The sequence below is a fragment of the Hymenobacter sp. J193 genome (assembly GCF_024700075.1).
Lineage (GTDB): Bacteria > Bacteroidota > Bacteroidia > Cytophagales > Hymenobacteraceae > Hymenobacter.
In genome coordinates this window covers 343610-458684 of the sequence record NZ_JAJONE010000001.1, presented here as the reverse complement: position 1 = coordinate 458684, position 115075 = coordinate 343610, and the positions used below count along the sequence as shown (strand labels likewise).

The 115075-nt window shown below is 60.4% G+C and carries 97 protein-coding genes, 1 tRNA gene and 3 pseudogenes (2 of these 101 cut by a window edge); 37 read left to right on the top strand and 64 right to left on the bottom strand.

Translation table 11 applies throughout. The features are described 5' to 3' along the window. Positions 1–1145, top strand: partial view of an RtcB family protein gene (locus tag LRS06_RS02050; RefSeq protein WP_257869940.1) — the 3' portion only. It extends 292 nt beyond the left edge of the window; the window shows 1145 of its 1437 coding nt (coding positions 293–1437); its start codon lies beyond the left edge, outside the window; it ends in the stop codon at positions 1143–1145. 181 nt (positions 1146–1326) lie between these two features. Here LRS06_RS02050 and LRS06_RS02045 read toward each other — a convergent pair whose 3' ends face one another. The 9 genes from LRS06_RS02045 to LRS06_RS02005 form a co-directional block, all read right to left on the bottom strand. Then, on the bottom strand, positions 1327–1542 hold the full coding sequence (locus LRS06_RS02045) for a PID-CTERM protein-sorting domain-containing protein (protein ID WP_257869939.1): 216 nt from the start codon (positions 1540–1542) through the stop codon (positions 1327–1329). A gap of 79 nt (positions 1543–1621) precedes the next feature. Beyond that, complete coding sequence (locus tag LRS06_RS02040) at positions 1622–6058, bottom strand: DUF4394 domain-containing protein (protein ID WP_257869938.1); 4437 nt, start codon at positions 6056–6058, stop codon at positions 1622–1624. A 287-nt stretch (positions 6059–6345) separates the two neighbouring features. After that, a complete protein-coding gene (locus LRS06_RS02035; RefSeq protein ID WP_257869937.1) occupies positions 6346–6753 on the bottom strand; it encodes a hypothetical protein in 408 nt (135 codons plus the stop codon). Between the two features lie 429 nt (positions 6754–7182). Continuing rightward, a complete protein-coding gene (locus LRS06_RS02030; RefSeq protein WP_257869936.1) occupies positions 7183–7485 on the bottom strand; it encodes a hypothetical protein in 303 nt (100 codons plus the stop codon). After that, positions 7434–7700, bottom strand: coding sequence for a helix-turn-helix transcriptional regulator (locus LRS06_RS02025; RefSeq protein ID WP_257869935.1), 267 nt, complete (start codon positions 7698–7700; stop codon positions 7434–7436). Before LRS06_RS02025 ends, LRS06_RS02030 begins: the two co-directional genes overlap by 52 nt. A gap of 136 nt (positions 7701–7836) precedes the next feature. After that, positions 7837–9195: an Eco57I restriction-modification methylase domain-containing protein gene (locus LRS06_RS02020; protein WP_374679438.1), complete on the bottom strand. Its 1359-nt coding sequence runs from the start codon at positions 9193–9195 to the stop codon at positions 7837–7839. Next, positions 9155–11641, bottom strand: a complete 2487-nt coding sequence (locus LRS06_RS02015) for a hypothetical protein (RefSeq protein WP_257869934.1) — start codon at positions 11639–11641, stop codon at positions 9155–9157. Before LRS06_RS02015 ends, LRS06_RS02020 begins: the two co-directional genes overlap by 41 nt. Positions 11642–11773: 132 nt before the next feature. Continuing rightward, positions 11774–12307, bottom strand: a complete 534-nt coding sequence (locus LRS06_RS02010; protein WP_257869933.1) for an MOSC domain-containing protein — start codon at positions 12305–12307, stop codon at positions 11774–11776. 334 nt (positions 12308–12641) lie between these two features. Next, entirely contained in the window at positions 12642–13295 is a 654-nt protein-coding gene (locus LRS06_RS02005) for a VIT1/CCC1 transporter family protein (protein ID WP_257873361.1), read from the bottom strand. Positions 13296–13469: 174 nt separating this feature from the next. On the opposite strand from LRS06_RS02005, the gene LRS06_RS02000 reads away from it, so the two are divergent. The 3 genes from LRS06_RS02000 (at position 13470) to LRS06_RS01990 (ending at position 14579) form a co-directional block, all read left to right on the top strand. Then, the gene (locus LRS06_RS02000; protein WP_257869932.1) at positions 13470–14003 is read left to right on the top strand and encodes a Dps family protein; all 534 of its coding nucleotides are present in this window, start codon (positions 13470–13472) and stop codon (positions 14001–14003) included. Then, complete coding sequence (locus tag LRS06_RS01995; RefSeq protein ID WP_257869931.1) at positions 13933–14118, top strand: ferritin-like domain-containing protein; 186 nt, start codon at positions 13933–13935, stop codon at positions 14116–14118. Before LRS06_RS02000 ends, LRS06_RS01995 begins: the two co-directional genes overlap by 71 nt. Positions 14119–14497: 379 nt before the next feature. After that, positions 14498–14579: transfer RNA gene (locus tag LRS06_RS01990), tRNA-Leu, on the top strand. Positions 14580–14792: 213 nt separating this feature from the next. Here the strand turns inward: LRS06_RS01990 and LRS06_RS01985 are convergent. The 6 genes from LRS06_RS01985 to LRS06_RS01960 form a co-directional block, all read right to left on the bottom strand. Continuing rightward, positions 14793–16388 carry an NFACT RNA binding domain-containing protein gene (locus LRS06_RS01985; RefSeq protein WP_257869930.1) on the bottom strand — a complete coding sequence of 532 codons (1596 nt, stop codon included), beginning with the start codon at positions 16386–16388 and terminating at the stop codon, positions 14793–14795. Between the two features lie 36 nt (positions 16389–16424). Further along, positions 16425–16952, bottom strand: a complete 528-nt coding sequence (locus tag LRS06_RS01980; RefSeq protein ID WP_257869929.1) for a hypothetical protein — start codon at positions 16950–16952, stop codon at positions 16425–16427. 103 nt (positions 16953–17055) lie between these two features. Further along, complete coding sequence (locus tag LRS06_RS01975) at positions 17056–17823, bottom strand: MBL fold metallo-hydrolase (protein ID WP_257869928.1); 768 nt, start codon at positions 17821–17823, stop codon at positions 17056–17058. 120 nt (positions 17824–17943) lie between these two features. After that, on the bottom strand, positions 17944–18321 hold the full coding sequence (locus LRS06_RS01970) for a response regulator (protein WP_196954812.1): 378 nt from the start codon (positions 18319–18321) through the stop codon (positions 17944–17946). A 65-nt stretch (positions 18322–18386) separates the two neighbouring features. Beyond that, positions 18387–21644, bottom strand: a complete 3258-nt coding sequence (locus tag LRS06_RS01965) for a PAS domain S-box protein (protein ID WP_257873360.1) — start codon at positions 21642–21644, stop codon at positions 18387–18389. 8 nt (positions 21645–21652) lie between these two features. Further along, positions 21653–22453 carry a PAS domain-containing protein gene (locus tag LRS06_RS01960; RefSeq protein WP_257869927.1) on the bottom strand — a complete coding sequence of 267 codons (801 nt, stop codon included), beginning with the start codon at positions 22451–22453 and terminating at the stop codon, positions 21653–21655. Between the two features lie 139 nt (positions 22454–22592). On the opposite strand from LRS06_RS01960, the gene LRS06_RS01955 reads away from it, so the two are divergent. Both LRS06_RS01955 and miaA read left to right on the top strand, forming a co-directional pair. After that, positions 22593–23747, top strand: coding sequence for a glycosyltransferase (locus tag LRS06_RS01955; protein ID WP_257869926.1), 1155 nt, complete (start codon positions 22593–22595; stop codon positions 23745–23747). Between the two features lie 19 nt (positions 23748–23766). Beyond that, a complete protein-coding gene (gene miaA, locus LRS06_RS01950) occupies positions 23767–24669 on the top strand; it encodes a tRNA (adenosine(37)-N6)-dimethylallyltransferase MiaA (RefSeq protein ID WP_257869925.1) in 903 nt (300 codons plus the stop codon). Between the two features lie 93 nt (positions 24670–24762). On the opposite strand, the gene pfkA is transcribed toward miaA, so the two are convergent. Continuing rightward, positions 24763–25734 (bottom strand): 6-phosphofructokinase, encoded by a 972-nt coding sequence (gene pfkA, locus LRS06_RS01945; protein WP_196954809.1) that lies wholly within the window; start codon positions 25732–25734, stop codon positions 24763–24765. Between the two features lie 266 nt (positions 25735–26000). Between pfkA and LRS06_RS01940 the strand changes: the two genes are divergently transcribed. Further along, a complete protein-coding gene (locus tag LRS06_RS01940; protein WP_257869924.1) occupies positions 26001–26402 on the top strand; it encodes a TerB family tellurite resistance protein in 402 nt (133 codons plus the stop codon). 8 nt (positions 26403–26410) lie between these two features. On the opposite strand, the gene LRS06_RS01935 is transcribed toward LRS06_RS01940, so the two are convergent. From LRS06_RS01935 to LRS06_RS01915, 5 genes and pseudogenes are all read right to left on the bottom strand, one after another. Then, complete coding sequence (locus LRS06_RS01935; protein WP_257869923.1) at positions 26411–27610, bottom strand: aspartate aminotransferase family protein; 1200 nt, start codon at positions 27608–27610, stop codon at positions 26411–26413. A gap of 96 nt (positions 27611–27706) precedes the next feature. Then, positions 27707–28168 (bottom strand): hypothetical protein, encoded by a 462-nt coding sequence (locus LRS06_RS01930; protein ID WP_257869922.1) that lies wholly within the window; start codon positions 28166–28168, stop codon positions 27707–27709. Between the two features lie 23 nt (positions 28169–28191). After that, complete coding sequence (locus LRS06_RS01925; protein ID WP_257869921.1) at positions 28192–28629, bottom strand: hypothetical protein; 438 nt, start codon at positions 28627–28629, stop codon at positions 28192–28194. Positions 28630–28660: 31 nt separating this feature from the next. After that, positions 28661–29212: an RNA polymerase sigma factor gene (locus LRS06_RS01920; protein WP_257869920.1), complete on the bottom strand. Its 552-nt coding sequence runs from the start codon at positions 29210–29212 to the stop codon at positions 28661–28663. A gap of 591 nt (positions 29213–29803) precedes the next feature. Then, positions 29804–30549 (bottom strand): annotated as a pseudogene (locus LRS06_RS01915) (IS5 family transposase). Positions 30550–30865: 316 nt separating this feature from the next. Here LRS06_RS01915 and LRS06_RS01910 point away from each other — a divergent pair. After that, positions 30866–31516: a zinc ribbon domain-containing protein gene (locus LRS06_RS01910; protein ID WP_257869919.1), complete on the top strand. Its 651-nt coding sequence runs from the start codon at positions 30866–30868 to the stop codon at positions 31514–31516. A 201-nt stretch (positions 31517–31717) separates the two neighbouring features. On the opposite strand, the gene LRS06_RS01905 is transcribed toward LRS06_RS01910, so the two are convergent. Then, the gene (locus LRS06_RS01905; RefSeq protein WP_257869918.1) at positions 31718–32476 is read right to left on the bottom strand and encodes a DUF481 domain-containing protein; all 759 of its coding nucleotides are present in this window, start codon (positions 32474–32476) and stop codon (positions 31718–31720) included. Between the two features lie 48 nt (positions 32477–32524). Here LRS06_RS01905 and LRS06_RS01900 point away from each other — a divergent pair, with 48 nt between their 5' ends. Continuing rightward, positions 32525–33163 (top strand): hypothetical protein, encoded by a 639-nt coding sequence (locus tag LRS06_RS01900; protein ID WP_257869917.1) that lies wholly within the window; start codon positions 32525–32527, stop codon positions 33161–33163. 2 nt (positions 33164–33165) lie between these two features. On the opposite strand, the gene LRS06_RS01895 is transcribed toward LRS06_RS01900, so the two are convergent. The 7 genes from LRS06_RS01895 to LRS06_RS01865 all read right to left on the bottom strand — a co-directional run bounded on the left by LRS06_RS01895 (position 33166) and on the right by LRS06_RS01865 (position 39029). Beyond that, positions 33166–34122: a transketolase family protein gene (locus LRS06_RS01895; RefSeq protein WP_257869916.1), complete on the bottom strand. Its 957-nt coding sequence runs from the start codon at positions 34120–34122 to the stop codon at positions 33166–33168. A gap of 117 nt (positions 34123–34239) precedes the next feature. Continuing rightward, positions 34240–34542 (bottom strand): GIY-YIG nuclease family protein, encoded by a 303-nt coding sequence (locus tag LRS06_RS01890; RefSeq protein WP_257869915.1) that lies wholly within the window; start codon positions 34540–34542, stop codon positions 34240–34242. A 77-nt stretch (positions 34543–34619) separates the two neighbouring features. Then, positions 34620–35387 (bottom strand): phytanoyl-CoA dioxygenase family protein, encoded by a 768-nt coding sequence (locus LRS06_RS01885; protein ID WP_257869914.1) that lies wholly within the window; start codon positions 35385–35387, stop codon positions 34620–34622. Further along, the gene (locus LRS06_RS01880; protein ID WP_257869913.1) at positions 35384–36790 is read right to left on the bottom strand and encodes a VWA domain-containing protein; all 1407 of its coding nucleotides are present in this window, start codon (positions 36788–36790) and stop codon (positions 35384–35386) included. Before LRS06_RS01880 ends, LRS06_RS01885 begins: the two co-directional genes overlap by 4 nt. A gap of 94 nt (positions 36791–36884) precedes the next feature. Beyond that, the gene (locus LRS06_RS01875; RefSeq protein ID WP_257873359.1) at positions 36885–37778 is read right to left on the bottom strand and encodes a transketolase; all 894 of its coding nucleotides are present in this window, start codon (positions 37776–37778) and stop codon (positions 36885–36887) included. 103 nt (positions 37779–37881) lie between these two features. Continuing rightward, entirely contained in the window at positions 37882–38331 is a 450-nt protein-coding gene (bcp, locus tag LRS06_RS01870; protein ID WP_257869912.1) for a thioredoxin-dependent thiol peroxidase, read from the bottom strand. A 116-nt stretch (positions 38332–38447) separates the two neighbouring features. After that, positions 38448–39029: a lipocalin family protein gene (locus LRS06_RS01865; RefSeq protein ID WP_257869911.1), complete on the bottom strand. Its 582-nt coding sequence runs from the start codon at positions 39027–39029 to the stop codon at positions 38448–38450. Between the two features lie 1149 nt (positions 39030–40178). Here LRS06_RS01865 and LRS06_RS01860 point away from each other — a divergent pair. Beyond that, positions 40179–40850, top strand: coding sequence for a hypothetical protein (locus LRS06_RS01860; protein ID WP_257869910.1), 672 nt, complete (start codon positions 40179–40181; stop codon positions 40848–40850). 7 nt (positions 40851–40857) lie between these two features. Here LRS06_RS01860 and LRS06_RS01855 read toward each other — a convergent pair whose 3' ends face one another. Together LRS06_RS01855 and LRS06_RS01850 are read right to left on the bottom strand one after the other, a co-directional pair. Then, positions 40858–42849, bottom strand: coding sequence for a M23 family metallopeptidase (locus LRS06_RS01855; RefSeq protein WP_257869909.1), 1992 nt, complete (start codon positions 42847–42849; stop codon positions 40858–40860). 141 nt (positions 42850–42990) lie between these two features. Next, positions 42991–43605: a fumarylacetoacetate hydrolase family protein gene (locus tag LRS06_RS01850; protein ID WP_257869908.1), complete on the bottom strand. Its 615-nt coding sequence runs from the start codon at positions 43603–43605 to the stop codon at positions 42991–42993. Positions 43606–43807: 202 nt separating this feature from the next. Between LRS06_RS01850 and LRS06_RS01845 the strand changes: the two genes are divergently transcribed. Both LRS06_RS01845 and LRS06_RS01840 read left to right on the top strand, forming a co-directional pair. Next, on the top strand, positions 43808–44602 hold the full coding sequence (locus tag LRS06_RS01845) for a M48 family metallopeptidase (RefSeq protein ID WP_257869907.1): 795 nt from the start codon (positions 43808–43810) through the stop codon (positions 44600–44602). Positions 44603–44617: 15 nt separating this feature from the next. After that, positions 44618–45190 carry a hypothetical protein gene (locus LRS06_RS01840; protein WP_257869906.1) on the top strand — a complete coding sequence of 191 codons (573 nt, stop codon included), beginning with the start codon at positions 44618–44620 and terminating at the stop codon, positions 45188–45190. Between the two features lie 156 nt (positions 45191–45346). Here the strand turns inward: LRS06_RS01840 and LRS06_RS01835 are convergent, their stop codons facing one another. Genes LRS06_RS01835 through LRS06_RS01830 form a run of 3 tightly spaced genes read right to left on the bottom strand, consistent with a single transcriptional unit; the run spans position 45347 to position 47459 of the window. Next, on the bottom strand, positions 45347–46057 hold the full coding sequence (locus LRS06_RS01835) for an alpha/beta fold hydrolase (protein WP_257869905.1): 711 nt from the start codon (positions 46055–46057) through the stop codon (positions 45347–45349). 15 nt (positions 46058–46072) lie between these two features. Beyond that, entirely contained in the window at positions 46073–46240 is a 168-nt protein-coding gene (locus tag LRS06_RS25310) for a hypothetical protein (protein ID WP_308239861.1), read from the bottom strand. Then, positions 46194–47459 carry a Mur ligase family protein gene (locus LRS06_RS01830; protein ID WP_308239860.1) on the bottom strand — a complete coding sequence of 422 codons (1266 nt, stop codon included), beginning with the start codon at positions 47457–47459 and terminating at the stop codon, positions 46194–46196. Before LRS06_RS01830 ends, LRS06_RS25310 begins: the two co-directional genes overlap by 47 nt. A gap of 252 nt (positions 47460–47711) precedes the next feature. On the opposite strand from LRS06_RS01830, the gene dnaB reads away from it, so the two are divergent. Both dnaB and LRS06_RS01820 read left to right on the top strand, forming a co-directional pair. Further along, positions 47712–49328 (top strand): replicative DNA helicase, encoded by a 1617-nt coding sequence (gene dnaB, locus LRS06_RS01825; protein ID WP_374679414.1) that lies wholly within the window; start codon positions 47712–47714, stop codon positions 49326–49328. 80 nt (positions 49329–49408) lie between these two features. Continuing rightward, positions 49409–49831 carry an immunity 7 family protein gene (locus LRS06_RS01820; RefSeq protein WP_257869903.1) on the top strand — a complete coding sequence of 141 codons (423 nt, stop codon included), beginning with the start codon at positions 49409–49411 and terminating at the stop codon, positions 49829–49831. 57 nt (positions 49832–49888) lie between these two features. Here LRS06_RS01820 and LRS06_RS01815 read toward each other — a convergent pair whose 3' ends face one another. Together LRS06_RS01815 and gltB are read right to left on the bottom strand one after the other, a co-directional pair. After that, the gene (locus LRS06_RS01815) at positions 49889–51364 is read right to left on the bottom strand and encodes a glutamate synthase subunit beta (protein WP_257873358.1); all 1476 of its coding nucleotides are present in this window, start codon (positions 51362–51364) and stop codon (positions 49889–49891) included. 84 nt (positions 51365–51448) lie between these two features. Further along, on the bottom strand, positions 51449–55975 hold the full coding sequence (gene gltB, locus LRS06_RS01810; protein ID WP_257869902.1) for a glutamate synthase large subunit: 4527 nt from the start codon (positions 55973–55975) through the stop codon (positions 51449–51451). A gap of 559 nt (positions 55976–56534) precedes the next feature. Here gltB and LRS06_RS01805 point away from each other — a divergent pair. Both LRS06_RS01805 and LRS06_RS01800 read left to right on the top strand, forming a co-directional pair. Further along, positions 56535–56711: pseudogene (locus tag LRS06_RS01805) on the top strand (MarR family transcriptional regulator); the annotation flags it as partial. Between the two features lie 165 nt (positions 56712–56876). Continuing rightward, positions 56877–57362, top strand: a complete 486-nt coding sequence (locus tag LRS06_RS01800) for a GNAT family N-acetyltransferase (RefSeq protein ID WP_257873357.1) — start codon at positions 56877–56879, stop codon at positions 57360–57362. Between the two features lie 57 nt (positions 57363–57419). Here LRS06_RS01800 and LRS06_RS01795 read toward each other — a convergent pair whose 3' ends face one another. Then, entirely contained in the window at positions 57420–57881 is a 462-nt protein-coding gene (locus LRS06_RS01795; protein WP_257869901.1) for a transposase, read from the bottom strand. Next, on the bottom strand, positions 57878–58195 hold the full coding sequence (locus tag LRS06_RS01790; protein ID WP_257869900.1) for a transposase: 318 nt from the start codon (positions 58193–58195) through the stop codon (positions 57878–57880). The genes LRS06_RS01795 and LRS06_RS01790 overlap by 4 nt, the downstream gene beginning before the upstream one ends. Positions 58196–58371: 176 nt before the next feature. On the opposite strand from LRS06_RS01790, the gene LRS06_RS01785 reads away from it, so the two are divergent. Continuing rightward, complete coding sequence (locus LRS06_RS01785) at positions 58372–58971, top strand: Crp/Fnr family transcriptional regulator (RefSeq protein ID WP_257869899.1); 600 nt, start codon at positions 58372–58374, stop codon at positions 58969–58971. 28 nt (positions 58972–58999) lie between these two features. Here the strand turns inward: LRS06_RS01785 and LRS06_RS01780 are convergent, their stop codons facing one another. Further along, positions 59000–59782, bottom strand: coding sequence for an IS5 family transposase (locus LRS06_RS01780; protein WP_257869898.1), 783 nt, complete (start codon positions 59780–59782; stop codon positions 59000–59002). A 413-nt stretch (positions 59783–60195) separates the two neighbouring features. On the opposite strand from LRS06_RS01780, the gene LRS06_RS01775 reads away from it, so the two are divergent. The 3 genes from LRS06_RS01775 to LRS06_RS01765 all read left to right on the top strand — a co-directional run bounded on the left by LRS06_RS01775 (position 60196) and on the right by LRS06_RS01765 (position 64062). Next, on the top strand, positions 60196–60735 hold the full coding sequence (locus LRS06_RS01775) for a (2Fe-2S)-binding protein (RefSeq protein ID WP_257869897.1): 540 nt from the start codon (positions 60196–60198) through the stop codon (positions 60733–60735). Between the two features lie 73 nt (positions 60736–60808). Then, positions 60809–61831 (top strand): xanthine dehydrogenase family protein subunit M, encoded by a 1023-nt coding sequence (locus tag LRS06_RS01770; RefSeq protein ID WP_257869896.1) that lies wholly within the window; start codon positions 60809–60811, stop codon positions 61829–61831. Continuing rightward, positions 61828–64062, top strand: a complete 2235-nt coding sequence (locus tag LRS06_RS01765; RefSeq protein WP_257869895.1) for a xanthine dehydrogenase family protein molybdopterin-binding subunit — start codon at positions 61828–61830, stop codon at positions 64060–64062. Before LRS06_RS01770 ends, LRS06_RS01765 begins: the two co-directional genes overlap by 4 nt. Positions 64063–64213: 151 nt before the next feature. Here the strand turns inward: LRS06_RS01765 and LRS06_RS01760 are convergent, their stop codons facing one another. Beyond that, the gene (locus LRS06_RS01760) at positions 64214–64711 is read right to left on the bottom strand and encodes a hypothetical protein (protein WP_257869894.1); all 498 of its coding nucleotides are present in this window, start codon (positions 64709–64711) and stop codon (positions 64214–64216) included. A 380-nt stretch (positions 64712–65091) separates the two neighbouring features. Between LRS06_RS01760 and ygiD the strand changes: the two genes are divergently transcribed. After that, positions 65092–65925 (top strand): 4,5-DOPA dioxygenase extradiol, encoded by an 834-nt coding sequence (gene ygiD, locus LRS06_RS01755; protein ID WP_257869893.1) that lies wholly within the window; start codon positions 65092–65094, stop codon positions 65923–65925. Positions 65926–66108: 183 nt separating this feature from the next. Here ygiD and LRS06_RS01750 read toward each other — a convergent pair whose 3' ends face one another. From LRS06_RS01750 to LRS06_RS01740, 3 genes are all read right to left on the bottom strand, one after another. Further along, on the bottom strand, positions 66109–66984 hold the full coding sequence (locus tag LRS06_RS01750; protein WP_257869892.1) for a DNA/RNA non-specific endonuclease: 876 nt from the start codon (positions 66982–66984) through the stop codon (positions 66109–66111). A gap of 36 nt (positions 66985–67020) precedes the next feature. Further along, entirely contained in the window at positions 67021–67353 is a 333-nt protein-coding gene (locus tag LRS06_RS01745) for a hypothetical protein (RefSeq protein ID WP_257869891.1), read from the bottom strand. An 83-nt stretch (positions 67354–67436) separates the two neighbouring features. After that, positions 67437–67706, bottom strand: coding sequence for a hypothetical protein (locus LRS06_RS01740; RefSeq protein ID WP_257869890.1), 270 nt, complete (start codon positions 67704–67706; stop codon positions 67437–67439). Positions 67707–67995: 289 nt separating this feature from the next. Here LRS06_RS01740 and gyrB point away from each other — a divergent pair, with 289 nt between their 5' ends. The 3 genes from gyrB to ppk1 all read left to right on the top strand — a co-directional run bounded on the left by gyrB (position 67996) and on the right by ppk1 (position 72843). Continuing rightward, positions 67996–69972, top strand: coding sequence for a DNA topoisomerase (ATP-hydrolyzing) subunit B (gyrB, locus tag LRS06_RS01735; RefSeq protein WP_257869889.1), 1977 nt, complete (start codon positions 67996–67998; stop codon positions 69970–69972). A 142-nt stretch (positions 69973–70114) separates the two neighbouring features. After that, entirely contained in the window at positions 70115–70507 is a 393-nt protein-coding gene (locus tag LRS06_RS01730) for a RidA family protein (RefSeq protein WP_257869888.1), read from the top strand. Positions 70508–70554: 47 nt separating this feature from the next. Then, positions 70555–72843 (top strand): polyphosphate kinase 1, encoded by a 2289-nt coding sequence (gene ppk1, locus LRS06_RS01725; protein WP_257869887.1) that lies wholly within the window; start codon positions 70555–70557, stop codon positions 72841–72843. 223 nt (positions 72844–73066) lie between these two features. Here ppk1 and LRS06_RS01720 read toward each other — a convergent pair whose 3' ends face one another. Together LRS06_RS01720 and LRS06_RS01715 are read right to left on the bottom strand one after the other, a co-directional pair. After that, on the bottom strand, positions 73067–74059 hold the full coding sequence (locus tag LRS06_RS01720; RefSeq protein ID WP_257869886.1) for a phosphatase: 993 nt from the start codon (positions 74057–74059) through the stop codon (positions 73067–73069). Between the two features lie 100 nt (positions 74060–74159). Further along, positions 74160–77882, bottom strand: a complete 3723-nt coding sequence (locus tag LRS06_RS01715; RefSeq protein WP_257869885.1) for a hypothetical protein — start codon at positions 77880–77882, stop codon at positions 74160–74162. 509 nt (positions 77883–78391) lie between these two features. Here LRS06_RS01715 and LRS06_RS01710 point away from each other — a divergent pair. Beyond that, positions 78392–79858 carry a carbohydrate-binding protein gene (locus LRS06_RS01710; RefSeq protein WP_257869884.1) on the top strand — a complete coding sequence of 489 codons (1467 nt, stop codon included), beginning with the start codon at positions 78392–78394 and terminating at the stop codon, positions 79856–79858. Positions 79859–79940: 82 nt separating this feature from the next. On the opposite strand, the gene LRS06_RS01705 is transcribed toward LRS06_RS01710, so the two are convergent. The 3 genes from LRS06_RS01705 to topA form a co-directional block, all read right to left on the bottom strand. Next, a complete protein-coding gene (locus LRS06_RS01705) occupies positions 79941–80636 on the bottom strand; it encodes an NAD-dependent deacylase (protein ID WP_257869883.1) in 696 nt (231 codons plus the stop codon). Positions 80637–80716: 80 nt separating this feature from the next. Next, positions 80717–81604, bottom strand: a complete 888-nt coding sequence (locus LRS06_RS01700) for a DUF4846 domain-containing protein (protein WP_257869882.1) — start codon at positions 81602–81604, stop codon at positions 80717–80719. A gap of 136 nt (positions 81605–81740) precedes the next feature. Further along, the gene (gene topA / locus LRS06_RS01695) at positions 81741–84224 is read right to left on the bottom strand and encodes a type I DNA topoisomerase (protein ID WP_257869881.1); all 2484 of its coding nucleotides are present in this window, start codon (positions 84222–84224) and stop codon (positions 81741–81743) included. Positions 84225–84565: 341 nt separating this feature from the next. On the opposite strand from topA, the gene LRS06_RS01690 reads away from it, so the two are divergent. The 8 genes from LRS06_RS01690 (at position 84566) to LRS06_RS01655 (ending at position 95072) form a co-directional block, all read left to right on the top strand. Continuing rightward, positions 84566–88915: a HAMP domain-containing protein gene (locus tag LRS06_RS01690; protein ID WP_257869880.1), complete on the top strand. Its 4350-nt coding sequence runs from the start codon at positions 84566–84568 to the stop codon at positions 88913–88915. Between the two features lie 78 nt (positions 88916–88993). Then, positions 88994–89530 carry a chemotaxis protein CheW gene (locus LRS06_RS01685; protein WP_257869879.1) on the top strand — a complete coding sequence of 179 codons (537 nt, stop codon included), beginning with the start codon at positions 88994–88996 and terminating at the stop codon, positions 89528–89530. 40 nt (positions 89531–89570) lie between these two features. Beyond that, positions 89571–89981: a response regulator gene (locus LRS06_RS01680; protein WP_257869878.1), complete on the top strand. Its 411-nt coding sequence runs from the start codon at positions 89571–89573 to the stop codon at positions 89979–89981. 500 nt (positions 89982–90481) lie between these two features. Continuing rightward, positions 90482–91126 (top strand): CheB methylesterase domain-containing protein, encoded by a 645-nt coding sequence (locus tag LRS06_RS01675; protein WP_257869877.1) that lies wholly within the window; start codon positions 90482–90484, stop codon positions 91124–91126. Further along, positions 91123–92748 carry a chemotaxis protein CheA gene (locus LRS06_RS01670; RefSeq protein WP_257869876.1) on the top strand — a complete coding sequence of 542 codons (1626 nt, stop codon included), beginning with the start codon at positions 91123–91125 and terminating at the stop codon, positions 92746–92748. Before LRS06_RS01675 ends, LRS06_RS01670 begins: the two co-directional genes overlap by 4 nt. Positions 92749–92756: 8 nt before the next feature. Further along, positions 92757–93452 carry a chemotaxis protein CheC gene (locus tag LRS06_RS01665; protein WP_257869875.1) on the top strand — a complete coding sequence of 232 codons (696 nt, stop codon included), beginning with the start codon at positions 92757–92759 and terminating at the stop codon, positions 93450–93452. A 28-nt stretch (positions 93453–93480) separates the two neighbouring features. Beyond that, complete coding sequence (locus tag LRS06_RS01660) at positions 93481–94566, top strand: agmatinase family protein (RefSeq protein WP_257869874.1); 1086 nt, start codon at positions 93481–93483, stop codon at positions 94564–94566. Positions 94567–94736: 170 nt separating this feature from the next. Next, a complete protein-coding gene (locus tag LRS06_RS01655) occupies positions 94737–95072 on the top strand; it encodes a phage holin family protein (RefSeq protein WP_257869873.1) in 336 nt (111 codons plus the stop codon). Positions 95073–95154: 82 nt separating this feature from the next. On the opposite strand, the gene LRS06_RS01650 is transcribed toward LRS06_RS01655, so the two are convergent. The 4 genes and pseudogenes from LRS06_RS01650 to LRS06_RS01635 form a co-directional block, all read right to left on the bottom strand. Continuing rightward, positions 95155–95871, bottom strand: a complete 717-nt coding sequence (locus LRS06_RS01650) for a DUF4349 domain-containing protein (RefSeq protein ID WP_257869872.1) — start codon at positions 95869–95871, stop codon at positions 95155–95157. Positions 95872–96058: 187 nt separating this feature from the next. Then, a complete protein-coding gene (gene murA, locus LRS06_RS01645) occupies positions 96059–97363 on the bottom strand; it encodes a UDP-N-acetylglucosamine 1-carboxyvinyltransferase (protein WP_257869871.1) in 1305 nt (434 codons plus the stop codon). Positions 97364–97505: 142 nt separating this feature from the next. Further along, entirely contained in the window at positions 97506–98234 is a 729-nt protein-coding gene (locus tag LRS06_RS01640) for a DUF4290 domain-containing protein (RefSeq protein WP_257869870.1), read from the bottom strand. A 153-nt stretch (positions 98235–98387) separates the two neighbouring features. Then, positions 98388–100639, bottom strand: a pseudogene (locus tag LRS06_RS01635) (ATP-dependent helicase). Positions 100640–100832: 193 nt separating this feature from the next. On the opposite strand from LRS06_RS01635, the gene LRS06_RS01630 reads away from it, so the two are divergent. Both LRS06_RS01630 and LRS06_RS01625 read left to right on the top strand, forming a co-directional pair. Further along, positions 100833–101411: a DUF3109 family protein gene (locus tag LRS06_RS01630; protein WP_257869869.1), complete on the top strand. Its 579-nt coding sequence runs from the start codon at positions 100833–100835 to the stop codon at positions 101409–101411. A gap of 544 nt (positions 101412–101955) precedes the next feature. Continuing rightward, complete coding sequence (locus LRS06_RS01625) at positions 101956–102933, top strand: class I SAM-dependent methyltransferase (RefSeq protein WP_257869868.1); 978 nt, start codon at positions 101956–101958, stop codon at positions 102931–102933. A 77-nt stretch (positions 102934–103010) separates the two neighbouring features. Here LRS06_RS01625 and LRS06_RS01615 read toward each other — a convergent pair whose 3' ends face one another. The 10 genes from LRS06_RS01615 to LRS06_RS01570 form a co-directional block, all read right to left on the bottom strand. Continuing rightward, on the bottom strand, positions 103011–104822 hold the full coding sequence (locus tag LRS06_RS01615) for an alpha-amylase (protein WP_308239859.1): 1812 nt from the start codon (positions 104820–104822) through the stop codon (positions 103011–103013). Between the two features lie 253 nt (positions 104823–105075). Then, complete coding sequence (locus tag LRS06_RS01610; protein WP_257869867.1) at positions 105076–105486, bottom strand: EamA family transporter; 411 nt, start codon at positions 105484–105486, stop codon at positions 105076–105078. A gap of 159 nt (positions 105487–105645) precedes the next feature. Continuing rightward, entirely contained in the window at positions 105646–106992 is a 1347-nt protein-coding gene (gene accC / locus LRS06_RS01605; protein ID WP_257869866.1) for an acetyl-CoA carboxylase biotin carboxylase subunit, read from the bottom strand. 123 nt (positions 106993–107115) lie between these two features. Continuing rightward, positions 107116–107607, bottom strand: coding sequence for an acetyl-CoA carboxylase biotin carboxyl carrier protein (gene accB, locus LRS06_RS01600; protein WP_257869865.1), 492 nt, complete (start codon positions 107605–107607; stop codon positions 107116–107118). A 28-nt stretch (positions 107608–107635) separates the two neighbouring features. Continuing rightward, the gene (gene efp, locus LRS06_RS01595; RefSeq protein WP_149072786.1) at positions 107636–108199 is read right to left on the bottom strand and encodes an elongation factor P; all 564 of its coding nucleotides are present in this window, start codon (positions 108197–108199) and stop codon (positions 107636–107638) included. A gap of 147 nt (positions 108200–108346) precedes the next feature. Then, positions 108347–109360 (bottom strand): beta-ketoacyl-ACP synthase III, encoded by a 1014-nt coding sequence (locus tag LRS06_RS01590; protein WP_257869864.1) that lies wholly within the window; start codon positions 109358–109360, stop codon positions 108347–108349. Between the two features lie 62 nt (positions 109361–109422). After that, the gene (plsX, locus tag LRS06_RS01585; protein ID WP_257869863.1) at positions 109423–110364 is read right to left on the bottom strand and encodes a phosphate acyltransferase PlsX; all 942 of its coding nucleotides are present in this window, start codon (positions 110362–110364) and stop codon (positions 109423–109425) included. A gap of 129 nt (positions 110365–110493) precedes the next feature. Further along, positions 110494–110718, bottom strand: coding sequence for a 50S ribosomal protein L32 (gene rpmF / locus LRS06_RS01580; protein WP_196954738.1), 225 nt, complete (start codon positions 110716–110718; stop codon positions 110494–110496). A gap of 51 nt (positions 110719–110769) precedes the next feature. Beyond that, the gene (locus LRS06_RS01575; RefSeq protein WP_257869862.1) at positions 110770–111309 is read right to left on the bottom strand and encodes a DUF177 domain-containing protein; all 540 of its coding nucleotides are present in this window, start codon (positions 111307–111309) and stop codon (positions 110770–110772) included. A gap of 78 nt (positions 111310–111387) precedes the next feature. Then, a complete protein-coding gene (locus tag LRS06_RS01570) occupies positions 111388–111756 on the bottom strand; it encodes a helix-turn-helix transcriptional regulator (protein WP_257869861.1) in 369 nt (122 codons plus the stop codon). Between LRS06_RS01570 and LRS06_RS01565 the strand changes: the two genes are divergently transcribed. Then, complete coding sequence (locus tag LRS06_RS01565; RefSeq protein ID WP_257869860.1) at positions 111745–111969, top strand: hypothetical protein; 225 nt, start codon at positions 111745–111747, stop codon at positions 111967–111969. The two genes, LRS06_RS01570 and LRS06_RS01565, sit on opposite strands and share 12 nt — an antisense overlap. Before the next feature lie 5 nt (positions 111970–111974). On the opposite strand, the gene pdxA is transcribed toward LRS06_RS01565, so the two are convergent. Both pdxA and LRS06_RS01555 read right to left on the bottom strand, forming a co-directional pair. After that, complete coding sequence (gene pdxA / locus LRS06_RS01560; RefSeq protein WP_257869859.1) at positions 111975–112979, bottom strand: 4-hydroxythreonine-4-phosphate dehydrogenase PdxA; 1005 nt, start codon at positions 112977–112979, stop codon at positions 111975–111977. A 51-nt stretch (positions 112980–113030) separates the two neighbouring features. Beyond that, positions 113031–114479, bottom strand: coding sequence for a M17 family metallopeptidase (locus tag LRS06_RS01555; protein ID WP_257869858.1), 1449 nt, complete (start codon positions 114477–114479; stop codon positions 113031–113033). 193 nt (positions 114480–114672) lie between these two features. Here LRS06_RS01555 and rsmA point away from each other — a divergent pair, with 193 nt between their 5' ends. Next, positions 114673–115075, top strand: partial view of a 16S rRNA (adenine(1518)-N(6)/adenine(1519)-N(6))-dimethyltransferase RsmA gene (gene rsmA, locus LRS06_RS01550; protein ID WP_257869857.1) — the 5' portion only. The gene runs 386 nt beyond the window's last position; the window shows 403 of its 789 coding nt (coding positions 1–403); the start codon lies at positions 114673–114675; the stop codon falls past the right edge of the window.

Below are 115075 nucleotides of genomic sequence, written 5' to 3'. Positions count from 1 at the left end.
ATGGGGCCCGCAAGCAGATGGACACCGCCATGCAGCTGCCCGTCACCATTGATGGGGCTTTGATGCCCGACGCTCACCAGGGCTACGGCTTGCCCATCGGGGGCGTGCTGGCCGTGGACAACGCCGTCATTCCCTACGGGGTAGGCATGGACATCGGCTGCCGCATGGCCTTGTCGGTGTTTGATATGCCGGCCCGCTACCTGGAGCAGCGCCGCGACGAGCTGAAAAAGCTGCTCCACAACCACACCCGCTTCGGGGGCAAGGAAGTGTTCAAGAATCCCGCCGACGACCCCGTGCTGGAGCGGCCCGAGTTCCGGGAAATCGGGGTGGTGCGGGGCAAACGCGAAGCCGCCATCAACCAGCTGGGCTCTTCAGGCTCCGGCAACCACTTCGTGGAGTGGGGGTTAGTGGATATTACGGCCGAAGACAACGACCTGAACCTGCCCGTGGGCCAGTACCTGGGGCTGCTTTCGCACAGCGGCTCGCGCGGGCTGGGCGCGGCCATTGCCCAGCACTACACCAAGGTGGCCATGAACAAGTGCCCGCTGCCGCCCGAGGCCCGCTACCTGGCCTGGCTCGGCCTCGACACCCAGGAAGGCCAGGAGTACTGGGCGGCCATGAACCTGGCCGGCGACTACGCCTCGGCCTGCCACCACGACATCCACCGCCGCCTGAGCAAGGCGCTGGGGCAGGAGGTATTGGCCAAAGTAGAAAACCACCACAACTTCGCCTGGAAAGAGCAGCTGCCCGATGGCCGAGAAGCTATAGTCCACCGCAAGGGGGCCACGCCGGCCGGCCAGGGCGTGCTGGGCGTGATTCCCGGCTCCATGACGGCGCCCGGCTTTATCGTGCGGGGCCGCGGGGAGCAGGATTCCATTCAGTCGGCCTCGCACGGGGCGGGTAGGCGCCTTTCCCGCACCCAGGCCAAGCTCCAGGTAACTGAAGGGGAACTGCGGCGCCTGCTGCGCGACCAGGGCGTGGAGCTTATCGGGGGCGGCCTCGACGAAGCCCCCATGGCCTACAAAGACATTCACCAGGTTATGGCCCACCAGCGCGACTTAGTAGACGTGCTCGGCTCCTTCCAACCCAAAATCGTGCGCATGGACGCCGGTGGGGCCGGCAAAAGCCGTTACGGCGGCGAGTAGAGGCGGGGCTTGCCCCCGCCCGCCGTGCGTGCCGGTGGATGGCCGCATTATAACCAGGGACACAGGCAAGATCCGTACTTTACTGCATACAATTTAGTGCCCGATAGCTCAATAGCAAAGAAGGCCCGGATGCATGCATCCGGGCCTTCTTTGCTATTGAAGTGTACGACAGCTTAACGGATCAGGCTTTTTGCCGGCGGCGCAGGTGGCGCACGCCCAGGCCCACGCCGGCTGCCAGTAGCAGGGAAGCTCCCCCGTCAATGGGAACAGCGGTGGGGTCCTCGGGCATGGGGCCACCCTCGGGTGGCTCCTCACTTTGAGCATGCACCAGCGTAGTGCAGCAAAACAGGGCCAGCATGAGGCCACCGGCGCGCAGAAGGAAAGGAAGTCGGTTCATCTGAAAAGTCTAAAGCTAATTCGAAGAAAAAGGAACCCGGTAGAGCGGCCGATGCCGGAGCACCGGCCGCTCGCTAGGTTTATTGTACTACCAGGCGCTTGGCAATCAGGCCCTGGGCCGTGCGCAGCTGCACGGTGTACACGCCTGGGGCAAGGCCCCGCAGGCTCAGGCTGCGCTGGTCTGCGGCCACGGCCTGCCGCCGTACCGTCTGGCCCAGGCTGTTGACCAGCACGGCTTCCACCGGCTGCTTGCTCAGGCTGGCGGGCAGCAGCACGCGCACGGCGTCGCGGGCGGGGTTGGGGTAGAGGGCTACCTGCTCACGCAGGGCCGCCGGGGCTGCGGCCAGCACGCTGTTGGCGCTGAGCACCAGCGTAAAGCGTGGGGCCTGCAGGCCGTCGGCGGCGGTGCTGAACGCGTAGCGGGGCTGGGTGCTTAGATCCGTCAGCTGGCCGGTCTGGGCGTCGCGCAAATAGGCTTTCATGCCGGCGGGCAGGTTCAGCAGCTGGGCCGCGTGCAGGGTGTAGGTGCCGGCCGCGGGCACGCGCACCGTCAGGGGCAGCTCCGTAGAGGTAGCCGCGTCCAGGGCGGGCAGGCCGCTGATGCTCATTTCCTCGGTGCCGGCCAGCAAGGCCAGCGAGAGGCCCGAGCGGACGGGGAACTTCACGGCATCGAACCTGGCGTCGAAGCCAGGGGTAGCGCCCTGCTCCCAATAGGCGTAGGCGGCATCGGCCTGGTCTTTGCCCAACAAGTCGAGCTGCACCAGGGGGCGCTGCTCACCAGTACCGCGCTGGAAGGCCGGGTTGGCGTAGGTCGTCAGGCGGGCGGCATTGCTGAAGGTGAGCGAGCCGGTCGTGCCGGGCGTGGTCACCCGCACAAAGAAGCCCTGGGCAGCGGCAATGTTCTGGCCATTAAACGGCACCCCGTTCACGAAGGAGCTATAGTTGCCGCTGTACTGGCCCGATGAGGCGAAGATGTACACGGCTCCGTTCAGGCCTGAAGCCCCGCTTTGGTAGAGGGCCGACCAGTCGATGGGCGAGGGATAGGGGTTGCCCAGCAGGTGCCAGCCGGAGCTGGGCGCGTCGGTCGTGGTGCGGGTGAGGCCGGTTTGGGTGATGGGGCCGTTGTTGAGCGTGCCTTCGAAATCGACCAGGGCCGTGCCGGGCAGGTTCACGGTGTAGCCGCGGCCGCGCTCCAGGGGGCTGCCCAGGCTGGCCGGGGAAAACCAGCCTTTGCTGAAGGGCGCCAGCGCGGTAGCCGGGCTGGTGTCGAGGCGCTGCTCGTCATAGCCGAATACCGTGGGGTAGGGTTTCGCATCGCCCGGGGTCGGGTCGGTGTTGTAGTCGTTATTCACCACGGGCGTGAAGCCAGAGGTAGCCAGGTCGGCCACGGTCGTGCTCACCACCGGGGAGGAATAGTGGCGGTAGCCCAGGCCGTTGTTGCTGGACATGATGTAGCGCTGCACAGTGGCAGTGCCCAGCACCGCGCCGCTGGTGTTCACCACGTGGGCCGTGCCTTCGGCATTGGAGAGCAGGGTCAGGTTGCCGTTAGAGTTCAGGTTGCCGTTGAGGAGCAGCACGCGCTGCACCTGTACCGGGCCACCCGCCAGCACGCCGGCCGAGCCTACCGTGAGGTTGTTGAACAGGGTAGTTGTACCGCTGATGGTTTGCGCAGCGGCACCCATAAAGCGCACTTCGCCGGTGCCGGTGCCATCGGTCAGGCCGCCGTTATTGGTGAAGGCGCCGTTCACCATGAGCACGCCGCCGTTGGCGGTGAAGAGGGTAGCGCCGCTGCCCAGGGTCAGGTTGTTGGCCTGCTGAGCGTCATCCACCACCGGGTCGTTGGCCACGTTGGGGATGGTTACGTTGCTGGTGGCGGTGGGCACCTGCATGGGCAGCCAGTTACCGGCCGTGCCCCAGTCGGTATCCACGGCGCCGGTCCATACGTAGTCGTTGGCAACTACGGGAGCCGGCTCCAGGAAGGCGGCCAGCCCGGTCAGGTTCGAGCCCGAGCCGATGCGGCCCACGAGCGAAGCAGCGCCGGAGCCCAGGGCCACGGTGTACAGGTTGTCGGAAGTGCTGCCGGTGGGCGTGGCCACCAGGTAGGCCGTGTTGGCAGGCGTGCCGGGGTCAGCTATATCGGCGAAGATGTCGAAGTCCACGCCGGGGTTCACCGTGATGCCCGAAGCGCCTCGCACCGAGTTGGTGCCCGCGTTGGGGTCACTGAACAGGATTACCCGGTTGGTGCTCTGCTCGTAGGCGTAGAGGGCCGTGCCCGTAGCCGTGTTGTTGTCGTTGTTGGTGTAGGCGGCGGCGCTCAGGCTGCGGCCGGTGGTGCCGTCCGTCGTCACCACGTCGGTGCCCACGGTGGGGTTGAGGCGGTAGTTGACGCCATCGGCCCCAATTACCCGGATACGGTCGGGCACGGGGTTGAAGTCGAAGCCGATGCCGGCCGCGCTGGTGCCCAGGGCCAGATTGTTCACGCCGCCTACGGCCGTGAGGGCCCCGGTGGTGGTGTTCAGGGTGTAGAGCTGGGCCTGCTGGTTGGTGGCATCGTAGCCTAAGGCATACAAGGCGCCGGTAGCGGGCCGGAAATCAACCCCGGCTACCACTTGCCCGGTGCCCAGGCCGGTGATGTTCACGGCCGTCCGAATCACCTCGGGGTTGCCCGAGCCGAACGATACCAGGTTGCCGCCGGCCACGCCGTAGAGCAGACGGCCGGAGAGTGGAGCCGAGGCATTGGCTCCGGTCAGGAAGGCCGCCACATCGCGCACCGAAATGCCCCCGCCAATCACGCCCAGGCTGCTGCTGGTGGCGTTCAGCAGGGTCACTGAGTACAGGGTGCTGAAGGCCGCCGGGCTGCCGCTGCCCGCGTCCGACACCGCAAAGGCCCGGTTTATCAGGGCCGAGGGGTCGAAGTACACGTCCAGGTCGGTGTTCGAGCTGCTGTTGCCCGCAAACAGGGCGTTGCCATTCACGGCCGTCAACTCGCCCTTGTTGGGGTCGGTTTGCACAAACAGCTGGTTGCGCACCCCATCAAAATCATATAGCGTGGTGCTGGTAGCGCCCACATAGGAGTTGATGTAGGCCACCGCTCCAATGGTAGGAGTGCCCGTAGTGCCATCCACAAACTTCAGGTCACCGTCGGGCTGCACGCCCGCTTCGGCGGCGTTGCCATCCACAATGGCGCCGTTGTTGGGGTTGAGGCGGTAGTTGCTCTGGTTAAGGCCCGTCACCCGGATGCGGTCCACGGTGGGGTTGAAGTCGAAGCCGATGCCGTTGACGGCTGCGGTGGTAGTACCCAGATTCAGGGTGATGGGGCCGGAGCCCACGGGCGTAGCCACGGCCGTGCTGCGGTCAATCACGTAGAGGCGCGACTCGCCGGTGCCGGGGTTGTAGCCCAGCCCGAACAGCTGGCCGGTGTTGGGCCGGAAGTCGGTGCCTGCCAGCGTCTGGCCCGGGGCAATGCCCGTGATGGGCGTGGCCGAGTTGATAAAGCCCGGCGTGCCGGAGTAGAAGCTCAGCAGGTTGTTGTTGGAGCTCACGGCGTAGAGCAGCTGCCCGCTGGGGGCCGGAGCCGTGCGGTCAATGAGCACGGCAATGTCACTGAGCTGGTCGCTGGGGCCGCCAATCAGGGCCGGCGTTCCTATGGTGCCGTTGTCCAGGTTCAGCTGGTACAGCGTGGAGCGCTCCGGGCCGGGGCCGGGGTCGGCGGTGGCCAGCAGGAAAGCGTCGTTGGTGCGCGTGGCGGGGTCGAAGTAGATGTCGGCGTCGACTGCGGAAGCGCCCGAGAAGCCGGGCAGGGTGCCCTCTGTGTTCAGCGTGCCGGCATTCGGCGGGTTCTGGGTCAGCAGGCGGCCGGCCAGCTCGTCTATCACATACAGCGTGGTGCTGGTGCTGCCGATAAAGGAGTTGGTGTAGGCGGCCGTGCCCACGCCGGGGTTCTGGCCCGCGTTGGCGTCGGCGGCGGCGTAGGCCAGGGTACCATCGGGCTGGGTGCCGTCCAGAGTAGCGTTGCCATCCACGATGGCGCCGGTGGTGGGGTGCAGGCGGTAGTTGAAGTCGTTGGTGCTTACTATCCGGATGCGGTCCACGGTGGGGTTGAAGTCGAAGCCGATGCGCTCCGAGCTGCCGCCCAGCTCCAGGCGGCTGGCGCTGCCCACGGCCGTGGCTGCCCCGGTGCTGCGGTTGATGACGTACAGCTGGGCGTTGGTGGCCGGGGAGGCCGCCGCGGCGTTGTAGCCCAGGGCATACAGCTCGCCGGTAGCGGGCCGGAAATCAATGCCTACCAGCAGCTGCCCGCCGGCCACGCCCGAAATGTTGGTGGACGTGAGCGTGCCGGGCGTGGCAGCCGCGAAGCTCACCAGCTTGTTGTTGTTGGTGCCCGAGAGGCCGTAGATGGTTTGGGCAGAAGCCGCGCCGGCCGAAGTCAGCAGCAGCCCCAGGCCCAGGGTCCAGCGGCGAAGGGAGGGGTTGTTTCCCGGAAGGCGCAGCCGCGGCGGGAGTAGGGGTGTTGGCATACTCAGATAAGGTAAAAAAGTGAGAAATACACGTTCCTCATGCCGGGCCGTCCCCGGTATTGGGGCCGCCTTGCCTGGCTGGTGCGTGCTATGCCTACGCACCCGGTTGAGCTTGCGGATTGTATAATTGGATTAAAAGGAAGTTAAAAATTAATTATCCTAGTCAACTGCAGCTCAAATCCTTATAAGGGCATCAGGGGCTACGTAAATTCATAAAAAAAGCCCCCTCCGAAACCGGAGGGGGCGTGCAATAGGTGCGGAAGATAGCATAGCGGAACAGCCGGGGCCTAGAGGGCGGCTTTGCGGGCAGTAACGGCGGCAATGAACGTGTCGAGCACGGCAATTTCGGCCGTCAGCTCGTCGCGGTCCAGCTCTTTTTCCAGCAGGGCCGTGGCGCTGTAGTCCTCCACTTTGCCGGCCAGGTTGTTGGCGCGGGCTTGGTAGCGGAGCAGCGTGTTCTGGTTGCGGCGCCGGTCGTCGCCCTCAGGCAGGGAGTCGATCAGCGGCTGCAGGCCCGCAATCATAGCCTGGGTGGTGGCCAGCTCGGCGGCCGTGCTGGTGACGTTGCTCCAGTTGTCGAGCTGAAACTGGAGGTTGTTGAGGCGGTTGACCAGGCCGGTCCGCTCGCGGCCTTTGTCAGCCAGCAGCTCGGTGCACTGAGCGGCCGTGGTAAGTAGATTGACGGAAAACGCCATAGGTAGAAAATGGAAAAAGATGGAATAACACTGGGCCCCCGGCTTCCGCGCGGCAGCTCTTTTACTAACGGTAAGATATTGGTTTATCGTATTGATTGAATATAGAAAGATGGGTTTTTTTGGAGGAGCCACGCGGGGTAGCGCTTGATGCCCGGAATGAAAAGGAGAGAGGGGAGCCCGACGATTTTAGGCTGGAGGTTTTAAGAGCGGGTTTGGGAATTTAAAACAAAGTCGTTTCCGTCAAGCCTGATCTGGCGTCCGCTTGTCGAAGCATCTCTACCGCTTCGTTGTAAGGCTATAATTAGCCAGAGGTAGAGATGCTTCGGCTGCGCTCAGCATGACGTTCCAGCGGTCTTTTTGACAAATCCCAAACCTGCTCTTAGCTATGCTGACCTCCGGTTTAGCGGCGGGCGGGGACAAGCCCCGCCCCTACATAGTGCCGGCCAGCAGCTGCTCCAGGGCGGCGGCCTCGGCCAATAGGGCGGCGCGCCGGGCGTGCAGGCGGGCCTGGGCGGTGCTGCCGCTGCGCACCAGCTCGTCGCGGGCGGCATTGGCAAAGCCGTTGAGCCAGGGCGGGGGCGGCTCGCCGTGGGGGCAGAGGGCCGCCGTGAGGGTGGGCAGGGCCGCCAGGCGGCGCCGGGCCCAGGCGGCGCGCTCGGGCAGCAGCTCCAGCTCATAGGCTACCCTATCGGCGCGCAGGAGACAGGCGCGCTGCTGCCGCCGCAGGGCCACGGTATTGGGGGGCTCAGGGTAGACTCGGGCGGGGTGTGGTGGTAAGCCAGGGTGAGGGCGGCCTGGGGCAGGCCCGCCGGCAGGGGCAGCCCGCGCACGCCCCGCTCTACCTGCGATACCATCACCCGGCTCAAACCCAGGCAGCGGCCCAATTCCGTTTGGCTCAGGCCAAACCAGGCCCGCAGGCGGGGCAGCAGGGGCGTAGTAGTCGTCATACCCGTGGCATTTGCTTTCGCTTTTCGGGCAAGGTAAAAAACCGAAAGCAAAACCGCACCCGATTTGCTTTCAGTTTTTTGCGTTCTTCAAAAAGCGAAAGCAAACCGGCCGGCGGCGCAAAGTGCCGCGCCGGGGCTAGGCCGTGAGCAGGGCCGTTTCCTGGGGCGTGAGGCCGTAGAGCCCCGCCACCAGGGCATCTATCTGCTGCTCCAGGGCGGTGGTATCGGCGGTGGGGGCGGCGGCTTTGGCGGCCAGCACCTGCTCCACCAGGGCCGCTATTTCGGCTTGCTGCTCGGGCGTGGCGGCGGGGATGGGAAGTTGGGAGAGATTAATCGGTAGGTATTCATAATAGCCGTTGGCTTTTGTAGCGCCTATTGCTTTGTAGCAAAAATCAGTGGGTCTTGAATTAAGTACTCCTACCAAAAAATTGTCGTTTAATGGAATAATAGTTGTCTTATTATTTGAAAAATAGCCCTGTTTATCAATCGTATATGGAGCGTTCTGCGAAAAGTTTGCAATCATTATTTTGGGTTGTTCAAATATGGCTTTAATCTCTGGTCTTGCTCTTTCTAGGGCATACCAAGGATAGTTACCCTTCTTTACTTCGGAGCGTGCCGAAAGCTGTTCTTGATATTGAAGTAAATGGGTTTTAATGGCTGGGAACTTATCCAGTTCAAACTTCCAGTCGATATACAGTAGGAAAGTGTTGGAAGCTGGTTGCCGGTAGCGTTTTACATCCCTGCCTGATAAAAACGGCTTAATAAATCCTACTGATTTTGGGTCGTCGGCAATAAGAGCTTCTCGCGTTGCTGCGTCAATAACAAAAGCTTCATTAAAGCCGGTTTTTACCCCGTTATAAATCTTTCCACCCACATACTCGCCCAGGGGCGTACCGGCCCCACGCAGCTTTTCCAGTAGCTGTTGCTGTTCGGCGGCGGCGAGGCTCCAGGCTTCTTCGGAGAGGCGGGCGGTGGGCATGTCGGTGGTGGCGGCCTCTACTACTGCCTCAAAGCGGGTGGGGTCGGTGCCCAGGGTAGTCAGCTCGGCCACGCGCACGGTGGCGGCTTGGGGGGCGCGGCACACGCTCAGGATGTTGGGGTAGGTGGTAGCCTCCGGGAACACGGGCAGGTCGCCGAAGTCGAGCAGCTCCACCAGCTGGCGCTCGGGCTGGAGCAGGTAGCGGCGCAGGCCCTGGCCGTAGCCGGCGCGCAGCCACTTGTTGTTGGTGATAAAGCTCAGCTCGCCGCCGGGGGCCAGCAGGCGCAGGCCCTGCTCGTAGAAGTACACGTAGAGGTCGGCGGTGCCGGCGGCCGTGTCGTAGCCGGTTTTGAGGTGGTTTTTGAAGGCCGGGGCCAGCTCCTCCTGCCGGATGTAGGGCGGGTTGCCCAGCACGGCATCGAAGCCGCGGAAGGAGCCATCGGGGTGCAGCAGCTCCGGGAACTCGAAGCGCCACTCAAAGGCGTCGCGGTAGAGGGCGCCCTGCTCGCGGTGCAGGCGCTCGGCCTCCAGCTTTTCCAGGTTCAGCTGGGCGGTGGTGCGCTTGGCCCAGGCGTCTTCCTCCGTCAGGCGGGCTTTGCCAAACAAGTCGGGCTTGGCATCCAGCTCGGCGCGCAACACGTCTTCTTTGGCCCGGGTTATTTTCTTCAGGAGCGGGTCGTGGAGTTGGATGCTGGTTTTGAACTGCTCCTTCAGGCGCACCAGGAACTCCTGGAGCTCCTGCTTGGCCTCGCGGCCCCTGGCCGAGAAGAAGGCGGCAAAGGCGCGGCGGTAGGCGGCCACCGAGGTATCCTTGCGCCGGAACACCTCCGTGAGGTCGGCCCCCCAGGGCATAGCGGCTGATGAGGGAGTTGCCGGCGCGCACGTTCAGGTCGAGGTTGGGCAGGGTTTCCAGCTCGCGGTACTGGCTGGCGGGGGTGTAGTAGGCGTGCTTGAGCAGCTCAATCCAGAGGCGCAGGCGGCAGATGCGCACGGAGTTGGGGTTGAGGTCCACGCCGTAGAGGCAGTGCTCTATCAGGTGGCGCTTTTCGCGGAACAGGGCGCTTTGCAGGCGGGTATGGTCGCGGCCCACGTGGCGGGTGCCGTCGGCCGCCAGGCGGGCGTGGTACTCAAAGAGGGTGTCGTCTTCGTCGCTGGTCACGGCCAGCTCGTCGCGGGCCACCGTGAGGGTGTAGCGCAGGCGCTTGCCCTCGTCGTCGAGCAGCAGGCCCAGCTCGCTCTTGATGGCCAGCAGCTCGTTGAGGGCACTCACCAGGAAGTGGCCCGAGCCCACGGCCGGGTCGCACACGCGCAGCTCGTTGAAGGCCTCGCTGAACTCGGGCCGCTTTTTGGGCTGGTCGTCGAGCCGCTCGCGCAACTCGGCCACGGTGTCGGCTTCCAGGGCGAAGCGCGCCTGGAAGTGGCGCACCACGGCCCGGCGCAGGGTGTGGCGGCACATGTACATGGTAATGAAGCCGGGCGTGTAGAAGGAGCCGTCCTTGTACCCGTTTATTTTCTCGAAGATGAGGCCCAGCACGGCCGCCGAAATCAGGGGCCGGTCGTCGTCGCGCACGGTTTCGGAGCCCTCGGAGGCAAAGTCGTAGGCATCGAGAAAGCGCAGCAGGTAGGTGAGGGCCGCCGGCGCGGGGCCCCCGGTTTCCTGGCGCAGCACTGAGCGGCTGGTCTTGCCTTTGGCCAGCAGGGGCAGCTCGATGCGGTCATCGAGGCCGGAAATGCGCAGCGTGACGCGCTCCAGGGCCGAGGGCTCAAACAGGGAGGAGTTCAGGTAGGGCACCTGGTGGTACTGGGCCGCCTCGGGCCCTTCCCGCTCGGCCGGCGGGCGGTTGAGCACCCGGTAAAAGAGCAGGTTCAGCTGGTCGTACTCCTTGAGCTGGGCGGGGTCGAGAAACCGGAAGGGCGCCTCGTGGGGGGCGTGGTAGCGGCGCAGCTGGCCCTCCAGCAGCTTCAGAAACAGCAGGCGGCTCACCCAGGTCAGGCACAAGGCCAGGCCCACTTCCTGGGCCTGCTGCCCGGGCGCGTCGCCGTAGGTAGCCAGCTCCTCGGGGGGCAGGTTGCGCAGCATGTCTTCGGCGCGCAGCTGCACCAGGGTATTTTCGAGCAGGGAGCCGCGCTGCCGGCGCTCGGGGGCGCAGCGCTGAATGAGCTTGCGGCCCTTGTCCTTCACTTCCTCCAGGCCCATGAGGTAGAGCAGCTCCTCGTAGAAGGCCCGGTTGAGGGTGTTGGCGTCCTGGGCAAAGGGCTCCTTGAGCAGGTGCGGGGCCGAGAAGAGCTTGCTGAGCCAGAGCAGGCCCCGCTCGCCCAGGGGCTTGCGCTGGTTTTTCTCGTCGCGCGGGTCCAGGGAGAAGTAGGTGAAGCGCACCTCGGCCTCCGATTTTTCCAGCAGGGCCCGGGCGTGGTCGTAGAAGTACTTGGTGTCGCCGCCGGTGGTCTGGCCCTGCTTGTGCTTCTGGAAAAAGGTGCGCAGCTCGGTATTCTTCCAGAACACCCGGTCAAAATCGTGGGCGTCGAACACAAACCACTCGTAGCCGTTGGTGATGATGAGCTGGCGCAGCTCCTGGGCTTCCTGCTCGGCGGTGCGCTCCTGGAAGTAGTAGAGCAGCAGCTCGTGCAGGGCCTTGCGGTTGAGGTTGTCCTTCTGCACCATCTCCGCCTTGTTTTTGGCGTGCTTGAGCTCGAAGATGATGCCGATGGGGTCGGAGACCTGGGGGCCGGTGTGCATCACCAGGTCGCGCTTTTTGCGGGAGTTGAGGTAGTTGGCAAAGCCGGCGGCCTGCAAAAAGCGGCGCAGGGGCTCTATAATATCGGCCTCATCGGCCTGGGCATCCAGCTCGGTGAGCAGCTGCCCGCGGGCGGCCTCAAAGGCGTCCAGGGTAGCCCGGGTTACTTTCTGACGACGATAAGCTAAATCAAGCGCCTGGGAGGGCAGTACGGCTTTATACTTCATAGACCGGCAAGATACGGAGCCGGGACAGGGGAAAAAACGCGGGCGGGGCGGCTAACTCAGCGCGCCGCCCCCAACTCCCGGACGCAGAGGCCGGAACTGTTTTCGGGCGGTTACCCGGGGCGGTATTCCCGTTCAGGCGTTTGGCTCGCCCATCTCCACCACCCGCACCGCGTCGCCCACGCGCAGGGTGCCGCCCTGCACAATGCGGGCCGTGAGGCCACCGTGCCCGCGCATGGCGTTGTAGCCACCGGGGCCCAGCTCCTCCTCCATGCGGGAGCAGGGGTGGCACTCGCCCGTAATTTCCAGCACCACTTCCTCGCCCAGCCGGATGCGGCGGTTTTTGAGGGCCAGCAAATTCAGCCCGCTCACCACCAGGTTGCGGCGCAGGCGGCCGGGCTCCACAGGCTCGGGCAAACCCAGATAGCCGGCTACGGCCGCCAGGTGCTCGTGCTGGATAAGGGTAATCTGCCGCTTGCCCCCGGGCTTGGGACGGGCATGGTCGCCCAGCAAGTGGCGGTCGGTTTCCACGGTGGCCTCGGCCACGCTCTGCAGGGGCGCGCGCCGGGCCGGGCGCAGGCCAATCCACTCCACGCGGCCGGTTTGGGGCAGGGTAGCCAGCAGCTGCGCAATTTTCGATTTGTCGTCGCCAAAGAAAGGGAAAGCCATTTTATGTAATGTGGGTTGAATGTGGGTAAGGTGGGAAATGTGGGAAATGTGTCATTGCGAGCGGAGCGAAGCAATCCGTCCTGAGCAGCGTAGAAAGCCCTGAAATGTGGTTACGCTGTCATTGCGAGGCGGAGCCGAAGCAATCCGTCCTGAGCAACGTGCTCAGCCCCGAGACGTGACAAGCCTCTGTCGTCTGCGCTGGCGTCAGGAGCTTTGTGGTAGAAAAACGGGTCTGGTGTTGCCCAGGACGGATTGCTTCGCTCCGCTCGCAATGACACATTTCTCACATTAGCGAAGCGCCCCCACATTAGCACATTCAACCCACATTAGCCCATCAGCCGCCTATCCAGCGGGCGACGAGGAAGGCGGCGCCGGCGGCCAGGGCTCCGATGCCGGCCATGCGCAGGGCGCCCAGCACCGGCGGCTGACCAATGAGGCGGCTTTTGAGAAAGCCAAATACCAGCAGACAGAGCAGCGTAATCACCGCCGACCACAGCAGCCCCTCCCGGGGCGTGGCCGTGAAGAAGTAAGCCGATAGGGGTACCAGGCCGCCCAGGGCATAGGCCAGCCCAATGGTGAGGGCACTTTTGCGGGCCTGCTGAGGATCGGGCTTTTCCAGCCCCAGCTCGTACTTCATCATAAAGCGCACCCACTGGTCGGGGTCGGCGGTGAGCTCCTGCACCGCCTGGGCGCGGGTGGAGGGTGAGAGGCCCATTTCGGCCAGCAGCTCGTCTACCTCGGCGCGCTCCACGTGGGGCACCTCGGCCACTTCGCGGTATTCGCGGGCTAGCTCGGCCTGGTAGTGCTCCACCTCGGTGCGTCCGGCCAGGTAGCCGCCCAGCCCCATGGCAATGGAGCCGGCCACAATCTCGGCCAGCCCGGCCGTAATCACCAGCGCCGACGAATCCACGGCTCCGCTCAGGCCGGCCGCCAGCGCAAAGGGCACGGTAAGGCCGTCGGACAGGCCGATGACGATATCCTGGAGCATGACCGAGCTGGTGAGGTGCTCCTCGGGGTGGGGGGTGCTGGTGCTGCATGGCAAGTAAATCTTTGAAAAAGGAAAGTAACGGGTTTTCCTCAACCCCAGGGAGCAGGCTGCGTAAGAAAAGCCCGGCCGCTCCTGTTGAATAGGCAGCGCGCCCGTCTCACTCCGAATCCCATCATGGCAACCAAAACCACTGCTCCCAAAAAGCCGGCCGCTCAGCAAAAAGCCGCCGCAGCCTCCAATGGCCGCGCTGCCGCGCCCAGCGTGCAACCCATCCTGAACCAGCAGTTCAACGCCCCGGCGCCCCTACAGAAGTACGGCACCGTGTCGCAGCGCCTGCCCATCGGCCTTGATGCCGAAACCCGCCAGGAAAGCGTGAACATGCTCAACCAGCTGCTGGCCGATACCTGCTCCATCCGCGACATGTACAAAAAGCACCACTGGCAGGTGGTAGGCCCCACGTTCTACCAGCTGCACCTGCTCTACGACAAGCACTACGAGGAGCAGGACGCCCTGGTGGACATGATTGCCGAGCGGATCCAGATCCTGGGTGGGGTAGCCGTAGCCATGGCCGCCGATGTGGCCGAGCTAACGAGCATCCCCCGTCCCCCCCAAAGACCGGGAAGAAGCGCCCGTGCAGGTGTCGCGCCTGCTGGAAGCTCACCAGATCATCCTCAAAAACTGCCACGAATACGCCGAAAAAGCCGATGAGTCCGGCGACGACGGCACCAATGACCTGGTGGTAAGCAACGTGCTGCGCACCAACGAACTGCAGGTGTGGTTCGTGTCGGAGCACGTGGTAGATACCCCGCTGGCCCGGTCGTAAGCACGGCTTTGTACCGTAAATATATCAAACAGCCCGGCCGGATGGTCGGGCTATTTGCTTTTTGGGTTGGATGGATTTCAGCGTGAGAGAATTTGTTGAAAGACGCTTATGAAGTCAGGGTGGAAGGAGGGTAGCGGCGGCCGCCGGGCACCAGAATGCCGGAGTACCGGCCTCACACAAAAAAAAGCGTGTGGGCTTATAGCTGAGAATGAGCCGCAAGGGTCGGTGACGGGGCCGCCAACGCGTGCGTAAAGCCAAAAAAATAAGGTTCAGGCTTGCACTGGTGTGCCTCAGTGCCTACTTTTGCCCTCGCTTCGCCGCCTCACCGAAGCCGGAAACATAGGTTTCTGTCCTGCTTGCCGATTTCGCCTTCTTTTTTGCGCACGTGGTGAAACTGGTAGACACGCCATCTTGAGGGGGTGGTGCCTTCGGGTGTGGGAGTTCGAATCTCCCCGCGCGCACGCAAATTCAAACACGACCCGCTCTGGCCTCGCCGAAGCGGGTCGTGTTGTTTTAGTCCCGTTCCGAAGAGAGGCAAGAAACATAGTGGGGGCGGGGACGAGCCCCCGCCCATCGTTGAGCTGCTAAGGTATCTATCGTTCCCCGGCGGGCGGGGGCAAGCCCCGCACCCTACCTCGCGGCGTGTATAAAACCTGTCAGACCTGCCTCAGCGTCTACTCTCGCTCGAAGGGGTTGGCGGGTACTACCAGCAGCACCTTTTCCCGCTCCACCGCCACCGAGCCGGCTACTGCGCCTTTGGGCTTGCGCACAAACTTCTTGGGCGTGATAGTGACGGGGCAGAGCGAGTCGTTTTTGCGGCGCGAGTACCAGGCGGCCAGCTGGGCGGCGCGCTCCTGCACGGGCTCCGGCACCGGGTGGCCCGGCCGCTGCCGAATCACGACGTGGGAGCCGGTGACATCCTTGGCGTGCAGCCAGAGGTCGTCCTTATGGGCATAGCGCTGGGTGAGCAGGTCGTTGTTCTGGGCGTTGCGACCGACGAGGATAGTGAAGCCGCTGTCCTCAAATACCTTGAAAGGCAACTCCTGGGCCGCCGCTTTGGTGGCCTTAGCGGCATCGAGGCCGTGCTGTTTGCGCCAGGCTCGTAGGGTACGCAGCTCATCGGGCGGGAGGGCCGCCAACTCCTCCAGGCGTTCCAGGGCCGCAAAGGCTTCGGCTTCGCGGCGCTCGGCCCGCTCCCGAAGCTGACGGGTTTCCAGCTGCTGATTTTTGGCTTTGCGGTAGAGGTTTTGGGCGGTGCGCTGGGGCGTTTCGGTGGTTTTGAGCTTGATGGTGCGTGCCTCACCGGTCAGGTAATCTTCCACCTCTACCTCCGCGGCGCCGGGCGCAATCTGGTGCAGGTGGGCCATAATCAGGTCGGCGGTGTGGCGGTAGCCGGCCTCGTGCTCCAGGGAGTGCAGGCGGCGGCGGGCGTGGCCGGCACTGGTGCTGGCTTCCTCGGCGCGCTTTTCCAGCTGCTGGCGCACCTGGCGCAACTCGGCTTCGTAGGCCCGGCGGCCCTGTAGCAGCGGCACAAAGCGTCGTAAGGCCGCCACAGGGTCGGTGGCGGGCAGCGTGGCTTCCACCTCGCCCACGGGCAGCAGGCTAAGCCGCGTGCGGCCCTCAACCCGCACGATGTAGAAAGCGGTGGGCTTCTCCAACTGCTGCACCACGTCGCGCACCAGCCGCCACTTTTCGGGGAGCGGCGCGGCCTCGTAGCCGTGGGCCCGCAGAAACAGGGGCGGCAGGTCGCCGAGGCTGGGGTAGGCCTTAAGCGGATTCTGCGGTGGGCTTTCCTGGGGTGTCTCCGTTGCGGGAGCTACCGGCTGGGTTCTTTCCGGCGAGCGGGGCAGCAGCTCCGCATCGGCGGCGTAGCGCTGGTGGAACAGCTCGGCCGGGGAATCGAACGCAGGGCGAAAAACGGCGTTGGGGCGGGTGCTGTACAGCTTCAGCAGCAGCGTGGCCCCACCCCGGAAGTTGAGTTGCAGCACCCGGTCGTGCGGCCAGGCCTGCACAGAGTCCAGGCGCCGCCCCAGCAGGCCGGGCAGCAGATCCACGGAGTTCTGGCGGGCGCGGTGAAAGGTTTCGGGCAGGGCGAGCAGGGCGCCGGCCGCGGCCAGGTGCAGCTTCAGCCAATACTCCGCCGTGCCGTTGGTCAGGCCAATCACCAGCTCATCCTTGTCCTGCGAAAAGCACGTGGCCACGGTGTAGCCCGCCAGCTGCCGGGTAAGGGCCGGGGCCAGTTGCCGCAAGAAATAGTAGTTGATGTGCATGGGGAATGAGGGACGAAAGAGGAAAGCCAGCGGCTTTTAGCGGGATAGACCGAAGGTTATAGGAAGAACCAAGGTGTCCTGGGCAGCCGCCGGCGCGAAACGCAACGTGCCGAATGTTCGAATGGCTGACTGCTCCAGCAAGCTGACGGATTCAGCGGAATACTCATTCCCATCCTTGCTAAACTCCCTGCTTACGAGCGTAGCGGCCAGGGTGCCATCAGGTTTGATTATGAGTTGGAATACGAACCGAGCGGAAGAGGCCAAGGATTCATAGGTTTTGAAATTCTGCCGCAAGAAAGTGGGCGGCACTTGTACGCGTCCAGCCACTGTCTGCAGAAATCTTTGGTACTCAACAAGCCGGTTGACGGAATCGGCCAGATTCCAATAGCGCGGAAATAATAGCGGCGGCCTTGGCGTACTGTTGGATCTATACGGCGTAACCGGCCGATGAACAATCAGCGGTGAGCCCGGACTGGTATACACTCCATCGGTAGTGCGTTGTGCCACACTTTGGAAGGCACAACCGAGCAGGCTGATGATGAGGTACACTGGTTTATCAACCATAGCTTTTCTCTCCTAACGTCTAGCAGAGCAAAATCTTATTCGGCTCTAAGAGTGGCCGAGCCGCAGTGCATTAGCTATGCTATAGTTCTGCGGTCATCTACCTTCACAAATCCACCCGCAGCCCATCGTATGCCAGCCGGATAAACGAAGGCAGAGTAGCTTCGACTTCCCGGTGGCGGCCCAGCTGGTGGCTGATGTGGGTAAGGTAGGCCCGCTTAGGGGCCAGGTCTGTGAGGATGTCCACGGCTTCCTGCAGGGTGAAGTGCGAAATGTGCTTTTCGTGGCGCAGGGCGTTGAGTACAATCACCTCTGAGCCGCGCATCTGTTCCAGCGCCGCCGGGGAAAGGTGGTTGGCATCCGTGACGTAGGTGAAATTGCCAACGCGAAAACCCAGCACCGGCAGCTTGTAGTGCAGGGCCCGGATGGGCTCAAATGGCACACCTTCCACCAGAAACGTTTCCGTATCGCTCAGGATCGGGTGCAACTGCACCTGCGGGATGCCGGGGTAGCGGTGCTCGGCAAAGATATAGGCGTACTCCTGCTTCAGTTGCTCCAGCACCCGGGGCTCGGCGTACACGGGCATGTCCTGCTGCTGGCGGAAGTTGTAGGCCCGGATATCGTCGAGGCCGGCGGTATGGTCTTTGTGTTCGTGGGTGAACACCAGCGCGTCGAGGTGCTGGATGTACTCGCGCAGGGCCTGCTGCCGGAAATCGGGGCCCGAGTCGATGATAATGCTTTTGCCTTGCACCTGCAGATGCACCGATACCCGCAGCCGCTTGTCGCGGTAGTCGAGGGAGCGGCACACGGCGCACTGGCACCCAATCACGGGCACGCCCTGCGATGTGCCTGTTCCGAGGAAGGTTATCTGCATAGAGGGGACTTAGGGACTTGGGGGCTTGGGGACTTGAGGGTTTGGTTGACATTCTGAAAAACAACGTTTCGTAGAACGTCAACCAAGTCCCTAAGCTCCCAAGTCCCCAAGTCCCAAAAATTATCCGACGTACTGCTTCACCACGCGCACAAGGGCGTCGAAATCGAGAGGCTTGGGCAGATAGTCCGTCACGCCGGCCTCGCGGAACTGCTCCATGGAGTAGTTATTGGCGTTGCCAGTAATGGCAATAACGGGAATAGCAGCAATGCGCGGGTCGGTGTGGCGGCGGATTTCGCGGGTGCACTCCATGCCGTCCTTCACGGGAATGTTGATGTCCATCAGCACGCAGTCGATGGGCTGGGCTTCCACCTGCTTCATTACTTCGCCCCCGTTTTTGGCGGACACGATTTTATATTTCTGAAGCTCCAGAATTTTCTTGGTCAGATTCAGAATTACGGAGCTGTCTTCGGCAATCAGAATCGTCTTAGCGTCGGCCATGAGAAAGAGAGGAATAAAAGGGGATGGGGAGTGGAGAGTGAGAATGGCTTAAGTAATGCTACGGGCTAGTTTACCCCGGTCAGGGTAACGTAGGTTTCCGCAAAATGGCGGAAAAATTCTTGTAGTAGTGCAAAGTCCGATTTTACTTGGGCCATGTGGCCCTGCCGCACGTCGTGCTCCATCTTCTTGGCCATTTCGCCTAATTGGTTCAGGCCAAGCGTGAAGCCGGTGCCCTTGAGCTGATGGACGTGGGGCAGAATCTGCGAAAAATGGTCTTCCTGTAGCAGGGCGGCGGTTTCTTCGAGCAGCTGCCCGGCTTCCTGCTCGAAGTCGGCGTAAAGCTGGGCGGCAAATTCGGCCCCGCCGAGCTCCTGCAGCTGGTGCAGCACATCCACATCCAGGGCGGCGGCGGCGGCTACGGCCCCGGGCAACTCGGGCCCGAGTGCGGCAGGAGCATCGGCGGGCACCACGTGCAGCGGACGGGTGGGCGTTTCGCCGGCCGGCCGCCACCGGGCCAGCACTGTGTACAAGTCCTGCGACTTCACCGGCTTCGACACGTAGTCGTCCATGCCTTCCTGCACGAAGCGCTCCGCATCTTCCTTCATGGAATAAGCCGTCATGGCCACCACCGGCGGGCACTCCGCGCCCAGGCGGCGCCGGATTTCGCGCATGGCCGTCACCCCGTCCATTTCCGGCATCTGAATGTCCATGAAGATCAAATCGTAGCGCGTGCCGCTGGTAGCCCGGCTGATGGCCTCAAACCCGTCGCCGGCCACATCGATGCGGCAGCCCAGCTTTTCGAGCAGACGTTCGGCCACTTTCTGGTTGATGGGGTTGTCATCGACGAGCAGCACCTGGGGCACGGTGGCAAACCGCTCAATCTCCAGCTGGCTCCGGTCGCGGGAGGAGAGGCGCTGCTGCACAATCTCCTCCTCGTTGTGGGCCACCTGACAGCGAATCTCAAACCAGAACGTGCTGCCCTTGCCCAGGCGCGACTCCACCCCAATCTGCCCGCCCAGCATCTCGGCCAGCTGCTTGCTGATGGCCAGCCCCAGCCCCGTGCCCCCAAACGCCTTGGTAGCGCCGTTGTCGAGCTGGGTGAAGTTGGTGAACAGCAGCTTGGCGTTTTCCTCCGTGATGCCGATGCCGGAGTCCTGCACCTCGAAGCGCAGGGTGTACTCCTCCTCGGCCAGTTGGGCCGAGGTGACGGCAATGTGCACGCCGCCCTCGGGCGTGAACTTGATGGCGTTGGAGGTGAGGTTGCTCAACATCTGGAGCAGGCGCGTTTCGTCGGTGCGAATAAAGCGCGGCGTTTCCTGGCTGACGTGGTAGGTGAAGAGCAGGTCCTTCTGCTGGGCGCGGTTGGCAAACAGCGAATGAATCTTGTCGAGAGTATAGTACAGGTCGATGCCGGTGGGGTTGAGCACCAGCTTGCCCGCCTGAATCTTCGAGAGGTCCAGAATGTCGTTCAGAATGGCCAGCAGCGCGTCGGAGGACTTGCGCAGGGTGTCTACGTAGTCCTCCTGCTCCGGCGACGACACCGTTTGGTGCAGCAGGTCAATCATGCCGATGATGCCGTTCATGGGCGTGCGCAGCTCGTGGCTCATGTTGGCCAGAAACTGCGTTTTGGCGTGCAGGGAGGTTTCGGCATCGTCCTTAGCGCGTCGCAGGTCGTCCTGCATCTGCTTGAGCTCCGTGATGTCGCGCGCAATGCCCTCGGTGCCGGCCGGTCCATCCTTCACGCGCCGGGCGTTGATGAGTACGCTCACCGCATGGCCCGCCTTGTGGCGCATGTCGATTTCGTAGTTACGCACCTCATCCAGCTCCATAATGGCTTTGAGCAGCGCGTCGCGGTCGGCGGGGTTCTGGTAATAGTCGATGATGGGCGTGCCCACCACTTCCTCAGGCCGGTAGCCCAGCATATCGTACACCGAGGGGCTCAGCAGCGTGAGAATGCCCTGCCCGTCGGTGCGGTAGTACACATCCTGGAACGACTCAAAAATGGCGCGGAACTTCTCCTCCTGGGCAGCCAGCTCCAGCTGGGAGCTTTTCTTGTCGGTGATGTCGTGCGCGATGCCCGAAATTTCCTCGAACGTGCCGTCGTCCAGGTAAATAGGGTTGAGGTAGATTTCGCGCCAGCTTTCCTGCCCGCGCGCATCGCGCAGCTGCACCTCAAAGCGGCGCGGCTGCCCCTGAAAGGCCTTGCGGTAGTTCTCGATGAAAGCCGTGCGGGCCGGGGGCTCCATCATCGTCACGTCGGCCTGCATCAGGTTCACGTTCAGGGCGGGGTACACGCCGTTGCGCCGCAGGAAGTAGGCCGCGTAGTTGCGGTTGAAGGAAGTCAGCCGGGCCTGCGTATCTACCGACCACATCAGGTGGGTGCCACTCTCGAAGATGGCGTTCAGGCGCGCATTCTGCTTGTTGATCTGCACCTCATTGCGCTTGCGCTCAATGGCCAGGGCCACCTGGTTGGAAATAAAGTGCAGAATCTCAATGTCGGAGGAAGCGTAGGCGTCGGCCTTCTGGTAGTCCTGCACGGCAATAACGCCGATGATCCGGTCGCCCACGCTCAGCGGGGAGCAGAGCATCACCTCGGGCATGGAGCCAAAGGACGTAATGGTGCCGCTGCTGATCAGGTTCTGCAGGTCTTCGCGCAGCAGATACTGCGGCCGCCCCGTGCGAATGATGTACTCGGAAATGCCTGAGGAAAACGGCCGCGACACCAGCGTTTTCTCGCCCTGCGTGAACTGATCCACGAAGTAGGCAAACTGCAGCTGGGTGCGGTTGTCGTCGCAGAGCGAGATATAGAAGTTGTTGGTTTCGATGATCTTGCTCAGCTCCCGGTGAATGGCTCCGTAAAGCGAGTTCAGGTCCTTGGCGCTGATGGCCAGGTTGGCAATGCTGTAGTACACCTTCTGGAGCCGCTCCGCCTTGATGCGCTCCGTGATGTCGTGCAGAATGGCGCGGGTAGCCACGGGCTCATCACCCTGCCAGGAGCAGGAAATGGAGCCGATGAGGTGAACGGGCTTGCCGGTTTTGGTGAGAAACACGGTTTCCAGCTTGTTCACTTTCTCGCCCTTGTACAGGTTGCGCAGCTGGTACATCAGCTTGGCTTTGTAATAAGGATGCACCACGTCGGCCAGCGTGAGGTCGGGCAGGTCTTCGTCTTCGTAGCCCAGCTTTTCCTTCCAGGCCTTGTTCACGAACAGGAAGCGGTTGTCCACGCTCAGGTTCTGCACCAAGTCGTGGGCATTGTCGAGAAAGTCCTGGAGGCGGTTGCGGTTGTCGCTCAGGGCGCGGGCCGTCACCTGGCGGTCGGTCATGTCGCGGCCTACCAGAAAGATGCCGGTAACCTGGCCGGTGGCATCGTGGGCAAACTCGGCGTGCCAGAACACCATTCGCTGCTGCCCCGATTTGGTGGGAATAGCCCGCTCGTAGTAGTCCTGCAGCCGCCCCGTACGGATGCTGATATCAAAGGACTCGCGCCGCAATGTCCGCTCCCCGGGCAAAGAAAAAGGTCGTAGTAGCAATAGTTCAGCACTTCTTCCCGCCTGTACTCGGTGTACTCCAGAAAGTACTCGTTCACGTCCACCACGCGGGCCTCCAGGTCTACGAGCACGTAGCTCAGGCCCGAGCGACTCAGCAGGTCGCGCAGCTGGGCGCGGCCCTGCTCCAGGAGCTCGGCGGGCTGTGTTGGTGAGGCCGATAGTGCTTCCGCTTCCTCACGGCGAAGCGTGAGCTGAACCCGCAGGCCGGTAGGCAGCTCAATACGGTGCAGGGTGGCGCGGGCTGTGAGCGAAGTGTGGTCGGCGCGGTGGCCGCGCCAGCTTCGGGCAGCCTGCTGGCCGGTCTGGGCCGCGGCGAGAATAGCCAGCCGCAGCTGCTCGGGCGACGCCCACCCGTTTTCTGCCGCCTCGTTGTGGTCCGCCATGAAGCCCGTGAGGCCCGAGGAAAGCAGCACGGGACGCGTGGTACCCAGCAGCGTGAGGGCCGTGCGGTTGCAGTCGACCAGCGTGGCCTGCTCATCATAGAGCAGGATGGCGTCGTACGCTCCATCGAAAAGAGCCTGATACAGAGGCTCCTGAGCGGTTGGCGAGGCAGCCAGGGCAGGAGACGTAGGACGGGTGGCCATACGGGTAGAAGCGAACAGAAGAAGCACCCGGCGGAAAATAGCCCCCGCACGGGAGAGGTTGACTGCTTAAATTTGCTGAAATATCCCGAATCCGCCGTGTGCGGCCGCCGAATAATCCGGTATCGGGCTTTGCTTTGCCATGCCCCGCCTGCTTTTTACCGTCACCACCGACCTGAACTACGACCAGCGGATGCAGCGCATCTGCGGCTCTTTGGCGCAGCGCGGGTACGCCGTGCTACTGGTGGGACGGGAGCTGCCGCAGTCGTTGCCGCTCACACCGCAGCCTTACGCCCAGCACCGGCTGCGCTGCTGGTTTCACAAAGGCAAGCTGTTTTACCTGGAGTTTACGCTGCGGCTGCTAGCCTACCTGCTCACGCAGCGGGCCGCCGCCTGGTGTGCCATCGACCTGGATACGGCCCTGCCCGTGTGGCTGCGGGCGCGGCTAGGCGGGCAGCCGTTCGTGTACGATGCCCACGAGTTGTTTACGGAGTTGCCGGAAGTGGTGCGCCGCCCGGCCGTGCAGTGGGTATGGCGCCGCGTGGAGGCATTCATCGTGCCCCGAGCGCGGCTGGCGTATACAGTGGGGCCAGCGCTGGCCCGGCTGTTTGAGCAGCGCTACAACCGTCCTTTCGAAGTTATCCGCAATATCAGCCGCCTCGTCGAAGAGGCTGATATTGCCCCTGTTTCTGCCCCTGAAAACCCGTTTATTCTATATCAGGGAGCCTTAAATGAAGGTCGAGGACTGGAAGCCCTGCTGGATGCTATGCCGCAGGTTCGTGGCCGGCTGGTGCTCTGCGGGGAGGGCAACCTGTCGCAGGAGCTGCGGGCGCGGGCGGAGCGACTAGGATTGCTCGCCAGCGGGCAGGTGGCGTTTCGCGGGTACGTGCTGCCGGCCGAGCTGCGCCGGCTTACCCGGCAGGCCACGGTGGGCGTGATGCTGCTCGAAAACCTGGGGCTAAGCTATTACTATTCCCTGGCCAACAAATTCTTCGACTACCTGCACGCCGGCGTGCCCCAGGTAGTGGTGGACTTCCCCGAGTACCGCGCCCTCAATGAGCAGTACGACGTGGCCGACCTGATAACTGACCTGGAGCCGGCCACGCTGGCGGCGGCTCTCAACCGCCTCCTGCCCGGTGGCGACGCGGCCCACTACCAGACCCTGGCTCATAACTGCCGCCAGGCCCGCCGGGAGCTGAGCTGGCAGCACGAAGAAACCCGGCTGCTGGCACTGTTCGCCGCATTGGCGCCGCTGGGTGCTCCCGCAGCCACAACAGTGGCCGCTGTTATTTCCTGAATCGTTTTTCCGATAACCTGTGCAGCTGCATTCCCTGATTTCCTCCGCCGAGCCAACATTGCTGGTCATCACCGGGCCTACTGCCGTGGGCAAAACCGACCTATGCGTGCGGCTGGCACAGGAGCTTCGTACCGAAATCGTGTCGGCCGACTCGCGGCAGTTTTTCCGGGAGTTAACCATTGGCACGGCCAAGCCCACGCCCGCGGAAATGCAAGGCGTACCGCACCACTTCATCAACTCCCATAGCATTGCCGAGGAGTACAATGCCGGCCGCTTCGAGCAGGACGCGCTGGCTTTGCTGGCTGACTTATTCACGCGCCATTCCGTGGTGATTCTGACAGGCGGCTCGGGCCTGTATCTGCAGGCCGTCACGGAAGGATTTGATGTGCTGCCAGCCGTGGCGCCCGAGGTGCGGGCGCAGCTGCACGAGGAATTAGCCACCGAAGGCCTCACTCCGCTGGTAGCCGAGCTGGCCCGCCTCGACCCCGTTACGCACGCCCGCATCGACCAGCAGAACCACCAGCGCGTGCTGCGGGCCCTGGAAATCTGCCGGGGAACGGGGCAGCCGTTCAGCTCGTTTCACGGTACCAGATCGGCGGAGCCCCGGCCGTTTCGGCTAGTAAAAATTGCCCTCACCCGGGAGCGGGAGGAGCTGTACCAGCGCATCGACCAGCGCATGGACCTGATGTTAGGCCAGGGCCTGGAGGCCGAAGCCCGCGCCCTGTACCCGTACCGCCACCACAACGCCCTGCAGACCGTGGGCTACCAGGAGCTGTTCGGCTACTTCGAGGGGCAATACGATTACGCCGAGGCCGTGCGCCTGCTCAAGCGCAACTCCCGCCGCTACGCTAAGCGCCAGCTTACCTGGCTTCGCCGCGACCCGCAGTACCAGTGGCTGCACCCGGCGGAGGTGAAATTGTGAGATGGTGAAGTGGTGAGTTGATTTTCTGATTGCGCCACTTGCGCAGATTTCGCCGTCAGAACGTCAACTCACCACTTCACCATCTCACTGCTGCTAGACGCTCAGGATGTCCACCATGCGCATGAAGCTCTGGTTGATGAGCTTCTTCTTATAGATGGTGTCTTTGAAGGGCGTATACACCAGCTTGCGGTCTACGATGCCAGCCATTACGTTGCGCATGCCGTTCATAAGGCCTTCCACGGCAGCAATGCCGATCTGCGAGGCCAGCATTCGGTCGGCGGCGGAAGGGGCTCCACCGCGCTGAATGTGCCCGATAATGGTAACGCGGGTATCAAGCTGCGGAATGGCCTCCTTCACCTGCTTGGCCACGGCGTGGGCGTTGCCTTCCTCGTCCCCCTCGGCCACGATAACGATAAACGACGTTTTAGACCGGTCCCAGCTGGAGCGCAGGCTGTCGATGACGGCTTCGGTGGAAAGCTTGGTTTCGGGCACCATCACAATTTCAGCCCCGCCGCCAATAGCGCACGGAATGGCAATGTAGCCCGAGTCTCGGCCCATTACTTCCACGAAAAAGCACCGGTCGTGCGAGTCAGCCGTGTCGCGGATTTTGTCGATGGCCTCCAAGGCCGTATTCACCGCCGTATCGTAGCCAATGGTGTAGTCGGTGCCGTACAGGTCGTTGTCGATGGTACCGGGGGCGCCTACTGTCGGAATGCCGAACTCTTCCTCAAACAGGGTAGCGCCGGTGAAGGTACCGTTGCCGCCAATGGCCACCAGTCCTTCGATGCCGTTGTTCACGAGCTGGTCGAACGCCTGCTGGCGGCCTTCTTTGGTTTGGAACTTCTGCGAGCGGGCCGATTTAAGGATAGTGCCGCCCTTCTGGATGGTGTTGGACACGGAGGCCGAGTCTAGGCGCACAAACTCGCCCTTGATCATGCCGCTGTAGCCGCGCATGATGCCATACACTTCAATTCCGTGATAAACGGCCGTGCGAACCACGGCGCGGATGCAGGCGTTCATGCCCGGCGAGTCGCCGCCGCTGGTAAAAACTCCTATTCGTTTCATGTAAGTCTGGTGCCAAGTACTATGCAGGCGGCCACGGCAGCCCACGCAAATGTTGCGAAGTACGTTAAAATCAACTTGTAAATTGTGGAGTTGGCTGTTTTTTCGGCAATTCCGTATTGCTTCCTGAAGGCCGAACTGCTATATTCCACCTTGCGTCCTATGGCACGCGCTGCCGCTTCTTCTTTCTCATTTTCACCGTTTTAAGCACTCCCACTGCTATGTTTGGTTTTTTCGAAAGCGAACAGACGAAAAAAGTCAAAAGCCACTTGGCTAACCTGGTCGCGCTGGCCAAAGCTGATGGTCACATCGATGAGCGCGAAATGAATTTCATAGTGGCAGTGGGCAAAAAGAACGGCGTACGCGCCGACGATGTGCGTAATCTGGTGGCTCACGCCCACGACCGCACTATGCTCGTGCCCGATAACGACTCCGAGCGGTTCGACCAGATCTTTGACCTGGTGGACATGATGCTGGCCGACGGCGTGGTAGACGACAACGAAATGGACTTCTGCATTGATATGGCCGAGAAGCTGGGCTTCCGCAAAGCCATTGTGGGCGTGCTGGTGCGCAAAATCTCCCTGGGCGTGAAGGATGGCCTGCCCCGCGAAAGAATCAAAGAAGAGTCGCAGAGCTTCCTGAACTACAACGAAGGCCTGGGCCCTCACTAAGCTACCCGCTACTCTTGGTCCGTGACAAATGCTACGGCGCGCAGCAGCGCGGCGCAGGCTTCATCTATTTCCTCGTGGGTGATGGTAAGTGGAGGGGCTAGCCGCAGGGAATTGTCGCAGAACAGGAACCAGTCGGTGAGGATGCCTTCGTGGGCCAGCGCCCGGTCGATGATGGGCTTCAGCACTGCGAAAGACTCGAACTCCACGGCTATCAGCAGTCCGCACCCGCGCACCGCCTGGATGGCTGGGTGCCGCAAAAGCCGCCGGAACCGGGCGGCTTTTTCCGTGACGTCCGCCAGCAGGTTTTCTTCCTGAATGACGCGCAGCGTGGCCAGCGCCGCCGCGCAGGATACCGGATGCCCGCCAAACGTAGTCAGGTGCCCCAGAATCGGGTCCGACTTAAAGCCTGCCATAATTTCCTGAGGTGCGATAAACGCCCCGATGGGCATGCCGCCGCCCATGCCTTTGGCCGTGAGCAGAATATCGGGCTCGATGCCGAACTGCTCGAAAGCCCAGAAGGTGCCCGTGCGCCCGAAACCGCACTGAATTTCATCCAGAATCAGTAGGGCGCCTACCTCGGTGCAGCGCTGCCGCAGCGCCGTCAGGTAACCGGTTTCCGGTACCCGCACGCCCGCTTCGCCTTGCACCGTTTCTACAATCACGGCGGCGGTGTGCCGGGTAATCAGCTGCAGATCAGCCAGGGAGTTGAATTCAATGTGCTGCACGTCGGGCAGCAGGGGGCGGTAGCTGCGCTTGAAATCCTCGGAGCCCGTGACGGAAAGCGCGCCCTGGGTGGAGCCGTGATAGGCCCGGTGGCAGCTGACCAGCCCGGTGCGGCCGGTGTGGCGCTTGGCCAGCTTAAGGGCACCTTCCACGGCCTCGGTGCCGGAGTTGGTGAAGTACACGGAATCGAGGCGGGGCGGGAGAGTTTGGTGCAGGGCGTGGGCCAGCTCGGCCGGTGGGGCCTGCACCAACTCTCCGTACACCATCAGGTGCAGGTACTTATCGAGCTGCCGCTGAATGGCTTCGATAACGCGCGGATGCCGGTGCCCCACGTTGCTCACTCCAATGCCCGAAATCAAATCGAGGTAGCGGCGGCCCTCGGGCCCGTACATATACACGCCTTCGGCCCGCTCAATTTCAAGCAGCAATGGGAAATCGGAGGTTTGGGCCTGATGGCGCAGGAACAGCTGGCGGGGCGTAAGCATGCCGCAAAGGTACGCCAGCGGTGAGATAGTGAAATGGTAAGTTTGACGTTCTAACTGCGCAAGTGGCGCCAGCCGAACGTCAAACTCACCATTTCACTATCTCACCATTTCACTGCCGCCGCGGCGGTTGGCTACGCGCTGCAGAACCTGCTTGGTGAACTGGCGCTCGGCCACGAACAGGTTAGCCGTCTGGCGGATGCTGATGACTTTCTGAAACCGCTCGAAGTAGTCTTTTTCCAGATCTACTTCCTGCTGGCGCAGGGTCAGGGCCTGGCGCAGGTTGTCGCGCAGCTGCTGGTCGGTAAGGTTTTCGGGGCTGTCGGTGCGGAGCTGGCGCTGGCGGCGGTTCAGGTCGCGGCGCTTGTCGCTGTACTCGTTGTAGACCGGCCAGAAGCGCTGGGCCTGCTCCGGGGTGAGGGTCAGCTTATCAGTTAGGAAAGCAATTTTGGCGCTTTCAAGCTGGTTGAGCCGTTCGCCCCGGCGGCCGCCCTGGGCCTGAGAGGCTAATGGCAGCAACAGCAGCAAAGCCAGAGTGAGATAGTGAGAAAGGTATTTCATGTCAGCGGGAAGCAAAAGGCAAGTTAGAAGTACACTTCGTCGGCGGGCAGCGCGTCCAGCGCGTGTTGGAGCTCATCGGGCGTGGCCTGCAGATACGGTTCGTTGCCAAGGGCAACGGCTGCGGGCAGCTCCGCCAGGTCGGCCAGGGTCACGCGCTGGTCGGATGCCAGCAGGTACTGTACCAGCTCATCCTGCGGGACCTGCGCCAGCGAAATAGCCGCCACATCCGGCGTCGGGCTCAGGAAAAACGAGACTGCAAAGCCCCCCAATACTACCACCGAGGCCAGCGCCGTGCGCAGCGGCGCCGACAACGCCGTGAGCCAGCCCCAGGCTGGTGCGGCACTGGGCTGCACGCGCTGCATTACGCGGGCGGGCAGCTGCTCGAAGTAGCGGTCCGGGGGTGCGGCCAGCGGCGGGTGCGGCCGGCGCCGGTGTTCATCCAGACGGAAAGGAGTGTTCATAGGCGGTTAGAGGCGGCCGGGGGCGTCGGGTTTAATTGGTCAGGGAATGCTGGGTCACGTACTGCTCTACTTTTTTGACGGCGTGGTGGTAAGAGGCCTTGAGCGCGCCTACGGACGTGCCCGTTACCTCGGCCATCTGCTCGTAGGGCATTTCGTCGTAATAGCGCAGGTTGAACACCAGGCGCTGCTTGTCGGGCAGGCGCAGGATGGCTTTCTGCAGCTTCAGCTCTACTTCGTCGCCGGCCAACTGCTCGTCGGCTTCCAGCTTTTGTGCCAGCTCGGCGCCCACGTCGTTGAGGGGCAGGAAAAACCGGCGCCGCTTGCTTTGCAGAAAGCTCAGGCACTCGTTGGTGGCAATGCGGTAAATCCAGGTATAGAGGGAGGCATCCTGGCGGAAGCTTTCCAGGTGGTTCCACACCTTCACGAAGGTATCCTGCACCAGGTCATCGGCATCGTCGTGGTCGACCACCATCTTGCGCACGTGCCAGTACACCTTGCTCTGGTACTTGCGCACCAGCTGGTTGAAGGCCACGTTGCGGGAGGCCGGGTCACGAAACTTGATGAGGATTTCCTGATCTTCCAAGCAGGCGAAGGTAGGGTAGAGGCGGGCGGTGTGCAGGCTATTAGAGGCGCGGGGCGGGCGGGCGTTTAATCGGAGCTAGATAATTTTTCTGTAGCGGCGCCGATATTACCGGTTATGCACCATCTTACACCGGCCCATACTTATTCCTGAACAATACACTGAGAAGTTATTCTGTGAGTTTACTTAAACACTGTTTTCGGCATTTGAGTGTTTTTTGCCTGTTGCTAATAGGTTTTCGTGTGGTCGCACAGCCTGCTTCACTCAATAGCTTACCATCGGCACCGGCTGCACAACAGCTCGTTGCGACGGGGCCAGCAGGAATTTATTGGTACCACGTAACCAAAATAGACGTTGAGGATGCTCGACCTCAAGTATCCGACCGGCCGCTGAAGCTACCGCTGTTTTCGATGCCTGGCCAACTGGACCAGGTATGGCCCGTCCTAACACCCGAGCAACAGGTGCGTATGCAAACGTTGTTGCGCAACGGCTTTCATGGCGACGCTGGTACTCCTGCAACTACCTTGCGGTGTCAGGTCCGCGAAGCCTACCAGCTATTTGGAGCTACGCTTATCAGCGAAAATCTAGGAAGTGTTAACAGTCGCGCAACCAGAGCACGGTTGCGGCCAGATGAACAAAGGCCAGAAAATGCGCATCGAGCTTGTCGTAGCGCGTGGCCACACGGCGAAACTGCTTGAGTCGGCTAAAGAGCCGCTCAACGGGGTGGCGCTGGGCATAGCGGGCCACGTCGTAGGCGCGCGGGTGTCGGCGCTTGCGCCGAGGCGGAATCACGGCACAGGTGCCGCGGGCGGCCAGGGCCGCGACGAACTGGTCGGAATCGTAGCCACGGTCGGCCACGACATACGCCGGGCTCAACCCGTCGAGCAGCGGCAACGCCTGCGGGGCATCGTGCCGCTGGCCCGCTGTCAGGGCGCCGCGCACGAAACGGCCCCGCGCGTCGGCCACCGCGTGCAGCTTGCTCGTCAGCCCGCCGCGGCTGCGCCCGAGGGCTTGCGGCCCGTTTTTTTGCGTGCCCCGCTGGCATGCTGGTGCGCCCGCACGGTGGTGGAGTCCACCAGCAGCGTGTGCAGCGCGTCGTCCTGTTGCACAGCCGCCAGCACCCGGGCCCACACGCCGGAGGCCGTCCAGCGCTGGAAGCGCGTGTAGGTCGTGTGCCAGTTGCCCCATTCGGTCGGCAGGGCCCGCCACCGGCAGCCATTGCGTGTCAGCCACAGCACCGCCTCCACAAAGCGTCGATTGTCCTGACCCCGCCCGCCTTTGGTGCCCTCGCGGCCCGGTAGCAGCGGCGCAATCCGCGCCCATTGCACATCTGTCAGCATGTACTCCATACCCAAACTTAACACCTACTGTTAACACCTCCTAGAAATACGAGTAAGCATCCAGTTGGATCTACTGGACGCTGAGGGCAAGCTTATCCAAAGTATCGTCAGAGAGGAAAAAGTATTCCGTCGCCTCAATGATGTTAAGCATAGGCCCTTAGAACAGTTATACCAGATGACGTTGGATGCGGCCATATTTAATGGCCTCAAACTTTTGTTGGTGCAGACCCAACCTGAATAATCTAGAATATCGAAGAATAGAACAGACTGAGGGTAATCCGTATTTTCGCCCCGCCGACCACTTCTACCCTCTGCTATGAGCAACATGATTCAGTTCGTCGCCAACCACGACGACCTTAGCACCGACAAGGGCTTCCAGTTTAAATTTTACTGTGACAAGTGCCGCAACGGGCATATGTCGCGGTTTCTGCCCAACAAGGTTGGTATTGCCGGGGAGCTGCTGCGGGCGGCTGGCAGCCTGTTCGGCGGTCATTTCCACGATGTCGGCAACGCCGCCTACCACGTGCAGCGCGCCATCGGCGGCAAGGCCCACGACGACGCCCTGGAAACGGCCGTGCAGGAAGGTAAAAACCACTTCAAGCAGTGCACCCGCTGCGGCCACTGGGTATGCCCCGACGTGTGCTGGAACCACTCGGCCGGCCTCTGCGAGGACTGCGCCCCCGACGAGCAGGAGGAGTTGACCGCCCAGCAGCGCCAGGCCGCCCGAGAGCAGATCCATACCAAAACCCGGGAGCAGGACTACACCAAAGAGCTGGATTTCCTGGGCCGCGCCAGTCTCACGCAGTGCCCCAAGTGCAGCGCCAAGCTCGCCCCAGGGCAGAAGTTCTGCCCCGATTGCGGCACTACCAACACCGCCGCTGCTACCAAAGCCAAATTCTGCGCCGACTGCGGGGCTGCCGTTAAGGCTGAGCAGCGGTTCTGCGCCGAGTGCGGCGCGAAGCAGTAGCACACCAATAGGTCATTGCGAGCGGTTCGAAGCAATCTGCCTTGGACAATGTGACAACCCTTAAAATGTAGAAAGCCCTTTTCCATTGTAACGGAAAAGGGCGTTTTACATTTGGATGTTTTGAGCGTTACTCAGGACGGATTGCTTCGCGCCGCTCGCAATGACAGTTGATGAATTGAGGCGTTGAGTGACTGTGCGCAGCTACTTCGTGCTGTAAGCTACGCCCACGGTTACGTTGGTGTTGTCGTTGGGCTTGCCTTCCAGCACGCGGCTTTCGAAGGTATAGGCGTAAGTTCCCGTAATGGCCAGCCGCGAGGTGAAGCGCAGGGCCAGCGTGGTAAGCTGGCTGAAGCGGTAGTCATCGAAATCCTGAAGGTTGGGCAGGTAAAACGTGTTGGCTGTGAGGCTGAAGACACGGTAGCTGTACACCACCTTCAGGCGGGCCGAGCTGCGCGTGACTTTCCGACTGGAGTTGTCCTGAAAGTATGTGGCCTCCCGGATGATGAGGTTGCTCAGGGCTACCTCCCGCCCCAGCGAATCCTGGTAGAACGCCCAGCCCGGCCCCGCGCCCAGCTGCGTGCGGTTGTCGATGCCGCGCAGGTTGCTGCGCTCGTAGCCCCCAATACCGTAGAAGCGGAAATGGCCTTTCCAGTAGTAGGGCGTGGCGTTGAGCAGAAATTCCCGCTCCTTGAGCCGCCGGTCCTGCTTGCCGTAGGCAAAGCTGCCCATCACGGGCGCGCCAAAGTGCATGCCGCGCAGCAGCGTCACGTTATGCACAGTAGAGAACAGCGCCCGGTTCACGCCCCCCGACGTGTACTGCCCCGTAAGCTGCCCGCTGTAGCGGACAATGGTAGTATCGGGCTTTTGGGCCAGGGTGGAGGAAGCGGCGCCGCTGAGCAGCAGTAGTACAAATGCAAAGCAGACGAAGTGGCCTGTTCGAAGAGAGAGAAAAACTAGCATGTGGTATATCGATGACCGATGAGAAATATATAATTGTAACTTGCTCTTATGCTCAGATATATATTGGTTATTTCTTTGGTTATACTAAACAGCCTAACGGCGGAAGCGCAAACAGTCATTCAGTGCGACACTCTATTTCGGAGGCTGCAAGTATATAAATCTACGATATCAGATGTTATAACAGTGATGGGGATACCTGATAGCAAAGAGGAAATTGCTACGGAAATGTTTGCGCACCTGAGTGGCGGTGGCGATAGATATAAACGAACAGTTACAGCATACTATGCTAATTACACAAAGGAGGGAATCCAATTTGAAATAGATCAGGAAACGAAGCAATTAACCAAGATTGTCTTTCAGCCGAATGCATTCGTAATGACAGCCAAAGGTATACAACCTACTAAAAGTAATTTCGCCGATGTAATTCAGGCTTATGGATTAATCGACTTAAACAAATCCACCAATACACCCCCTAATATTCAAGGATGGGTTACTGGTAGGGGAACCGACAATAAACGGTACTACACCCTTCTTTGCTACTGGGGAATTACCTTTGTTAGCTATGGCCGTTGGAATATGGCTGAGGGCTTTTCTTCAAAGCAGGTAGATGAAATTTGGTTAGTTGGTTATGGAACCGCCCCGGCTGCTTCAGAAGCAACCAGGGCGGCTCGTCATAGATGCAACTGAACCTATTTCCGACGGGCCATTACTTTCTCCACGGCGCGCACGATGGCGGCTTCGTTGAGCTCGTATTTTTCCATCAGCTGGTCGGGCGTGCCCGATTCGCCGAAGGAGTCGTTTACGGCGACCATTTCCAGGGGCAGGGGCTCCTCACGAGCCAGCAGCTGGGCAATGGAGTCGCCGAGGCCGCCGTTCATCTGGTGTTCCTCCGCTGTCACCACGCAGCGCGTCTTGCGCGCCGACTCCAGCACCAACTGGGCATCCAGGGGCTTGATGGTGTGCAGGTTAATAATTTCGGCGTTGATGCCTTTTTCCGCCAGCAGCTTGCCGGCCAGGATGGCCTTCCACACCAGGTGGCCCGTGGCGAAGATGCTCACGTCGGCGCCCTCGTTCAGCACAATGCCCTTACCGATTTCAAACTGCTGGTCGGCCGGGGTGAAGTTGGGAACTACCGGGCGGCCAAAGCGCAGGTACACGGGACCTTCGTGCTCAGCAATGGCCAGCGTAGCGGCCTTGGTCTGGTTGTAGTCGCAGGGGTTGATGACGGTCATGTGCGGCAGCATCTTCATCAGCCCCAGGTCCTCCAGAATCTGGTGGGTGGCGCCGTCTTCGCCCAGGGTGAGGCCGGCGTGCGAAGCGCAGATCTTCACGTTCTTGCCTGAGTAGGCAATGCTCTGGCGGATCTGGTCGTACACGCGGCCCGTCGAGAAGTTGGCGAAGGTGCCGGTGAAAGGAATCTTGCCCCCGATGGTGAGGCCGGCCGCCAGGCCCATCATGTTGGCCTCGGCAATGCCTACCTGGAAAAACCGCTCGGGAAAGTCCTTCACGAAGGCATCCATCTTAAGGGAGCCGATGAGGTCGGCGCACAGGGCTACCACATTGGGGTTGGTTTTGCCCAGCTCGTGCAGGCCCGCGCCAAAGCCGCTGCGGGTATCTTTCGATTCGGTGTAGGGAAAGTCTTTCATGTGGTAGGGTCTTAGGGTCTTGGTTTTTGTCGTTGTTTACACTGTCATCCTGAACGCAGCGGAGCGGAGTGAAGGACCTTCCTCGGTTAAGTGAAAAGGCTCATTCAACGTCTTACGTCACAGCTCCGCGTAATTCAGCGTCAGCCACTGCGGGTTGCTGCTGGCTATCAGCTTATCCTTTTTGGCTCGCGTCCAGCCTTTGACTTCCTTTTCGCGGGCAATAGCGCCTTCGATGTGCTCGTAAGGTTCGAAGTAGATGAGGTTGTAGCAAAAGTAGCGGCCGGCAAAGGTGCCGGGCTTGCCGCGGTTCTCGAAGTGTTCCTGTACGCGCCGTCGCAGGTCATTCGTCACGCCCGTGTAAACCGAGGTCTTGGCCGGGTTGGTGACGATGTAGACGTAGTACTGATGGGCGGCGGACATAAAGGCTTGGAGCGTTGTAGAAAGGGGAGTTAGGTATTAGAGGAAGGTCCTTCGCTGCGCTCAGGATGACAGATGAATCAGGATAATGGCAGCCTTTCCCGCCACTGCAGGCCCTCGGGTAGTTCGGCAGCGCTGAACTCGAGGTGAATCACGCGACGTGGACGCGGGCTGGTGCTGCGGTTGGAGGCATGAAGCGTGAGGGGCTGCATGAGCATGATGCTACCGGCGGGCACGGTGCAGGTAACGGCGTGAGGCGTGAAGTCTGGGTGTTGGTCGTTGGGAATGACGCCGTGGCGGTGGGAGCCGGGCACCACGCGCAGAGCACCGTTGGTGACGTCGCAGTCGTCGAGATGCAGGCGCAGGGTGATGATGCTTTCCAGGATTTCGCGCGGGGGCAGCACGGTAGTTTCGCCGCTTTTCGTGCTCCAGGGGCCATAGCCGGGTAAGTCACGCCGCTGGTCTACGGCTATCATCACATCCTGGTGCCAGGCTACCAGCCAGTTGGAGACAGCCGGCTTATCAAAGTAAATAGCCTTGACGAGGTGCGGAGCCTGGCTGGGAAACAAGGCTGCCAGCAACGCCCGTAGCCGGGGCGTCAGCAGCAGCTCCCGTAGCTGAGGCAGCTCACCCAGCAGGTTGCGGATGGCAAACACGTCCTGGCTGCGGCGGAAGTTGGGCGAGGAAGCTTCAGCCGTTTCGATGGTATGAAGTAGGTCCGTTATTTCCTCGGGGCAGAATATGTTGAGCAGGATAGCGTGACCAGCCGCGGCAAGTTGAGCTGCCGCTTCAGCAGTCTCAAATTCTGCCGAGTTCCTTCTGGCTATTTCCTCTACCTGTCCGCTCATTTCCCGAAAATGCTAACCGACGTGGTCTGGCCGGATTTGATGGTGAAGGAGCGCGTGTCGGTGAACTTGCTGCCGGTGGCAGTGCTGGTGCGAAATACCAGGCGGTAGGTTCCCGGCTGCATGGGCAGGTTGATTTTGCTGCTGCCCCCCTCGGGCAGGTTGTAGAGCCAGGTTTGGGTATCGTCGGGGTTGAGACGGTAGATGCTGCCGTAGCCCTTCAGGTCGCTGATGATGTTGAGCGTGCCGGGGGCGTCGTAGGTTACCACCGTTTCGCGGCCCTGCGTGATGGTGACGCGGCGCAGCTGGCGGGGTAGGGTAAGCAGCTCTACCTCGTAGTTGCCGGCCAGCAGCTTCTGGCGGGTGCCAAAGGAACGCGCAATAAGCGTGGCCGGGTTGCCGGCCTGCCGTACCACTGCCTGCACCCGCCCATAGGCATTGAGCGTGGACAACGGGTTTTGCAGCACCAGGGTGCCCTGCGGCACTTTGAAGTTGAGCACATTGGCCTTGCCCGGCCGGATGGCCAGGTTCGGGTGGCGCACGGCCGGCACCGTATTAATCACCAAGTCGTAGCTCTGCAGCGGGTCCACGTCCAGCACGTCGGGCTGGCCTTTCTCGTCGCGCCAGTGGATGTAGTTGTACTCCGGCGTCTCCGTCACGTTGTTGATGAACGTCAGGTTTACGTTCGACTCCACGCCCCGGCCCAGGTCGTCGGTCAGGTTTACGGCTACGGTGGTGCGGGCCAGCGTCTGGGCAATGACGTCGTTGAGAATCGTGCGGAACGTCTTCACGTCGGCGGCATTATAGTAGGTGCCCATGCACTCCAGCTGCTTGCCAAACTCCCTTTCGGCCCCAATGCCAATCACGAACGGCTTGAGGAAGATACGCTTGCGCTGCAGGGCCAGGGACGTAGCGCACGGGTCACCCTTGCACGACTCCAGCCCGTCGGTAATCAGAATGAGCACGTTGCGGGCCGACTTATCCGCTGGAAAGTCGCCGGCCGACTGCTGCAGGGCGTAGGTGATGGGCGTGTTGCCCTGGGGCTTGAGCTGCTGGAGCCGCTGCTTGATAGGAGCCGCATTTTTGCGCGCAAACGGTACTTCCAGGCGCGAGTCCTCGCAGTTGTTTTCCTTGTTGTCGTGCTGGTGCCCGTAGGCGCGCAAAGCCAGCTCCAGATTGGGATAGGCGTTGAGCGAGTCCACCATCTTCGACAGCAGGTTTTTGGCAATGTCCCAGCGCTGCTGCCCTTCCCACGGCGCCTGCATCGAGCCCGAGGCATCCAGCACGAAGAGTATGCGTGTAGTGCGCGGCTGTTCGGAAGGAGGAGCCTGCTGGGCACGCAGCGGCCCGGCCAGCCACAGCCAGCCAGAAAGCAGCAGAAACAGGACGCGAACGGGGTGGGGCATAGGGCAGCAGGGCGCGGCAGGCAGATAAGGGTGCATAAGAAGCCAAACGAAACCCGGCCAGGCTTCTTATGCAAGTCAAAAGCAGTAGCTGTGCTTAGTAGTCGGAAGCCTGCTCTACGGCCAGCTGCTGCAGGGCAATTTCCAGCTGCTCGTTGTTGGGCGCCACGCCGTGCCACTTGTGGGAGCCCATCATAAAGTCAACGCCGAAGCCCATCTGCGTGTCCATCAGCACCATCACGGGCTGACCCTGGCCGAGCAAGCCCTGCGCTTCCTCAATCGTGGGGAGCAGCTTCTCGAAGTTGTTGCCGTCGGTTTCGAGCACGCGCCAGCCGAAGCTCTCGAACTTGGCCCGCAGGTCGCCCAGGTGCATCACCTTGTCGGTGGGGCCGTCAATCTGCTGGCCGTTGCGGTCCACGAAGGCAATCAGGTTGTCGACTTTGTGGTGGGGCGCGTACATAGCTGCTTCCCACACCTGGCCTTCTTCCAGCTCCCCGTCGCCCATCAGCACGAATACGGTGCGCGGGTCGTTGTTGAGCTTTTTAGCCTGGGCGGCGCCGGTGGCTACACTCAGCCCCTGGCCCAGGGAACCAGACGCAATGCGGATACCGGGCAAATGCTCGTGGGTGGCGGGGTGGCCCTGGAGGCGGGAGTTGAGCTTGCGGAACGTAGCCAGCTCACTTACTGGAAAGTAGCCCGAGCGGGCCAGCACCGAGTAGAATACCGGCGAAATGTGCCCATTCGACAGGAAAAACAAGTCCTGGTTGCGGCCGTCCATGTCAAACGGCTGGGGCGTGTGCTGCATCACCCGGAAGAAGAGCGATACCAGCAGATCGGTGCAGCCCAGAGAGCCGCCGGGGTGGCCCGAGTTTACGGCGTGCACCATGCGCACGATGTCGCGCCGCACCTGCGCGGCAATCTGGTTGAGCTCGGCCACGGAGGTGGCGGCGGAAGTGGCGGAAGAAGCGGCGAAAGACGTGTCCTGCGACATGGGCTGGCGGAAAGAAGAAGTTAGGGTAGGCAAAGGTAGGAACTTGGGCCGGCTAGGCCGCACAGAAAAAAGCCCCGCCGGAAAGACGAGGCTTCAAAGGAAATCAAAGGAGTTGCGCGGCATGGTTCTTCGTGTCGACTTTGGTAATGACCTTCTCAATACGGCCCTGCTCGTCCAGCAGAAACGTGTAGCGCATCGTGCCCATGTACTTGCGGCCATACATCGATTTTTCCTGCCACACACCGTACGCTTCCACCAACTGCTTGTCTTCGTCGACGAGGAGCGGGAAAGGCAGCTCATACTTACTGGCAAACTTCTGGTGCGACTTCTCTGAATCGATGCTCACGCCCAGCACCTGAATGCCCGCCGCCAGCAGCGCCGGGTAGTTGTCGCGCAGGTTGCAGGCCTGGGCAGTGCAGCCGCTGGTGTCGTCCTTGGGGTAGAAGTAGAGGGCTACTTTGCGGCCCGCGTAGTCCTGGAGGCGGTGCCGGGTGCCGTGCTGATCTAGGGCGTCGAAGGCCGGAGCCTGCTCGCCGACTTGGGGAATTGCCATGCCGCGAAGATAGATGGAGAACTGGTGAAATAGTGAGTTGGTGAACTGGTGAGTTTGATGTTCTATCCGCGCAAGCGGCGCCAGCAGAACATTAAACTCACCAGTTCACCAACTCACTAGTTCACCGCCTCCGGCTGGGGCGTGTAGATGAGGTTCTCGACGGGAAAGCCAAGTTCTTTGGCGCGGGCCACCAGCCGGTCGCGGCGGTTGCGCTCCAAGTGTGGGGCCCGGCTCAGCAGCCACAGGTTCTTGCGGCCTGGCTCACCTACCAGGGCGTATTGGTAGTCGGCCAGGTCGAGGTCCAGGATCCAGTAGTCGCCTTCGAAAGGCCAGAAGAACTGCACTTTCAGCCGGGCGTTGGTGGCATCCGTAGCGCGGGCTACGGCCGTGGCTGTTTCCACCGGGCCTTCCAGCCCTTCCTTGTGACAGGTATTGCGCACGGCTACTTTGCCATCGGGGCGCAGCTTGTACTCGGCCGTCACGTGCTGGCAGCCTTTCTCGAAGCGGGTAGGCAGCCGGGCTACCTCGTACCACAGGCCGGCGTAGCGGGGCAGATCTACGTGGGGCACGGTGGGCAGCGGCGGGTGCAGCTTGCGGCGGGCGTAGGCATATACCGCTACGCCGGTGGCTATAGCGGCCGCAGCTGCACCCAGGAGTACCGGCTGGCGGTGTTTGGCGAATTGTGGAATGGGAGGCATAGACGCAGGGTGAGTTGGAACTCGGCTATACGCAAGCCTAGGCCCCTGGGTAGCCTATTCACTACCTTGTCAATTCTCCATCTGCAGAAGAAGGAGTATTCCCTAGGCTGTGTGGACAGCAAGCAAAAAGAACGTCATGCTGAGCTTGTCGAAGCATCTCTACCGAACGATTTCGTGCGACCGAAGCAGTAGAGATGCTTCGACAAGCTCAGCATGACGCCCTGGAAAGCCTAAAAATACATTTTTCTATATATATTAATGAGAAACTATTTTCTGCGTCTGGTTTTTCTCCTGCTATTGCCGCTCGGGCTTTGGGCGCAAGCAGTTCCCCCACCTAGTGGTTACAAGCTACGACGGGTACGGCAGCTGCGGCCCGCTTATCAGCCGCCGGGAGGACTGGTGCCGTACCAGGGCTACTACGACTGGGGCTTATCCGATACCTTGGGCCGGGTGTACCTGCGGCCGATTCTTCAGAAAGAGCCAAAAGCCACCGCCGGCCCTTTTTGGGTAGCAGAATGGCGCGAGGTAGGAGAAAATGATATGCGTAGTGAAAGGTGGGAGGAGCGCCACGGTGGCTCAGAAATCTGGCTTAATGCCCGGGGGCACTATCTGGTTATCCCCTCTGACTACGCCGCTTACCGGCAGCCAGATGGCAGCCTGGTTGCCAAACCATACCGCCGCCACCTCACGGAACCGCTGTATCGATACGAGGTACTGCCCTACAGACAAGACAAGGAAGCGCAGGTTCCGTCTCCCTGGCGCTACTGGCGGAATCATCGTCGTGGTTGGCTTTACTACGTAGGGGCCGGGCTATATGCGGTGCGTGGACCTAGCGAATGGCAATATTTCCGGCGCGAGAGATGGCGTCGCCATCGGTATCGTCATTCAACTGCTATTATGGTTCGTGGGGCGCCGCTGACAGGGCCACCGCAGGCGCTTTTTGATAGCACAAGCCGGCGGCTAACACCTTATCAATATGAGCAGCTTGGCCCAATCAGTACCGGACGAATCCGCTATATGGTGAGAAAGCCAACTAGACACTATGGGTTCTTAGACCGCCGGGGGCGCAGAGTGTTAGGTCCTTACCGAACGGCGGCTAACTTCTCGCACGGGCGGGCCGTCGTATCCTTGGGACGTACTGGGAAAGAGGTGCTGTACGCCCTTATTGATACGACTGGTGCGTTCATCATTGCCCCGCAGTCTGCAGAGTTGGATGGGCCTGATAATCGGGGCTTCGTTCGTCGTAAAATTCTGCGCCCGGCCGGACGGCAGGTGTATGAGTACCTGGGCCTCGACGGGAAGCCTGCTTTCCCGGGACGTTATTTTGGCTGGGGTGAACAGTTTACCGGCGACTCCGCCGCTGTACCCGATACACTTAACCGACCCGGTGTTCTGTACGCCAATGGTACCTGGCTGCCCCGGCCAACGACGCCTGAGAAGCAGTACGTAAAGCCCGCTCGAGGAATGGTAGTTCCTGCCGATAGCAGCCGTGTGGTGTTCGTTAGTCCTACTGGTCACCGGGTAACCACCGCCAGCTATGCAAAGGGGCAAGCATTAGCAGGAGGATGGTTTTTGGCTTACGATAACGCCAGCAGCCCAGCCGTGCTGATAACGCCCGCTGGGAACCGGTATCCGCTGCCACCCGGCTACGCACCCGACTTGCTGTATCACGGCCTGGACAACTACAACCACGTGCCCTTTGACAACGGCCTGCTGAAAGTGCGCTGGGGTAAGCCACACCAAGAAGGTTGGGAGCCTAAGCGCGAAGCCTATATGACCCGTAGTGGGCACATCCTGGTCGGTGACCCGGATCCGAAGTAGGCAGCTGCTACAGCGTTACGCTTATCACCTTTTCATTGCCGGCCATGTCGCGGAGGGTGAGGCGGGCGGGGCCGCGCAGGGGCGGGCCCAGCTTGTCGTCGCGCTCCGAGAAGAGAGTAGAATTCTTGTGCTCGAAGCGCAGCAGGCGGAACTGTCCGTTTACTTCCAGCTGGTAGCTGGCCAGGCCCGAGAGGTCGTCGCCTACCTTGAAGACTACGCCGGCCGCGCCTTTGCTGACGAGGCGACCCGAGGGCGGCGTCACGTCCGTCACCAGCTTGAACTGCCCGAACAGGCGGGTATTGAAGCTGAAAAACTCGCCTTCCCACTGGCCGCTTTGCCAGATGCGGGCATTGCCCCGAATCAGGCAGGCCGCCGTGCGCTGCTTGTCAACTACCAGCGTTTCGGGCTTCAGCGTCACGCGCAGGGCTTCCTGAATAGGCGTGACGGCGCTTTGTACCTTCCAGAGGCCATCCTTGTAGGTGGTTTGCAGGTAGAGCGTGTCGTAGGTGGTGCGGGGCGCAAAGGCCAGGTTGACGAAGGGTGTGGCAAACAGGCGCTCCTGCCCGGCCGGAATGGCGGCCACTCTATCAAAGGGCTGGGCGCGGCGCAAACCGGGAAAGCGCAGGGAGTCAGGAAGGCCGGCGCGCAGGTCGTAGAGGTACACGGTGCGGCCCTGGTCGGTGTAGCTGGGGCGCAGCTGGCGTTGGCGGTTGCCGCGCGTGAGGGTGAGGTTAGGTGCCTCGCGGGCCGTATCGTCTGCCGTTACCCGCAGAATATTGCGCACTACTTCGTAGCGCAGGGCGGGTTTGCGGGTGGCGCTGCTGCGGGTTTGCCAGTACTCGGGCTCCTGCCCGCGCAGCACTAAGTGCAGGGGCGTGGCGTTGCCGTAGGCGTCTTCCAGGCGCATTTCCACGTCGTAGATCTTACCGGCCTCCACCAACAGCTTGCCTTTGGTGGGGCCGGTCTGGTAGAGGCGCATGCGGTTGCCGTCGTCCACCCACAGCTTTTCGAAGGTGCGGCGCGAAGTCATCAGGTACTCGTAGTCGATGTGCTGGTTTACTTCGCGCGTTTCGCCGGGAAAGCCAATGCCGTTGATGGTGTGGGTGTAGAACGGCTGCCCGTTCACGCGCACCGACACGCGGTAGAGCCCGTTCTTGTTCCAGGCACCATCAAACCGGTCGAAGGCCTGCAAAAGCAGCCCCACGGTACCAAAGGCCGGAATAGTATCGGCCACGGAGTAGCCGGTGCCGGCCGCGCGGGTGGGCGTGAACAGGCGCTTCTCGAAGCGGCCCTGCACGCGGCCATCAATGCTCAGCGGCTCTACGGCGGCCGCCAGCACAGTAGGTGCCACGTGGTCCTGAATTTCGGAGAAGCCACCCCACTGCAGTGGGTTGAGCTGGTTGTCCTGGGCGTCGCGCACTTCCCAGTGCAGGTGCGGTCCGGCTGAGCCCCCGGTGTTGCCTGACAAGGCCACCAGTTCGCCGCGCTTTACCTGAAACTGCGTGGGCTGAAAAAACAGCTCCAGCTCGTAGGTTTTCTTCTGGTACTGCTGGCGGCGCATTTCCTCCGCCACCGGCCCCCGGAAGTGGTTGAGGTGGCCGTATACCGTAGTCAGGCCGTTGGGATGGGTGATATAAAGCACGTTGCCGTAGCCGAAGGAGCTTTGCTTCATGCGGGAGATGTAGCCGTCGGCGGCGGCGTACACGGGCAAATCCACCCGCCCGTCGGTCTTGATGTCGAGGCCGCCGTGGAAGTGGTTGGGGCGCAGCTCGCCCATGCTGGCCGCCAGGAAGTTGGGCTGGCCCGGCTTGATGGGCAGCAGGAAATAGCCGTTGGCTACTTCGTTGGGTTTGGCCGTAACCGGGGCTACGGGATGGGGCTTCTCGGTGGAGTCGGGCTCCTGGCCGCCGCAGGAACTGGGGCGCAGGCCCATCAGCAGCAGGAAGGGCCAGGCCACTCCCAGCAGCCGGCGCGGCCGCAGGTTCAGGAAATCAGGCATTCAGCAATAGGTAAGCAATTCGGAAGCCGGCAACCGGCAGTTCGGGGCTTCAACGAAAAAAACGGCGAAATGGGATACGCCGCAGGCATAAATGAAACAAAAAGCCGGGCCCGGGCAGCCGTTAGCCCCGGGCCCGAAAAGCTACTTCACGGCCAGGTCGAACATCTTTTCCTCGCCGATAAAGCCCGTCAGCTGGTCGCCAATCTGCACCGGACCCACGCCGCTGGGCGTACCCGTGAAAATCAGGTCGCCCATTTTGAGGGTGATGAAGCGGGAGATGTAGCTGATGATTTTGGAGAAGTCGTGCAGCATGAGGCCGGAGTTGCCGCGCTGGCGCACCTCGCCGTTCACTTCCAGCCGGAAGTCAATGGTTTTCAGATCGGGGAAGTCGGCCACGGGCTTGAACTCCTGGGAAATGGGCGCCGAGCCATCGAAGCCTTTGGCCAGCTCCCAGGGCAGTCCTTTGCTCTTGAGCTTGCTTTGCAGGTCGCGGGCCGTGAAGTCGATGCCCAGGCCGATGGCGTCGAAATACGAGGGGGCAAATTTCTCCTCGATGTTCTTGCCGTTTTTGCAGATGCGCAGCACCAACTCAATTTCGTGGTGGATATCCTGGGAGAAATCGGGCAGAAAAAACGGCTGGTTACGCTGGAGCAGGGCCGTATCGGGTTTGGCAAAGATGACGGGCGCGTCGGGCGTTTCGTTCTGAAGTTCGGCAATATGCTCCGCGTAGTTGCGGCCGATGCAAAGGATTTTCATTTGTAGGGGTCTTGGAGTCTTGGGGCAGCTGCCAGCTGGGAAAGATAGCGGGCGAAGGTATCAGAACGAAATCCAAGACCCTAAGAGCCCAAGTCCCCAAGACCCCATTAAACATTTTGCCCGCTGCCTCACGTATAGCACCCCGTCCCTACCTGCCGTCGGCGCGGGTACTGTTTCACGCTTTCCGTACCTTCCTTCTCTCATGCTCAAGAAAATTGCTTTAGCCAGCTCCCTGTTGATAGCAGCCGCTTGCTCTACCGTTCCCATTACCGGCCGCCGGCAGCTCAGTTTGGTTTCCGAAGCGGAAATGAACACCATGGCCGCTCAGGAATACCAAAAGGTGTTGGCCTCGAGCCGGGTAACCACCAGTGGTGCCCAGGCCGCACTGGTTAAGCGCGTAGGGGGCCGCATTCAGCAGGCGGTAGAGCAATACTTCCGCCAACAGGGTCAGCAAGCTCAGCTGGAAGGCTACGCCTGGGAGTTCAACCTTATCGAAGACAAGCAGGAAAACGCCTGGTGTATGCCCGGCGGTAAAGTGGCCGTGTACTCTGGTATTCTTCCCATCACCCAGGATGAAAACGGCCTGGCCGTGGTCATGGGCCACGAAATTGCTCATGCCGTGGCCCGCCACAGCTCCGAGCGGATGAGCCAGCAGATGGCAGCCCAGGGCCTGGGCACCGCGGTTTCCACGGCCGTAGGCCAGAATCCTTCGGCCACGCAGAATGTGTTTCTGCAAGCCGTAGGTATCGGCGGACAGGTGGGCCTGCTGAAGTTTGGCCGCAACCAGGAATCGGAAGCCGACCACCTGGGGCTGATTTTCATGGCCATTGCCGGCTACAACCCCGATGGAGCCGTGCAGTTCTGGCAGCGCATGGATGCCCGCGAAAACTCGGCTTCCCCACCCGAGTTCCTCTCCACGCACCCTTCCAACGGCACCCGCATTGCCGACATCCAGAAGGAACTGCCCGAAGCCCGCAAGTACTACACCGCCCGCTAATTACCGCTCCCGCGCATGTGCCTTCCTCTTTTTCGCCGCTTCCGCAGGATTCTGCCCGGCCTGTTACTTGCTTCGGCCGGGCTGCTCAGCAGCTGCGAAACTTCCCGCCGCCAGTCGTTTCCCGAAGTCAGCTCCCCGGTGAATGACCCCACCAAAACCGAGCAGCGGCAACTGGAAGCCACGAGCAAGCTGGTAGCCGATATTGCCGAGGGCAAAACCCAGTACTCCATACCGCGCGACCAGCTCACGCACAACTTCATCCGGGAGTTTGCCGATGGGACCGTGGTGGATAAAGTGATGATCCGGAAAGTGCAGGAGCGGCCCAAGGATGCGCCGGTGTACTACCTGGTAGGCCTGGGCCTTAAGGATGGCATGTTCCGGGGTATGGCTATTCCGCTGCGCAAATCATCGGACAACTCTCTGTATCTGAGCTCCAACACGGAGCGGTATATTCTGGAAGGAGTAGGCTGCACGTTCTGCTTTTTCAACTTCCAGGGCAACAAGATAGTAGGCACTACCTGCGAGGAAAATACCGGCGGATCTTCCTGTGACCTAACAGTGAAGGACAACAATACCTTTTTCCGCTAAGCCATGCTCAGTCGCAAGTGGATTCTGCGCCTCTCGCTCACGGCCCTGGCGTTGCTCGTCACCACCGACAGGCGCCGGCCCAAGCCCGCTTCGGTTACCAATAAATAAAAAAGCCCGCCAGGTACCTGGCGGGCTTTTTTGTGGGTTTCCTCCGGCTTAGCGCGGGCCAGCCGTTGCCTGCCTGGTAAACTGCGCTACGCGGGAGGCCAGCAGATCGGGGTTGACTTTTTCCAGTGGGTGCGGGGTATTCATGATGATTTCGAACGCGGCGCGGGGCAGGTAGTTGGCAAACTGCTGGGAAGTATCCACGCCGGCCGTGGTGTCCAGTTCGCCTACCAATACCTGCACGGGTACTTCCAGCGTGCTGAGGTTGGCCTGGGTGAGCGGAGGCGCGTCGCCGAGGCCGCGCATTAGGGCAGCAGTAGCCTGCAGCAGTGCGGGCAGGGGAGTAGGAGCGTGCAGCTCTTCCAGGTGAGCGGCAAACTGAGGTACTTTCTCCCGCATCTTCTCCGCATCAAGAAAGGCAGTAGCCTGCGCGGCCGTTACTGGCGACCAGCCGAAGGTGGTGCCCAGCGTGGTGATACTGCAAAAGCGGGTTGGGGCCTGAGTGGCAGCCAACAGGGCTGCGTAACCGCCCATGCTGTAGCCGAATACGTGGGCCGCTTCCCAGCTCTGCGCATCCAGGAACCGGAGCACTTCCCCGGCAAAGCCAGCTATAGAAAAAGCCGGCCCGTCCAGAGGCTGGCCGCCGTGTCCGCTGAAGCTGAATGTGCGTACATCGAAAGCCGCTGCGAGCTGGCGGGCCAGGGGCTTGAGCTGCTTCTCGGAAGCCAGCGCGCCGTGCAGCAGGAGCAAAGGAGGTTTCATCGTCGTTGACGGAAGTTATTTCGTGACTTCAGCGGCCAGCTGATTTAAATCCAGCCCATCAAACGTACCCGACGACATCATCAGTAGGTTGGCGTTCTGCCAGTCCTGGGCGTGCAGAAACGCGGCCATCTCCCGGCTATCGGTGAACACGCGCAGGTCGGGGCGCTGGAAGGCCTGCTGCACGGCTTCGGGCGGCAAAGCCGGCAGGCGCTTGTGCTCCAGCACGTGGGGGTTGAAGTATACCACGGCCACGTCGGGCGCGTCGAAGGTATGGGCGTACTGGGGCAGGAAGGCGGGGTTGAGCGAGCTGAACGTGTGCAGCTCCAGGCAGGCCACCAACTTGCGCCGCGGGTACTGCTTCTTGAAGGCGGCGGCCGTGGCTTTCAGCTTGCTGGGCGCATGGGCAAAGTCTTTGTACACCACCGAGCCCGCGCCTTCGCGCACCTTTTTCCAGGCGGCGGGCGGCGCCCTTAAACGATGCCAGCGCCTCGTAGAACTCCTTGCCCTTAATGCCCAGCTGCTTGCACACTTCCTTGGCCGCCGAGATGTTGCGCAGGTTGTGCTCCCCAAATACCTGTACCGGTACTTCCTCATCCTTTTTGTTGAGCAGGAAGGTCTTGCCGTCCCGAATCACGTGCTCGTGGGGGCCGTAGCCGATGTACTTCACGTCGGGGCTGGAGGGCACCGTTACCAGCTGCACCTGCTCGTCGTGCTGGTCGTAGATGAGCACGCCGGCCTTGGGCGTCATCTCCGCGAAGATGCGGAACTGCTCGCGGTAGACTTCCTCGGTCGGAAACACGTTGATGTGGTCCCAGCTGATGCCCGAAATAACGCCGATGTGGTGCTGGTATAAGTGGAACTTAGGCCGCCGGTCGATGGGCGACGACAGGTACTCGTCCCCTTCGATGATGATGATGGGCGCGTCCTCCGTCAGCTGCACCATCAGCTCAAAGCCTTCCAGCTGGGCGCCCACAGCGTAGTCGAACTGGCGGCCGTGGTAGCGCAGCACGTGCAGAATAAGGGAGGTAATGCTGGTTTTTCCGTGCGAGCCGCCAATGACAATGCGCTGCTTGTCGCGGGAAGCTTCGTAGATAAACTCAGGGAAGGAGTACACCCGCAGGCCCAACTCCTGGGCGCGCAGCAGCTCAGGGTTGTCGGGGCGGGCGTGCATACCTACAATCACGGCGTCGAGGTCGGCCGTGATTTTTTCAGGAAACCAGCCTTCCGCGGCCGGCAGCAGCCCGGCTTTGGCCAGGCGGCTCTTGGCCGGCTCAAAGATTTCGTCGTCGGAGCCCGTCACGTGGGCACCGCGCTGGTGCAGAGCCAGAGCCAGGTTGTGCATGATGCTGCCCCCGGTCGCAATCAGGTGCAAGCGTTGGAGCGAGGAAGGAGTAGCGGCCATTCGGTCAGAAAGAGAATAGGCGGCAAAGGTAAGCGGTGACAGGTAACAGGTGACATGTAACAGGTGGCAGGTGTCACCTCATCACCTGCCACCTGTTACCTTATCAGCATACAAAAAAGAAACATTTTCTGCCAGCCCCGGATTGTAGAGCCCAGCCGTTAGCTTTGTACCCCTTTGGGTAAAATTCGGGCCGCCCGGTAGAAATTCCCGCCTGAATCGGCCCAACCTGCTTACCTTGTAGTGCTACCTTAAGTGATGAACGACCGGATGGATGACCGCCTGAAACAAGCTGGCTCACGAGCGAAAGCCGCCTGGAATAACCGCCCGCCGGTAATTCCGGCCAGTGGTCCGGCTGGCAAGCTGCCACCCCAGGCCCTGGAGCTGGAAGCGGCCGTGCTAGGGGCACTGATGCTGGAAAAGGATGCCCTCACCACGGTTATCGACCTGCTCAAGCCCCAGAGCTTCTACAAGGACGGCCACCAGCGCATCTTCAAGGCCATCCTGAACCTGTTTGATAAGTCAGAGCCGATTGATATTCTAACGGTTACGCACGAGCTGCGCGAGATGGGCGAGCTGGAAGTAGCCGGCGGGGCGCACTACGTAGCCAGCCTCACCTTCAAGGTGAACTCGGCGGCCAACATCGAGTACCACGCCCGTATCATCACCGAAAACGCCATCAAGCGGGAGCTGATCCGCATTGCTTCGGACATTCAGCGCGATGCCTTCGAGGATACCACCGACGTGTTCAACCTGCTGGATTCCACCGAGCAGTCGTTGTTCGAGGTGTCGGAATCCAACATCCGCAAGAACTTCGACGACATGCGCAGCCTGATGGGCAAGGCCATCAAGGAGCTGGAGGAAAAGAAAGACCAGAAGGACGGCCTCACCGGTGTGCCCTCCGGCTTCTCCGCCCTGGACCGCGTAACCTCGGGCTGGCAACCATCTGATTTAGTGATTATTGCGGCTAGGCCCGGGATGGGAAAAACAGCTTTCGTGGTTTCGGCTATGCGCAACGCGGCGGTGGAGTTCAAGAAGCCGGTGGCCATTTTCTCCCTGGAAATGTCCTCGCTCCAGCTCGTGAATCGTCTGATTTCGGCGGAGGCGGAGCTGGACTCCGAGAAAATCAAGAAGGGCAACCTGGCCGATTACGAGTGGGCCCAGCTTAACCACAAGATTTCCGGCCTGTCGTCGGCGCCCATTTACATCGATGATACGCCGGGCCTGAGCATCCGGGAGCTGCGCACCAAGTGCCGCCGCCTCAAGGCCCACCACGATATTTCGATGATCATCATCGACTATCTGCAGCTGATGACCGGCAACACCGATGGCAAGGGTGGGGGCAACCGCGAACAGGAAATTGCCTCGATTTCGCGGGCCCTTAAGGGCATAGCCAAGGAGCTGAACGTGCCCGTGCTGGCCCTGTCGCAGCTTTCCCGCTCCGTGGAAACCCGCGGCGGCGACAAGAAGCCTCAGCTAAGTGACCTTCGTGAATCGGGCTCTATCGAGCAGGACGCTGACATGGTAATCTTCCTGTACCGCCCCGAGTATTACAAAATTACGGAGGACGAAATGGGCAACCCCACCCAGGGCACCGGCGAGGTTATCATTGCCAAGCACCGGAACGGCTCCCTCGAAACCGTGCAGCTCAAGTTCATCGGCAAGTTCACCAAGTTTGCCGACCTCGACGGGGGCGGAGGCTTCGGCGACGCTGGCTTCAACCCTGGGGCCTTCCCGCCTAGTAGCTTCGATGAGCAGACCGGTTTCACGCCCAACACTATTCGCCTGGGCTCCCGCCTCAACAACGAAGGCCCGCCGCCCGCTCAGCCCTTCCCGCGCAGCAACTTCGACGACGGTCCGCCGCCGTTTTAGGCAGTCAAAATAACAAAACGCCCACTAGTAGTAGTGGGCGTTTTGTTATTTTGACTGCGACAGAAAGCTCACTCAGAACTATGATCGAAATACACGGCTGGATTACGTTACGATACAGCGACTACCATTCTGAAATCGACTTGCAGAATGCTGCTGTGGAGCGTTTTCGTCAGTACATGCAGCAGGAGTATTCCTGGGTTCTTTTACAGAACTACGGCCGCATCACAACATGGAATGGTTTAGAGTCCTTTTCAATCCACGTGCTGCATAATCATAAGCAGGAGTTCTATGCTTTAAAGATTTTTAACTGGGTAGCTCAAGAGTTGCCGGGTAGTTACGGGTTGCTATATTTTCACGATGAGGAAGATGAAAATCGGTTTAATGAATTTCAGGTCTACGTATTGAAGCGAGGGAAACTCGTGGAAGCACAGGATCAGCTTTTATCTCCTTACTGGGAGGCGGTAGAAAAGGATTATGATGAAGATAATCCTCCACGAGACTAAACTACCTCTGCTGATTTGGACCAGGTTTTCGAGGCACTCGGAATAACAGAGCGGCCTCTACCCAAACATTCCCACGGCATCCTTGCTCACCAGCGCGGTTTTGCCGGTCAGGAAGATATCGACCTGGCGGGCAGCCTCGCGGCCTTCGGAAATAGCCCACACCACCAACGACTGGCCCCGGCGCATGTCGCCGGCCACAAATACGTTGGGCTGGGAGGTTAGGAATTCGTCGTCGGAAACGGTGCGCACGTTGCCACGCTCATCCAGGGCTACGCCCAGCTGCTCCAGCAGGCCTTCGTAGCGGGGCGAGGCAAAGCCCAGAGCCAGCAAGGCCAGCTGACAGGGAATTTCGCGTTCTGAGCCTTCTACTTCGCTGAATGCCAGGCGGCGGCCCAGCACGTCAGTTTCCCAGGTTACATCTGTTACCAGCAGGGCGCGCACGTGGCCGTTTTCGTCGCCCAGAAAAGCCTTGGTATTGATGCCCCAGTAGCGCTGGCAGCCTTCCTCGTGGGAGGTGCTGGTGCGGAACATGGCGTTAGGATAGTGGGGCCAGGGCTCGAAGTTGGGTCGCTCGGGCTTGGGCTGGTGCATAAGCGCAAACTGCGTGACGGAGCGCGCCTGTTGGCGGTTTGCCGTGCCCACACAGTCGGAGCCTGTGTCGCCACTGCCAATCACCACTACATCCTTGCCCGAGGCCAGCAATTCCTGCGCGTCGATGGGCAGCCCGCTCACGCGGCGGTTGTGCTGGGTGAGGTAGTCCATGGCGAAGTGAATACCCGCCAACTCCCGGCCAGGCAAAGGCAGTTCCTTCGGCACCAGCGCCCCGCCAGCCAGCACCACGGCATCAAACTGCGCCGTCAGCTCCTGGGCGTGGATGTCGCGGCCGATTTCAGTGTTGCAGCGGAACTGCACCCCGTCTTCTTCGAGCAGACGAATACGCCGGTCAATTACCCATTTATCGAGCTTGAAATCAGGAATGCCGTAGCGGAGCAGGCCGCCGGGCCGGTCGTCGCGCTCAAACACCGTGACGGCGTGGCCGGCGCGCACCAGCTGGGCCGCCGCCGCCAGCCCGGCCGGGCCGGAACCTACCACGGCTACCGTTTTACCCGTTTTAAGTACCGGAGCAGTGGGCTGCACGTAGCCCTTGGCGAAGGCAATTTCGATGATGTGCTTCTCGATTTCCTCAATGGCCACCGGCGCCGCATGAATTCCCAGCACGCAGGCCGACTCGCAGGGGGCAGGGCAGATGCGGCCCGTAAACTCGGGGAAGTTGTTGGTGGAGCTTAGAATCTGGTAGGCCTGCTCCCAGTTTTGGCGGTACACCGCGTCGTTGAACTCGGGGATGATGTTGCCCAGCGGGCAGCCCGCGTGGCAGAACGGAATACCGCACTCCATACATCGGGCCGACTGCTGATGTAGTTGGGTGTCGGAGTAAGTGGCGACAAACTCGCGGTTATGCACCACCCGCTCCTGCGGGTGTGCCTTGGCCGGCGTTTCGCGCTGAAATTCCTTGAAACCGGTGCTATTGCCCATGATTGGCTTTGCGTCGTTGAGTTGTTGTCGGGTAGGAGCCATGCCCTGGATTTGCCTGGCATGACGTTCTGGATGAAATGGAAGCTAAACCGCGGCTACCCGCGCCTTTTGCAGCACCTTCTTGTATTCGCTCGGGAACACCTTCACAAATTTCCGGGCTTCTTCGGGCCAGTTGCCCAGCAGGAAGGCGGCCAGCTGGCTGCCGGTTAGCTCGCTGTGCTGTCGAAGCAGGTTCTGGATGTGGGCTTCGTCGTCGGCGTCGAGCGGATCAAGCTCCACCATTTCGGGGTTGCAGTTCTGAGGGAAGGAGCCATCGGCATCGTAGACCCAGGCAATGCCCCCGCTCATACCGGCGGCGAAGTTGCGGCCAGTGCGCCCCAGAATGAGGGCGCGCCCACCTGTCATGTACTCGCAGCCATGGTCGCCCACGCCTTCCACCACGGCCGTAGCCCCGGAGTTGCGCACGGCAAACCGTTCCCCGGCCTGTCCGCGCACAAACAGCTCACCGGAGGTAGCACCGTAGAGGGCTACGTTGCCGATGATGATGTTCTGCTCGGGCACAAAGCTGGCATCCGGGGCGGGGTGAATGATCAGGCGCGCCCCACTCAGGCCCTTGCCCACGTAGTCGTTGGCTTCACCTTCGAGGCGGAAGGCGAGGCCCCGTACGCTAAACGCCCCAAAGCTCTGCCCCGCTGCTCCCCGAAACGTGTAGCTGATGGTGCCTTCGGGCAGGCCGGCGGCGTGGTAGCGCTTGGTGATTTCGTTGGAAAGCAGCGTGCCGATGGTACGGTCGATGTTGCGAACGGCAAACTCGGCCTGCACGGGCTGCTGACGCTCTAGGGCCGGGCGGGCGTGCTCCAGCAGCTGCCAGTCGAGGATGCCACTCAGGCCGTGGTCCTGCTCCTCGCTCTGGTGCAGGGTGCTGCCCGGTTCCGGGGAGGTGAGGTAGAGCAGGTCGCGCAGGTCGAGGTGACGGGCTTTCCAGTGCTGAATATTGGGGCGGGGCTTGAGAAACTGCGCCCGGCCCACCATTTCGTTGATGGTGCGGAAACCCAGCTCGGCCATGATTTCGCGCAGCTCCTCGGCCAGAAACCGGAACAGGTTTACAATGTGCTCGGGCTGCCCGCTGAACAAACGGCGCAGCTCCGGGTCCTGGGTGGCTACGCCTACGGGGCAGGTGTTGAGGTGACATTTGCGCATCATTACGCAGCCGCCGGCCACCAGCGCGGCCGTGGCCACGCCCCATTCCTCGGCTCCCAGCAGGGTAGCAATGGCCAGGTCGCGGCCGGTTTTCAGTTGCCCGTCGGCCTGCAGTACCACGCGGCTGCGGAGCTGGTTGCGCACCAGCGTCTGGTGGGCTTCGGCCAGGCCCAGTTCCCAGGGCAGCCCGGCGTGGCGGATAGAGCTCAGGGGCGAAGCGCCGGTGCCGCCGTCGTAACCGGCAATCAGAATCACGTCGGCATGGGCTTTGGCCACACCGGCCGCAATGGTGCCCACCCCGGCCTTGCTCACTAGCTTCACGTTGATGCGGGCGGAACGGTTGGCATTTTTGAGGTCGAAAATCAGCTGGGCCAGATCCTCAATGGAGTAGATGTCGTGGTGGGGTGGAGGCGAGATGAGGCCCACGCCGGGCGTGGCGTGACGCACCTTCGCAATCCACTCGTCCACCTTGTGGCCGGGCAGCTGGCCTCCTTCCCCCGGCTTGGCACCCTGGGCCATCTTGATCTGCAGCTCGTCGGCGTTGGTGAGGTAGTGGGCCGTCACGCCGAAGCGGGCCGAGGCCACCTGCTTGATGGCCGAGCGCATGGAGTCGCCATTTTCCATCACCTCGTAGCGCATGGGGTCTTCGCCGCCCTCACCCGTGTTGCTTTTGCCCCCGATGCGGTTCATGGCAATGGCCAGGGTGCTGTGCGCCTCGTGCGAAATCGAGCCGAATGACATGGCCCCAGTGGCAAAGCGCCGCATGATGTTTTCGGCCGGCTCTACCTCTTCCAGCGGCACGGCCGGGCGGTGGTGGGCAAAGTCGAGCAGGCCCCGCAGGGTGAAGGCGCTTTTGCCGGGAGTATTCACCAGCCGGGCGTAGCGCTGGTAGGTTTCGTAGGAGCCGGTGCGGGTGGCGTGCTGGAGCAGGTGCACCGTTTCGGGGTTGAACTGGTGCGCTTCGCCCCGGCGGCGCCACTGGTACACGCCGCCTTCGGGCAGCAGGTTCTGCTCTTCAAGCGTGCTGGTGCGGAAGCCCTGGAAGTGCTTGAACAGCGTTTCGTGAGCAATTTCATCGAGTCCCAGTCCGCCGATTCGCGTCACGGCGCCGGTAAAATACTGGTCTACCACGGCGCGGTTAATGCCGAGAATTTCAAACACCTGCGCGCCGTGGTAGCTCTGCAGGGTGCTAATGCCCATCTTCGAGAAGATCTTCAGCAGCCCGTCGCACACGGCTTTCTGATAGTTGGCTTCCAGCTTGGGCACCGCAAGGCCCGCGCCCAGCCGTCCTTCATAGTGCAGGGTGCGGATGGTGCTCAAAGCCAGGTACGGGTTGATAGCCGTAGCACCGAAAGCCAGCAGACAGGCAAAATGGTGCACTTCCCAGGCGTCGCCGGCCTCCACTACCAGGCCCACCGAACCCCGGTAGCCCTTGCGGATGAGGTGGTGATGCACCGCCGACACGGCCAGCAAGGAAGGAATGGCCGCGTGCTCCGAGTCGAGGGCCCGGTCGGAGAGAATCAGTACTTCGAAGCCGTCGTCCACTGCGTCCTCGGCGTAGCGGCACAGGCGCGCCAGACCGGCCTGCAGCGCGCCCGGCTTGCCATCGGCCCGGAAGTAGGTATTAATGGTTTTGGCGTTGAACAGGCCGGTGTCGATGCTGCGCAGCTTTTCCAGCTCGTGGTTGGTAAGGATAGGCTGGCGCAAAGCCACGCAGTGGCAGTGCATCTTGTCCTCATCCAGGATGTTGCCGTTGTTGCCGATAAAGGTGGCCAGACTCATCACCAGCCGCTCCCGGATGGGGTCGATGGGCGGGTTGGTGACCTGGGCAAAGAACTGCTTGAAGTAGCTGCTCAGGTGCTGGGGCTGGTCGGAAAGCACGGCCAGCGGCGAGTCCACGCCCATGGAGCCGATGGGCTCCTTGCCCTCCACGGCCATTGGCGTGAGAATCGTATCAATATCCTCGCGGGTGTAGCCAAATACTTGGTGGTACTTGAATACCGACTCGGCCGCCAGGTCAGTGAATACCAGCCGGGGCTCGGGCAGCTCTTCCAGCCGGATCTGGTACTCGCTCAGCCACTGGCCGTAGGGCTGGCGGCTGGCGGCCTGGGCTTTCAGCTCTTCATCGGTGATAATTTGGCCGGCTACAGTGTCGATGAGCAGCATTTTGCCCGGCTGCAGGCGGCCTTTGCGCACCACGCTGGCTTCGGGCAGTCCCACACCCAGCACGCCGGCCTCGGAGGCTACCAGCACCCGTCCGTCGTTGGTGAAGGCGTAGCGCAAAGGGCGCAGACCGTTGCGGTCCAGCATGGCCCCAATCATGCGGCCATCGGTGAAAAGCAGAGCGGCCGGGCCATCCCAGGGGGCCATAAAGGTGGCATGGAACTCGTAGAAGGCCTTTTTGAGCGGGTCCATCTGCTCGTTGCCGTCCCAGGCCTCGGGCACGAGCATCATCATCACGTGGGGCAGTGGGCGGCCGCAGTGGAGCAGCAGCTCCACGATATTGTCGAGGCAGGCCGAGTCCGACTGGTTGGCATCGATGACGGGCAGCAAAATCTCCATTTCCTCCGCGCTGAAATACGGCGAGAGGTAGGAGGGAAGGCCGGCGTAAAACCAGTTCAGGTTGCCGCGCAGGGTATTGATTTCCCCGTTGTGGGCCATGAGCCGGAAAGGCTGGGCCAGCCGCCACGAGGGAAAGGTATTGGTGGAGAAGCGCGAGTGCACCATGCCGATGCCCGACGTCACCCGCTCGTCCGACAGCTCGGGGAAGTAGCCGCGTACCTGGTAGGTGGTCAGCTGACCTTTATAGATGATGACGCGGCAGGAAAGGGACGTGAAGTACACTTCTTCCTCCGGCAGGCTGGCAGTTACCTCGCGGCTGATGAGGCGGCGCAGCACATAGAGCTTACGCTCAAAATCCTCGGGCGTAGTCACGCCGGCCGGGCGGCCCACAAACAGCTGCTCAATGGCCGGCTCACCCGACAAAGCGGTGTGGCCAATGCCAGCCGGATTCACTGGTACCGGCCGGTAGCCCAGTACCGGAAAGCCCAGCTGCGCGGCGGCCGCATCAATGATTTCGCGGCAGGCCTGGCGCGCACTCCTGCTTTTGGGCAGGAATGCCATGCCCACGCCGTACTCGCCCGGCTCGGGCAGGCGGATGCCCAAGGTGGTGCATTCCTCCAGGAAAAACCAGTGGGGCAGCTGCAGCAGAATGCCTGCCCCGTCGCCGGAGTCGGCATCGCAGCCGCAGGCACCGCGGTGCTCCATATTTTCCAGAATCGTCAGCGCATCAGTCACAATCTGGTGCGACCGACGACCATCGACGTAAGCAATAAAGCCCGTACCGCAGGCGTCGTGTTCGAATTCGGGCCGGTATAGGCCCTGAGGCGCAGCTAGCTCCATGGGAGACATCAGAGTTCAACGTTAAAAAATGACCCCCGGCAGTAGGTCCGAAGTAGAAACCTAGCAAGATGCGCCTGCCCAAACCATTGCCGCTGCGGTGGTTTTCCGGTTTCTAACTCGCGCTGATTTTGCCGCATTTTGCCGCTTAAACCCGCCAAAGCCGCGTATTGGCGACGGTTGCCTAACCCAAACAGCGTAAAAACGGGGCGCAGCCGCTACAATTTCAAACCCCAGGCTACCTCGTCATTTACTGCCCAAAAAACGGTGTCACTTCATCTTTGCCTTCCGCCTTTACTGGACAGAAGCGTGGTGGCAGGTCTGAATGTCAGCAATTGATCCAGTGGTTTCGGGCGGCAGAACCACTTTGCCTTTGCTAAAGAGTAAGAAGAATTAAAACTACGCTTAAATAAATGTAAGTGCTTACGTAAATATTTTACATTTGCTGAATGAATTTCTTCGCCAAAGTTGGCCCCGCCGCGCTGGGAAGCCGGTTGCGCCGTTTGAATGACCTGATGACCTCCCAGGCTGCGGAGGTGTATGCCAGCTACCAGTTACCCTCGAGCCCCGGTGGTTTCCGGTATTCTGGAGCGTAGCGGCCGATTCTACCCGGCACGTGAGCGACATTGCCGAGCAAATCGGCCAAACGCACGCCGCCGTAAGTCAGGTAGTGAAAGACCTCGTGAAACATGGTTTGGTGGAGGTGCAAAGGGGCGAAACCGACCAGCGCCGCAGCATCATTACCCTCACCGACAAAGGCGCGAGCTTATGGCCGGCTCTGCAGGAGCAAACCGCCGATGTGCGCCAGGCTACTGAAGCACTGCTGGCCGAAACCCGCCACAATTTGTGGCTGGCCATTGAGGAAGTGGAGTACGCCCTGTCGCGCCAGAGCCTGGCCAGCCGGGTGAAAGCCATGCGCAGTGAGCGGCTGGGCAGCGAAGTACGCATCCTCGACTACGAGCCCCAATACCAGCCCGATTTCAAACAGCTGAACCTGACCTGGATTGAGCAGTACTTCCGCGTGGAAGCGCCCGACCTGCTCGCCCTCGACCATCCCGATACGTACATTCTGGAGAAGGGCGGGCACATTCTGCTGGCCGCGTACCAGAGCCAGATTGTAGGCGCCTGTGCTTTGCTTTGGATGGAAGATGAAACGTACGAGCTGGCGAAAATGGCCGTAGCGCCCACCGCCCAGGGGCTGGGTATCGGGTTTCGGCTGGGCGAAGCCGCCATTGCCCGGGCCCGGACTCTGGGGGCGCGGCGGCTGTATCTGGAAAGCAACACCAAGCTCAAGCCCGCTATTCAACTCTACCACAAGCTGGGCTTTCAGAAAACCGTGGCGGGCCAGCCTTCCCCCTACGAGCGGTGCAACATCCAGATGGAGTTGTTGCTGACGTAAGCAGCGCCGAAAGCAGCGGCTGAAACCTGGTTGCGCGGCAGTTTTCTTAGAAGCTGTTTAAGTTAGCTTGGTGAGTCGTCGGATGTTGGCTAGGTAGAGCCAGGCGTTGGCATGCTGCGTTTTCCGTTCGTAGTCTTTGGCCAAGCGGCGGTTGTTGCCGGCCCAGGCAATGCTGCGCTCCACCACCCAGCGCTTGGTGTGGATAAAAAAACGGCCTTTGTCGGCCACTACGCCCTTGGGTACCTGCGCCAGTACACCCCGGCCCGCCAGGTGCTGGCGAAAGCAGCGGCCAAAGCCGCCGTCCACGAACACGATCTGCAGCCGGTCAAGTAGTTCGTTGTCCAGCGCCAGTGCGTCCCAGAAGCGGGCCGTGCTGGCGCCGTCGTGGCAGTGGGCGGCGACCACGCAGCAGGCGAGCAGGTTGCCCAGCGTATCCACCAGGAAAAAGCGCTTGCGGCCCTTGATGCATTTGCCCGCGTCGTAGCCCACGCAACGCGTACTGGTGGCCGTGTTTTTCACGCTTTGGCTGTCGAGGATGGCCTCGGTGGGCTGGGCATTTTTTTTGCCCGCTCCCGGGCCTCAATCGTCAAACAAGCACTGACCCGTTGCCAGCTGCCATCCGCTGTCCACTTGGTGAAATAGTAGTACACCGTCGGCCAGGGTGGAAAGTCCGCCGGCACGTCGCGCCACACGCAGCCGTTCTTGAGCACGTAGAAAATGCCGTTTACTACCGCTCGCAACGGCCACTTGCTCGTGCGCTGCACCACCAGCAACGGCGCCAGCTTTGCCCACTGACGCTCCGTTAGATCCGAACTGTAACGCTTTTGCTGCATCCCCAAAGCTACTCGCTAACTTAAACAGCTTCTTATTGCTTACAGGAGGCGCGTCGGGTATAAGTCCTTACTCGTCAGCCTAAGTTTGCGCTGACTATTCCGAAATACCTCGGCGTCTTCTGCGGGCTAAAATAGTTGAACCATCAGGCCGCAGAAAGGTCTTGCACAAGCTCAGGATGACAACTACGAATACAATCATTCTCGACGCCCTCCGCGCTTATTTCCGTGACAAACTCCCGCTCACTGAAACTCAACTCAACGAATTGGCCGGCCTGCTTACCCCGCGCCATCTGGCAAAAGGCGAGGTGCTGGGGCGGCAGGGCGAGGCGGCGCGCTACGGGGCCTTTGTGGTGCGCGGCTGCCTGCGCAGCTACGTCACGGATGAGCGCCAGAAAGAGCACATCCTGCAGTTCGCTCCCGAAAACTGGTGGATTGCCGATCAGCACAGTATCCGCTGCCACGAGCCCGCGCTGTTTTCCATTGATGCCCTGGAAGATTCCGAGGTGCTGCTCTTCGGGGCCGGTTTCTACGCCCAGCTTTCTGCCTTTGGGCCGGCGTTCCAGGCGTTTTTCTACGAGCTGCTACAGCGCAGCCTGGCAGCTATGCAGCGGCGGCTGATTGGCGTGCTCAGCGTCCCGGCCGAAGCCCGGTATCAGGAGTTTCTGCAGCTTTATCCTACGCTGGGGCAGCGGCTGCCCCAGCGTCATATTGCAGCCTACCTGGGCATTACCCCCGAATCCCTGAGCCGCATCCGGGCTGAGCGGGCCAAAGGCTAGCCGGCCGGTTAAGAGGGTGTTTGGGAATTCACTCGGTTGTAGCACGTCGTAACGTCATGGTCAGATTGGCGAGCAGTATCCAGGCCGCATGGCTGGCCGGGGTGCGCTCGTAATCCACGACGATGCGCCGAAAGCAGTTGAGCCAGGCGAAGGTGCGCTCCACGACCCAGCGCTGGGCCACGGGCACGAAGCCCCGGTCGGCACTGGGCGGGCGGCTGGCCACTTGGTGCTGCCAGCCCAAGGCCCGGACCTGCTGCGCAAAACGACCGTGGTAGGCCCGGTCGGTGAGCACGGTGCGCAGCCGGCTGGCCCAGGCCGGGCGCAGCTGCTCGCGCCGGGGCAAGAGCGGGTGGGCCGCCCGGCTGTCGTGTCCGCTGGCCGCGTGCACGACCACCTGCCAGATGCGGCCGCCCGTGTCGCACAGGACCTGGCGCTTGCGGCCGTTCACCCGTTTGTGCGCGTCGAGGCCGCGCTGCTGGTTCAGGCGCGGGGCCAGTTTGACGCTTTGCGCGTCGACTAGGGCCAGCGACGGGGTGGGCAAGCGCTGACTCGCCAGCCGGTCGGCGCGGTTGCCGGCCTCGTTAAGCCGTTGCAGCGTGCCGGTGGCTTGCCAGCGGGCGAAATAGTAGTACACCGCCGACCAGGGCGGGAAACACGCCGGCAGGCTGCGCCACTGGCAGCCCGTGCGGCACACGTAGCGCAACGCGTCAACGACTTGGCGCAAACACAAGCGGCGCTTGCGTTGCAGGGGCAGCAGCGGCGCAATAACTTGCCACTGCGAGTCAGTAAGGGGTTGATAGCACTCACCCATAAAGCGAAAAGGAGCCTAGGAACTCCCCACGCAACTTACTGGCTCGTTTCTTTTGGCCCGAACCTAATTCCCAAACACGCTCTAAATCCCAGGTCTGTTGCCGTACCAACCGGCCGGCGGCTGGTTGCGCAAGTGAGCCCGGGCACTGGCTAGTCGTGTATAAACGAATATAACGTAAGCCGGAAGCGGGCTTCAAGCAGCGTTGAAGAACGGGCCGGAGAAATTTAGAAAGAATATGGTTAAAGGCTAAATAACCTAAGCGGTAGTCCCTCGCGGCTGGTTGAGATTAAATATAGGATTATAGGAGGGAAAAATCGGGCCGGGAGCATAACGTGCGCCGGTTGAACCCCGTAAGCCAAAGCAACTGCCCGTGTTGCAGCGCCAGCCCTTCACCCACAACCAGCTTTCTTTCTATGCCCCAGCAACCGACCAACGCACCGGCCCGCGCCGGCGGAGTGGCCGCGCCGCCGTCTGCCGGCCCGGTTCATCTCACCATCAACGGCCAGCAGCATACTCTCCAGCTTGCTCCCTGGACCACCCTGCTCGACGCCCTGCGCGAATACCTCAACCTTACCGGCACCAAGAAAGGCTGCGACCATGGCCAGTGCGGGGCCTGCACGGTGCTGGTCGATGGCAGACGCATCAATAGCTGCCTGTCGCTGGCGGTGATGCACGAGGGCGAGGAAATTACGACCATCGAAGGCCTGGGCACCACCGAAAGCCTTCACCCCCTGCAGCAGGCCTTCATCGACCACGACGCCTTCCAGTGCGGCTACTGCACGCCCGGCCAGATCTGCTCGGCCCAGGGCCTCATCAACGAAAGCAAGGCCCGCACGGAAGACGAGATTCGGGAGCTGATGAGCGGCAACGTCTGCCGCTGCGGGGCCTACGTAGGCATTCTGAACGCCGTGAAGGAAGTAGTGGATAAGCAGAGCTTAGAGCATAGAAGGTAGAGCTTAGCAGGTTCTGTCTTCGGTACTTCATGTCCATACTAAGCTCTCAACTCTAACTTCTAAGCTCTCCTAAATGAACCCATTCACCTACCACCGCGCCACGGCCGTCGATGATGCCGTGCGTGATAAGGCCGGGCACAGCAACTCTGCCTACATCGGGGGCGGCACCAACCTCATCGATTTGATGAAGGAAAACGTGGAGCGCCCCACCCACCTCGTGAGCGTGGGCAAGCTGCCGCTAGCCGCTATAGAAGCCCTGCCCGACGGGGGGCTGCGGCTGGGTGCCACTGCCACCAACGCCGATACCGCCTGGAACGAAGACGTGAAAAGCCGCTACCCGCTGCTGAACCAGGCCATTCTGGCCGGGGCCTCGCCGCAGCTGCGCAACATGGCCACCAACGGCGGCAACCTCATGCAGCGCACCCGCTGCTACTACTTCTACGATCTGGCCACGCCCTGCAACAAGCGGGAGCCCGGCTCGGGCTGCTCGGCCATTGGCGGCTACAACCGCATCCACGCTATTCTGGGCACCAGCGAGGCGTGCATTGCCACCCACCCGAGCGACATGTGCGTGGCCCTGGCCGCGCTGGCTCCCACGGTGCGCGTGAGCGGGCCGGGCGGGGAACGGAGTATTGCCTTTGAGGACTTCCACCGCCTGCCCGGCGACCGGCCCGAAAAAGACAACACCCTGGAGCCCGGCGAGCTGATTGTCAGCTTAGACTTACCGGCCAAAGGCTTCGAGAAGAACTTCAGCTACCTGAAGCTGCGCGACCGGAGCAGCTACGCTTTTGCCCTGGTTTCGGTGGCAGCGGCCCTGGAGCTGGACGGCAACACCATCACGGATGCCCGCCTGGCCTTGGGCGGCGTAGCTCATAAGCCCTGGCGTGATCAGGAAGCCGAAAACCTGCTCAAAGGCCAGCCCGCCACCGCCGAAACCTTTGCCCGCGTGGCCGCCAAAGTACTGGAAAACGCCCAAGGCCAGGGCTCCAACGACTTCAAGATTGAGCTGGCCCGGCGCGCCATTGTGCGGGCACTCCGGCAGGCCGCCGAAGGCTCGCAAACCGCATCCGACGTCTTTCTAAACTCGAATCCATGAGCACGACCAACCACATAGGCAAGCCCACCAGCCGCGTTGATGGTCCGGCGAAAGTAACCGGCGCGGCCAAGTACTCGGCCGAGTACAACGTGCCTGGCCTGACCTACGGCTGGGTTGTCAGTAGCCCCATTGCCAAGGGCAAAATCACCAGAATCCACGCCGACGAGGTGCTGGCGCTGCCCGGCGTGCTCCAGGTTTTCTCCCACGAAAACGTGCCTTCGCTGGCCTGGTTTGACCGAAGCTACAAGGACGACGTAGCCCCCGGCGGCTCGCCTTTCCGGCCCCTGCACGATAACGAGGTGAAGTTCAGCCAGCAGCCCGTGGCTCTGGTGGTAGCCGAAAGCCTTGAGGTAGCCCGCTACGCGGCTTCCCTGCTACGCCTGGAGTATGAGGAGGACAAGCACGAAACCGACCTCGAAACCAAGCGCGACGAGGGCTTTGAGCCGGGCCGTGGCAAAACCGGCTGGATGCCCCCGCCGCCGCCCCGCGGCAACCCCGACAAAGCCTGGGAAGAAGCGCCACACCGCATGGAGGCCGAGTACATGCATGGCGCCCAGCACCACAACCCCATGGAGCTGTTTGCCACCACGGCCGAGTACCATGACGACGGCAAAATCACGGCCTACGACAAAACCCAGGGCGTGTACAACGTGCAGCAGTACCTCACCAAAATCTTCGGGTTGAAGAAGGACGACTGTCGGGTAGTGAACGAGTACATGGGCGGAGGCTTCGGCGCGGGTTTGCGGCCGCAGTACCAGGTGTTTCTGGCCGTGCTGGCGGCCCTGGAACTCAAACGCTCGGTGCGCGTCACGCTCACCCGCCAGCAGATGTTCTCCTTCGGGCACCGGCCCCACACGCTGCAGTACCTCAAGCTGGCCACCAACGCCGATGGCACCCTGGCGGCCCTGCAACACCACGCCCTCCACGAAACCTCGCAGTTTGAGGACTACACCGAAAACGTGGTGAACTGGAGTGGCATGCTCTACCAGTGCGACAACGTAAAGCTGGGCTACCAGCTGGCCAAGCTCGACGTGTATACACCTCTGGATATGCGCGCCCCCGGCGCGGCTACCGGCTCCATCGGGCTGGAAATAGCCATGGACGAAATGGCGTATGCCGCCGGCCTCGACCCGCTGGAGTTCCGCCTGCGCAACTACGCCGAGCAGGACCAGAACCTGAAAAAGCCCTTCTCCAGCAAAAAGCTGCGCGACTGCTACCACCAGGGCGCAGCCAAGTTTGGCTGGGAGAAGCGCACCCAGGCCCCGGGCTCCATGCGTGACAAAGATGGCAAGCTGGTTGGCTGGGGTATGGGCGGCGGCGTATGGGACGCCACCCAGCAAAAGTCGGCGGCCAAGGCCAGCCTCACCGCCGACGGGCACCTGACGGTATCCAGCGCAGCCGGCGAAAACGGCACCGGCACCTATACCATCATGACGCAGATTGCGGCCGAAACGCTGGGGCTGCCCATTGAGGCCGTCACCTTCAAGCTCGGCGATACCGACCTGCCCGAAGCGCCACTACAAGGCGGTTCCTGGACGGCGGCCTCGGTGGGTACGGCCGTGAAGAACACCTGCGAGGCCCTGGGTGAAAAGCTGCTCAAGCTGGCTCAGAAGATGGAAGGCTCGCCCCTCAAAGGCGCTAAGCTGGAAGACGTTGAGTTCGTGAACGGCCAGATCCGGCTCCGCCTCGACGCTAGCCAGGCCGTGGTACTCCGCGACGTGCTGCAAACCAGCGGTGAAACCAAAGTAGAAGCCGACAGTTCGGCCATGCCCGATATGCTCAGGCAGCAGCCTTACTCCATGCACTCGCACAACGTGGTGTTTGCGGAGGTGAAAGTGGATGAGGAGCTGGGCACCGTCCACGTAACGCGCGTGGTCAACTCCGTGGCGGCAGGCCGCATCCTCAACCTCAAAACCGCCCGCTCGCAGGTGCTGGGCTCCATGGTGTGGGGCATCAGCGCGGCGCTGATGGAGGAAACGGTGATGGACCACAAGTTCGGCCGCTACATGAACCACAACTACGCCGAGTACCACGTGCCCGTTAATGCCGATATCCATGACCTTGAGGTGCTGTTTGTGGAGGAGGAAGACGACATTGTGAACCCACTGGGCGTGAAAGGCATTGGCGAGGTAGGCCTGCTGGGCGTAGCAGCCGCCATTGCCAACGCCGTGTACCACGCCACCGGCAAGCGCGTGCGCGACCTGCCCATAATGATTGATAAACTTCTGTAATCACCTCTTGCCATATCACACAAAACCGCCCCGTAACCGTGATGTTACGGGGCGGTTTTGTGTGATATGGTTAAATCATGCACCTCAGCCCGCCTACGCTAACACTCATGTTAGCGGCTGCTTATTGCCAAGCCGTGGCTGATATGACGAGTTACGGTTTGAAGTCTTTTTTGAATTCAACCCTGTACGCAATACCGTTCTCATTGCCCAAATTCTTGATTCCTGCTGGACCTTCTGCCTCAACCGGCTGCCCAATATTAGTGTCCATACGTGGTATGGTTATGCTATCCTTTGCCACAAATTGCCCATTTCTGTTCAGGCTGTATTGGTAAATTGTGCAGGGCACCGCTGGTTTGGCAATCCACATTATGCTCTTCCATTTGTGGGTGTGGATTGGCTCTTCCTTGTGCGCGTCCAAAAGGACTTGCAATACTCTCACGGTACTATCCTCATAAACCACTTTGTGGTTTTCAGGCGCCGCTTTTACGGCGTCCAAACTATCTGGCCAGGTCCACTTTGTAGAAGAACCGTCAATTGTTGTTTCGTTGGTACTGTGAGCTTGTTGGCTGGTCTTGGCAAAATAGTTCGCCAAACCAAATCCTAACAGTCCGCCAAGTAAAACTCCGATAATCAGCTGTTTAATATTCATGCGGTTGTATTTTTTTGGTTTCTGTCACTTTGCACGGTTGTGAACAGGATTGAGACTATAGCCGTTGTTGTCGGTTATATCCACTTGGTTCGCACGCCATTTACGGCTTTATATATGACGTTAGCAATATAAGCTAAAGTTGACGCTTTCTTAATAATTCATAGATCCACCACCCGCCTCCGCGCCACAGTGCCCAAGGCCCCGGACCCTATGGACAGGAGCAGGGCTGGTATGAGGCTAATATACCACGTCACATTTCTTATCCTACATCAAGGCGCTGCTACCCAACGCTGGGTACTTTTGTTATCGTTGAAATCGATACCCCCATGCAGCGCCGCTACTTTCTTCGACTACTTGGCGCGCTGCCCGTTGTTTCTGCTATGAACTCTCTGCAAGACCTCCACAACACCGCCAGCGGCTTCCAGAAAACCGCCAAGATGCCCGTGCTGTTCGTAGGGCACGGCTCGCCCATGAATGCCCTGGCTGATAACCCGTTCACCCAGACCCTGCGCCAGCTGGGGCTCGACATTCGTAACCGGCAGCCCCCGCGGGCCATCCTGGTCGTGTCGGCGCACTGGCTTACGCGGGGCACCTTCGTGGCCGTAAACGAGCGGCCCGAAACCATCCACGATTTCGGCGGCTTCCCGCAGGAGCTGTTCGACATGCAGTACCCCGCACCCGGCGCACCCGACGTGGCAAAAGAAGTGCTGGCCGCCCTGCCCGACGCGCACCCTACCGATGAGTGGGGCCTCGACCACGGCTCCTGGACGGTGCTGCACCACCTGTTTCCCGAGGCCGATATTCCGGTATTCCAGCTCAGCATCGACTACTACAAGCCCATAACCTACCACGCCGAGCTTTCCCGGCAGCTGCAGTTTCTGCGCCGCCGCGGCGTGCTCATTCTGGGCAGCGGCAACATCGTGCACAACCTGCGCCAGAGCATGCCCAAGCTCATGCAGGACGATGCCACGCCTTACGCCTGGGCACAGGAATTCGATGAGTGGGCCAAGGTTAAAATAAACCAGCGCGACCTGCTGGCCCTGGCTCACTATCAGCAAGCCGGCGCCAGCGGCCCTCTTTCCGTGCCCACCCCCGACCACTACATCCCAATGCTCTACAGCCTGGCCCTGGCCGAGCCGGACGACGCTATCCGCCACGCCTACGAGGAAGTGAGCTACGGCGGCATGAGTATGCGCACGTTTGTGGTAGGGTAGGCGGGGTAGAGTTCTGCCTTACAATCCTTGCAGCTTTGACTTTACTCCTGGCAGTTAGCTACTGCTGCCCGGGATTTTGCCGGATTGCCAGCTGGTAAAACTTGGAACAGAAAAAAAGCCGTTGGTTGTCACGGGTAATGCCCTCGATAACCAACGGCTTTTTCTGTTATCCAAACAGAAGCTCTAATTCGTAGCTCCCTTATCCACCTGCGCCTCTACAGTTGCCTGTACGGCCGAAGGAACAGTTGAAAGCAGGTCCAGCCCAGTAGCCGCCTCAATGGCATCCACGCTGGTTCTGTACTGGCCCCAGGCCTGGCTTAAGCTATTATCATTAGGCGTGTCTACGGCAATAATGCGGGTGGCAGAGTCGACGCGGGCCGCATCGTTGTTACCCACGGGCAATACTACAATCACCTTCCACACCCGGGCAGGCACGGTCACGCGGCCATTGTCTACGGTAGTAGCCGCCCCCCTGGAGCCCACGCCGCCTTTGCCGTAGTTGCCCATGATGACGTAAAGCTCATTGCCGGCGCGCACCAGGGTGCGGCAGTAGCTTTCCAGGTCGGCCCAGGTTTGCTGGTTGTTGTTGGGGGCCTGCGGAATCATGTTGGTCATCAGGAACGTGGCCGAGTTGTCGGCTACGGTGCTGGTGCGGTCGGCGGAAGGGCAGTTGTGGCCCCGGTCGAAGCCCGAGCCCGAGTAGCCCGTGGCCTGCACCTGGTACCAGCCGGCGGGCAGCGTATTATCGGGGCGGAAGTCATCCTGGCGGTCGGCTGAGCCAAGCCAACTGGTGGCAATGCGCCAGCTCACCCAGTTGGGAATGCCCCGCTCGCGGTGGTAGCTCAGCGCGTATTGCGGCTTGACGAGCAGGTAGTTGGTGGGCTGGTTTACGTCGGCCGTGGCTCCGCTGGGGTTGCCCATCGTCAGCAGATTGTCATCGTCGATGGCGGAGACAACGGGAGGTGTGGGCGCAGGAGTGTCGGACTCTTCAGCGCAACCGGAAAACAGGAGGGAAGCGGCCAGCAGAGCGCCGGCAAGGTACTGCGCACGATAGTTCATGCTACAAAGATACCGTGCTGCCCGCGTTCCAACGGGTTACTTCACCATCAGGCTGCGCACCTGGCCGGTTTGCTTGCTCACCTCAAAAGCGGCTTTGTTGGGCATTCGGCCGGCCCAGTCGGTGCGGGGCACCAGCACCTGCCACTGCGTATCCACGTCTACCACGCTGGCCGAATCGAGTTGATACAGGGCCGGATTGGGCTGAGCGGCTACAAACCGGGTGACGGCAGCGCGGGCTTCGGCTTCCGTTTGGGCTGAGGTGGCAGCAGCTTCCGTAGCGGCAGTGGCTTGGGTGTCGGCAGTGGGTTGCTGGCAGCTGCTCAGGAGAGTGGCAGCACTGCACAGAGCAAGCAGGAAAAAAGAGCGCATCAAGTATAAAAACATGCCGCGTGGCAGTCAGCAGCCCAGGAAAGCTACAAACTGCCACGCGGCGCTTTGGAAAGATGGAACAATTAATTCAGGTATACTTCCGCCGCAATTTCAAAGCGGTGGGGGCTGAAGGCGTTGAAGTACGGAGCGTTGCCTTCAAAGCCCAGTACATGTACCAATTCCAGCCCTTCTACCTTGCTGGGAACCAGCCGGACGGGGTAAATTTTGCCTTCTTCCGGCCAGTCGCCTATGTGGTTGGCGGGGCGGTTGGAGGCGTCGATGCAGTAGGCATAATGCAGCACGGGCTCCGTGCGCGTAGCCTCGCTCAGCGTAAGGTTGGCAACTTCAGGCATAGGACTACAAAACAGAAGTTTTCGGAATTGGTTCGGGCGGCCTGTCCGGCGTTGTTTCTACGTGCGCCGGGCAGCAAGGTAGACAAGCTACTGAAAAGGCCGGAATATTTGTTTCTCCGGGCCGAATTTTAGCCGCGGTCATGCCTCCTGTTTAGGCTGCCGTACGGCGGAGTTTGTGAGCCAAGAAATACCCCGCCAGAAGAAGCCAAAACCGCGCGTATGCTGGCAAAAACCAGATAAAATAGGTATCTTTGTAGATACCTAAGTTAGGCTGAATTAACTGCGTCACATGAGTGAAACACAAGAGATAATCGGTACTTCGGACTACTCCGCGGATAGTATTCAGGTGCTCGAAGGGCTCGAAGCGGTGCGCAAGCGCCCTTCCATGTACATCGGCGACACCGGCGTGAAAGGTCTGCACCATCTGGTGTGGGAGGTAGTCGATAACTCCATTGATGAAGCCCTGGCCGGGCAGTGCGACCGGATTGAGGTGACCATCCACCCCGGCAACGCCATTTCGGTGCAGGACAACGGCCGCGGTATCCCCGTCGGTATCAACCAGAAATTTGGCAAATCAGCCCTCGAAATAGCCCTTACCGTGCTCCACGCCGGTGGCAAATTCGATAAGAACAGCTACAAAACCTCCGGCGGCCTGCACGGCGTGGGCGTGAGCTGCGTGAATGCGCTCAGCACCCACACCCACGTCACGGTTAAGCGCGACGGCCACATCTACGAGCAGGAATATACCATCGGCGTACCGCAGTACGACGTGCGCGAGGTTGGCGACACCACCGAGCGGGGCACGCTGGTGCGGTTCCAGCCCGACCCCACCATCTTCGACGAAACGCTCTTGTACTCCTACGAGCGGATTGCCACCCGCCTGCGGGAGCTGGCTTACCTGAACCGGGGCATCCGCATCGTCCTCCAGGACCTGCGCACGCCCGCCGACGGGGGCGAAGAGCAGCGCGACGAGTTCTACTCCCAGGGTGGCGTGGCCGAGTACGTGCAGTACCTCGACAGCAGCCGCACGGTGCTCATGACCAAGCCCGTGTACGTGGCTACCGAGCGCGGCATTCCGGTGGAAGTGGCTTTCCAGTACAACGACTCGTACCAGGAGCACATCTTCTCCTACGTCAACAACATCAACACCCACGAGGGCGGCACGCACGTAGCAGGCTTCCGCTCGGCCATTACCCGGGTACTGAAAGCCTACGCCGAGAAATCGGGCGAGGTGGCCAAGGCGAAAATTGAAATCCAGGGCGACGACTTTCGCGAGGGCCTCACCGCCGTTATTTCGGTGAAAGTAGCCGAGCCCAAATTCGAAGGCCAGACCAAAGGCAAGCTGGGCAACTCCGAGGTAAGCGGAGCGGTGAACCAGGTAGTGGGCGAGATTCTGAACCAGTACCTCGAGGAAAACCCCAAGGAAGCCCGCGTCATCGTGGAAAAGGTGATTCTGGCCGCCAAGGCCCGGGTAGCCGCCAAGAAAGCCCGCGAGATGGTGCAGCGCAAAACCGTGCTGGGCTCCAACTCCCTGCCCGGCAAGCTGGCCGACTGCTCGGAATCGGACCCGGCTATCTGCGAGCTGTACCTGGTGGAAGGTGACTCGGCCGGCGGCACTGCCAAGCAGGGCCGCAACCGGGCTTTCCAGGCCATTCTGCCGCTGCGGGGCAAGATCCTGAACGTGGAGAAGGCGCAGGAGCACCGCATCTACGAAAACGAGGAAATCCGCAACATGATTACGGCCCTCGGCGTGAGCTTCGAGAAGAAGACCGACGAGGACGACGGCAGCAGCTCCCGCTCCCTGAACCTGGACAAGCTGCGCTACCACAAAATCGTCATCATGACGGACGCCGACATCGACGGCTCCCACATTCGTACGCTGATCCTCACGTTCTTCTTCCGCTACATGCCGGAGTTGATCGAGAAAGGTTACATCTACATTGCGCTGCCGCCGCTGTATCTGGTGAAGCGCGGCAAAGAGGAGCGCTACTGCTGGACCGAAGACGACCGTACGAAAGCTCAGGAAGAGCTGGGCCGCGGCCGCCCCGAAACCGTAGGCGTGCAACGCTATAAGGGCCTGGGTGAGATGAACGCCGAGCAGCTCTGGGAAACTACCATGCAGCCCGCCACCCGCTCCCTCAAGCGGGTAGACGTGGACTCGGCCGTGGAAGCTGACCACCTGTTCTCCATGCTCATGGGTGATGAAGTGGCACCCCGCCGGGACTTCATCGAGAAAAACGCTAAGTACGCTAAAGTCGACGTGTAAGCGTTTCAATCATAAAAAAGCCCGCCGCCAGCGGGCTTTTTTATTGGGCATGCCGAGTAAAATAAAACTGCCCGTCATGCAGAGGCAACGCTGAATCAGCTCGCGTGCTGATAAAGCATGACGTTCATTTGTAAGTTAAGAAGTGATGCGACAGAATATTTCTTCCGGCGCGCCTTGGGAGGCCGTAGTAGGCTACTCGCGGGCCGTACGCGTGGGCAATGTGGTAGAAGTGGCCGGCACCACCGCGCAGGATGGCGACACCGTAGCCGGCGGCGACGCTTACCGCCAGACCGTGCGCATCCTGGAGAAAATTGCCGATGCCCTGACCCGGGCCGGAGCCTGCCTGGAAGACGTGGTGCGCACGCGCATCTACGTCACGGATATTTCGCAGTGGGAGGCCGTGGGCCGGGCGCACGGGGAGGTTTTCGGGCAGATCCGGCCGGTTACTTCCATGGTGGAGGTGCGCGCCCTGATTGACGACCGGCTGCTGGTCGAAATAGAAGCCACGGCCATTATTTCCGTGGCCCAAGCCTAGCTGCGCAGCCTGCGTCCTGCGTATCTTACCCCGTTTTTACTTCCGCTATGAAACTTTTCAAGTCCGCCGACCTCATCCGCAAAAGCAAATACATTAGCCGCGACCTGAGCTGGCTGCGCTTTAACTACCGCGTGCTCGACCAGGCCAAGGACGCCAGCAAGTCCTTGTTCGACCGGCTGCGGTTCCTGAGCATCACCAGCTCCAACCTCGATGAGTTCTTTATGATTCGCGTGGGGTCGCTCTACAACTATATCGACTATGGCAAGGAGCGGGTGGACTATTCGGGACTGCGCGAGCTGCCTTTCCGGCGCAAGCTGCTCGACTTTGCCCACCGCTTCATCAACGACCAGTCGCTCACGTACCACTACGAGCTGAAACCGCAGTTTGAGCGCCACGGCTTCAATATTCTGCGAATGGAGGAGCTCACGGAGCTGGAGCTGAAGAAAGCTGAGGGCTACTTCAAGCATACCGTGTTCCCGCTGCTCACGCCCATGGTGTACGACTCCTACCACGGCTTTCCGCTGATGATGAACCAGATGCTCATCTTCGGGGTCGTCACGCGCACGGGTGTAGATACCGACGTGGAAAAGGGGCAGGAACGCCTCACCTTCGTGCAGATTCCGCAGAACCTGTCGCGCTTTTTTGAGCTCACGCGCAAGGACAAAGTCATCTTCGTGCCCATCGAGGAAATCGTGCGGGCCAACCTGCCCAAGCTGTTCCGCAACATCGAAATCGTTTCGGCCAACCTGTTCCGCATCACCCGCAACGGCGACTTCACCCTGGAAGAGTCGGAAGACATCGACGTAGACTTCATCAAAGAAATTCAGGTAGGCCTGAAGACGCGCAAGAAAGGCCGCGTAGTGCGGTTGGAAGTGGAGCAGGATGCCTCGCTGGTGCTGATGAGCGTACTCAAGGACCGCTGGAAGATTGACAACGGCAATGTGTTCGTTATCAACTCGCTGCTGGATATGCGCGGGCTCACGCAGATTCTGAAGCACCCGAACTTCCGTGGCAAAGGCTCCCGGATGCCTTCGCCCGTGACGCCGCTGAGCCTGCCCGATGGGGCCGAGGACAACCTCTTCGAGTACCTCAAGCACCACGACGTGCTGCTCCACCATCCCTACAACTCCATCGAGCCGGTGGTGCGGCTGCTGGAACAGGCCGCCGAAGACCCCCACGTGCTGGGCATCAAGCAAACCATCTACCGCCTGGCCGACGACTCGCGGGTGTCGGCCGCGTTGCTGAAAGCCGCCGAAAACGGCAAGCACGTATCGGTGCTGTTCGAGGTGAAGGCGCGGTTCGACGAGGAGAAGAATATTCGCGAGGGGGCACGTCTGGAAAAAGCAGGCTGCTTTGTCATCTACGGAGTAGGTAAGTACAAGACCCACACCAAGCTGCTGATGATCATCCGCAAGGAAGGGGAGAAGGTGACGCGCTATGTGCACATCGGCTCGGGCAACTACAACGAGCAGACCTCTCGCCTATACACTGACGTAAGCCTGCTCACTACCAACGACGTGTACGGCCACGACGTGTCGGAATTCTTCAACGTAATCACCGGCCACTCCCAGCCCGACGGCTACGAGTACCTGATTACGGCGCCCAAGGACATGCGCCAGCAGCTGATTCACCTGATCCGGGAGGAAGCCAAAAACGCCAAAAAGGGCCTGCCCAGCGGCATCATCATGAAGATGAACTCCCTGGAAGACAAGGAGGTCATCGACGAGTTCTACAAAGCCTCCAAGGCGGGCGTATCCATACGGCTGATTGTGCGCGGCATCTGCTGCCTGCGCCCCGGCCGCCCCGGCCTCAGCGACAATATTGAGGTGCGCAGCATTGTAGGCGAATACCTGGAGCATGCGCGCTTGTTCTACTTCCACCAGGCCGGACAGCCGGAAGTGTATGCCGGCTCCGCCGACGTGATGGTGCGCTCCTTTGACCGGCGCATCGAGGCCCTGTTCCGTATCGTGAACCCGCAGCTCACGCGCGAGGCCATCAACATTCTGTACTTCAACCTGAAGGACAACCAGAACACCTACATCATGCGCGAAGATGGGGCCTACGTGCGCCGCCAGCCCGGCCCCGACGAGGTGCCCTTCAATGTGCACAAGGAGTTTTACCAGAAAAACTTTGGGGTAGTGGCCGAGAGCCTGCTGCACCAGGAGTATCTGGCTACGCTGGCCGCCTCGCAGCCGGTGGTAGAAGAGGTTTCAGCCGTGATTATGGCCGCTGAGGAAGACGCCGACGAACAGCCCGCCGACTTCTGTACTCCAGTAGATACCGGCGAAGATGAGACGGAGTTGCCGGTTTCGCTACCGGTTTCAGCGGGGAATTAGAAGCTTACAGGGCCTCACCCCCGCCCCCTCTCCCGTGGAGAGGGGGCCTGACGAAACAAGACCTCGGCTTACCAGCCGAGGTCTTGTCGTGTAGAAGCAATTTCGTTAGGTGGTAGCAGCTGCGGAGGCGCGAGCCGAAGCAGTTGCGCCGGGCAGGGATGTTGGCTCCCCTCTCCACGAGAGAGGGGGGCGGGGGTGAGGATCGGGTCACCGGTCAGGCCTTTTACTCTACGTCCGTGGGGCGGCTTTGCACGGTGAGCTGGGGGCTGCCGGGCCTGTGGTTGTCTTTGGGGCGGAACTCCTCGAAGTGGTCCTCGAACAGGGCTTGCAGCATGCCGTCTTTCAGACCGATGTCGGGCACGATCATGGAGTGGATGTTGGCCCACTGCATGGCCGAGAGGTAGATATGGCCGGCGGGCACGATGACGTCGGCGCGGTCGGGGTTGAGCATAGCCACGTTCACGCGTTCATCCATGCTCAGGCTGGTGAGGTGGTCGAGGATGGTGGCAATGCGGGCACGCGTCACGGGCTTGTCAAGCTGGGGCTGGGCCAAGCTGTAGAGCTTGTTGATGTTGCCGCCGGTGCCGATGGCGCGCGTAACGTGGTAGCGGCGGCCGTTTTCCGTCACCCAGTCTTCCATGCGCTGCCAGGTTTCGCGCATAGCCTCGGTGCTGAGGCCAGCTTCCTCCTGCTGCATGCGCCGGATAGAGCCCACCTCAAAGGACTGCGAAGCCACTTTGCGCCGGTCGTGGTAGATGTTGAACTCGGTGCTGCCCCCACCCACATCAATGTGGAGGTAGTGCTTTTTGTCTTCGAGCAGGTGCTCAATTACCCGGTTGATGTAGGCGGCTTCGTCCTGCCCGTCAATTACCTGCACCGTCATGCCCAGTTCCTGTTGGATGCGGGCGGCCACTTCCTGGCCGTTCTCGGCGGTGCGCATGGCGGAGGTGGCGCACACCAGGTAGTGGTTGGGCGCCACGTCGTGTACCTCCATCAGCAGCTTCAGCGCGTGCAGGAACTTGATGAACTTATCCTGCTTTTTCTCCGAGATACGGCCGGTGGCAAACACATCCTCACCCAGGCGCAAAGGGTAGCGCACGTACTCCACCCGCTTGAGCCGGTACCGCTCGCCATAGTGGAGCACTGCCGAAATCTGGCAGCGCACCGCATTTGATCCAATATCGATGGCAGCCAGTTTCAGCAGAGGGTAATCCATAGGAGTTGATTAGGCGAGGAAAGGCAGTCGGTAGACAAATATAGCCGTTTACGGGCAACCCAGACGGTTATAGGTACCACTATTTGGGCAAAAGAAAACCCTACTGGTCGATGCGGAAGCCGACGCCGAACTGGAGCAGGGCGCTTTCTTCCGCAGAGGTCTGATAGGAGACGGACAATGCTAACTGCTCAGTAACGGGGGCGATGTAGAAGCCGCCGCCGTAGCCTGCATGCCAGCCCGTGGGCGAGTCGCCGCGGAAGTACACGCGGCCCTGGTCGTAGAACCCGAACACGCCGTAGTAGAAGGGCAGGATGGAGTTCTTGCTTTGGCCTAGGGCCAAGCGCAGCTCGGTGTTGAGGTAGGCGCTGGCGTCGCCGGTAAAGCGGTTGCGTACGTAGCCGCGCAAGCCTTCACGCAAGCCCAGATTGGTGTATTTGTAGAAGGGAATCTGGTTTCGGTCGCCGTAGTTTTTGGCTCCGCCTACTTTCACCACCAGCGTGGCCGGCACGAGCAGGCGGGCCGTACCGTAGAACTCGCCGAAAACCTGGGTGAGGCCGAAGTTGGCTTTAGCTTGGTTGAGCTGGCGGTAGGAGTCGTGCTGGGCCCGCAGGCGCACCCCGCGCCGGGCAAAGCTCTGCCGGTCGCGCAAATCAAGGTCGAGCACGGCATTCAGGCCTAACAGCCGCTGAAACTGCGTATTGGGCCGCAACTCATCAGGAATCGGGTTAGGATTTTCAGTGCCCAGAAGGGAATTAGCCGTGAAGTTGGATTTGTAATGCTCATAGCTCGGGCCGATGCGGAAAAGGCTGCGCTGCAGGAAAGTGCGCTCCAGAAAGGCATTGGCGGTGTAGCCTTTGTAGCGGGCCTTGTAGAAGTTGTCGTCGTAGAGGTCGTCGTCCTTGGTCGTCTGGTTGCCGAGGCCGAAGAAGTTGTAGTACTGGAAGTAGTTGCCGTACTCGGTGCGCAGCCCAATATCCCACTTCCTGATGGCGTAGCGGTAGCGAGAGTTCAACGAAACCTGAAAGTTGCCGTTGGTGGAGCCCTGGATGTCGATGCCGTAGAGGTTCTTGAAGCCGGGCTTGCGGAAGCCCTGGTGCACGATGTCGAAGCCCGCGCCGGCCCCAAATCCGTCGCTCTGGTTGAAGATGAGCGTGGCGCGCGGGTTGTAGCCGTCGTACTCGAACTGCTCCCGGTCGTAGCGGTTCACGTCCAGCTTGGTGGAAGTGCGGTTGTCGCCTTCCTTGCTCAGCTTCAGTTCGGTGTCGGGCACGTCGTACACTTTCGTCAGTGCCCGCAGGCCCGCTACGCTCGATTCATCGGCGATGCGGTCTTTGCCGTCGCCGCCGATGATGCGCAGCAGGATGCTGTGCTTCGCCTGACCCGTAACGGTGAAAATGTCGTCGTCGCCGAGGCCGTAAATACTTACCTCATCGGTTTCTTTGCGCTTGAAGGTGCGGTCGAAGAGCGGTTCGCCATCGGGCTGGTCGGTGCCCTTGGCTTTGTCGAACATACGCACGCGCAGGTTGCCGTCGGGGAGGCGCTCCACCTGGAATACCTCGCTCTTGTTGGAGCCCACCACGTCCACGCGCTCGGCCAGCATCAGGTAGTATTCGTCCAGTGCTTTGGGCAATTCCTGAATGCGGGCTTTCAGCTTCCGGTTGATTTCCTGCCCCGAAAGTGCCTGGATTTCCTGGGGAAACTGAGCCGTAGCCTGGTCGATGGCGGTGGGCGTAATCTGCTGCTGCAGGTACTTGCCTACGTCCTGCCACTGCTCCCGCGTGAGCGACTGAAGCAGGAACCTGTCCAAATGGCGAGCCGGCCAGTTCAGGCTTTCCATGTCGTGAAACTCCGCTTGAAAGTCCTCAATGCTAGGCACAGCCCACTCGCGGTTGGCCGTCCAGGTTAGCAGCCCGTTCCAGAGGGTAAACGATTGGTCCCGGTCGCGCGGAATGGGCTTGTAAATAGTGGTGTTGCCTTGCTTGTAGCCGGCCCATTTCCAGTTGTCCTCGTGCTTGCCAAAGTCAGCCACCAGCATATCAAAGGCGCGGGCCTTGCCAAGGGCCACCGCATCCACGCGGTTGTCGTGGTCCTTGTAGAGCTGGCGGAAAAAGCTGAAAGAGCGGCGTACTTCGTCGGCCCCGCCAAAGCCCGGCAGGTTGGGCTTGGGGTCAACAGGTCGGTCCTCCAGAGTGCCCAGCAAGCCGGCGTACTGGTCCCGGTAGGAATCGAGATGCTGGTTGTCGGGCAGCACAAACAGGCGCGGCCGGGCGTGCAGAATATCGGTCTGGTCGAGCAAGGATGACACGGCCAGGGCAGAGTAGGGATGGGCCGTGGGCGTGATGTCGCGCAGCACGTCGGCGGCAATGGAGTTGCGCAGCTCGGGGGGCAGAATCTTGGTCACGTCCTTGTCCACGGAGCGGAACACGTACTCCGAGGAGTCGGCGGCAATGAGCTTGAGCGAAGTCGTCTGCCGTCCGCCGCCCCGCCCAAATGGGCGCAGACCGCCTTTATCGGTAGCCAGATTGAGCGTGGGTACCTGCACCGGTTGCGTCCAGGATGTGCGGTAGAGCGGCCCCAGGAAAAACCGCTTGCCGGGGCCTCCTTGGTATTGGGGACCGGGCGTCACTGTCATGCTGGCAACATAGGGCGCATCAGGCTTAGTAGTGACTACTCCGCTGGGGGCAGTGGGACAATCGGGAATAAAGGCATTAACGGGTATTCCCGGCAGGCGCGGCTCCTGGCAGGCACTCTGGAAAAGGGTACCCGCGTAGGCTTCCTTCAGCGTCTTGGCAGGGCCCTCAAAGGTGTAGAAAGCCGTTTTTACGGTGCCGTCTTCGTAGTATTCAAGCTTGGAAAAGCCTTCTTCGGACTTGTTGTAGAGAGAGTTGGCATTGGCGCCCACGTGCTGCTTTTCGGTAAAGGAGCCAGCCACCAGGTGGTAGTTGCCCGCCAGTTGGGTGAGCTGCAGGCTGTAATCGTGGGCGGCGGCGTACACCACGCCGGGATTTTCCTGCAGCGTATTCAGCAGCTCCTTGCGGAAGTTCTGGTAGGCTGGGTTGGCCATATCGCGCGGGGAGCCCACGTTCTGGCGGTACGCCGTGTAGAACGAGCCTACCAACGGGGGCAGAAAGTGACGCAGCACGGGCATGTGACCCCCATAAATGCCATTGCTCACGACGGGCTGATGGCCCACCAGTAGCACGTTTTTGCCTTTGGTATCGTCTAGAATATCCTGCAGCTGCTCCCGGAACTCCTCCTGCGTCATGGTTTTGCAGTCGGTGTCGGGCGCTTCGGGCCGGTCGTAGGGGTGCGTCCACCAGGGCGAGTTGATGGCTACCAGGCGCACGTTGGGGGCAATATCCACCACTTCAGGACCGGGGCAGCCACCCGTGGGAACAAAGGCATTCTGGCCGGGCAGGCGCTTTTCAATGTACTTTTCCAGCCGACGTACGCGCTTTAGGCCCTCGGGGCCGGAGTTGGCCCAGTCCTTATCCCCGGGCACAAAGTAAAGCTTGCCGTTGGGCAGGCCCGTGAGCAGGTTAATCAGCGCATCGGCGCGGGCTTGCTGGCTGGTCGTACTGCTGTCTTGTTTGCCTGTTAAGCCTTCATTACCCACAATGTCGCCGAGGTGGACCACGGTAAACGGACCGGTGTGCTGTTCTAAAGTGCGGCGCAGCGCCTGCAGGTGAGCAGGGGTAGGCGCGGTGGTGGCAGTGTTGCCGAGCAGGAAAACGGTATGGGCCGGGGTCGTCTGCGCCAGCACCGGGCGCGTTGCCGTAAGCAACAGCGCCGCTGCCAGCAGCCGTAAGTAAGGGTTGAGCATGTAGCTGGAAGGGAAATCCGAACAGGAAGTGCCTTACTTACGCAGAAAGCTGAACGGGGATAAGACCAGATTAAATTTTCTTAATCCGGTGAAAAGAGTACTCTCTCTGCCATCAGCATACTCTCTGGGGCTACTTGCTGAATCGGCCGGTCGAAATAGGGCAGGTAGAAACACGTATTTTGAAAATACTTTGTTGAAACTGACCTGACGTTACAATAAATTAAAAATTCCCTGTGCAAAATCCTGCTTATTTGCTTGTTTTCTAACCGTTTCACCAACTGGTGTTTTCGGAGGATTAAATCAGGCCTAGTGCGCAAGTAAGTACATCAATACGTGTGACGTAAGTGTGAAAAAGTCAAAGAAAGAGAGTTTTAGCGCCATGTAAGGCGTTTTCAGCAGTTGACATTCCACTAGCCAGCCCAATATATTGCTGCTGTTTCCAAGTCTGCATCCGCAGCTTTTGAAGCGCCGCACTCCTCGACCTACCTCTTTTCCACAACCCCACCATCATGAAGAAACTTTTTACCACATTCTGTGGCGCTTTGGCATTGGCCGGTGCCACACAGGTTGCCCAGGCGCAAACCTACCAGCAGGTATGGGCCGATGAATTCAATGGCAGCATCAGTTCCAGTTGGGTCTTTGAAACCGGCGGCGGCGGCTGGGGCAACAACGAAAAGCAGTACTACCAGCGCGCCAACGCCACCGTGAATGGCACGGACCTGATGATTACGGCCCGGAGAGAAAATGTAGGCGGGTTGCCCTACACCTCGGCCCGGATGAAAACGCAGGGCGTCAAGCAGTTCACCTACGGTAAGATAGAAGCCCGCATCAAGATGCCGTTGGGCCAGGGCCTATGGCCGGCTTTCTGGATGCTGGGTGCCAACATCGGGCAGGTTGGCTGGCCGGCCTGCGGCGAAATCGACGTGATGGAGCACATCAACTCCGAAAGCAAGGTGTACGGCACGGTGCACTGGGACAGCAACGGCCACGCCGAGTACGGAGGCAACACCGTGACGACGCCCCAGAACTACCACGTGTACACGGTGGAGTGGGAGCCCACTTACATCCGCTGGTTTGTTGATGGGGTGAAATACCACGAAATCAACATTGCCGGCAACACGGGCGGCACTGAGGAGTTTCAGCGGCCCTTCTTCCTGCTCCTAAACCTGGCGGTAGCCGGCAACTGGCCCGGCCAGACAGTAGACGAAAGCAAGCTGCCCGCCACTATGTACGTCGACTACGTGCGGGTATTCCAGAAGACGAGCACCCCGCCGGCTTCCAGCGTTACGCTGCAGGCGGAAAGCTACTCGGCCATGAACGGCGTACAGCTGGAAAACTGCTCGGAAGGCGGCCAGAACGTGGCCTATATCGACGCCGGCGACTGGATGGCCTACAACAACGTCAACTTCCCTACTTCCGGCACTTACAAGCTAGAGTACCGCGTAGCCAGCCCCAGCGGTGGTACGTTGTCGTCTGATCTGAACGCCGGTTCGGTGCAGTTAGGCAACGTGGCCATTCCGGCTACCGGGGGCTGGCAGAACTGGACTACGGTTTCCAAGAACGTGAACGTCAATGCGGGCACCTACAACTTCGGGGTGTTTGCCCAGACCAACGGCTGGAATATCAACTGGATCCGCATCACCAAAGTAACCTCACTGACCAGCTCCAGCGGCGCTACTGCCATCGGCACGGCTACGGATGCCAAGACCAAGACGGCTAGCGGACCCTTTGGCGTGGAGGTATACCCGAACCCGCTGCCCGCCGGCCGCACGTTGCAGCTGCGCCTGAGTGGCCACGATGCCAAAGTGCCCGTAGGCGTACGCATCACCACGGTAAGCGGCCAGGAAATGCTCCAGCGCACGACTTTTGCCAACGGCGAACTGCAGCTGGATTGCCAGTCGCTCAAGAGTGGCCTCTACCTGCTGCGCGTAACGAGCGGCGAATCGACCCAGGTGCAGAAGCTGGTAATCCAGTAGTGCATCAAGCTCAACTGGTTTAACACAAAAAGCCCCGCTACATTTTGTGGCGGGGCTTTTCGTATGCCAAGGTTAACCAGAATCAGCTTTCGGCCCGCATCAGTTCGGCGGCTACTTTAGGCACGCCGGTGGTGGCGGGCTCCGTGATGAAGTGCAGATCGGGGCGGGCTGAAACCGGTGGGCGGCTGGGGTCGATGATGTAGATGGGCGTGCCAGGCCGGACGTAGTCGACGAGACCAGCCGCCGGATACACCTGCAGGGAAGTGCCCACCACCAGAAACACGTCGGCCGTAGCGGCTTCCTCTACGGCCCGCTCCATCAATGGTACGGCTTCGCCAAACCACACGATGTTGGGCCTGAGCTGATGCCCTTTCTCGCACAGGTCGCCCAGCTCTATCCGGTCCGATTCCATGGGGTACACCAGTTGCTCGAAGTAAGAGCTGCGCGACTCAAACAGCTGGCCGTGCAGATGAATAACGTGCGAGGAGCCGGCCCGCTCGTGCAGGTCGTCCACGTTCTGGGTTACAATCACTACGTCAAAGTCCTGCTCCAGCGCGGCCAAGGCCAGGTGGCCGGCGTTGGGCTCCGTGGCACGGGCAGCGCCCCGGCGTTGGTTGTAGAACTCCAGCACCAGCTTGGGGTTTTTAGCCCAGCCCTCAGGCGTGGCCACGTCCTCGATGCGGTGGCCTTCCCACAGCCCGTCGGAGCCCCGAAAGGTGGCCAAGCCGCTTTCAGCCGAAATTCCGGCCCCGGTGAGGGCCACGATTTTCTTTTTCATAGGTAGCGGGGATAATAGATTCGTCAGGTATATACCTTGTCTGGGCCCGTGTGGTTCGGAGCAGTACCGCTGCTGCTTGCCTACTCAAACCGGCCTAGCTCGGTGCGCTCGAACGTCCACTCGGGCGTAAGCACCTGGTCGGCCTGCGGGTCGAGGAAAAACCAGGCACCCAGGCCCGGGCCCGCCTGGTTTTTCAGGACGTGCACCTGTTGGGCAGGCATATAGCTTTGCGCCAGCAGGGCTACTCGACGGCCGGTAGTGGCTTGCACCGCTACGTCCAGCACCAGCACCGCGTGGCCCGGCGAGCCGCCGTGAATCAGTACGTCGCCCGGGCGTACCTGCGTTAACGGAACAGGCCGCAGTTCCTTGCTCAGCGACAGGGTACCGGCGTAAGTGAATATCCGGTCGAGGTAGCGGCGGAGGCTGGCGTGGCTGGGCGCTTCGGCGGGGCGTGGGGCAGGCTGCACGCTGTTGCCCGTCACCCGAAACCCTGTACCTGAGTACCAGTCCTGAAAGCGGATATCGTGGCCGCTGGTGAGGTGAAAATGAATCTGGTTGGGCTGCCGGCTGAATTGGTACTCGGCCCGCAAGCGGATAACCGCATCGGCGCACTGCTGCAGATCCTGAGTGCCTACGTCGAGGTCCAGCACCGCAGCGTGTACATCCTGGCGGTTTTTCAGCTGACCATTGTGCAGTTGCACCGGCGGTTTGCCCGGCAGCAAGGGCAGGTAGCGCAGCCAGGCCCCAAAAGACCCCGTCAGTACATCCACACGCTGGTAGCCCGGGGGCGGAGCAAACCGGGAGGCCAGCGTCTGGCGGGCGTTGTAGCGCCCGGCTGCCAGCCAGGCATAGTCCTGAGCCCGGCCGGAGACAAGGGTTTGCGCAGTCCTGGCTTGCCGGACTGGGGCAGATTGGGCCGGTATGGGGTTGCCAAGTGTGGCGAGCAGCAACAGTAGGATAGGCATCATCAGCATAGAAAATGGCAAGCTCAATGCAGACTTCCTAACGGCTCCCATCAGCTTGGTATTTCATCCAACCTACAACAAAAAAGGCCCCGACTAATGCCGGAGCCTTTTTGCTGCGCGGAATGGCGCGAAAGAAGCTTTACTTAGCCTTACTGGCTGTTTTGGAAGCGGCTGTTTTAGGAGCAGCCTTCTTAGCGGCCGGCTTTTTCGCCGCGGGCTTTTTGGCGGCCGGTTTCTTGGCGGGCGTATCCGCTTTTTCCTCGGCAGCCGGCGCAGCTTTCTTCCCGAAGCGGCCGCCTTTGGCTGGTTTATCGGGCGTGGCGTCGGCCAGCTCCAGGCAGCGTTCCAGCGTTAGCTCCACGGGTTCTTCGCCTTTCGGAATCTTCACGTTTTTCTTGCCTACCACGATGTAGGGCCCGAAGCGACCATTCAGTACCTGCACGTCTTCGCGGCTGGGGAAGGTTTTAATCAGGCGCTCCGAGTCCGACTTGCGCTTGGCTTCAATCAGCTCAACGGCTTCCTGCGCCGTGATGGTGTGCGGATCCTGCTCCTTGGTAAGCGAGTAAAACTTGCTGTCATGGCGGATGTAGGGGCCAAAGCGGCCGAGCGCGGCCGTCATGGCCTTGTCCTCGAACTCGCCCACCACGCGGGGTAGCTTAAACAGCTCCAGCGCTTCTTCCAGGGTGATATTCTCGATGAACTGTCCTTTGCGCAGGCTGGCATACACGGCCTTCTCGCCTTCGGGGGCGCCTTCCAGTGGCTCGATCTGCACGTAGGGACCAAAGCGGCCCAGGCGAGCCGTCAGCTTCTGACCGGTTTCGGGATGAACACCAATTTCGCGGGTGCTGCCCAGCGTGCTGCGCTCAATGTCCTGCCCGCGCTCTACCGTTTCGTGGAAGGTGCTGTAGAAGCCGGCCAGCATATCGGTCCACACTTCCTGGCCATCGGCAATGCGGTCAAACTCGTCTTCTACCTTGGCCGTGAACTGAAAGTCCACAATTACGGGGAAGTGCTCTACCAGGAAATCCGTTACCACCATGGCTGTATCGGTCGGAAACAGTTTGGCTTTGTCGGCTCCGTAAGTTTCGGTTTTTACCTCGGTTTTCACCGCGTCGCCATCCAGCGTAAGCACATGGAACTTGCGCTCCTTACCTTCGCGGGTATCTTTTTCCACGTAGCCACGCTTCTGAATGGTGCTGATGGTAGGCGCGTAGGTGGATGGCCGGCCGATGCCCATTTCCTCCATCTTTTTCACTAGGGAAGCCTCGGTATAGCGGGCCGCCGGGGAGGCATACCGCTCGGTAGCGCGCAGCACCTGCAGGGGCAGATCCTGGCCCACGCTCAAGGGCGGTAAGCCGCGTGAAAACGACGATTCCGCAGCGTCATCCTGCTCGTCATCGTCCTTGCTTTCAGCGTAAGCTTTCAGGAAGCCTTCGAAGGTAATCACCTCGCCTGTAGCGGTAAGCATAACGCCGGGTTGGGTGCTGATGCCAATGGTAGCCACCGTGCGCTCAATCACCGCGTCGGCCATCTGGGAGCCCAGGGCGCGCTTGCGAATCAGGTCGTAGAGGCGCTGCTCGGCGGAGTCCTCACCGGCTTTCACCAGGGCAAAGTCCGTGGGCCGGATGGCTTCGTGGGCTTCCTGGGCCGAGGCCGACTTGGTTTTGAACTGACGGGTGTGCGCGTATTCTTCGCCGTAGGCCTGCGAAATAGCCACCTTGGCCGCCGCCAGCGCATCCTGCGAAAGGTTCACGGAGTCCGTACGCATGTAGCTGATGCGGCCAGCTTCGTAGAGCTTCTGAGCCACGCTCATCGTCTGAGCCACCGAAAAACCCAGCTTACGCGAGGCTTCCTGTTGCAAAGTAGAGGTAGTAAACGGCGGCGCGGGGCTGCGCTTGCCGGGCTTTTTCTCCAGGTTTTCGATGCGGTAGCTGGCTCCCACGCAGCGCGCCAGGAAGGCCTCGGCTTCGTCGCGGGCAGCAAAGCGCTTCGGCAGCTCGGCTTCCAGCACGGCCCCGCGACCGGCATCAAAGCGGGCTACCACGCGGTAGGCGGAAGACGTTTTGAACTGGCTGATTTCCCGCTCCCGCTCCACTACCAGCCGCACGGCCACACTCTGCACACGCCCGGCCGAGAGGCCGGCTTTTACTTTTTTCCAGAGTACCGGGCTCAGCTCAAAGCCTACTAGCCGGTCGAGCACGCGGCGGGCCTGCTGGGCATTCACCAGGTTCAGGTCGATTTCCCGGGGGTTGTCGATGGCTGTGAGAATGGCATTCTTGGTGATTTCGCGAAACACGATGCGGCGGGTTTTGTCGCCACCGGTCAGGTTCAGGGTTTCGGCAAGGTGCCAGCTGATGGCTTCGCCTTCGCGGTCATCATCACTGGCCAGCCACACGGTTTCGGCTTCCTTGGCCAGCTTCTTCAGCTGGCTGATGATTTCGCGTTTATCGGGCGATACGACGTAGGTAGGCTTGAAGCCATTGGCAATGTCAATGGCATTATTATCCTTCGGCAAATCACGCACGTGGCCAAAGCTGGATTTTACAATGAAGTCCTTGCCCAAGTAACCTTCGATGGTTTTGGCCTTGGCTGGGGACTCGACAATGACTAGGTTCTTAACCATATAAGAGGAAGCAGGGCGGGGGCTGCCGTTATTTTCTTGAGTAGAACGGGAAGCAGCGCAGGGAAGTTGAATTTTGCCGCAAAGATGCTGCAATATTCCGGCCCGGTATTTTATTCATCCAGATAAAGTTGAAATAAGGCCGGGAGTCTACTACACAATAGGCAAGTAAGTAGTTCAGCAGATGATGATTGAGCTATATAGCGCGGCAAATCAGGAAAAATTGCGGTGAATTAGGCGGGTTTGCCAGTTTTGTTACCTTTGTCGGTCTGACGAAAAGGGCTGAGTTCCGGCTTGTCTTCATCTGCACTGCCTTTATTTCCGGCTTCGCAATTCCATAGTATATGGCTTCTGGCAAACCCACCCGCGCCGCTAAATCCGCCGATTCTTCTGTTACTACCGCCACCGACGCGCCGGTAACGCCCCTGCGCAACGGGCAGTCTGAAGCGGCGCCTTCCAAGAAAGGCACGGCCGTTACGAGTGACAGCACGCGCAAGCGGGGAGTGGTGCGGGCCGAAATAGCCGACCAAGCTCCTGACTATGTCAATGAGCAACTTAACCGCGTGCTCTACGCCCTCGATGCCTTCAAGAAAGGCGACGTATCGGTGCGCCTCACCAAGCAGAACGACGACATCTTCGCCGAAATAGCCGAAGCCTACAATTCCATGGTGGAAATGATTGGCGGGGTAGGCGGCGAGGTGTCGCGCATTTCGAAGGTGGCCGGGGTGGAAGGAAACCTGAAAGCCCGCGCCTCCGCCGAAAATGCGGCCGGTTTCTGGCGCGACATGATCAACAACATCAACGGCCTGGTAGACAGCATTGCCGTACCGGTATTGGAGGTAGGCAAAGTACTCAAGAACATCAGCCGCGGCAACCTCGACGAATCCTTCCAGATTCCGGTGTCGGGCGACTTCAAGGTGATGGCCGAAACCATCAACAAAACGATTGACAACCTCAACGTTTTCGCTGGCGAAGTAACCCGCGTAGCGCAGGAAGTAGGCACAGAAGGAAAGCTGGGTGGCCAGGCCTCGGTACCGAACGTGGGCGGCATCTGGAAAGACCTGACGGACAACGTAAACAACATGGCCAGCAACCTGACGAGTCAGGTGCGCGACATTGCCAACGTGGCTACCGCCGTAGCGAAGGGTGACCTGACGCAGAAGATTACGGTAGATGTAAAGGGCGAGCTGCTGCAGCTGAAGCAGAACCTGAACCAGATGGTGGACTCGCTCAACCTGTTCGCCGGCGAAGTAACCCGCGTGGCCCAGGAAGTGGGTACCGAAGGAAAGCTGGGTGGTCAGGCCTCGGTGCCGAACGTGGGCGGCGTATGGAAGGACCTGACGGACAACGTAAACAACATGGCCAGCAACCTGACGAGTCAGGTGCGCGACATTGCCAACGTGGCCACGGCCGTAGCCAAGGGTGACCTGACGCAGAAGATTACGGTAGATGTAAAAGGGGAGCTGCTACAGCTGAAGCAGAACCTGAACCAGATGGTGGACTCGCTCAACCTGTTCGCCGGCGAGGTAACCCGCGTGGCCCAGGAAGTGGGTACCGAAGGCCGCCTCGGCGGTCAGGCTGTAGTGCCCAACGTAGCTGGTACCTGGAAAGACCTGACGGACAACGTAAACACTATGGCCGCCAACCTGACTTCTCAGGTACGGGACATTGCCAACGTAGCCACGGCCGTAGCCCGCGGCGACTTGAGCCAGAAGATTACGGTAGATGTAAAGGGGGAGCTGCTACAGCTGAAGCAGAACCTGAACCAGATGGTGGACTCGCTCAACCTGTTCGCCGGCGAAGTAACCCGCGTGGCCCTCGAGGTAGGCGCGGAAGGAAAGCTGGGGGGCCAGGCCTCGGTACCGAACGTGGCCGGTGTGTGGAAGGAGTTGACTGACAATGTAAACTACATGGCTTCGAACTTGACAAGCCAGGTACGGGACATTGCCAACGTGGCCACCGCCGTAGCCCGCGGCGACTTGTCGCAGAAGATGACGGTGAATGTGAAGGGAGAAATTCTGGAGCTCAAGAACATTCTGAACCAGATGGTGGACTCCCTGAACATCTTTGCCGGGGAAGTAACCCGTGTGGCCCGCGAAGTAGGCACCGAAGGCAAGCTGGGCGGCCAGGCCAACGTGCCCCGCGTAGGCGGTACCTGGAAAGAGCTGACCGACAACGTAAACACGATGGCCAGCAACCTGACCTCTCAGGTGCGGGACATTGCCAACGTAGCTACCGCCGTAGCTAAAGGTGACCTGACCCAGAAAATAACGGTAGATGTAAAAGGCGAGCTGCTGGATCTGAAGAACATTCTGAACCAGATGGTGGACTCCCTGAACATCTTCGCTGGGGAAGTAACCCGCGTGGCCCGCGAAGTGGGTACCGAGGGTATTCTGGGCGGTCAGGCCAACGTGCCGAACGTGTCGGGTACCTGGAAAGACCTCACCGACAACGTAAACACGATGGCCAGCAACCTGACTTCTCAGGTGCGGGACATTGCCAACGTGGCCACGGCCGTAGCCCGCGGCGACTTGTCGCAGAAGATTACGGTAAACGTAAAGGGCGAGCTTTTCCAGCTGAAGGAAAACCTCAACCAGATGGTGGACTCCCTGAACACGTTCGGCGACGAAGTAACCCGCGTGGCCCGCGAAGTAGGCACCGAAGGCAAGCTGGGCGGCCAGGCTGTGGTGCCCAACGTGCGCGGAACCTGGAAAGACCTCACCGACAACGTAAACTTCATGGCCGCCTCGCTCACCAGCCAGGTGCGGGACATTGCCAACGTAACCACCGCCGTAGCCCGTGGCGACCTGAGCCAGAAAGTATCCGTTGATGTAAAAGGCGAGCTGCTCGACCTGAAGGACAACATCAACCGGATGGTGGACTCGCTCAACATCTTTGCCGGCGAGGTAACCCGCGTGGCCCTTGAGGTAGGCACGGAAGGCCGTCTCGGTGGTCAGGCCAACGTGCCCAGCGTGAGCGGGGTATGGAAGGAGCTGACCGACCGGGTAAATACCATGGCCTCCAACCTCACCACGCAGGTACGAGGGCTGGTGAAAGTAGTAACCGCCGTATCGAAAGGTGACCTTACTCAGAAGCTGACCCTGGAAGCCAAAGGCGAAGTAGCTGATCTGGCCGACACCATCAACCGAATGGTGGATGACCTGAACCGACTGGCCGTAGAAGTTAGCCGGGTGGCCAAGGTAGCCGGGGTGGAAGGCAAGCTGACGGAACGCGCCACAGTAGGTGGCGTATCGGGCTCCTGGAAAGAACTCGTGGATACGCTCAACGCCCTGCTCGAATCCATTGCCTCCCCAGTACTGGAAGTGGCCCGCGTAGTGCGCGCCATATCGGAAGGTGACCTGACCCAGCGCGTGGAAGTACCCACCGCCGGCGACATCATGGCCATGTCCGATGCGCTTAACTTGGCCGTGGAGAACCTGAACGAGCTGCTCGGTGAAATCAACGACTCTTCGTTGGTTGTGGGGTCGTCGTCGGAGGAAATGGCCGGCAAAGGCCAGGAGATGAGCCGCGTCACGGTTGATGTGGCCCTGGCCATGCAACAGATGGCAGAAGGCGCCCAGAACCAGGCCCTCAAGACCGACCAGGCCTTCAAGCTGATCGAGGAGATCATGACGGCCACCAAGGAAACGGCCGGCAAAGCCGACGTCGGTATCAAAGCCGCTATCCTGGGTGAGCAAACCTCGCAACTGGGTCTGAAAACGGTAGCTGAGGTGGTGAAGAACATGGAAGAAATTTCCAACGCCGCCGCCCAGACGGCCCGCACCATTGAAGTACTGAGCACCCGTTCCGGGGAAATCAGCAAGTCGCTGGGCGTGATTACCGACATTGCCTCGCAAACCAACCTGCTGGCTCTGAACGCCGCTATCGAAGCGGCCCGGGCCGGGGAAGCTGGTCGGGGTTTCGCGGTAGTAGCCGAGGAAATCCGCAAGCTGGCCGAAGGCTCCCGCAAGTCGGCCAACGAAATTGCCACGCTGGTAGAAGACGTAAAGAAAGATACGACCTCCGCCGCCACCGCTATTTCGACCATGGAAGGCCGGGTACTCAAAGGCAAAAACGCTACGTTCGAAGCCTCCAGTGCCTTTAAGAACATTGCCACCTCCAGCGGCGAGACGCTTCGCACTTCCCGCGACATCCTCACGGCTACCGAGGTGCAGAAAACCTCGATTGGCGACGTAGTAAAGTACGTGGAGGAAGTGGTAGCCATTGCCGAGCAGACGGCTTCGGGTACGCAGCAGGTAGCCGGCACGGCCAAGCAGCTTTCTTCGAGCATGCAGGAACTCACGGCTTCCAGCCAGAAGCTGGCTGACATTGCCGACGACCTGCAGGCAGGCTTGTCCAACTTCCAGCTGATCGAATTCGTGGAGCCCGAGCCCGAGCCTGAACCCGTTCGGCGCGGTCTGCGGCGTATGGCTCAACAGGTGAAGCCCGAAGCCAAGCAGCCCGTGCGGCGGCAGCAGGGTCCGGTAACGCGACAGGCTGCCCGTCCGGCTACGTCGGTAGCGCGGCAGGCTGCGCCGGCTAAGGGTCCCTCAGTGGCTCAGGCTAAACCGGCTGCTAAGGCTACTACCAAGCCAGCGCGGGTCGCTGCCCCTGAAAAGGCCGCTGATGCTTCGGAATCAACCAACAAGCCGGAAACCACGCCCCGTAAATCTTCCAAAAACAAAGGCAAATAGTTTCGGAGCGTCGGCAAGTGGGCGCGCGGTGGTGCTCCACCGCTGGCCTTTAGCCGGTAGCGTTTCAAGCGCAGCAGTATGCAAACAGAAGCCAGCGTAAGTAAAAAGCAGGTCGTTCAGGAAGCCGTTATTCAGCTGATTATTTTCAAGCTGGGCAGCGAGGAATACGGCGTGCGCATCGAGCAGGTAAAGGAAGTGACCATCACTCCGGAAATTGCCCAGATGCCCAAAACGCCCGCTTTCGTGAAGGGCATTGCCAACCTGCGGGGCGACATTATTGCCATCATCGATCTGGAGGAGCGGTTTGGCTTGCGCCGCGGCCATCAGCCTACCACCGAGGGGCTGTCCTACACGCTGGCCATTGAGGCCAAGGACTACACCATCGGCATTGTAGTGCGGGAAGTGCCCCAGCCGCTTTCCCTGCCCATCTCAGCCATTGAGAAAGCCCCCGAATTCATCCAGGACAACGGGATTCAGGAAAAATACATTGAAGGTATTGCCCGGCTGGAAGGACGCATCATCATCGTGCTGGACATGATGAAGCTGCTGACGCCAGCCGAAATCATGCAACTGAACACACGCGGAGAATCTTCCGGGGCACGTTCCCGTACGTAGTCCCAACCGTTTTCCCCGTCACACCCCGTTTCCCTCATTTATGAAAAACCGCATTCTCATCGTAGACGACTCGTTCTACATGCGCACGATGCTGAAGAATATGCTCACCGACGCCGGTTACGAGGTGGTAGGCGAAGCAGCCAACGGCCAGCAGGCCCTGGAAATGGCCACCGCCACCCGCCCCGACCTTATCACCCTCGACGTAATTCTGCCCGATAATACGGGCCTGGATGTACTGAAAGGCATTCGGCAGGAGCAGCCCGAGGTGCGCATCGTGATGTGCAGCGCCGTTGGGCAGGAAGTGATTGTAAACGAAGCGCTGGAAAGTGGAGCCGTAGCGTATATCGTGAAGCCATTTTCGGAAGAGAAGGTGCTGGAGATTGTGAGCACCGCCTTGCAACAGGGCAGCGCCGCGGCCGAAGCAGCCTCCGATACCGACGAAGCTCAGTAATAGCCCGGCTGACGACTATTTCGGCTGTCAGCCTACGGCTCTAGTCATACCCTTTCGCCACGCTTTCCTTTTTCCGTGATTCGCTTATCTCCTGAACCTAATACCGTCTTGCTTGGTGAGCTACCGGGGCTTTCGCGCCTGGAGCTGACCCGTTGGCTGGCGGTTGCGCCCGATATGCGGGTGGTAGGCTCAGGGGGCACTGCGGAGGAACTGGTGCGTCAATGCCAGCGGCTGCGGCCCAGCCTGGTCATTGCGGGGGAAAGCGCCTTACCGGTTCTGGCTCAACTCAATCGGTTGCGTCCTGTACCCGTACTGTTGTATGCCAATAGCCTGCCGCTGCCAGGCATGCTACGCGAGGTAGCCCGCTTTGGAGTGTACGATTATATACTGCCGCTGCTGCCCCGGGAGCACACTGGTGCCGCCCAGCAGCGGACCGATTTCTGGCGCAAAATTCGGGCGGTGCTCCCCCGGTTTCGGCACCAGTTCCCAGGCCAGCTACATTGCTGGCACCGCTTCAGGGCGTTATCGTGCTCGGAGGGTCTACTGGTGGCACCAAAGCCGTGGAGCAGGTTGTGCAGCAGTTGTCAGCTACTCTGAAGCAGGCCGTGTTGGTAGCCGTGCATTTGCCGGCTCATTTTACGGCCTCGTTTGTGGAGCGTTTACGCCGCATATCCCCGCTGCCGGTGCAGGCTGCCAGCCATGAGTCGCGGCTGGAGCCGGGCAAGATCATGGTCATTCCCGGTGGGCAGAACATGGTGGTACGCCCGATCAGCAACGGGCCCTGGCTGGGCTGGCAAACCGAATTCTCCACGGAAATGCCGGGCTTCGATGTGCCTTCCATCGATCTGCTGCTGGCTTCTCTGGCCCGCACGATCGGGCGGAAGGTCACGGGCGTTATCCTAAGTGGACTGGGCAGCGACGGTACGGCCGGCGCGCAGCTGGTGCGCGCCCAGGGCGGCACCATCATTGCCCAGAATGAGCAGTCGGCTACGGTATTCGGGATGCCCAAATCAGTTATCCAGGCCGGACTGGCTTCCCAGGTGTTGCCTTTGCATAGTATTGCCGAGTTTATAAACCGGTATGGTTCCGCGGCGTCGCCTGCCCATGCGCAGGCCCGTTCTGTTTCCCAACTCTCGCTCGGATGAAATCACGGGACCAGGAATACCGCGAAATGTTCATGGCGGAAGCGTTGGAGTACTACGACGCCATGGGCCGCCATATCAGCGAGCTGGAGAAAAACCCCCAGGCCGACGCCGCACTCAATGAGCTGTTCCGGCTGATGCACAACCTGAAGGCGAATGCACGGGCCATGGGCTTCAATGAGCTGGGCGAAATTGCCCACGGCATGGAGACTATCTTCGGTCTGATTCGCAGCAAGGAAAAATCCTTCACGGGCTCGGTTATTCCTGTCATCTTTGGCGGCATCGATACTATTGGCGTCATCATTCGGGCCATTGGCGAGGACGCGCCGCTACCCGAGGCAAGCATGTTGCTGGCCAACCTCGACCGGCTGGTGAAAGGTGAAGAGCCCATTCTGGAAGGCGAGCTGGCTACCGAAGACTCCCGCAAGCTGGAGCTTTCGGACCTGGTTTATATCCAAATCAAGAAGCTTGATCATCTGCTGAATCTGGTTGGAGAACTAATTATTGACCGCGACCGGGTGTTTACCCTGGGCCAGGAAATTGGCAATCCGGCGCTTCAGGCGGTAGCCTCGCACCTGTACCGCATTGCCGATGAGCTGCAGTACAGTGTAATGGATGCCCGCCTGGTAAACGTTGGGTCGCTGTTCAACAAGTTTCCGCGGGTGGTGCGCGACGTAGCTACAGCCGAGCAAAAGGAAGTCAACCTGACCATCAGCGGACAGGATATTCAGATTGACCGCAACATTCTCCAGATCATTACCGATGCGCTCCTGCACTTGGTACGCAACGCCATCGGGCACGGCATCGAGCAGCCCGCCGAACGCGAAAAGGTTGGCAAGCCGCCGGTAGGGGAGCTGGCTATCCTGGCCTCGACGGAGCGCGACGATGTACTCATTCAGGTGCGCGACGATGGGCAGGGTATCAATGTGGAAAGCGTGCGGCGCAAAGCCGTGGAGCGCGGGCTGGTAAGTGCCGGCGCTGCGGCCTCGCTCAGCCCCAGCGACGTGCGGGCTTTCCTCTTTGAGCCCGGCTTTTCTATGGCCAAGGAAGTAACTGACATTTCGGGCCGGGGCGTGGGCCTGGATGTCGTGAAGCTGGCCATCGACTCCCTCGGCGGGCAGCTGCGCGTAGACTCGGAACTGGGCAAGGGCACTACCTTTACGCTGGTATTGCCCACCTCCATTGCCGTAAAAGGCGCCCTGCTCTTTGAACTGGAAGGCCGCAGCTACGCCCTGCTGCTCATGCACATCGACTCGGTGGTATCCCTCTGGCCGCAGCAGCTGCATGTGGTGGGCGGTATGCTCCTGGCCGAAGTGCAGGGCGAAAACGTGCCGGTAGTGAGCTTGCGGCAGCTGCTGCATTCCGGCGACGAACCATTGCCTCCCGCCGACCGCAGCGAGCTGCACGGGCGGCAGGACATCATCATTGCCAACTACAACAACCGGCGGCTGGGCCTCATCGTCGACCGGTTTGTACGCCAGCAAAACATTGTCATCAAACCCATGTCTCAACCCCTGGATACCATTGATCTGTTTGGCGGCGTTACGCTGCTGGGCAGTGGGCAGGTATGCCTGGTGTTGGATGTGCCGGCCATAACCCGAGTGTTTCTGGCCAAAAGACCTTAATCAACGTATTGCATACCCTGGCTCGGGGTGCCCCGCACCATGAGCCGGCCAACCGATTTGAGAGTATGGAGTTGCACATGACGGAACTGGAGCGGGATATCATCCGTGAGATTCTCAATATCGGCCTGGCGCGCGCGGCAGACTCATTCGCAGTTATTGCGCAGGAAAAGGTATTGCTGGAGGTGCCCAACCTGGATCTGGTCACGGCCGAAAGCGTGATAGAAACCGTGCGCCAGTACGAAACCAGTCACCGCATCATTCAGTCAGACATCCGTGGAGATTTCAACGGCACCACCCTGATGCTGTTCTCCGGTCAGCATGTGCAGCGCCTCTCCAAAGTGTGCTTGCGTATGGACGTGCCGGAGTCCATTGATATAAATGAGATGCAGGAGTCCCTGCTGCTGGAGATGAGCAATATCATCACCGGTGCGCTGGTTACGCAGTTGGCCAACATTCTCAAGGCCCACATCTACGGGGCACCGCCAGCCGCTTCCAATGGCGACGTGACCATTTCCCTGAACAGCCTTATCAGCCACAACCCGGGGTTTCAGCCGCTGATTTTCTCGGTTATCACCCAGTTCTCTGATCAGAACAGCTCCGTGGAATTGCCGCTGATGCTGTTCTTTGACCGCGCCACGTTTGTGAAGATTCTGGAAATCATTCGCGGCTACAACTTCCTTGATACGCAGTCGGCGGGCGCTTAAGCGCGTTCCGCCGTTTTCTTTTCTGCTCATGTCCACCTCTTCGCTCGAAGAAAAGCTTGCTCAGTTTGACCCCAACGGCGTTGGGGATTCCAGCGGCGGGTTGTTTGGCCTGCCTTTCACCCCCGCTGAAGCCCAGGTAGTGGTAGTGCCTGTGCCCTGGGAAGTGACTGTGTCGTACCGTGCCGGTACTGCGGCCGGGCCCGCCGCCATCCGCGACGCTTCCGCCCAGGTAGACCTCTACGACCCAGACGTGCCGGATGCCTGGCGCCTGGGAATTGCCATGGAGGAAATCGACGAAACCTGGTCCCAGCAAAGCCATATGCTACGGCAGCAGTCGGAAGAGTACATTGGCTGGCTGGAAGCCGGACGGCCCGCGAAAGGTGGGGCAAAATTTGCGTCCGTACCCGCTGCCATCACCGCCAAAGGACAGGAACTGCTGGCGTGGCTGCAGCAAAAGACCGGCGCCCTGCTTGACGCAGGCAAGAGCGTGGTGGTGCTGGGCGGCGACCATAGCACCCCGCTGGGCTATATGCACGCGCTGGCCCAGCGCCACGAGGAGTTCGGGATTCTGCAGATTGATGCGCACTGCGACCTGCGCCCTGCCTACGAAGGCTTCCAGTACTCGCACGCCTCCATCATGTACAACGCCCTGCAACTGCCACAGGTTAAGAAGCTGGTGCAGGTAGGCATCCGGGACCTGTGCCAGCAGGAAGCCGACCTGATTGCGCACTCCGGGGGCCGGGTGGCCATGTTTCACCACCGCTCCCTGCGCGACCAGATGTATGAGAAGAAGTCGTGGAAGAAGATGTGCGGCAAAATCATAGCCCAGCTACCCCACAAGGTGTACCTGAGCTTCGATATCGACGGCCTCGACCCCAAGCTCTGCCCCGGTACCGGCACGCCCGTGCCCGGCGGGCTGGAGTTTGAGGAAGCCCTTTACCTGATCCGGGCCGTGGTGCGCTCCGGCCGCCAGATCATCGGCTGCGACCTGAACGAGGTAGCCCCCGGCGAAACCGACTGGAACGGCAACGTGGGCGCACGCCTCCTGTACCAGATGTGCAACTGGATGGCTGTTTCACAGGGCCACCTGAAAGCTAGCGGCATGGCCGGCTAATTGGCCTTTCAACTATGAGAAAAAGGTCTGTTTCCGTAGGGAAGTAGACCTTTTTTGTTGGCTAAACGAACTGCCGGAATAACCCAAGCCCGCGGGAAAGAGTACATTAGCCCGGCGCTATAATTGGTTCCAGTACAGATCTCCCTTCACTCTCAACTCTCTCCACTGTTATGGGCTTCATTCTCAAGTTCATTCTCACGGCCATTCTTACTTACGTGCTGGCCATGTACCTGCCCGGCTCGCACATTGGCGGTTTCAAAGACGCTGTTCTGCTGGTGCTGGTGCTGGCTGTATTGAATGCCATCCTGAAGCCGATTCTGAAAATCCTGGGCTTCCCGATTACCGTGCTCACGCTGGGGCTGTTTCTGCTGGTCATCAATGCCGTTATCGTGCTGCTGGCCGACTGGATTCTGCCCGGCTTCAAAGTTGATGGTTTCCTGGCGGCGCTGCTGTTCAGCGTAGTGCTTTCGTTGGTGACGGCGGTAGTGGATATGGTGGTCGACTGATCGGCAGTGCTGAAAATGAAACCGCCCGACTATGCTGCGTAGTCGGGCGGTTTCATTTTCAGCTTGGGCGTACGGAGCATTTTCAGCGGGAAATTAAGGCGCGTCGCCACCGGTAAAGGAGCCAGGCACCAACCAGCAACGTGAGTGGCCAGAAATACGTGACGACTATCAAAGATTCGCCCAGCAGATACCAGCCGTAGCGCAGGCCTGCTGCCAAACGCGGAAACAGCGGGGCCTGGGGTTCCATTTCGGTGGGAACCGGCTGGTAATACTGCAAATGAAGCGTCCCCAGCGTGGCTTCTTCCGCCAGCAGCCGGTCATGGGCCGAGAGTGTAGTGGTATCAGTGGCAGCGCGGGGAATGGTGCGCACGCGCAGCTGCTCCGTAGCCAGGTCGCGGGAGCGGATGTCTTTGCTTTCGACGTAGCCCAGGCGGCCCAGCGCCACGGTAAGCGCCAGAAACTGAGTTGAAGGTACCCGAATGGTAAGCCGCTGCGTGTGGCGGCTGTCTTCCCTGGCTTCGTGCGCTTCGGCCAGGTAAGCATGATGCTGGTAGAGTACGGTATCCAGCCGGCTGGTTGCCGCTGCAAAATCCTGTACGGCCATGCGCATCTCGCCCTCATAAATCACGGGGCGGCGGGTTTGCCACAGCCGGCCCAGTGGAATGCCCGATAGCTCGGTGGCGGCAGGAACCACTATTTCCTGCGCTGGGGATTCTTCAACGGTTTCGGGGGCTTGCTGCTGGGCGCACCCAACCAGCATCAGCCCCGCCAGCGGGAGCAGACGCAAATACTTTTTCATCGGAAGAAAGGGGAATTGAAATGGATGAAAAAGCCGCGCAGCTTCTGCTTCTTCATACCGGCACTCCTGAAACGTAACCCACTGCCGGCAGCAAACGCAAAGCCGCCCGGCCTCTGCAAGCAGAAACCGGGCGGCTCAGGGGAAGAATTGTGTATGTGAGTTATTTGGCCAAGCACCAAACGGGCTGCTACAGGCGGCGGATCTGGGCGCCGAGGGCCGAGAGGCGCTTGTCGATGTACTGGTAGCCGCGGTCAATCTGCTCCACGTTGTCAATCACGCTGCGGCCTTCGGCGGAAAGTGCGGCAATGAGCAGGGCCACGCCCGCCCGGATGTCGGGCGAGGTCATGTTGATGCCGTGCAGCTGCTTCTGGCGGTCCAGGCCGATGACGGTGGCGCGGTGGGGGTCGCAGAGGATTACCTGGGCACCCATGTCGATGAGCTTATCCACGAAAAACAGGCGCGACTCGAACATCTTCTGATGAATGAGCACGGTGCCCTTCGCCTGGGTAGCCACCACCAGCACAATGCTGAGCAGATCGGGCGTGAAGCCAGGCCAGGTGTGGTCCGAAACCGTCAGAATGGAGCCGTCGAGGTAGGTAGCAATTTCGTAGTGAGGCTGCGCCGGAATGTGGATGTCGTCGCCGCGGAACTCCAGCTGAATACCCAGCTTGCGGAAGGTGTCCGGGATGATGCCCAGCTCCGGAATCTGGCAGTCCTTGATGGTAATTTCGGAGCCTGTCATGGCCGCTAGGCCAATAAAGGAGCCAATTTCAATCATGTCGGGCAGCATGCGGTGGTCGGTGCCGCCCAGGCTTTCCACGCCCTCAATGGTGAGCAGGTTGGAGCCAATGCCGTTGATTTGCGCGCCCATGCGCACCAGCATCTTGCAGAGCTGCTGCAGGTACGGCTCGCAGGCCGCGTTGTAGATGGTAGTGGTACCCTTCGCCAGCACGGCGGCCATGACGATGTTGGCCGTACCCGTCACGGAGGCTTCGTCCAGCATCATATAAGTGCCCGTCAGGCCATTCTCGGCCTTGATGCGGTAGAAATCGGAGCCTTCCATGGTGAGCTTGCCGCCCAGCTTTTCCAGGCCGAGGAAGTGCGTATCCATGGGCCGCCGGCCGATTTTGTCGCCGCCGGGCTTGGGGAGCTGACACTTACCAAACCGCCCCAGCATAGGCCCCAGGATCATAACGGAGCCGCGCAAAGCGCCGGCCTGGGCCACAAACTCAGGCGTGTCGAGGTAGTCGAGGTTGACGGCGTCGGCCTGGAAGCGGTAGGTGTCGGAAGCCAGCTTGCCTACTTTCACGCCCATGTCGCGCAGTAGCTCAATGAGCTTGTTCACGTCCCGGATGTCGGGGATGTTGCTGATGGTAACAGGCTCGGGCGTGAGCAGGACGGCGCACAGAATCTGCAGGGCTTCGTTTTTAGCGCCCTGAGGGATGATTTCGCCTTTCAGCGGTTGGCCGCCGATTACTTCAAATGAAGCCATGTAGTAACAGATTGTTCGTTGTTCGTGGTCAGTTTTTCGGCCCCCTGATGGCAATGGTAGCTGTTCGTTGACAAGTGAAATTGTCCGTCGCCAAAGGCTGGTGCAGCCTGACGACGGACAACTTGACTCGGACAGCTAAAAACTACTGCGGGGGTTGCTGGGGCTCCTGGCGGCTTTTCTTGCCGCCCCGGCGCTGTTTGTCGCGGCGGTTGCCAGCGCCACCTCCACTGCGGCGGCCTTCGCGGTCGGGGCGCTCCTGGCGGGGCTGCGGCACGATGAAGGGGGCCGGACGGCCACCAGTAGTGGCGGGAGCAGCGGCGGTTTCAAACAAGCCCTGGGCTTCTACCTGAACGGGGTCGAGAGTAAGCTTGCCACCGGAAAGGTCCTTGAGGTGCTTGAGGATGGTGACGTCCTTGGCGTTTTCCTTGTTGTGGGAGCGGTACAGGAACTTCATGGTGCGGCCAATGGTGATGGTGGCCTGCTCGCGCTCCTGCGGGTCTTCCAGCGACAAGGCTTTCTCCACCATCAGCTCCACGCCCCGGCCGTAGGCGCGCAGCTTCAGCACTTTCTGGGGGTAGGGCAGGGGCTTGGGGTGCTGGTTCAGCTCCTTTAAGCCTTTAAGCTCAAAGGGCGCGTCAATGTCCAGGTTTTCATCGGCCATTTCGTAGAGGTGGTTCCACACCTTCTGCTGGGCGTCGGGCTGGTCGCGCAGCTGCGGCTGCAGGCGGAAAATCAGCTGTACCAACTGGTGGGCGCGCTTGGTCCGCTCGTCGCGGTCTTCGATATCGTGGAGCTGCTGGATGAGCTGGTAGGTGCTCTGGCCGTACTCACGCTGGAGCAACTCGTGTTTATGCAGGGAAGGTAAAGGCATGGGCAAGGAAAAGGTCGGCAAATATACGTCAAACCGCCCCCCGGCCCTAGTTTTGGAACCAGAGCTGGCGGGAGGCATGCTGACAGGCAAAGGACAGGCGCGCCGAACGCGCTTGTCCAAGATAGAACGAATTAAATCAAGGCCGGGCGGGGCTTAGTGTACCCGCAGCTTGGCAAAGCTCAGGAGCAGGGTTTTTTCGCCCACTTCCTCGAACTCGATAATGGCTTTGGTGGAGCCCTGCACGGTTTCGAGCTTGGTAACGGTGCCGAAGCCGAACTTGGGGTGCTCTACGCGCTGGCCGGTTTGCAGGTTGCTGGTGTCGGAGGGCTTGAAATCGGCGGGGGGGTGTACTTGGTGGCGGCCAGCTTGCGCGGGGCCTGCGGCACCAGGTTGCTGCGCCGCTCAAACACGTGCCCGAACGGGGACTCGCCCGGCCCAGCGCTGCCAATGGGCCCGGCCGAGAACTTGAAGTCCACGTACTGCGGGTCAATTTCGTCGAGGAAGCGGCTTTTCTCGCAGGAGCGCAGGTTGCCCCACTGGTAGCGGGAAGTGGCGTAGCTGAGCGTCAGCTTTTTCTCGGCCCGCGTGATGGCCACGTAGAACAGGCGGCGCTCCTCCTCCAGGTCGGCCCGAGAGGTAATCATCATCTGGCTCGGGAACAGGTTTTCCTCCAGGCCCACGATGTACACGTTGCGAAACTCCAGACCCTTGGCCGAGTGAATCGTCATCAGCGTTACCTGCTCGCCTTCGCTCTGGGCATCCTTGGTGTCGGCGTCCGTCACGAGGGCAATGTCCTGCAGAAAGGCGCCGAGGCTCTTTTCCTCGCGCTCGGGGTCTTCCACGAAGGCCTTCACGCCATTCAAGAGTTCCTGGATGTTCTCGTAGCGGCTCAGTCCCTCAATGCTTTTGTCGGCGTAGAGGTCCTCAATCAGGCCCGAGTTCTTGGCAATGAACTTGGCGGCCTCAAACGCATCTTCCTTGGCTGCTACGGCGGTGTAGGCCTTGATTTTCTCTGCGAAGTCCACGATGGGGTTGGCCGCGCGCGTGGGCAGAAACTGGTCGGCGTTGGCCACCACTTCCCAGATGGTGTGGTTGGCTTCCTCAGCCGCGTTAATGAGCTTGGCAATGGTGGTGTCGCCGATGCCGCGCTTGGGGTAGTTGATGACGCGGCGCAGGGCCTGCTCATCGTTGGGGTTGACGGTGAGACGCAGGTAAGCCACCAAGTCCTTGATTTCCTTGCGCTGGTAGAAGCTCAGGCCGCCCACAATCTTGTACTTGATGTTGAGCTTGCGCAGGGCCTCTTCCATAGCCCGGCTCTGGGCGTTGGTGCGGTACAGGATGGCAAAGTCGTCGTACGACAAGTGCTGATTCATCTTGTCCTCGTAGATGCTGTTGGCCACCAATTTGCCTTCCTCGTTGTCGGATGCGGCTTTGAGCACCTCAATCAGCGGGCCTTCCTCGTTGTCGGAGAAAACGTCCTTGCGCAGCTGGGCCTGGTTGTTTTTGATGACGGAGTTGGCCGCCTTCACAATGGTTTTGGTGGAGCGGTAATTCTGCTCCAGCTTGAAGACCTGCAGCTCGGGGTAGTCTTTCTCGAAGTTGAGAATGTTCTGAATATCGGCCCCGCGGAAGGCGTAGATGCTCTGCGCGTCGTCGCCCACCACGCAGATGTTGCGGTCCTTGGCGGCCAGCTTGCGGGCAATCAGGTACTGGGAGTAGTTGGTGTCCTGGTACTCGTCCACCATCACGTACCGGAAAATGTGCTGGTACTTGTTGAGCACATCGGGGTGGTCTTTGAACAAGACGTTGGTCTGGTAGAGCAGGTCGTCGAAGTCCATAGCTCCGGCCTTGAAGCAGCGGGCGGCGTACTGCTGGTAAATCACGCCGAGCTTGGGCCGCATAGCCGCCTCATCGTCCTGCCGGATAACGGGGTCGTTCAGGTACTGCTGCACCGAAATCAGCTTGTTCTTGGCCGAGGAAATCCGGCTCAGCACCATGCCTGGCTTGTAGAGCTTATCGTCCAGCTCCAGCTCTTTCAGAATCTGACCGATGAGGGTTTTGCTGTCCTGGGTGTCGTAGATGGTGAAGGAGCGCGGGTAGCCAATTTTGTCGGCCTCGGAGCGCAGAATGCGGGCGAAGATGCTGTGGAAGGTGCCCATCCACAGGTTCTTGGCGTTCGGGCCCACCACCTTTTCGATGCGGGCGCGCATTTCCTTGGCCGCCTTGTTGGTGAAGGTGAGGGCCAGGATGTGAAACGGGTCGACACCCTGCTCCAAGAGGTTGGCAATGCGGTAGGTGAGCACCCGGGTTTTGCCCGAGCCCGCGCCGGCTATAATCATGCAGGGCCCGTCGATTTGCATCACGGCGGCCGCCTGCGAGGGGTTCAATAACGAAAGATAATCCAGTCCCATGCGAAAGTCAGTCGGAAACTAAGCTTGTTGGCTTGTTAGCAAAGGTACAGCTTTCAGGTGGGGCATGGAAACCGGGTTATCTTTGTGTGTCCGATTTCCCGCAGAGGGCGCAGAAGGTTTCGCCGAAGACGCAGAACGTTCGGCGCCCTCTGCGAAACCTTCTGCGCCCTCCGCGGGAACCCCTACCATGATTATCATTCAAAATACCGTCATTTCCGACGACGTTCGGGACAACTTCTTCGTCTGCAACCTGGAGGCCTGCAAAGGGGCCTGCTGCGTGGAGGGTGACTTGGGCGCTCCGCTCGAAACCGCCGAGTTGGCCATTCTGGAGCAGGAGTACGAAAACATCAAGCCCTTCCTGACCGAGGCTGGCCGCGCCGCCATCGAGGAGCAGGGCCTCTACATCAAAGACTGGGAAGACGACTACAGCACCACCACCATCGGCGACCGGGAGTGCGCCTACGCCCTCTACGACGAGCGGGGTATTCTCAAGTGCGGCATTGAAGAAGCGTACCTGGCCGGGGCTACCTCGTTCAAAAAGCCCATCAGCTGCCACCTGTACCCCATCCGCATCACCAAGTACGAGGACTTCGAAGCACTGAACTACGACCGGTGGAACATCTGCTCGCCAGCCTGCTCCTTCGGAGCCAACCTGGGCGTGCGCATCTACCAGTTCCTGAAGGAGCCGCTGATTCGCAAGTACGGCGAGGCATGGTACGGGGAGCTGGTGACGGAAATCGAAACGAACAGCCCGCCGGTGAGTTGAGAAATTAAGAGCCGACTACGAAGTCGGCTCTTTTGTTTAGCGCACAGTAAGCCGGAACGTATAGAAGCCAACAGCCCGCTTGGGGCTCCCACTTAATGGCTGAAAAGAGCAGGCAAGCAACGATTGGCGGTAAATAGCCTCCTGGGCTGCAGATACTGTACTACTCACAGTAGTCACAGAGTCAACCTTGCCGGCTGCGTTGATAACCATTCTAAAACGAGCCATGCCGGATGTTGCGTCAATGACCTGCGGCCGGGGCCGGACCGTGAAAATCCAACCTGTTGAATCCAGCTGGTTTGCTTTGTTGTAAGCCGGTATACTTGTCGCGAGTGTAGGCTTCTGCTGATTTTGGGCATTAGCCGTGAGGGACAGTAGGCCGGCACACAAAACCAATACTAGTAATTTTCTCACGGTGTATCCAAAAGCAGACGTCTACAACAATTCAGCTTGTAACTGCAAAATAAGGGAATCTTATATGTAGTTGCCTTATGGTACTTACATTGACTTGCCTCTTAATCGAAGCCACCTTCGTAAGTTTGGCCTGATGCCCTGGCTGACCACCGACGACTTTCTGGAAACCCTGGCGAAGCTGCGGCAGCGCGGGCTGCCGTTCCTGCTCTCCAAGCTGGTGCCCAGCAACCTGGCCCGCACCCGCAGCGCCTTCGATGACCCCGCGCTGCAGGCCGCCAACTGGTGGCAGGTGCCGGCCGTGCGGCGGCGCTGGAACGAGAAAATCAGCGGCGACGCGGCTATGCCTTACGAAGCTTACGTGGCCAGCCGCTATCTGGCGGACCGCACCGGGCTGCGGCTGCTTTCGCTGGGTAGTGGGGCCTGTTCCCACGAGCTGGTCTTTGCCCGGCAGCCGCAGTTTGCCCAAGTCCACTGCCTCGATATTGCTGAGCGGCTACTGGCGCAGGCGGCCGCTACCGCGCAGGCCGAGGGCCTCCAGAACTTCCAGACCGAGGTAGCCGACGTAAACCGCCTGAACCTGGCGCCGGCCACCTACGATGTGGTCTTGTTCCACTCGGCCCTGCACCATTTCCGGGATGTGGAAGGCATTGTGGCGCGGGTGCGGCAGGCGCTGGTGCCCGGCGGCCTGCTTGTCCTGAACGATTACGTAGGGCCGGCCTGTCTGCAATGGACGCCCCGCCAGCTGCGCGCCGCCAACGCGGCCCTGCGCGAGGTGCTGCCTGCCCGCTACCGGCAGCGGTTTTTGTCGTCCCAAATCAAGCGCCACGTCAGCGGCCCCGGCCGCCTGCGCATGTACCTGGCTGACCCCTCGGAGGCGGTGGAGTCAGACCGGATTGTGCCCGCGCTCCGGCGGCACTTCGTGCCTTTGGAAGAGGCCGGGCTAGGCGGCAACCTGCTCACGCTGGTACTCAAGGATATTGCCCACCATTTTCTGGCCGAAGACCCCGCCACCCAGGCACTGCTGCAGGAGCTTTTCCAGCGGGAAGACGAGCTGCTGCTGCAGGAGCCCAGCAACCTGCTGTTCGGCGTGTACCAGCCACTGCCCGCATAACCGAAACAGCAGTGCCCTTACGCAAACAAGGCCGGCTCCCGGAGCCAGCCTTGTTTGGTAGAAAGCAGTGTGTACGTTCACTGCCAGGTGTCGGTGCGCGTAAGGCTGGTGCCGGAGGGCGTGAAAGTGCGGTTGGAGCCGCCTTCCCAGAGCACGTTGCCGGCCGCATCTTTGCGGATGTACTTGTACTGCACGCTCGTGCCGCTGGTCAGGTTTACGGTGCCGCCCCACTTAGGCCAGGCCGCGCCGCTGAGCTTGATGGCGTTGGCCGTGTTCCAGCTGCCCAGCTGAGCCGTGCTGCCAATCACGTACACGTCCTGGCCCGATACGGTGTTGCTGTAGGTCACGTTAAAGGTCACGGCCGTGGTGCCGGTGGTGGGAGGGGGCGTGGTGCCGCCAGTGCTGCCGGGCACCCACACCGAGTACGAGCGTGCATTCACCGGGAACACGCCCGTGCCGTTGGCGTCGGTGGTGATGGTGCTGGTATTGTTGCCGGTCTTATCGGTCAGGGTCTTGCTCTTGAAGGGCGTGGTAATGGTTTTGGAGCGGGCCGAGGAACCGTCGTTGAGCAGCAGCAGCAAGCCGGGGTGCGAGGCGTCGCCGGCGCGGGAGTAGGCATACACGTCGGCGTCGTTTACGCTGGTGTACTCGAAGCCTGTACCAAAAGCGTTGGCCTGCCGGATGGCGGTCAGCTTCTTGATCTGCGCGCCGAGGCCGTACTCGTAAAAGTCGCGGTAGAACACGCAAGGGTAGCCTTTCTCGCGCGTCAGGATGTAGGCGTAAGCCAGCATCTTCAGGTTTGTCACGGGCGAGTAGAGGGCACCGGGGTGGTCGGTGTCGTGGTTATCCACGAAGGAAACCGACAGCGGCCCATTTGCCTCAGTAAAGCCGGCAAACTGCAACCCACGCATATCCCAGGAGCCATTGCCGTTGCTCATGTCCTGAAAAGTGTAGTGCAGCGGCACATCGAACAGGCTGGTGCGCCCGCCGGTGGCAGCAGCATAGTTGTTCATATCCTGTAGGTTGCGGAACCAGGCTTCGCTCACGGCAAACCGGCCGCTGCTGCCCTTCACCGCATCCAGCCACTGATTTACATAGGGAGTGTAGATGTGCTTGGTGGCATCGAGGCGGTAGCCGTCGAGCTGCAGCTTGGACGTAATCCAGTTGCCCCAGTTGATGGTTTCGGTAGCGTTAGCCGCGTTGTTGTTGTACTGGATTTCCGAACCCAGCAGGTTGTCGTAGGCGTCGTTGTTAGCGTAGGGCTGAAAGTCCCAGCTTTTCCACTGGTACCAGCCGTTGTTAGGTGCCTGTTGCGTACCGGTGAAGTTGTTGAACGTATACTTGTAGCTGCTGTAGGTGTTGCCGCGGCCGGGAAAGTTAAACTTCGTGTACACCAGGTTGCCATTTACATTTTCCTGTGCGTCGGCCCAGGTCAGGTGATTCATCACCATGTCCTCGTACACCTGAATGCCCTGCCCGTGCAGGCTCGTAATAGCCGACTGCAGCTGCCCGATGGTGCCGTAGCGGGTGGCCACGGTGCCTTTCTGGTTGAACTCGCCCAGGTCGTAACGGTCATACACGCCGTAGCCTACGTCGGTGGCGCTGCCGCCTTTGTAAGCCGGCGGAATCCAGAGGGCCGTGATGCCCGCCGCCTTCAGCTCCGCCGCCTTGGAGCCCAGGTTTTGCCACCAGGAGCCCGCCGGGGTACTGACGGGTACATCCCAGTAAAAGGCCTGCATCATCACGCCGTTGGTAGGTACGGCATTTTGCGTGGTGGAGGCCGCCAGGGGCGCCGGGGCAATGGGCGTCACCACATCCTTGGTGCACGAAGACACAAGGGTGCCCGTGGCAGACAGCCCGAGCAGGGCCGCCGCTAAAAACTTTCTCATAAATGGTGGGGTTTTGGTAGGGGATTGTGCCAGCAATACTAGATATTATGCTACATATTATAAGGATATAATTTTGTCATTTGTATAAAATGTTTCAATGGTGAATTGTGTAATAATCAATTGTATAACAATGATTTATAAGTTTATATAAATTTGCTAAAGGCGAAATTTCGCCTTTGAAAAGTATTCGCTTATAATTAATAAGTACAATCGGCCTCGCGGTTTCTAATACCTTGGCGTAGACGCTTCAGCGTCATACCAGCACCAAGGTGCCTAAAAGGATGAGCCCTGCCCCCAGGCCCGTTTGCCAGGTAAGCTTTTCGCCCAGGAACACCACCAACAAACCAATAGCCAGGGCCACGCTCAGTTTGTCCACAGGTGCCACCTGCGACACTTGCGCCAACTGCAAAGCCTTGAAATAGAAAATCCACGACAGCCCCGTAGCCAGCCCCGATAAGCCCAGAAACGCCCACGTCGTGCGCGACAAGTGTTGCAACTCGCCCACGCTACCCCGGAAATACACAATGCCCCAGGCCAGCACCAGAATAAACGATGTTCGGATAGCCGTAGCCAAGTTGGAATCAACGCCCTTTATTCCAACCTTGGCCAGCACCGCGGTAAGCGCCGCAAAAACGGCCGAAAGCAAGGCGTAAATCCACCACATAGTTGGTTGCCAGTTTTCTATTGTCAGTTGCAAGCCAGGCAAATGACAATTCATTTTCGAAGACCAAGGTACCTACGTGTGTTGTGGGTAAGATGTCTGTAAACAACAATGCCTGACGATGACGCCAGGCATTGGAGCAAGCAAAAATACTGTGAGGGGCTACAGCACCGAGAAGTCGAAGGAGGATTCCAGGAACTTGGTGGTGAAGTTGCCGGCTTGGAAGTCGGCGTTGTCCATCAGGGCGAGGTGGAAGGGAATGGTCGTTTTCACGCCTTCCACCACAAACTCGCTCAGGGCACGCTTCATTTTCACGATGCACTCTTCCCGCGTCTGGGCCACGGTGATGAGCTTGGCAATCATCGAGTCGTAGTTGGGCGGAATCTGGTAGCCCGCGTACACGTGCGTATCCACGCGCACGCCGTGGCCGCCAGGAATGTGCAGGGTAGTGATTTTGCCGGGTGAGGGACGGAAGTCCTTGGCCGGGTCTTCGGCGTTGATGCGGCACTCCATAGCATGCATCCGGGGGTAGTAGTTGTCGCCCGAAATCGGGATGCCAGCGGCCACTTTTATCTGCTCCTTGATGAGGTCGTAGTTGATGATTTCCTCCGTCACGGGGTGCTCCACCTGAATGCGGGTGTTCATCTCCATGAAATAGAAGTCGCGGTTGGCATCCACCAGAAACTCAATGGTGCCCACGCCTTCGTAGCTGATGGCCGAGGCGCCGGCAATGGCGGCCTTACCCATCTTCTCGCGCAGCTCTTCCGTCATAAAAGGCGAAGGCGCCTCTTCTACCAGCTTCTGGTGGCGGCGCTGGATGCTGCAGTCGCGCTCCGAGAGGTGACACACGCGGCCGTACTGGTCGCCGCATATCTGGATTTCGATGTGCCGGGGCTCCACCACAAACTTCTCCAGGTACACGCCGTCGTTGCCGAAGGCCGCTTTGGCTTCCGTGCGGGCGTCGCTCCAGGCTTTCTCGAACTCGTCTTCGGCGTTGATGATGCGCATGCCGCGCCCGCCGCCGCCGGCCGTGGCCTTCAGAATAACCGGATACTTGATTTTAGACGCCACCTTTTTGCCTTGCTCCACCGAGTCGAGCAAGCCCACGGAACCCGGGATGCAGGGCACGCCGGCCGCAATCATGGTGGCTTTGGCCGAGGCCTTGTCGCCCATCTGGTTGATCATCTCGGGCGAGGCTCCGATGAACTTGATGCCGTTTTCCTGGCACACGCGCGAGAATTCAGCGTTTTCGCTCAGGAAGCCGTAGCCTGGGTGAATGGCATCGGCATTGGTGATTTCGGCGGCAGCAATGAGGGTAGGAATGCTCAGGTAGCTCTGCGCAGAGGCGGGCGGGCCAATGCACACGGCCTCATCGGCAAAGCGCACGTGCAGGCTTTCTTTGTCGGCAGTGGAGTACACGGCCACCGTCTTGATGCCCATTTCCTTGCAGGTGCGGATAATGCGCAGCGCAATTTCGCCCCGGTTGGCAATCAGTATTTTTTTGAACATTGGGTCTTGGGGGCTTAGGGTCTTGGGGTCTTAGATAAAAAGGAAGGGCCTTATAGTCCTGAGCTGGTTTCCGTTAAGAAAACCAAGACCCCAAGACCCCAAGACCCTAAGACCCCAGCAGGATTACATCGGCTCGATGAGGAACAGCGGCTGGTCGTACTCCACGGGGGAAGCGTTTTCCACCATGGCCTTCACGATGCGGCCCGACTGCTCGGCTTCGATTTCGTTGAACAGCTTCATGGCCTCGATAATACAGATAACCTGACCTTTTTCCACCAGGTCGCCCACCTGCACAAACAGCGGCGCGTCGGGCGAGCTGCTGCGGTAGAACGTACCAATCATAGGCGACTTCAGGGGCACGTAGTTACCACCGGCGGCTTCAGCCGCCGGAGCAGCTGGTGCGGCCGAAGCCGTTGTGGGCGCCGGAGCGGCTACCGGGGCGGGAGCTGCGGCCATCGGTGCCGGAGCGGCCGCTACAGCCACGCCGCTGCTCACCACCTTGGTGCTGGGCTCGCGCTGCACCGAGATTTTGAATTCCTCGGTTTCGATGTTGACTTTGTTCAGGCCCGACTTGGCAATAAAGTCAATCAGGTCTTGCAGTTCTTTGGCTTTCATGGCGGCGGCTGAGGGCTTGGTGGGCTGCTTATTTGACTCTTTCGACATAGGAGTAGTCGCTGGTCTTGATGCGAATTTTGGTGTCGGTATCAATGAACAGCGGCACCTGAATGCGGGCGCCGGTTTCCACCGTGGCTGGCTTGAGCGTATTGGTAGCGGTGTCGCCGCGCAGGCCGGGCTCGGTGTACGTCACTACCAGCTCTACGGTGGTGGGCAGCTCGGCGGTGAGCGGCTGCTCGGTTTCGGCGTGGAAAAGGATAGTCACTACCTGGCCTTCTTTCATCAGGTCGGCAAAGGGTACCATGGCCTCGGGCAGCACTACCTGCTCAAAGCTTTCATTGTCCATAAACGTGAAACCGTACTCATCCTTGTACAGGTACTGATGGGGGCGCTGCTCTACGCGGGCCGTTTCCACCTTCACCCCGGCGTTGAACGTGTTGTCAATCACGCGGCCGGTTTTGATGTTGCGGAGCTTAGTGCGCACGAAGGCCGGGCCTTTGCCGGGCTTCACGTGCTGGAATTCGGTGATGACGTGCAGCTCGTTGTTATAATTCAACACGAGCCCGTTGCGAAAATCGGCAGTAGTGGCCATGGGGTGGGGAAATTGAAATTGGTAATCAAGAATGCAGAACGACACAGCTCCAGCCGATGGCAGCCATAAACTTCATCTTTTCTTCCTGCATTCTTAATTGAAGTCGCAAGTATAGAGGTTTTCCGCGTGCGTGCCGCCTAACCCGGCTTAGATGCCGGTGGCTACGGCGGCGCCATCGTAGGCCCACTTCACGTAGAGCGCGCCCCAGGTGAAGCCGCCGCCGAAGGCCGCGAAAATCAGGTCGTCGCCTTTCTTGAGCTGGCCTTCATAGTCAGCCAGGCACAGCGGAATGGTGCCGTTGGTAGTGTTTCCAAACCGATGAATGTTGAGCATCACTTTTTCCGGCCCGATGCCCACGCGGTGCGCCGTGGCATCGATAATGCGCTTGTTGGCCTGGTGGGGAACCAGCCAGGCAATATCGTCGGCGGTGAGGTGGTTGCGCTCGGCTACCAGGGCGGCGGTGTCGGCCATGTTGGTTACGGCAAACTTAAACACCGTGGAACCCTCCTGGTAAATGTAATGCTCGCGGTTGGCCACCGTTTCGGCCGTTGGGGGGCGGCGGCTGCCGCCGGCTTTCTGGTGCAGGTAGCGGGCCCCGTTGCCATCGGAGTGGAGCTGCTGGTCGAGCAGGCCGTAGCCCTCGGTGTTGGGCTCTAGTAGCACTGCGGCCGCGCCATCGCCGAAGATAATGCAGTTGGCGCGGTCGGTGTAGTCCACAATGGCCGACATCTTATCGGCGCCAACTACCACTACTTTCTTGTAGCTGCCGGTCTGGATAAACTGGGCGCCGGTAGTCAGCGCGAACAGGAAGCCCGAGCAGGCGGCCTGCATATCGAAGCCAAAGGCCTTGGTGGCGCCTACGCCGGCCGTAATGAGGTTGGCCGTGGCCGGAAACACCATGTCGGGCGTGGTGGTGGCGCAAATCAGCAGGTCAATTTCCTCGGCCCGGGTGTTGGTTTTGGCCAGCAGCTGCTCCACGGCCTTGATGCCCATGACGGACGTGCCCTGGTCTTCGCCCTTCAGAATGCGGCGCTCCTTGATACCGGTGCGGGAGGTAATCCACTCATCGGTGGTGTCTACCAGCGTTTCGAGCTCCTGGTTGGTCAGCACGTAATCGGGTACGTAGGCACCCACTCCGGTAATGGCAGCGGTAACTTTCATCGAAAACGGATAAACGAAAAAGCGCGGCTAAGAAAAAGTCCGGCCGGGGCCGGACTTAGTCGCTAAGACTTGAAGGTGTTTTTTATCTGGTCGGAAATGCCCGAGTGCGCCATTTGGTAGCCCTGCATCAGCATGTTGCAGATAGCAGCCGGCATGCTCACGCCGTGCCCGATAATGGCATTGTCGTTGATACCCAGAATAGGGGAGCCGCCTACCGCTTCGTAGTTGAACTTGTCGAAGAAGGGGTCGTGCAGGTTTTTTTCGGCCATGATGTCGTAAATCGACTCGGCCATCTTCAGGAGCACGTTGCCCGTGTACCCGTCGCAGATGATGACGTCGGCCCGGTCGTTGAACAGGTCGCGGCCTTCGATATTGCCAATGAAGTGAATATGAGGATTCACCTTCAGCAGGTTGTGAGCGGCCTGAAGCAACGCGGTGCCTTTGCCTTCTTCCTCGCCCAGGTTCATCAGGCCCACTTTAGGCTGCTCAATGCCCAGCACATACTGCGCATATAAAGAGCCCAGCTCGCCGAACTGCTCCAGCATTTCGGGTTTGCACTCGGCATTGGCGCCCACATCGAGCATGATGCCGAAGCCGCCGTGCAGCTTGGGAACGAAGTTCGCAATAGCTGGGCGCAGTACACCAGGTACGGCTTTCACCGAAAACATAGCGCCGACGAGCATGGCGCCGGTGTTGCCGGCCGAGCAGAAGGCTTCGACCTCGCCCGCGTGGAGCATGCGGTAGCCCACGGCAATGCTGGAATCCTGCTTTTGCTGGTAGGCCTTGGCCGGATGCTCTCCCATTTCGATGATCTGCGAGGCAGAAACGAACAGGATGTCGGCGGCCGCTTCGCCGTGCTGGTCCAGGAGGGGGCGCACCGCGTCTTCCTGACCAATCAGCACTATCTGGGCTTTGCCGGCCAGGGATTTAGCCGCCAATACCGCGCCATCGACCGCAGCCTGCGGGGCAAAGTCACCCCCCATAGCGTCCAGGGCTATCTTCATGTACGAACGTTCAAGATGTCTGGGAGAGAACCTCCGGGGCCGTCTTCCGGCCCGCACGGGGCTGAAAGACGGCCGGCATCCTCACCTAGGAGGAACGGAGAGAAGAGGGCAGTTTGGAAAGAGCGGAGGCTATTCTTCGTCGGCGTCGGCGGGGGCCGCGGCGGCTACGGGCGCGTAGTCCTTAATGGCTACTTTGCCGTTCAGATACAGGTCGCCGTCAACCACGTAGGCCTTGTGGCGCAGGTGCAGCTCGCCGGTGTTCTGGCAGATGGAAACGGGCTTCGGAGTGAGCTTGTAGTGGGTGCGACGCTTTCTGCGGACTGCGGTGGAGGTCCGGCGTTTAGGATGAGCCATTTTGAAAAGAAATTATGAAGGATGAATTAGAAAGAAAGAATCAAGCCGGGCTTAATTCAGGTTACGCAGGGCGTTCCAGCGCGGGTCGATGCCGTCGTTGTCATCATCGTCGTCGGCGTCGCCTTCCTGGCGGGTCGTGAAGATGAGCTTGGTTTCGGAATCGGGGTTTTCGTCGGGCTCATTCTGGAAGCGCGGGTGCAGCTTCTTCATGGGCAGGGCCAGGCCAATGTAGTCGAACAGGTGCTGGGCAATGGGCAGCGTCTGGGTGTCCTGCGTGATTTGCAGCACGTTGTCATCCAGCTCTATCTCCCGGTCGCCGTAGCGCACCAGCAGCTGCTCATGCACGTCCAGGGGCTGGTCGTACTCGTCCAGGCTTCGGTCGCACACTAGGCGTACGGTGCCCGTGATGTCGAAGTCCAGGGTCAGCAGACGGTCGGTTTTGTGCAGCGTTACATCGGCGTGCAGCTTGCCATCGGGGATGAGCTGCTGCTCGAACTGCTCGAAAAAGGCCCGGTCCAGCTCAAACGCAAAGTGGTGCGTCTTGTCGGCCAGCTTGGCAATTGCCAGATCGTATTGAGCGTCCTTTTTCACGGTTCAGGTTGGTAGCAGGGGGCAAAAGTAGGAAGTTTTCGCCGGGTTGAAAGTGCGGGAGCGAAGGTGGCAGGTAAGTCAGGCGTTCTTGAGAATGAAGTCCGATGGAATGCCCAGCCGCTCGTAGAGGCGCTTGGCCAGATCGAGCGTCACGCGCCGCTTGCCGCTCAGAATCTGTGAGAGGCGCCCGGCGGGCACTTCCAGCAGCTGGGCCAGCTCTTTTTGCTTGAGCCGCATCTGCTGGCGCTTCAGCTCAATCATTTCGGCTAAAGACGTCGGCAGATTCGGAATGGGCAGCAGCCCCAGCTTGCTCTCGTACGTGTCCAGGGCCACAATCAGCTCCCGAAACTCGGTTTCCAGCGCCGCATTGCCCTCAATGCCCGCAGCCACCAGCGCATCAAGGCGGCGCAGGGCAGTACGGTAGTCGGCAGGCGTATGCAGCGTCATAGAAAGCAAACAGGCCGCTTTCGGCTTATTCCGAAAAAGCAGGCTGCAAAGCTACGGCATAGTTTTGAAACCGCAAACAATCTTTTCAAAAACGAAATATTCTTCGTGGATATGTATCTTTTTCGGGATCCTCAACCAGCCAAAAAACAAGCACCGGCTGACGCAGTTGCTGCGCCGGTCGGTGCCGAGTTCAACCAAGCACGTAGTGCATAGAAGCCTTATTGGGCTGCTTCCCGCCGTCGGCGCACCAGGTCGCAGGCCAGGTACAGGGCCTCGCGGAAGGACGTTTCATCGGCCTTATACTGCCCGGCCAGCCCGTACGCCGTGCCGTGGTCGGGGGAGGTACGAATGACGGACAAGCCTGCCGTGAAGTTTACCCCCCGCTCGAAAGCCAGCGTTTTAAACGGAATCAGCCCCTGGTCGTGGTAGAGCGAGAGGGTGGCGTCGAACTGGCGGAACTGGCCGGTGCCGAAGTAACCGTCGGCGGGGTAGGGGCCATACACTAGGTGGCCATCATCCTGCAGGCGCTGCAGCACGGGCGCTACTACCTCGGCTTCCTCGGTGCCCAGCAGGCCGTTTTCGCCGGCGTGGGGGTTGAGGCCCAGCACCGCCACGCGCGGTTTCAGAATACCAAAATCCTGCGTCAGAGACTTCAGCAGAATGCGCAGCTTGGTTTGCAGCAGCTCTTTGGTCAGGCGGCTGGGCACATCCTTAAGGGCAATGTGGCCGGTGGCAGTGGCTACGCGCAGGTCTTCGCTAGCCAGCAGCATCAAACTTTCCCGGGCCTCGAAAAAGCTGGTCAGGAATTCGGTGTGGCCGGGGTAACGGAAGTCGTCGGCCTGGGTGTTTTCCTTGCTGATAGGCGCCGTCACGAGGGCATCGAGCAGGCCAGCCTTCAGGTCGCGGGCGGCAGCCAGCAGGCTTTGGCGGGCGGCGCGGCCGCTGGCCTCGGAAGGCTGGCCGGGCGTGAGCGTGAAATCTTCTTCCCAGCACGTGACGGCGTTGTGCTTGCCGGACGCAATGTCCTGAGCTTCGCGCACCTGCCGGAACGTGAGCGGCTCGGCGTCTTTAAGCACCGGAAACTCGTCGAACAGCACGGTGGCCGTACCATAGACCACCGGCGTGCAGAATTTCAGCAGGCGGGCGTCCAGAAAGGTCTTGTAAATGATTTCGGGCCCGATGCCGGCCAGGTCGCCGACGGATATGCCAATGCGTGGAAGCATTTGTTGGATTTGCTAATGGATGATGAGTTGCGCTGCGCTGAGTAACAGAGGCTACACGCGGCTGCGCAGAAACTCGTACGCAAGGCGTACGGCGATGCCGGTGCCGCCTTTGCCGCGGTAAGAGTCGGGGGCGGAGAGGTAGGCGGGGGCGGCAATATCGAAGTGTACCCAGGGGTAGCCTTCAGTGAAGCGCTCCAAGAACTTGCCGGCCGAAATGGCGCCGGCTTCGCCTTTGCCCAGGTTGTTGAGGTCGGCAATGTCGCTCTTGATGTGGTCGGCGTACTCATCCCAGAGCGGAAACTCTACCAGCCGCTCGTGGGTGCGGTGGCCAGCCTGCTTGAGAGCGTCCAGCACTTCCTCATCGGCCGTGCCCATGCACACAATGCCTTCCTTGCCGATGGCGCGGGCGGCGGCCCCGGTGAGGGTGGCAAAATCCAGCACCAGCTCGGGGTTGTATTTCCTGGCGAAGGCCAGGGCATCGGCCAGCAGCAGGCGGCCCTCGGCGTCGGTGTTCAGCACTTCCACCGTCAGGCCGCTGTACATCGTGATGACGTCGCCGGGGGCAAAGGCCATGCCGCCGGGGCGGTTGTCGGTGGCCGGCACCAGCCCAATGACGTGCAGGGGCACCTGGTTTTTGGCCAGGGCGTAGAGGGTACCCACCACGGCCGCGCCGCCGGCCATGTCGCACTTCATGGTATCCATGCCCCCGGGCGTGGGCTTCAGGCTCAGGCCACCAGTATCGTACACCACGCCCTTGCCTACCAGTACGATAGGTTGCGCGTTGGTAGCCCCTTCGGGCTTGTACTCCATGATGGTGAACGTGGGCGGCTCGGGGCTGCCCTGGTTGACGGCCAGCAAACCGCCCATGCGCAGGGCCTCAATGCGCACCAGATCCAGTACTTCTACGTGGAAACCGGCCTCAGTGCCCGCCTGCGCCATCTGCTCGGCAAACTGGGTGGCGTTGAGTTTGTTTTGCGGGGCATTCACTAGGTCGCGGGCCAGATACACGCCGGCCAGCACGCCGGCTAGCTCCTGCACTTGCTCGGCCGTCACGTCGGCACCTACCAGGGTGAGGCGCTGCAGGTCCGGGGCTTTCTTTGATTTTTCGTCGGTCTTGTAGCCTTCAAACTGATACGCGGTGAGGGCCAGCCCTTCGGCCAGGGCCAGGGCGCCGGAGCCCGTCAGGTCCTGCACGAACAGCTCCTGCACGTGGTCGTGCTTGAGGTGGGCGTACAATTGATGGCCGCACTTGCGCAGGTATTCGGCGCTGAGGGCCAGCGTTTTATTTTCCTCGGCCACCACGTAGTAGTGATGGTGCGTGTACTGGTTGATGCGGATGAGGCGGGAGTCGGCGGCCAGCTGCCGGGCTACGTACTCGCGCACCGGCTCGGGCAGGTCGGCAGCGGTTTCTACGGAAAGCTCCGTGGTGCCGGCAGGCAGGATAAAGACGGTATCCGCAATGGACGGGAAGTCGGCGGCGTAGGCAAGCTGAAGCGGCATGAGCAGGAAATAAACCGTTAATTCACCCAGATAGGAGCCGCGCCGCGCGGAGTGAGCGGCACCGGCTGTACCTTTAGGCCGCGAAGGTAAGCCTTTTAGGCATGAGGAATGAAGCGCGAAGAATAGGGAACAAGCCAACGGCTATTCTTTGATTTTCATCCTTCATTCCGCGCCTCAATCTTCATTCTCCTCTATGGATTCCGTCAAAGCCAAAAAGCACCTCGGGCAGCACTTTCTCAACGACCCCAACATTGCCCGCAACATTGTGGAGGCCCTGCGCCTGCCCGATGGCGTGACGGAAGTGCTGGAAATTGGGCCGGGCATGGGCGTGCTCACCCAAACGCTGCTCCAGCACCCCGAGTACCGCACCTCCGTGGTGGAAATTGACCGCGACTCGGTGGCGTACCTGCGCCAGCACTACCCGGCGCTGGAGGAACGCATCCATTCCCAGGATTTCCTGAAGATGGACCTGAGCAAGCTCTACCCCGGGCAGCCTTTCAGCATCATCGGCAACTTTCCCTACAACATTAGCTCCCAGATTTACTTTCAGGTGCTGGCCCACCGCCAGCAGGTGCGCGAGTGCGTGGGCATGATTC

Bases quoted from the DNA above. Each gene is read 5' to 3' on its own strand.
- LRS06_RS02045 (WP_257869939.1), bottom strand. From the start codon at position 1,542: ATGAACCGACTTCCTTTCCTTCTGCGCGCCGGTGGCCTCATGCTGGCC.
- LRS06_RS02040 (WP_257869938.1), bottom strand. From the start codon at position 6,058: ATGCCAACACCCCTACTCCCGCCGCGGCTGCGCCTTCCGGGAAACAAC.
- LRS06_RS02035 (WP_257869937.1), bottom strand. From the start codon at position 6,753: ATGGCGTTTTCCGTCAATCTACTTACCACGGCCGCTCAGTGCACCGAG.
- LRS06_RS02025 (WP_257869935.1), bottom strand. From the start codon at position 7,700: ATGACGACTACTACGCCCCTGCTGCCCCGCCTGCGGGCCTGGTTTGGC.
- LRS06_RS02015 (WP_257869934.1), bottom strand. From the start codon at position 11,641: ATGAAGTATAAAGCCGTACTGCCCTCCCAGGCGCTTGATTTAGCTTAT.
- LRS06_RS02010 (WP_257869933.1), bottom strand. From the start codon at position 12,307: ATGGCTTTCCCTTTCTTTGGCGACGACAAATCGAAAATTGCGCAGCTG.
- LRS06_RS02005 (WP_257873361.1), bottom strand. From the start codon at position 13,295: ATGCTCCAGGATATCGTCATCGGCCTGTCCGACGGCCTTACCGTGCCC.
- LRS06_RS02000 (WP_257869932.1), top strand. From the start codon at position 13,470: ATGGCAACCAAAACCACTGCTCCCAAAAAGCCGGCCGCTCAGCAAAAA.
- LRS06_RS01985 (WP_257869930.1), bottom strand. From the start codon at position 16,388: ATGCACATCAACTACTATTTCTTGCGGCAACTGGCCCCGGCCCTTACC.
- LRS06_RS01980 (WP_257869929.1), bottom strand. From the start codon at position 16,952: ATGGTTGATAAACCAGTGTACCTCATCATCAGCCTGCTCGGTTGTGCC.
- LRS06_RS01975 (WP_257869928.1), bottom strand. From the start codon at position 17,823: ATGCAGATAACCTTCCTCGGAACAGGCACATCGCAGGGCGTGCCCGTG.
- LRS06_RS01970 (WP_196954812.1), bottom strand. From the start codon at position 18,321: ATGGCCGACGCTAAGACGATTCTGATTGCCGAAGACAGCTCCGTAATT.
- LRS06_RS01965 (WP_257873360.1), bottom strand. From the start codon at position 21,644: ATGACCGACCGCCAGGTGACGGCCCGCGCCCTGAGCGACAACCGCAAC.
- LRS06_RS01960 (WP_257869927.1), bottom strand. From the start codon at position 22,453: ATGGCCACCCGTCCTACGTCTCCTGCCCTGGCTGCCTCGCCAACCGCT.
- LRS06_RS01955 (WP_257869926.1), top strand. From the start codon at position 22,593: ATGCCCCGCCTGCTTTTTACCGTCACCACCGACCTGAACTACGACCAG.
- pfkA (WP_196954809.1), bottom strand. From the start codon at position 25,734: ATGAAACGAATAGGAGTTTTTACCAGCGGCGGCGACTCGCCGGGCATG.
- LRS06_RS01935 (WP_257869923.1), bottom strand. From the start codon at position 27,610: ATGCTTACGCCCCGCCAGCTGTTCCTGCGCCATCAGGCCCAAACCTCC.
- LRS06_RS01930 (WP_257869922.1), bottom strand. From the start codon at position 28,168: ATGAAATACCTTTCTCACTATCTCACTCTGGCTTTGCTGCTGTTGCTG.
- LRS06_RS01925 (WP_257869921.1), bottom strand. From the start codon at position 28,629: ATGAACACTCCTTTCCGTCTGGATGAACACCGGCGCCGGCCGCACCCG.
- LRS06_RS01910 (WP_257869919.1), top strand. From the start codon at position 30,866: ATGAGCAACATGATTCAGTTCGTCGCCAACCACGACGACCTTAGCACC.
- LRS06_RS01905 (WP_257869918.1), bottom strand. From the start codon at position 32,476: ATGCTAGTTTTTCTCTCTCTTCGAACAGGCCACTTCGTCTGCTTTGCA.
- LRS06_RS01900 (WP_257869917.1), top strand. From the start codon at position 32,525: ATGCTCAGATATATATTGGTTATTTCTTTGGTTATACTAAACAGCCTA.
- LRS06_RS01895 (WP_257869916.1), bottom strand. From the start codon at position 34,122: ATGAAAGACTTTCCCTACACCGAATCGAAAGATACCCGCAGCGGCTTT.
- LRS06_RS01890 (WP_257869915.1), bottom strand. From the start codon at position 34,542: ATGTCCGCCGCCCATCAGTACTACGTCTACATCGTCACCAACCCGGCC.
- LRS06_RS01885 (WP_257869914.1), bottom strand. From the start codon at position 35,387: ATGAGCGGACAGGTAGAGGAAATAGCCAGAAGGAACTCGGCAGAATTT.
- LRS06_RS01880 (WP_257869913.1), bottom strand. From the start codon at position 36,790: ATGCCCCACCCCGTTCGCGTCCTGTTTCTGCTGCTTTCTGGCTGGCTG.
- LRS06_RS01875 (WP_257873359.1), bottom strand. From the start codon at position 37,778: ATGTCGCAGGACACGTCTTTCGCCGCTTCTTCCGCCACTTCCGCCGCC.
- bcp (WP_257869912.1), bottom strand. From the start codon at position 38,331: ATGGCAATTCCCCAAGTCGGCGAGCAGGCTCCGGCCTTCGACGCCCTA.
- LRS06_RS01865 (WP_257869911.1), bottom strand. From the start codon at position 39,029: ATGCCTCCCATTCCACAATTCGCCAAACACCGCCAGCCGGTACTCCTG.
- LRS06_RS01855 (WP_257869909.1), bottom strand. From the start codon at position 42,849: ATGCCTGATTTCCTGAACCTGCGGCCGCGCCGGCTGCTGGGAGTGGCC.
- LRS06_RS01850 (WP_257869908.1), bottom strand. From the start codon at position 43,605: ATGAAAATCCTTTGCATCGGCCGCAACTACGCGGAGCATATTGCCGAA.
- LRS06_RS01845 (WP_257869907.1), top strand. From the start codon at position 43,808: ATGCTCAAGAAAATTGCTTTAGCCAGCTCCCTGTTGATAGCAGCCGCT.
- LRS06_RS01840 (WP_257869906.1), top strand. From the start codon at position 44,618: ATGTGCCTTCCTCTTTTTCGCCGCTTCCGCAGGATTCTGCCCGGCCTG.
- LRS06_RS01835 (WP_257869905.1), bottom strand. From the start codon at position 46,057: ATGAAACCTCCTTTGCTCCTGCTGCACGGCGCGCTGGCTTCCGAGAAG.
- LRS06_RS01830 (WP_308239860.1), bottom strand. From the start codon at position 47,459: ATGGCCGCTACTCCTTCCTCGCTCCAACGCTTGCACCTGATTGCGACC.
- LRS06_RS01820 (WP_257869903.1), top strand. From the start codon at position 49,409: ATGATCGAAATACACGGCTGGATTACGTTACGATACAGCGACTACCAT.
- LRS06_RS01815 (WP_257873358.1), bottom strand. From the start codon at position 51,364: ATGGGCAATAGCACCGGTTTCAAGGAATTTCAGCGCGAAACGCCGGCC.
- gltB (WP_257869902.1), bottom strand. From the start codon at position 55,975: ATGTCTCCCATGGAGCTAGCTGCGCCTCAGGGCCTATACCGGCCCGAA.
- LRS06_RS01800 (WP_257873357.1), top strand. From the start codon at position 56,877: ATGCGCAGTGAGCGGCTGGGCAGCGAAGTACGCATCCTCGACTACGAG.
- LRS06_RS01790 (WP_257869900.1), bottom strand. From the start codon at position 58,195: ATGCAGCAAAAGCGTTACAGTTCGGATCTAACGGAGCGTCAGTGGGCA.
- LRS06_RS01785 (WP_257869899.1), top strand. From the start codon at position 58,372: ATGACAACTACGAATACAATCATTCTCGACGCCCTCCGCGCTTATTTC.
- LRS06_RS01780 (WP_257869898.1), bottom strand. From the start codon at position 59,782: ATGGGTGAGTGCTATCAACCCCTTACTGACTCGCAGTGGCAAGTTATT.
- LRS06_RS01775 (WP_257869897.1), top strand. From the start codon at position 60,196: ATGCCCCAGCAACCGACCAACGCACCGGCCCGCGCCGGCGGAGTGGCC.
- LRS06_RS01770 (WP_257869896.1), top strand. From the start codon at position 60,809: ATGAACCCATTCACCTACCACCGCGCCACGGCCGTCGATGATGCCGTG.
- LRS06_RS01765 (WP_257869895.1), top strand. From the start codon at position 61,828: ATGAGCACGACCAACCACATAGGCAAGCCCACCAGCCGCGTTGATGGT.
- LRS06_RS01760 (WP_257869894.1), bottom strand. From the start codon at position 64,711: ATGAATATTAAACAGCTGATTATCGGAGTTTTACTTGGCGGACTGTTA.
- ygiD (WP_257869893.1), top strand. From the start codon at position 65,092: ATGAACTCTCTGCAAGACCTCCACAACACCGCCAGCGGCTTCCAGAAA.
- LRS06_RS01750 (WP_257869892.1), bottom strand. From the start codon at position 66,984: ATGAACTATCGTGCGCAGTACCTTGCCGGCGCTCTGCTGGCCGCTTCC.
- LRS06_RS01745 (WP_257869891.1), bottom strand. From the start codon at position 67,353: ATGCGCTCTTTTTTCCTGCTTGCTCTGTGCAGTGCTGCCACTCTCCTG.
- LRS06_RS01740 (WP_257869890.1), bottom strand. From the start codon at position 67,706: ATGCCTGAAGTTGCCAACCTTACGCTGAGCGAGGCTACGCGCACGGAG.
- gyrB (WP_257869889.1), top strand. From the start codon at position 67,996: ATGAGTGAAACACAAGAGATAATCGGTACTTCGGACTACTCCGCGGAT.
- ppk1 (WP_257869887.1), top strand. From the start codon at position 70,555: ATGAAACTTTTCAAGTCCGCCGACCTCATCCGCAAAAGCAAATACATT.
- LRS06_RS01720 (WP_257869886.1), bottom strand. From the start codon at position 74,059: ATGGATTACCCTCTGCTGAAACTGGCTGCCATCGATATTGGATCAAAT.
- LRS06_RS01715 (WP_257869885.1), bottom strand. From the start codon at position 77,882: ATGCTCAACCCTTACTTACGGCTGCTGGCAGCGGCGCTGTTGCTTACG.
- LRS06_RS01710 (WP_257869884.1), top strand. From the start codon at position 78,392: ATGAAGAAACTTTTTACCACATTCTGTGGCGCTTTGGCATTGGCCGGT.
- LRS06_RS01705 (WP_257869883.1), bottom strand. From the start codon at position 80,636: ATGAAAAAGAAAATCGTGGCCCTCACCGGGGCCGGAATTTCGGCTGAA.
- LRS06_RS01700 (WP_257869882.1), bottom strand. From the start codon at position 81,604: ATGATGCCTATCCTACTGTTGCTGCTCGCCACACTTGGCAACCCCATA.
- topA (WP_257869881.1), bottom strand. From the start codon at position 84,224: ATGGTTAAGAACCTAGTCATTGTCGAGTCCCCAGCCAAGGCCAAAACC.
- LRS06_RS01690 (WP_257869880.1), top strand. From the start codon at position 84,566: ATGGCTTCTGGCAAACCCACCCGCGCCGCTAAATCCGCCGATTCTTCT.
- LRS06_RS01685 (WP_257869879.1), top strand. From the start codon at position 88,994: ATGCAAACAGAAGCCAGCGTAAGTAAAAAGCAGGTCGTTCAGGAAGCC.
- LRS06_RS01680 (WP_257869878.1), top strand. From the start codon at position 89,571: ATGAAAAACCGCATTCTCATCGTAGACGACTCGTTCTACATGCGCACG.
- LRS06_RS01670 (WP_257869876.1), top strand. From the start codon at position 91,123: ATGAAATCACGGGACCAGGAATACCGCGAAATGTTCATGGCGGAAGCG.
- LRS06_RS01660 (WP_257869874.1), top strand. From the start codon at position 93,481: ATGTCCACCTCTTCGCTCGAAGAAAAGCTTGCTCAGTTTGACCCCAAC.
- LRS06_RS01655 (WP_257869873.1), top strand. From the start codon at position 94,737: ATGGGCTTCATTCTCAAGTTCATTCTCACGGCCATTCTTACTTACGTG.
- LRS06_RS01650 (WP_257869872.1), bottom strand. From the start codon at position 95,871: ATGAAAAAGTATTTGCGTCTGCTCCCGCTGGCGGGGCTGATGCTGGTT.
- murA (WP_257869871.1), bottom strand. From the start codon at position 97,363: ATGGCTTCATTTGAAGTAATCGGCGGCCAACCGCTGAAAGGCGAAATC.
- LRS06_RS01640 (WP_257869870.1), bottom strand. From the start codon at position 98,234: ATGCCTTTACCTTCCCTGCATAAACACGAGTTGCTCCAGCGTGAGTAC.
- LRS06_RS01630 (WP_257869869.1), top strand. From the start codon at position 100,833: ATGATTATCATTCAAAATACCGTCATTTCCGACGACGTTCGGGACAAC.
- LRS06_RS01625 (WP_257869868.1), top strand. From the start codon at position 101,956: ATGCCCTGGCTGACCACCGACGACTTTCTGGAAACCCTGGCGAAGCTG.
- LRS06_RS01615 (WP_308239859.1), bottom strand. From the start codon at position 104,822: ATGAGAAAGTTTTTAGCGGCGGCCCTGCTCGGGCTGTCTGCCACGGGC.
- LRS06_RS01610 (WP_257869867.1), bottom strand. From the start codon at position 105,486: ATGTGGTGGATTTACGCCTTGCTTTCGGCCGTTTTTGCGGCGCTTACC.
- accC (WP_257869866.1), bottom strand. From the start codon at position 106,992: ATGTTCAAAAAAATACTGATTGCCAACCGGGGCGAAATTGCGCTGCGC.
- accB (WP_257869865.1), bottom strand. From the start codon at position 107,607: ATGAAAGCCAAAGAACTGCAAGACCTGATTGACTTTATTGCCAAGTCG.
- efp (WP_149072786.1), bottom strand. From the start codon at position 108,199: ATGGCCACTACTGCCGATTTTCGCAACGGGCTCGTGTTGAATTATAAC.
- LRS06_RS01590 (WP_257869864.1), bottom strand. From the start codon at position 109,360: ATGAAAGTTACCGCTGCCATTACCGGAGTGGGTGCCTACGTACCCGAT.
- plsX (WP_257869863.1), bottom strand. From the start codon at position 110,364: ATGAAGATAGCCCTGGACGCTATGGGGGGTGACTTTGCCCCGCAGGCT.
- rpmF (WP_196954738.1), bottom strand. From the start codon at position 110,718: ATGGCTCATCCTAAACGCCGGACCTCCACCGCAGTCCGCAGAAAGCGT.
- LRS06_RS01565 (WP_257869860.1), top strand. From the start codon at position 111,745: ATGCAGCGTCATAGAAAGCAAACAGGCCGCTTTCGGCTTATTCCGAAA.
- LRS06_RS01570 (WP_257869861.1), bottom strand. From the start codon at position 111,756: ATGACGCTGCATACGCCTGCCGACTACCGTACTGCCCTGCGCCGCCTT.
- pdxA (WP_257869859.1), bottom strand. From the start codon at position 112,979: ATGCTTCCACGCATTGGCATATCCGTCGGCGACCTGGCCGGCATCGGG.
- LRS06_RS01555 (WP_257869858.1), bottom strand. From the start codon at position 114,479: ATGCCGCTTCAGCTTGCCTACGCCGCCGACTTCCCGTCCATTGCGGAT.